Origin of the sequence: Shewanella sp. SP1S1-7, assembly GCF_031932105.1 — a bacterium.
GTDB lineage: Bacteria > Pseudomonadota > Gammaproteobacteria > Enterobacterales > Shewanellaceae > Shewanella > Shewanella baltica.
Map to the genome: position 1 here is coordinate 115,344 of NZ_JAUOEU010000004.1, position 115,343 is coordinate 230,686.

The following is a 115,343-nucleotide window of genomic DNA, read 5'->3' on the forward strand; positions in this document are numbered from 1 at the left end:
AAAGGCCCCAAGCAACCAACGAAATTTATTTTGATCAGTTTCTTCCTTTAATAAATCGTAGAAATACTTACACTCAGCTAATTTTTCACCAAGTGTTGGAACCGCCATTATATCAAGGTCTTTCAGATATTCTGTCAGGTCTGCCACGGTTTGACTCCCTCTAACGCCCACTTAAACGGTGAAAAATTAATGGAATTTTTGCGGCTCTTTGCAAAAATCGACACAATTTTGAATCCGATTTCAAGTGCTTGTGTACGCCCAGCATGGGCATGAACTAATGAGGTGAAAGTCCTCTGTAGGAAGGTCACCGTTCAATAACATACTGTTATTAAACGTTAACTACTAGCGAATGGCAATGGCTTATCCGCGAGGATTGGTCTGAAGGAAGCCGCTAGCAAATTTGCGAGCTGATGAACAAGAACATCATATGAGGCGTAGGCTAAAGGTGAGTTGGCAAGGCCTCCCCCACGCAGTAAGGGGACAAGACGACGAAACCACATGATCTAATGGCCACCGTAAATGATGCAGCAGTGTAAAGATAGTTCATGCTCCCCCTTCGGTTAATAAAGAGTGGGGAGATCTGCTTAACGCTCTGCATAAAAGTCTCTTTAAAATAAGACCTTAGCCCGCTCAAATTCTCAATCCGCTATTTACATAATAAAGTGTCAACAACCAGCTTCGGGCTTGTTCAACACTTGGGATAAGGTCGCGGCTACGCGCGGCCTATCCTTATTTGTTAGGCTTGCAATCGATCAAAATGATCTTTGATTTCATTTTTTAATGTTTCAGAGAGGTTTACATCTAACTTGGTAAAGTCGAAAACTTGAGATGCCTCAGTTCCAGGCAAGGTATCGTATGGCTTACCCGTCGTGCGAAGCACATCCAATATAACTTTAAAAACCTTCTCTTTTTCTAATAGTTCTTTATTCCAGCTGTAATACAGCATAGGGTTTTCAAATCTATCTAAGCAGAGAATGATCAGTTTTGCTGATTTTTGTACCTCCGTGAATCGCTCTGGGTTGGCGATGATATAGCTTTGTTTTGTTTGATCCAAAATACTTTTTAATAATGCAAGTGAGCTGCTGTATTTTTCTATTTCATCTTCGCTTCGCTCGTATGGTCCCACGCTTGGGAATCTAACTTCAGCTAGGGATTTTTCATCTACAAATGTAGCCACAAACACATCAATCTCATGATAGCACTCTTTTCCAATTGATTGCGGTGTTAACTGATCAGCGACAATAATTAGCGGGACAAATTCTTCGAGAAGTGATGTTGGCAGATGAAGATCTTGTTTAATTTCTACAAACCCTAATCTGATCAAATTATGAATTAGAGCTTTAACCATAGGTGAAGGCTGCTCAACGATGCTTTTTAACTGCTGCTTTATACTTCCATCATCTTTCATCTCAAAATTTGATAGGATGTAAAACTGTCTCATCAATTGTAGCTCATCTACACTGAGCTCTTTTAATGATCGGATAAAGTATTTTTTATGAGCTGAGCTTACGCTTCCTGAGATAATTGACTTCATTAAAGATGAGTAATAATCAACTTTATCATCCTCTTCATCCTGAAGCATGCTCTTAAGCAATGAGTAATAATCATCTTCCGAGAATTCGACTTTCAGATTATCAGTAGACTCTTGAGCACCAGAGCCCTCCTTAAGTAGATTCTCGTGAAACCTTTCTAACCTCTTTTCATTCCTTTCTTCATAATACCTCTTCCCATAATTGACTAGAGCTTTGACTGAATCATAGGCGATTCCCCCGCCAGGAATGATTGCACACCCCTCTCGAGCGAGAGTGTCAGCTATGGACATTGCTGTATCTTTTTCTTTTTTATTTTTCATTCAATACTTAAAATTCGAGGAATTGCATATGAGCCTAACGCCTAAATCAGGCGCGCCGTAGGCGCCGTCTGGATTTTTGTTATGTTTCAGTGCTTAATAGTTGACTTATCAACGTTTTTACAATGTGCCTCGAAGCTCCACCAACCGTTTTCTCATTTGTTCGGTGCTCTAGACCAATACCTGCAAATTTGTAGAAATCATTCAGCGTAGGATTCTCTGAATTTATCTTATCAGGCCCCTGAAATAAAGCACCACCACTCATCCCTCTTAGTGAATAAGCCTTACTTTTAAAGCCTTCTTGCTCATAAGTAACATTTTCATTATCAAAATGTCCTTTAATAAAATCTTCTGTCTCTTGAATTAATTCGACCCCTAAGCATAAGAATCTAGCATTAGTCCACTTTAAAGTTCCATCTTCTAACACGCTAAGATCATTAGTAATATGCTCTTCTGAAGCTTTAGTTCTATGATATTTTTCTTTAGCTTTCTTTTTTGGGAAACCTATCCACCCAAAAGCTTCAGATTTAAAATTTGTTGTTGACTCTTCCGCGTCAAGATCAAAATAATTTTTATGCTCAAATGGAGCAGTCGTATTGCAAATTCCAATATCGTGTTCTTTAAATATTCGAGAGCGCTTACATATTTCATTTAACGAAATGAAGGAACCATGTGTAGACAGGAAGCCAATATTATCAAGGCGTGTTTCATTAAGTAGCACTGCGTGTGCAGCAAAAACACAGAAATATTCATCTCTATACTTTACAAATGTCGCTGTTGAAGAAAAATTATATCCACCACAACCATCTTTAAAGAAGAGTGGCTGAATAAATCTTTGTGCCATTCGCATGTATATATCTGCTTTATATTCTTCGTTCATTTTACCTCAACAAATATCGCTGAATCTGGAGATCATTAAAACATAACGCTTAGTTCAACGGCGCGCCTTTGGCGCGTCCGCAGGAGCTATTTATTAGTGTGTTGCTGTCTAAAAAATCTCCCGCCAAATCAAGTACGGAACGAACTTTTGAAACATCATCGTTAAGCTGAACAAACCATCGCTCGTAAACGTCACCACACTCAGTAAACATCTTTCTTAATGCGTCATTTTCAGCTTCCATAACTATCTCGTGCATGTACTTGGCATCGTGATTATGAGCTTCTGCGTAAAATGACTGCACCTTCGCATTAGAGAAAACACTATTAGACTTTTCAACTAGCTCAGCAGAGAGTGCCGCCAATTTGTTAGAAAGAACCATCGGATTTTCATGGGAAGCATTACCGATTTTCTTTACCGCATTGGTAAAAGGAGTTGGATCATCATCATGAATTTCCAGAAACTCGGCATTATCTACAATTGACTGATCAATTTCCTTTTTTAGATTCAATAATTGACCGTAAACTTCAACCCTTTTTGCAAACAACCCTTGATAAATCTCTTTTGAAATTGTGGTATATGTTTCGTATTTTAAAAACTCCGATTGTAGCTGCGCCTTAATTCTTTCGATGTCAGCGGTATACTGGTTCTTCAATGCTTCAATATCTTTGGCGCCGATATCTTTTACATGCTGAAGTTCTTTACTGCTTTCTGATTTAAATGATTCAAGTTGTAACTGATGTTTTGTCAGTTCGCCTTGTATGATCCTCTTAGTGCTTATGTGAGCCAGCCAACCGACCATAGCCACAAGAACGACCGATACTCCGCCAAGTGGAAGTAGTACTAATTTTACGATCTGATCAATTTCCATATACGGAGCCTTTAAACACTAACGTCTTAGTATTTATGCGCTGCGCTGTTTGCAGGGCATAAATCGCTTGTTGGACTTGGCCACAGCCACATCCGTGTAAATGGGTATAAATGATGGTATAGGAATTTGTTTTTTTTCGATAGCGGTTTTTATACAGTTTGGTGGGTAATCACTTGATATTGTTTTAGCTTTCTTATTCTTTCACGCTCACTTTTGACTAATTATTGACTTTGATTGACAGTATTCTGGCCCCGCATTCAGGCTGATACTCGCACCACATTTTCTCATTAGCTAGGGTAATTGTGGTTAATAACTGATAAGGCCAGAACTCTTTAGCATTACTAAAATTGGGTCAATGTTCTGATATAGGAGTTAGCTAAATGCCACTTTGCCAACGAGGAATGGGGCAATTTCGATTTAGAAATGGCAGCGTAACTATGCGAACGCTGCCATTTTAGTATCAAACTTATTGCTCCCCCACAGTTACAGCTGAACAATTCACAGATAGAGAGTCATTAAAGGCCGCTAAAAAATTTGCGCAAGATCTAGCTAAGAGGAAAGGATTTAAGAAGATAGGTCGCTAGTAACGAATGCTGGATACTCAGTTAAGCAACTTTTCAATACCCATTTTGATTCACTGGCGGCTAAATTAGCAATGCAACCAATACTGTTTAGACCAATTGTCAGTTTGCAAAGGTTAAATAGTCATTTGTAGTAAAGTTACATTTTTCACTTGAGTTATTTTGTGGCTGTTCCTATTTGTCAGACTATGGGTACATTTTATGTCGATGTATGGTTACATTATTTAGCTAAGTAATTGTTTCTGTATATGCTGCTATGTCATAGTTTGGTTTCAGCGACACAAACAAGCAAGGTACTCATTAAATATGATGACCATGTAGACAACTTGTCCGCTGGATGTCCCATTTCACGGCGCAGCTTAACGTAAGAAAAACTGCACTGGCACAACAAGTTCTAACGTCTCGTTTGGCATTGTATCGGGTATGGCAGGTAAGGGCTGGGCTCGCTCCAACATTTTTAGTGCTTCTGCATCTAATGTTTGATAGCCCGAACTTTGCTCAATTCGACTCGCGCTGACACTGCCTTGACGATCTAACACAAAATACAGCATTACTGTGCCTTGCTGACGTCGATTACGTGCCGTACGCGGATATTCCTTATGTTGCTCTAACCAAGCTAATAAAGTCGCAGTGTAGTCCTGGGTATCGCCAAGCAAACCTCCGCCAGTCATGTTATCGCCGCTAGCCGCCTTATTCTGTTCTGCGGAATGACCTTCACCGTTTTGACCTACTTCGTTGGCAGACGCTGCTAACGCTGTCGGCGATGGGGTTTCGGTTGGACTGCTATGCTGCTCATTCACCTCGGACTGAGTTGTTAGCTTATGTTGAGGCGTTGGCGCTATGGGTTTAGGTTTGGTACTTAGTGTGGGAGTTGCTTTCTTTGTTATGGGTGGCAGTCGTGCTGGTTTATCGAGTTGCTCTGCGATTGGCTCAGATTTTTGCTTAGCAACTGGCGCCGTCGTTTGTGGCAGAGCACTCGCTGCGCTACCTGCTGGCCCTAAGGAAATTTCAATCCCTCCGTTGCCAACCGCTTTAGCCTGACCCGAGGGCGTTATTACTGCTGGTGACCAAAACACCGCAGCCGTTAAGGCGATGTGCAAAAAAGCCGCTAACAGCAAAGCTATACCGCATTGCGCTATGTTCGGCGCTAACTCTTGGCCTGTCATTTGGCCCCCAGCTCAGTTAATAAACGCAGCTTTTTAACGCCTACGCCATACAAGGCTTGGGTAAAATGCACGAGCTGGTTTCCCGATAACTCACCATCAACTTTTAGCGTGACTTGGGTTTCTGGCTCGGCGGACAGCAGCATATTGATGCGTGCTAACAGTTCTGCTTCCGTAATCGGTTCATTATCGAGTGCGAGCTTGTTTTCACGGCTTATTAGGATGAGCACTGCATCCGGTTCATCTACGCCATCACTTTGCGAGACCGGTGGAGTGACATCAAACGGTGCTGTCACGGAAAGGCTACCTGCGATCATAAAAAAGATTAACAGCAAGAACACCACATTAATCAGCGGCAAAATACGTTCTTCTGTTTGGTCCGGCCGACGTTCAGGAAAATGCATTAGTGGCTGTTCTCCATGTTATTGCCGTCCGCTTTCGTCGCAGGTGCGGGTTGCCAATTGGAGTCTTCTACCAGTGTTAGCGGCGCAATCCCTGCTGCATTAAGTGCATCTAATACCTGCACTAACCTTTGTACAGGAGTATCCGCCTGCGGCTGTAGGCTCACCATTTGGCTTGCAGTCTGGCGCCCTTGTGCTTTTTGCTGTAATGCTTCCAGTGTGATCGTTTCGCCGTTTAGTTGCAGTTGGTCTACGCTAATTTGTACTAAAAATGGCGCTTGCTCAGCGGGATCGGGGCTACCTGCCGTGCTGGTATCGAGCGCCACAGTGCGCCAGTCTAGAAAACTGGAAGACAGCATAAAAAACACCAATAGGATAAACACCACATCAATGAGTGGCGTTAAGCTAATCACCGCTTTACGTTTTGAAGGATGAGCCGTGAGTCTTGGTCGTTGACTAAAGGGCGCTTGCATGGCGTGCCTGTTTGTTACTGGCTGTGAGTGGTGTAACCACTGTGCTTGGTGCTTGATAAGTGCTGGCCGCCGATAACTCTGGGGTAAACAGTTGCGTCACTAAGTTATCCATTTCATGAGCGAGGTGATCGACGCGCCGTTCTAGATAGTTCAGCAATGCCACCACTGGGATTGCGACACACAAGCCGACCGCTGTGGTGAGCAAGGCTTCCCAGATCCCGCCCGATAGAATCGCCGGATTCACTTTATTACCCGCTGCTTGGAGTTGTTGGAAGGCGGCGATCATACCCATTACCGTGCCCAGTAATCCCAGTAGTGGTGACAATGAACCTATGACCTCTAGTGGGCGCAATCCGCGTCTTAACTGAAATAGCGCATTACAGCCATAACGCAGCACTTCTTCACGCACCAAAGGTTCAGGCAGTTGGCGTGTGATGCCACGAATCGCTTGTGCCATTGCCTGTGCAGTGGGATTACGGCTTACCGCAGCAAGCTGTAATGCTTCTTCCTGCTTGCCTTGTTGCCATAGCGCTAATGCCTGCCTTGCGGGTTTACGTTGCCACAGTCCGGCTCGCTGAAACTGGATAAGTTTCATCAGCACAATCGTCATCGCAACCAATGACATCAGCAGCAATATCACCACTACTGTGCCGCCCGTCTCTAGCAGCGCGAGGGCATCGTTCCACCAAGTCGATGTTGCTAACACATCTGTAGCGGAAGCTTCCTCCGTTGGCTGTTGCACACCCGAAACTACCGTTTCAGGTACTGAAGACAATTGCTCAATGGCATGAGTCTCAGTGTTGATCGGTAACGTGGCTTGGCTGTTATCGGCACTGGCATTTTCCTGCGCCCAACCGGTGAGTGGTAAAGTAAGTAGTGCCAATGAGAGTAAAACGGCTTTCAATATCATCAATTTTATCAACCTTTAACTTGATTCATTTTATGGTTCACTCGCCCTGTATCTGGGTAAGTGAAGGAGAATAATTTACCTGCAGGCCGTAACCAGCGAGGTCGCCAAGCTAAGGTTAAGGCGATGGCAAGTGCAGCCATGCCAATCATTGTTATCCAAAGCAGGCTGCCAAAGCTGACACCGTCGCGCACCAGCGACAGTGCTAAAGATATGCTTAGCATCAAGATGCCTAGGCAGCGTAGGGTCAACACCACCCTTTGAGTGGGTAGCGCCTTATCGAAAACAACGCGCCAATGCCGTACTTGGCTCAGGGCGAACAAAGCAAAGCTGAGGTAGGCCGTGCTAAATATGGCGACTAACAGCAGGTCTTTAGGCATTAATCCTCTCCTTTTAACATCTAACTCTCACGGATAACGGATAGTTTCCGCGCTGCGTAAATGGCCATCACAGCACTAGTAACAAGCACTAAGTCTAGGGTCGCAACGGGCCAATAGGTATGGGTGAATAGGGTCTTAAGCAGATGGTCGCCTGTGGTTATCCAGTTCAGTCCCACAGCTGCGATAGCAATCAGAGCAATCGCCCTGCATTGTTCTGCCCAAGCCTTTCGGTAACCATGCTGTTTGTTCAAAAATACTCTGATCAACGCATGAAGTAAGCAAGCTAGCCAGACACCAAAGAAGGCATATACCTCTAAATCGCGGCTGGAGATACCGGCAAATTGTTCTCTATTATTGAGCAAGCGATTGACCACTAAAAAAGCCCCGGTCGCAGAAATAATGCCAGTGATCGCAGCGATGTTATGTGCATTCATAAAAGACACATTGAAGCCAGTGCTGCCTTGCTTTTGGTTACGTGCCTGAGTCCAATGCAGTAGGCCAGTGGCGATTAACGCGCAAGCACCCAGCCCTGCGATAAAATAAAGCCAGCGCAGTGGCCAGTGTTTAAATTTGATGTAATGCATACCAGCAATAAAGTTAAATACATTGGTCGTCGAGGATGAGTTGAAATGTGCTAGTTCCTCTCCAGTGGCGGTAGAAAATCTCCTATTATCAATATTCTGAGATACGCTGTTATCGCCATTTAGCCTGAGTGCGACGACGCCACCTGCATCTCCAGGATTGCTAACCCGAACCATATAGACAGCCCCTTGACCTAGTTCGCTTTCGGTCGCCGCAATCATAGGATCAATTGCGGCAACATTGGCGGGTTGGCCTATTGCTTGTGGTCTAACACGCCCCTGTGATTCGGCGATAAAACGGCTCCGTGCAGGACTATTTCGTGAGCCTTCTCTGGCATCGGTAATTTCGTCTTCATTTTCACTGCTAACATCTTGCTCACGTTTGCGTGAAGCTTCTCTTACTTTGGATTTGGGTCGTTCCTGCGTCACGGATGGTGGGTTAAGCTGTGCGAAAACGGCATCGGGCGCCTTGGGGAAATAGATCAAGTGCGCAATCATTAGCCCTGACAAGGTGATGACGATAGTGAAAGGCAGCAGCACAACGCCTGTGAGGTTATGAATATCGAGATTGGCTCTGCCAAAGCCACGAAGCAGCCTAAGGGTAAAGAAATCGGCAAATATTCTACGGTGTATGACAATGCCGGAAATTAACAGGCAAAGCATACCCATGCTCGCAATACCAACCAGTAGGGCGCCAATATTGTTTTGGCGTAAGGTTAAATTGTGATGGAAGGGGTAAATAAAGTTACTCGCTCCTCGGGTGTTTGGAGCTGGAAGTGGTTCGAGCGTGATCGGGTGGAAACTATTTCGCTGTGCTATGTGTGACTTTGCAGAATCATAAGCCAATGTCAAAAAAGGTCTGCGCTCAGCGGGTAGCACGATAGTCCAAGCTTTTGCCCCCTCAGCTCGCTCTGCCAGTAAAGGTATGATCTCGCGGTCTACCGATAATGGCCTTGCAGTATCCATGTGTATTCGAGTGTGTGGCATCATCCAGCGATCGATTTCTTTATCGAATACTGACAGCGTGCCGGTCCAAAAAATGGCGAACAGCAAGCCGCTTAATATCAATCCTGCCCAAGTGTGCAGGAGATTCATCCGAGTACGGAATCCATCTTTCATGCTAATGCTCCAATTATCCAAGCCATGAAGATACTAAAACCCGTCAGGCTGCTTACATTCAGCCAAGTTCGTAGGACGCCGTTACGGGAAAATGCCCACAATAGAATCAGCATTAAGTAGATAAACCCCAGCATACTGGTGACGACCACGGCATCCGTCCATGGCATACCCATGTGGTAAAGCAGAGCTCCTGTTGTATTAACAAGTTGGCCACTGGATAAATAGCACAATAAACAGATGGCGATTGAGTGTGCCAGCATCCCAGTGGTGAACAGCCATTTGCTAACGGCGCTTTGATTGCCGCGCTTCGCTTGATGGGACAATCGTGAGTCTTTTTCGAGCATGATATGTAGGTCCATATTCAGAATTGCGTCTTAACGCTAACGAAATAGCTACGTCCGCGCTCTGAATAGCGGTAGGCCCCAGTATCGTTATTCACTTTAAATCGCGTAGCGTCGGTGATGTTGTCTATCCCGACGTTGAAGCTAATAAAGCGGTTCAGCGAATAATTCAGACCTGCGTCCAGCGTGATCAAATCCTTGTCGCTCTTATCGACCGTGTTGCGCTCGAAGCTGACTCGGGTAATTTCGCCCTCATAATTACCTCTCAGGAATGCCGAGAGTGCCTCTGTAGGTTGGTAGTCGAGCGTTATTGAGCCGTTATGATTTGGAATGCCGACGAGCGAATTTCCATCCAGCAATGCCAAGGTGTCACCGAAAGGGCGTGGACCCGCGGGGGTATTGATGATCACGTTGTCTGCGTCAATTCGTGAATCGGTATAGGTGTAACTCGCTTTGAGCGCCAAGGTATCAGCTATGTCCCAGTGGCCTTCAAGTTCGACACCGCGGATCTGTGCTCCCTTGGCATTTAGCCAAGTGGCCCAGGCTGGGCAGTCTTTGGTGCCAACGTCACCTGAAATGCAATAGGCTGGAATATATCCACCGTTACCATCGTCGAAATAGAAGGTGTTGGTGTTGAGGATTTTGTTGGAAAAGTCATTGAAAAATAGCGTTGCGCCGATATTTAGCGTGTCATCTTTAGTGTAAAGCGCGCCGATTTCATAATTCGTGCTTTGTTCTGGCTCTAAGTCCGGATTACCAACAATGACAAACTGACTCGTACTGCCGCCGCGTTGAGAGCCTGTGGTGTTATCAATCTGGTCAATCTTCGGGCTCTTATAGCCAGTGGCGATGCCCCCTTTGAAAGTCCAGTGATCGTTATGATTGAAAACAAGATATGCTCTAGGTGAGACATGATGACCAAAGAATTCGTTATCCGTTAGTCGCGCACCAAGGGTGAGATAAAGTTTCTCTGTGAGCAGTTCCCATTCGTCTTCTGCAAAAATACTGATATCGCTGACAGAGCGGGTACCAAAGCTTCGGGGAGTACCATTACCTAAATCACCGTTAGTCAGTTTGTCGTTAGTCCATTGACCACCGAAAGTCAGAGTATGGCTATCTACACCTGTGATGAAGCGCGCATCGCCGACTTTGTTTGTTGATCCTGTAGTGAAATCAGCTGCAGCAGGATAAGTCAGTCTTTCATAATCTTCTTCATAGTATTTCAGTTCTAGTTCGCCAAGATCGAACAAGGCATTGTAGGCAATGCTCCATGCATCTCGGGTCCATTTGCGGTCAATACTTCCTCTGGCGGTGGTGAGTAGAACTCCACCAGAATTGCCAATGTAGCGCTGACTCGCCTTTGAGTAGTCGAGGATAAACTCGTGGTCGCGATTAGGCGTGATCCGCAGCTTACCGCCTAGGGTTCGCTTAGTGGATTCCTGATATCCACCGTAATATTTGTCTTCGTCCTGTACGGCTTGATTTCCCCAAATGGAAGCACCAAGCAGATCTTTAACCAGTGGCCCCGAAATATAGATATCCTGTTGGTTTTGATTCCCCATAGCGCTGCTGTCTGGCACGCGCAAACTATAGCCCGCGCTGGCACTCCAATGTTCGGGTGTTTTTTTGGTAATGATATTGATGATGCCGCCCATTGCATCGCTACCGTAGAGAGAACTCATAGGTCCACGAACCACTTCGACGCGCTCAATCGACGCAACGGGAGGGATAAAATTGCTATCGAGATCTTCGTTGTTCAATCCTCGCGGATTTCCCGTGTCCGAGCGTACCCGCTTGCCGTCAACGAGCACTAACGTATAACCCTTCTCCATGCCGCGTATGGATATTCCGCTCTGTGCGCCAGAGCCAATAACATTGACACCGGGAATTTCCCGCGCGATATCTTGTAGTGAATTAAATTTGCGTTGCTCTAGATCCTTGCCTGAAAGCACACTAATGCTCGCTGGCGCATTTTTGATATCCTGTTCATAACCCGCAGCGCTGATAACCGTTATGGGTGCCAACACTATTGCGGCGGTCGCCTTGCCGAGAATATATTGCCCCTCAAGGCGCGATGTGACCTGTAAACCCGTCCCCGCCAGTATCTTTTGCAAGCCTGCTTCAATCGAGTATTGTCCCTCTAGCCCTAAGCTGGTTTTACCCAGAGTGAGTGCTGAAGATATCGACAGATCAATATTCGCGGCTAGAGCAAAGCTGTTGAGTACAGCATCGAGCGTGCCCGCCTTAATCTGATAATGTTGTAGCTTGTTGATTTGTTTGGCATCTACATCGACAGTTTGAGCCAGTGATGGCTGTGGTGCTGTAATGCTTAAGATGACGGTGAAACTCAGGCCCATAAGGGACAAGTAGTTAGCGCGGTATTTTTTTGGTCGCGAACGGCCAAATTCAACGGAATGCATAGAGAGTCCCAAGGGGGAAAGTTAATAGGTTCTATCTACTATTCCGAACGAGATCGCAAAACCCGTAAAATTTTTTGAAAATAATTTTCAGCGTTAAGGTTTTAGCGGGCTGGGATCACTTTGACCCAGTAAGCTGTGCGATATTGCAGTTCTACTGACAGGCTGCTTGCAAGGCTTTGTAGGGCAAGGTCGGTATCTTGCAGAGAAAATACGCCGCTGATGGTCAAATTGGCCACGGCACTATCGTATAGCGTGAAGCCGGGTCGATAGCGGCCGATCTCCTCGACAAAATCTGCTACCCGCATCCCTTCTGCCACTAGCTTGCCATGGCGCCAACTTATCGCTGCATTTTGTAGCGGTTCAGGAGGCGCAATCATTGTCTTATCAAACCGAGTTTGTTGGCCTGCATCTACTCGTTGTGGCTTAACACCACTGGCAGAATAAGCTTCTACAGCGCCGTCGATTACGGCTACACGGGCATAGTGTTCGTATTGGCGGATGCAGAACTCAGTACCTAACGCGATTAGTTGGCCAAAGTGAGTGGTGACTAAGAATTGGCGACGGGGAGATTCATGACCCGTTTTGATTAAGATCTCTCCTTGATGGAGTTGTATTTGCCGCTTCTCGGCTGAGAAATCCACATCCACCGCAGTATCTATGTTTAGTGTTAAGCGGGTGCCATCTTCAAGAGTAAAGGTGCGAGTCTCGTTTGCGCCGGTGCGGTATTGAGCCTGCAGACTCCGGCCAAGTCGAGTCTGTGACGCGCCAAGCCAAGTAGCGGTGACGCCAATCCCTGCCAGCGCTAAAACATTGAGGAAACGGCGACGTGATACGACGGACTGACTAACTTTTTCAAGCACTTGGATGCCTGTACCCTTAGGTAAGGAGGCGAACTTGCCAGTGATCTGGCACATGCGTTGCCATGCTTGTTCGTGAAGTGAACTTTGGTCACGCCATTGTTGGCAGTTAATACTATCTTGCTCGGTAGCGTCATCCGCCAACAGGCGTGCCATCCAGCCAGCCGCCGCTTCAATGGCATTGCTGTCGTTTTCCTGCCCGATATTCTCGGCCCCAGATTGATTGGCAGGCATGATTAATAGGATTCCAGCGCGAGGCAGCAGGCCGCTAAGCCTCGCGCAACGTACTTTTCTACCGATGAAACAGAAACTGATAGTTGCTTAGCAATGTCGGCATAGCTTAAACCCTCGATCTGGCGCAGTAACAGCGTCAAGCGCACATTATCCGGCAAGTTATCGAGCATAACGGCAATTTCAGCGAGTGTTTCAATGATGACATGATGGATTTCTGGCCCAGGAATGAAGGTTTCTGGCATCAAGCTCAAACTTTCTAGGTAGGCTTCTTCAATCTTCTGCCGACGATAAGCATCAATCATCAATCCTTTAGCAATGCGAGTTAAAAAACGCCGCGATTCGCCTGAGGGCGGTAAATTTCCGGTTTTTAACAAACGTAGAAATGTATCTTGGGCTAGGTCGGCCGCTGTTTCTGAACAACCCACGCGTGAGTATAGCCAGCCGCGTAGCCAAAACTGGTTATCTCTATATAGGTTATTGATAGGAGAAGAAATATTGACCGACGTCATACGGTATAGGCAAGAATATTAATAATGCTGTAATGATATTGATTATCATTTGACGGGTCAAGTTTTGTGTCATTACGCCCATGAGATTACCTGCTTATGCATAGCGAGAATCATGGCGGAAAATAAGCTGTAATCCTGTTTTATGCGACTTTCGAGCAAAAGGATTCGCCTATCTTTTTGTGTTTTTGACTGGCTCAACTAAACTTGAGCCTTATCTCTATAGGACTACCGATTATCTTTTTGAAAAATATGGTGATTCATTAATGATATAAAAACATCTTGTTAGGTTTAGCTTGCTGGTGGTTTAACTTATTTTCTAAGTGAATAAAAAGAAAGTTGGAATATTTTAGGAGAAATTGATGAGTAAGTTTCTGCTGTTCCTGATTTTAACTATGAGTGCCTTTGTTTCGGCTGCAAACCAAGATGTTCTTATCGGTAGCGGAGAATGGTCTCCGTATGCTGGCGCTAAATTGAAAGGATTGGGTTTTTTAAACGATGTGGTCACAATCGCTTTTGAGCAGGAAGGAATTACTGCAAAATTCGAGTTCAAACCTTGGGCTCGTATTGAAGTCGAAACCGGTAATGGGTATTTTCTCGCGTCACCCGGTTGGTCCATTCAAGAAGATCGTAAAGCCCAATATCTGTTCAGTAAGAAACCGATAATCGTTTCTCGCAGCGTATTTATTGAACGAATAGATAGTCAGTTTGATTGGAAGATCATGAGTGATCTTAAACAATTTACTATCGGGAGCAACCGAGCCGATTACTATGTTAACGCATTGACTGAGATAGGAGTTAAAGTTCAAGAGTTAAACGAATACCCACAGGGAATCAAGATGCTACTTGCTAAACGTTTTGACGCGTTCATTGTAAATGAAGCCGTGGGGCTGAAACTGATACGCGATTTATCTGCTGAAGAACAAGCTAAAATTCAAATTCACCCTTTAGCGTATGATGAAAATTTCTCCTTCCTCATGTTTTCCAAAAATTACCCTAATGTCGAAGCTTTTGTAGAAAAGTATGATTCTGGCTTTGAAAAAATACAGAAATCAGGGCTATATCAAACAATGGTTCAAGATTTATATAAAGGTAAATATGATTGATGAGATTTTATTGCGCGGCAAAAAAGTAGGATATTTTTACGATTAAAATGTTTTTCACCCTCAAGTCATTGTCTAAACGTGTGACTTAACTAACCGTCATAGCTTTGCAGCGGCGGGCTATGGTGGTTAACATGTCGGCTGGCATCGCTCATGTCGATATTTCAGCTTTATGGGCTATTTTCTTTTTGATACCCACTTATGACTTTTATATGAAACTCATTCCTCTGCTAAAACAACCGCGTATTCACTGACTATCCTAATGTGAAGCTTCTCATAACATTATGTTTCGTATTAACAATTTTGTTTATAAAGAGGATTTACAATGCAGAACAAGCATTGGTCAAAAGTTCAGTTATTGCATGAGGTGGTCACCAATCCCAATATCATAGTCAAAGGCCAACATAGCTATTACAGTGATTGCTGGGATGCTGGCTTTGAGGGATCAGCAGTGAGATATCTTCATGGTGATGAAGGGAGCCGTGAGTGGGAGCCTAAGTGGCCTATCGATAAACTTTATATCGGGAACTATGTTTGTATCGCCGCCGAAGTTGTGATCTTAATGGGCGGAAATCATACGCATAGAGCGGATTGGTTTTGTTTATATCCCTTTATGGATTTCATCGAGGAGGCCTATGTAGGCAAAGGCGATACTCATATTGGTGATGGGGCTTGGTTAGGCATGAGATGTATGCTGATGCCTGGGGTGACGATAGGTGAAGGTGCGGTTGTTGCCGCAAATAGTGTCGTCACTCAAAATATCGAACCCTACAGTATTGTGGCGGGATCACCTGCGAAATTAATCAAGTATCGGTTTGATAAAGACGTCATTACTGAGTTACTGGCGTTAAAAATCTACGATTGGCCTGCCGAAAAGTTTGAAAGCTTAAAGCGGTATTTGTGTTCGGCGGATTTTGACGCGCTCAGCAAAGCGATCACTCTCTATGACCAATCCATACATCAAAGCAAATAATCGTTAGTCCCGAAGTGAAAGGTCGCGCTCAGTCGAGTCCTTTCACTTATTCTGCCTTAAATCTACTTTTTGGCGTTTTGGCTAATTCGGCCAGTTCTTCGATGATCACCCGTAGCTTGGGTTGGAGGTAAGGGGTTTTAAGCCAAATAAGGTGGATAGGTGTGTCGTCACTGGCGAGTTCGTCCAGTACCGAGATAAGTTCACCGCTCTTAAGATAGTCCTCAACTAGCCATATCGGCACTTGCGCTAAACCCACTCCCGCCAGTGTGGCCGCTAAAATAGCTTCGCAATCAGCGATTTCGTGGCGTACTGGAATGTCATAGGCCTCGATGATCCCATCCTCATTTTTAAGTAACCAGCGATGTTGCTGCCCAAGCGGCCAGCCAACAATGCATTGGTGCTGGTTGAGATCTGCTTTGTCTTTTGGTGTACCAAATCGAGCAAAATAGGCAGGAGACGCGCAGATCACTCGGCGTTGTTCCCCTAATCTACGGGCGACTAAATCCACAGTGTCGCCGAGTTGTCCGACACGCACCGCCAAATCAATCCCATCATTGAATAGATCTGCCGCCCTATCGTTAAAGGTGATGGATAACTCGAGCTTGGGATATTTTTGCGATAGTGATAATAGGGTTGGCAGTATATATCGCCGCCCAAACGTGACGGGTAAATCAACTCGCACTCGACCTGAGGGAATTTGCTGTTCGCTGCCGAGTCGGCTCTGTGCATTGTCTAGGATTGCCATAGCATTTTGGCAGTCTTTGAGGTACGAATCGCCATCATTAGTTAAGCTCACACGCCTTGTGGTGCGGTGCAAAAGTTTAGTGCCTAAGCGGGTTTCTAATCGCACTATGCTTTTACTGAGCGCCGAACCTGTCATGCCTAACGCCTGCGCCGCTAAGGTATAACTGCCGAGCTGTGCAACTGTGACGAAATGGCGTATCTCAACAAATTGATTATTTATCACGGCAATTAATTCCTTGAAGGACCTAGTGAAGGTCATTTTAGTGACTTAATGATGGAAAGTGAATCGCGTAAGCTACTACCACAGTATGAAAATGAGCGTTAACGTACAAGCGAACGTCATTTTGTAATTGATTAACAACGCTTTTCTATACCATAACGTTTATATCCCTAATGAGTGAGCTAACTATGAAATCGTCAAATAATCTGCAAGGTAAAGTGGCTTTTGTACAAGGTGGTAGCCGTGGTATCGGTGCCGCCATCGTTAAGCGTTTAGCGAGTGACGGCGCAGCGGTTGCTTTTACCTATGTGTCTTCTGAGGCGCAGTCACAATTGCTGGTGGATGAAGTTATATCGCAGGGTGGTCAAGCCATTGCGATTAAGGCCGACAGCACAGAGCCGGAGGCGATCCGTCGTGCCATTCGCGAAACAAAAGCGCACTTCGGTGGCTTAGATATAGTGGTCAATAATGCGGGCACGTTGATTTGGGATAGCATTGAGAACCTGACGTTAGAGGACTGGGAGCGAACAATTAACACTAATGTGCGCAGTGTGTTTGTGGCGAGCCAAGAAGCCGTGCTGCACATGAATGACGGCGGCCGCATCATCAATATCGGTAGCACCAACGCTGAGCGCATTCCGTTTGTAGGTGGTGCGATTTACGGCATGAGTAAATCGGCATTAGTCGGTTTAGCCAAGGGACTAGCGCGGGATTTAGGCCCGCGTGCGATTACGGTGAACAACATTCAGCCTGGCCCTGTGGATACCGATATGAACCCTGATAACGGTGATTCATCTGAGCCAATCAAGGCGATGGGTGCCCTGGGTCGTTATGGTAAAGCCGAAGAGATTGCCAGTTTTGTCGCCTTTATCGCGGGTCCAGAAGCGGGTTACATCACTGGTGCGAGTTTGATGATTGATGGTGGGTTTTCAGCATAAGCTTTGTCTGTATCTATTTTTCAGGCAAGGCAAATTAATTTGCTTGTTGATGAACTATTGTTACAATCCGCCGGTCTTATCTTCAGCTATCTGTTGAAAGACACTCATTTTTTATCTTTATTATCAAAGAATAAGACGAAGAGAAATCCAAATTTTTACGTTATTGACTAAGAAAACAGGCAACTTATGGGGCGTGATGGTGTTTACCATTCTGACCTTGTTCTGTTTGACTCAAAACAGTGGAATACTTAACTTGTTGCTCAAGGAGTCGAGCGCGCAAGCGATGTCGGCTACGTCTTTTTCTGGTGCTGGTTTTGGCGCCAACTCAGTTTTAAACTCAAGTTCAGCTTTTAATAGCAGCTCAGCTTCAAGCAATATGGCTAGTCACGTCGATGCCCAAGCGGCGGGTACTGAGCTGGTCAAAAGCGAGCCTAAAAAATGTGAATTGTCTGAGAAATCGATCCGAACCTGTATCGATGCACCGAGTCCCATTCCATTTCTTATCCTGTTGTTCCTACTGCCGTTACTTCACCGCGCCTCCCGCGTGATAACACTGTTACCCATACAAGGTTATCAAGCTAAACCTAGGCGAATACATCTCACTCTCTGTCGCTTTCAAGAATAGAAATAATTCACTTATCAAACTGATAGGTGAGTTTATTCTGGCGCCCATTCTCTAGCTCGATAGTTGGCTTTTCTTACCCGTTTACCGGTTGAAAGGACCATTACCCAGCTGCAGAACGTCCGCTTTTACACATCCTATCTCCTATCAAATTTCTTGAATTAAGCATGCTATCACATTGATTTTTCTTAAGTCATCACGCCCTTTGTAATGGGGGCAGAGTTAAGCAGTAAAGCAAGCATTTACAGGGCATAACGAACAGTTCATGCCAATGGGGACAAAATGAGCATATTAAAATCCATGTTAACCAGATTCTGGATACTCGCCTTGATAGTGACGAGTCCGTCACTATTGGCCGCATCGACGGGGTGGTTAGTTAACGATAATCACCCGCCAGCCAAAGTACGTTTTATGCTGACGGGCGAAGTTGATCCCGCAACGAATACTTTGCCCGCTGTGCTTGAAGTACAACTTGAGGGCGATTGGAAAACCTATTGGCGCAGTCCTGGGGAAGGCGGCATTGCGCCTACCATCAAGTGGGATGGCTCTCGCAATCTACAGCTAGTGGATTGGAGATGGCCTGCGCCAGAGGAATTCTCATTATTGGGATTACAAACCTTTGGTTACAAAGGTAATACGACCTTTCCCTTAACCCTAAAAGTCGATGATATCGCTGCTCCAACTCAGCTGCGCGGCAAAGTGACCTTGTCGACCTGTACCACTATCTGTGTACTGACGGATTATCAGATTAGTCTCGACTTCACGCCCAATGCGCAGCAAGCAGATACCGATGCCATGTTGGCTTACAACAAGGCCGTGTCGCTTGTGCCACAAAAAGTGTTGTCCCAAGAGGGCCAGAATCCTGCCATGACAATGGGTTGGGATGCCGCCAAAGGTCAACTTGAAGTCAGACTCAATGATGCCAACTGGCAGAGTCCAACCGTGATTATCGATGGTGAGCCAGATATCACATTTAAGCTAGTGAGCTTAAAACCGAGTGAAAGTGATGCTAACGGCAAGCAATTGGTCGGTATTTTCAGCGGTAAAAGTTGGCTGGGCGAGCCTGAAGTTTTGGGTAAATCGCTGAACATAACTGTCGCCGATAGCGAGCGGGCGTTGGAATACAGCGCCGAGGTTAAGCCTGTGGTGATTACTCAAGCAAGTACCTCGATATTTGGCATGATACTGTTAGCGCTTATTGGTGGTTTGATCTTAAACGTCATGCCCTGCGTGTTACCCGTTCTCGGCATGAAGCTCAGTTCAGTGGTTGCTGCGCCTGATCTTAAACGTAATCAAATCCGCCAACAGTTCATCGCATCAGCGCTGGGGATATTGGCCTCATTCTGGTTACTGGCTAGCTTTATCTTAATGCTTAAGCTCACGGGTCAAGCGATTGGTTGGGGTGTGCAGTTCCAAAACCCTTGGTTTATAGGCTTTATGGCGCTGGTGACCACAGTTTTTGCCTTCAACATGTTAGGTGTGTTTGAGATTAACTTACCCTCTAACGTGCAAACCAAGTTGGCGACAACGGGCGGCAATAATAACAGCGGCCATTTTTTACAGGGCATGTTTGCGACGCTGCTGGCGACACCGTGCAGTGCACCATTTTTGGGGACTGCGGTCGCCTTCGCCTTGGGCGCCGATGTACTGAGCCTGTTTGCCATCTTTACCGCGTTGGCCGTGGGTATGGCGTTCCCTTGGTTAATCGTGGCGGCATTCCCGCAAGTGGCGGGTTATTTCCCTAAACCCGGTCGCTGGATGAACACAGTTAAAGTGTTTTTCTCCGGCATGTTGCTCATCACCAGTTTGTGGCTGATTAGCCTGTTGGCCAGCTTCATTGATACTAGCTACCTGTGGCCATTAGCAGGTGTCATTGCACTGATATTTATGGTGTTTATGGCTAAAAAATATGGCGCGATTGCCATCGTGAGCTGCTTAGGTATCGGCATTTTACTGTCGGCGGTTATTGCATTTATGACGGCGAACCAGTGGGCTAAACCTTTACCTGCGGATCTTGCTTGGACGCCATTGGATCAAGCATTGATTAATCAGCAGGTGGCTCAGGGCAAGACAGTATTTGTCGATGTGACTGCTGATTGGTGCATTACCTGTAAGGCCAATAAAGTTGGCGTGATCTTGCAAGATCCTGTCTATAGCCTGTTGCAACAGCCGCATATTTTGCCGATAAAGGGCGATTGGACTACGCCTTCTGAGCCCATAACTCACTACCTGCAAAGCCATAATCGATTTGGAGTGCCATTCAACGTGGTTTACGGCCCGGGTGCGCCGCAAGGGATTGAGTTACCGGAAATTCTATCGACTGAACTTGTGCTTGCTGCGATTGAACAGGCCTCTGCGTCCCCTGAAAAGTCATCCGTAGCGGCAGGGAAATAACGCTAACGACCAGCCGTTCACTCGGATATGTCACTCGGCAATATCACTGGCGAGTTTCATTCAATAGCGAGTCGAGTGACACTCAACAAATACTCAGGTCAGGAAGCCCCTGACCTGAAACAATGGAAATCGATTATGAAACAGACAATTGAAGCACAAAACATCACTGAATCAATGCAGAATACTCAAGTCATCGGAGGCACTAAGATGTCGAAATTTAGCTCTTTATTCAAACATCGCAAGTTGCAGATGTTTGCTGTCTCGGGTGTCGCCATGGCAATGCTGGTAGTTTCCTTGCCTTCGGTGAGCACCATGGCCTATGCCAAGGACAGCAGTTTATCGGCGGCGCAGCAGCAAGAGGTGCGAGCGATTCTTAAAGATGCCTTGATCAATGATCCTGACCTAATGAGGGAAGCGATTATTGCGTGGCAAGCAAGGGAGCAAGAGGGGGCAAATACAGCCATGCAAACCAGTCTTGTGACTCATCATAAAGCCATGTATGAGACCAAAAGCGATCCGTGGAAGGGCGCTGCGACACCTGAGATTGAGATGGTGTACTTCACCGATTTTAACTGTCCATACTGCAAGAAAATCGAGCCTTCGCTGAACCAGCTGATTGAAGAATTTCCGCAGTTAAAAATCATAGTCAAAATGGTGCCGCTGCAGGGCGAAGGCTCCAAAATGGCGGTCGATTTTGCCCAAACGGTTTGGTTAAACGAGCCCGAAAAGTATCTCAAGGTGAAGGATATGTTGATGTCGAGCCCGCGTGGACTCGATGCCGCCGCCATCGCTAAGGTCGCTAAACTGACGGCAACTGAGCGCTGGGTCGGCAACACAGATGAGCGCGTCGCTAAAATGGTCGATGATAATGTGAAATTAATGAATGAGTTAGGCATAGGTGGCACGCCAAGTATGATAGTGGCCGATACGCTTATTCCAGGATTAGTGCCTTACGAAGTGTTAAAAGAGCAGCTTGAAGCCGCGATTGCCGCTAAAGATAAGACGCAGAAGAGCAGTTAAGATGCCGCCAAAGGAAACTGAAAATATGAGCGCCGAACAAGTTTCGATATCTTTACCTAAACGCATATTGGGCTGGATTAAGCAGCTGGCACTTTGGCTGCTCATTGCCCTTATCGTGACCAGCGTGATGGACATCTGGCGCGGCAAAGATATCCCGCGGGATAATTTGCCACAGCTACAAGGGACGACGTTGGCAGGGGATACGCTTGATATTGCCACGCTCAGCCAAGATCAGGCGGTATTGGTATACTTTTGGGGCACTTGGTGCCCTGTGTGTAATTTTGTCAGTCCAGCGGTCAATCAAATGTCGGCCTATTACCCAGTGGTGACGGTTGCCATGAGTTCGGGTGAGGATGAGAAACTGAGAAAATATCTGCAGCATCAGGATTATGGCTTTGACACTATTAACGATAGTGACAGCAAGATTGCCCGTGATTGGTCATTGCAGTCGACGCCAACCATTATGATCTTTAAAGATGGTGAGTTAAAACACTACACGACTGGTTTTACTAGCCTGCCAGGCATGTGGTGGCGAATGATGTTCACTTAGAAGTGATACATCAGGGGCTGTTTTAAGGTAGAAAAAAAGCGCTAATCTAGGTTAGCGCTTTTGTATTATCAACTTATTTCAGGACTAGACAACTAGCTGAAAGCTTAGGATTTACTTCACTAAGGTGAGCAGTGGCGCCTGACTCACGACTTGGAAGTCGAGCGCCATAGTCACACTGAGCGCCGTAATAGTGATGATTGAAAACCCAAACACTTGGCGAGCCCAGCGTTGCATGTCGACGCCGTGGCGATAACCTTTTAATGCCATGGCAAGCCACCACAGGCTGGTGGCGCAGGTGACCGCCATAAAGGCGATACCTGTGTAACCCGCGAGTGGCAACAGTGCACTGACTAAGGCGAACACGGCAATATAAAGCACGATATGCAGTTTTGCTTTGGTCATGCCTTCTGCCACTGGCAGCACAGGAATATTGGCGGCCGCATAGTCATTAAAACGGAAAATCGCGATGGCGTAAGAATGTGGCATCTGCCATAGACTGAACATCAACAGCAAAATAGCTGCACCTATGTCCATTTGCCCTGTCACGCTGCAATAGCCAACCACGGGCGGTACTGCGCCCGAGAAGCTGCCAACCAAAGTGCCATACACAGAGTTACGTTTCATGTAGAGGCTATAAACCCCCACATATACTATGTAACCAATAACGGCAAATAGCAGGGCTAATGCATTGGTAAACAAGGCTAAGATGCTAAAGCCCAACACGCCTAAGGCGAGTCCAAACGCGAGTACGTTACCCACTGCAATTTCGCCCGTGACGGTCACGCGTTTGCAGGTTCGCTGCATCTTGGCGTCGATATCACGGTCAATACAGTTATTGATTGCGCAGCCCGAGGCTACGACCAAGGACAATCCCACTAAGCTCGCTAGCATCAAGACCAAATTTACGTCGCCTTTGGCGGCTAATAAAAAACCGCCAGCAACGGAAATCAGATTCCCGAAAATGATGCCAGGCTTAGTCACCTGTACATACCCTTTGAAGCGTGCTTTCCATTGCGGTGACATAAATCTGTCTTGTATTTGCATAGACTGTTTCTCGTTACATCATCAAAGCGTTGGCTTCGAGTATGATCCACACCGACAGGCCGACTACCATGACAATAATCAGGGCGGTAAACAGGAAGGAGAAGGTATTTACTTTGCCTTCTTTCGAGAAATCTAAGTGCAAGAAGTACTTAAGATGTACCACTATCTGCACTATCGCCATCACTAGCACTAAGCTAAGGGTGGTTGCTTTCTCGAAGTGATGGGTCATTACCGCCCAAAACGGAATGGCGGTTAATACCACAGACAGCACAAAGCCCATTAGATATGACTTAATGCTCGCGGCCAGATCGTCAGTGCCATGGCTAGGCTGATTGTGCGTATGACTATGTGCGCCCATTACAGTGCTCCCAATAAATACACGACCGTGAATACACAAATCCATACGATGTCGAGGAAATGCCAAAACAAGCTTAAGCAGCTCAGGCGAGTGATGCTTCGGTTGCCTAAACCGGTTTTTGCCACTTCAATCATCATGATCGCCATCCAAATTAGACCTGCGGTTACGTGCAAACCATGCATACCGACAAGGGTGAAGAAGGACGATAGGAAAGCGCTGCGCTGCGGGCCATTGCCGTGTTCAATCAGGTGATGGAACTCATAGACTTCCATCCCGATAAACACACAACCCAGTGCAAAGGTAATGGCTAACCAAGTGAGGGTCGCCGCTTTGTTGTGGCGCTTAGCAAAAATCAGCGCCATGCCGTAGGTAATACTACTAACGAGTAGGGCGGCAGTTTCAATCAGCACAAAGTCCAATTCGAAAATGTCTTTACCCGAAACGCCACCGTCCGTGTTCATGTAGAGCACGGCATAGGTTGCGAAAACCGAGGCAAACAAAATGCAGTCGGTCATCAGGTAAATCCAAAAACCAAACAGAGTGTTGCCACTCGTGTCATGGTGTTCGTGGTGATCTTCTGCGTGAGCTACTTCTAAATCTGCTGGGATTGCAATACTCATATCAGCCCCTTACTACATTGTTTAAGTGGGCATTTTCAATGCGAGCCACTTCATCGGGTTGCACGTAATAGTCGACGTCATTGTTATAAGCACGGAACAGGAACACCACGAAAGCGCCCACTAAGCCCACAATGGCTAACCACAGGATGTGCCAAATAGCGGCAAAACCAGCGGCAGTGATCCCCAGCGCCATTAAGATACCGCTTGGGGTATTTTTCGGCATATGGATAGCTTGGTAGTGTTTTTGACGTTGATAAGCCACGCCTTTTTCTTTCGCATCGGTAAAGGCATCGATATCAGCAACCTGTGGCAGCTTAGCGAAGTTATAGAACTGCGGTGGAGAAGCGGTTGACCACTCTAAAGTATGGCCATTCCATGGATCGCCCGTGGTGTCGCGGTTTTGGTCGCGATCACGGATACTCACATACAGTTGAATAAACTGCAGAATGATACCGACCATGATGATGCAAGCACCCACGGCGGCTAAGTAGATCCACAGGTTCCACGCTGGGTTATCAATGTGGTTGATACGGCGTGTCATACCCATAAAGCCCAGTACGTACAGCGGCATAAAGGCCACATAGAAACCGATTTGCCAGCACCAGAATGACGCCTTACCTAAACGCTCATTCAAGTGGAAACCTGTCGCTTTCGGGAACCAGTAAGCAAAACCTGCTAAGTAACCAAATACCGCACCACCAATAATAGTGTTATGGAAGTGTGCGATTAAAAACAAACTGTTATGTAGAACGTAGTCGGCACCCGGTAAGGCTAATAACACACCTGTCATACCGCCTATAGTGAAAGTCACCATAAAGCCTAGTGTCCACAACACAGGTACCGTTAAACGTAGGCGGCCACGGTAGATAGTGAACAACCAGTTAAACAGTTTTACCCCGGTTGGAACCGCAATCACCATAGTCATCACCCCGAAGAAGGCGTTGACGTTGGCACTTGAGCCCATAGTGAAGAAGTGGTGTAACCAAACGATGAAACCTAGAATTGAAATCGCACCACTCGCCCACACCATTGAGGTGTAACCGAACAGACGTTTAGAGGTAAAGGTTGAGATCACATCGGAGAAAATACCAAAAGCAGGCAAAATCAGGATGTAAACTTCAGGATGTCCCCACGCCCAAAACAGGTTGATATACATCATGGCGTTACCGCCACCGTCATTGGTGAAGAAGTGGAAATCCATGTAACGGTCGAGTGTCAGCAGGGCTAACACAGCGGTTAAGATTGGGAATGACGCGACGATCAGTATGTTCGCCCACGTACAAGTCCAAGTGAAGATTGGCATTTGCATCAGCTTCATGCCTGGGGCACGCATCTTCAGTACGGTGGCGATAAAGTTCACCCCGGTTAAGGTCGTCCCTATGCCCGAAATCTGCAGTGCCCAGATATAGTAATCGACCCCAACCCCCGGACTGTAAGCCAGCTCAGAGAGGGGTGGATACGCTACCCAACCTGTTTTAGCAAATTCACCTAAACCCAAAGAAATATTGATCAGCACAGCGCCCGAGGCGGTAAGCCAGAAGCTGAGGTTGTTCAAGAATGGGAAGGCAACGTCGCGGGCACCAATTTGCAGCGGCAACACTAAGTTCATCAGACCTATCATAAATGGCATCGCCATAAAGATAATCATGATCACGCCATGGGCGGTGAAGATTTGGTCGTAATGTTCAGGCGGCAGATAACCTGCGGCGCCGTTGGTGGCGAGTGCTTGCTGGGTACGCATCATAATGGCATCGGAGAAGCCACGAATGAGCATCACCAAAGCTAACACTATGTACATGATACCGAGGCGTTTATGGTCAACTGAGGTTAACCAGTCGTTCCAAAGTACGCTCCATTTTTTGTGTTTAGTGATCAAGGCTGCGATATACAAACCTACCACTGCGACGACCGCTAAGGTCACCATGATGATAGGCTCGTGATACGGAATCGCATCTAAGCTTAATTTACCGAGAAATGACATGATTACTCCGCCTCCACTTTTTGAGTGGATGAGTGCTCTAAGGATAAAGGTTCTGTGGATGAGTGTTCTGTAGATGAAGTGTCAGAATGGGTTGAGCTATCCATGTCGGCCATGTTCTGTGTATTTTCCATCGCGTGCTCGCCTGCCATATGTGCCATGTCGTGCATACCTTTCATGTCTGCCATGTCAGATGTGTGCTCAGTGCCCATGTGTTCCATGCCTGCGTGCATGTCCATTCCTTCGTGACCTTTCATGCCGTCATGTGAGTCCATGTGCATGTATTGCATCACGATTTGGTCAAACATCCCTTTGCTGACTGAGCCAAAGTATTCAACCGGATTGTATTCACTCGGTTTAGCCAGTGTGGCGTAGGCCGCTGAGTCCAAAGTCTTACCCTGTTGTTTTAACTTGGCCACCCATGCATCGAAGTCGGCAGGTGTTTGAGTGGCAATCGCTTTAAACTTCATGCCCGCAAATCCGGCGCCGCTGTAGTTAGCCGAGATACCATCGAAGGTGCCAGGCTCGTTAGCGATCAAATGCAATTTAGTGGTCATGCCCGCCATAGAGTAAATCTGGCTGCCTAACTGAGGGATGAAGAAGGAGTTCATCGCAGTGTCAGAGGTGATCTTAAAGTTCACCGGCACATTGGCTGGAAACGCCAACTCATTGACCGATGCCACGCCTTGTTCTGGGTAAATGAATAACCATTTCCAGTCCAGCGACACCACTTCAACCGTGACGGGTTTAGCTTCGTGCACTAAAGGCTTATATGGATCAAGATCATGGGTCGAACTCCAAGTGATCACACCGAGCACTATCACGATCACAATCGGCACTATCCACACGACGGTTTCAATCGCTGTTGAGTGTGCCCATTTAGGCGCATAGATTTCTTGATCACGGCCATCGCGGTATTTCCACGCGAAGTACAATGTCATGGCAATCACAGGGATAACAACAATGAGCATGAGTAGGGTGGCGACGATAATCAGGTGTTTTTCATCGATACCGATTTGGCCCTTAGGGTCCAACACACCGCCATCACAACCCGCGAGCATGAGTGCTACTGCCGCGATTGCCGCTTTACTTAATTTTCGAATTAACAAAGGAAGATTCCTCTAACCCTAAGGTTTACAACTCTGCCAAGCGTGAACCGGCAGTCGCACTAAGCGGCGTTATCTGAGCGCAAATCCTGAAATCCAAGAGACATGACACAACAATGTGCAGCCATTCCGACGAAATCGAAGATCCGCTTTCAGCGCTTAATGCTTAATTTGAATTTAAAAACAGAGGGTTAAAATGGTGGGGCGCGACAACCGTGGGCGGTATATTCGAGGGATTTTAGCCTTGGGGGTGCTAAAAAAAGTGAAGCGTTAGTTAAATCGAGATTATTGAAAAATTTGAAGCAGCAGTCGATTAAATGCCATAACTGCAGAATAACGAGGGGGTTGAGCAATAACAGGCTGAGCATACTGGCGCCGATAAACTCGACTAAAAAGCCATTGCTGAGGCTGATGAGTTCACTAATATCAACACAACCGCCGATTAATACGTATAAAACGTCAGCTACAGGCAGCACAAACAATAACCCGAAAAACAGGGTTAGGTTTGTCATGCTAAAGGTTGAAAACCGAATAATCAGGTTCAATCTTTCAGCAATGAATTGGCTAAGAGCTAATTTCAATTAACGGGTCCGGTTGAACGGGAAAGGGAGTCAGTTGGCAGAACAAAAAATATTCAGCATGCAACTTTTTTATGCGGCAGGAGGATACCAAGAAGCGGCTATTGATTGAAAGCGGATCCCCGTGCGAAAAGACGTTAAGCATTAAAAAAACCTTAATTAAAACCAAATAAAATCAATAAATTTACAAAATTAACTTAAATTTAACTGATTTGGTTCTCATAAATTGGGAATGTGTGAGGCGCTTCATTTATTCATTTTGGCTAAAGTTGATGTAATGGCTAAGTCATGGGGTGGATGAATACCTCGATAAACTTGCAGGTGTTAGCCAACATTTACTTTTTAGGCGTGCCGAATAGTACTTCTGTTTTCTCTGACTCATGCGCACATGTTTACATGCTTATTTTTAATGCGAGTAAAGTTTGACTAAGCGGATTTTAGATGGGCATCTCAAATAAAAACATCAAGTTAAAACAATGGTCGTGTCAGTCATTTACGCTATTTACATTAGGTAAAACGATTATTAGACTGTGATTTTATCACTGCCCAGATATCTACTTGAGATTGAGTTAACGAGTAGGGCATTATGATTCTGAATATTGTAACTATGGCAGTTTAAAGGATTACACATAAAGTCAATTACCCCATACCTTAAGGTAAACGTTTTCATCGCCTTAGCTTATATAATTGTAGGTAAACTAGGCTTGATGATTGCGTTGCCACCAGGATATTCAGCTGCCATTTGGCCTGCCGCAGGGATTGCCATTGCTGCCTGTATCCTGTGGAAAGAGTATGTCCCTTGGGTGGGGGTGTTTATTGGTTCGCTACTGATCAACATCAATATTGGCGGGCATATCCATTGGGGCTGGTTACCCTTTGCTATCTCGATTGGGTCTTGCATACAGGCTGTGCTTTCTGCCCATGTTCTTGGGCGAGTCGATCATTTATTCACCTTAGATAATCCCAATACCGTTATTAAATCCTGCTTGAGCTTAGCCTTAACTTGTATTGTGGCGACCGTTTTTGGCAACAGTGCCTTAGTGATCAACGGTACGATTCCACCATCTGATTTATTGGGGAGTTTAATAAATTGGTGGACGGGGGATTTGCTCGGCGCCGTGATCTTTATTCCTTTGACTATGTTGTTATTTGATAAGCGAGCTATCTGGCGTGCTCGCCGCATTCAGACGGGTGTTCCCCTGCTGGTGGGCTTTTTATTCTGCGTGGGGATTTATTACTACTCGGATATGAACCAGCGCCAACAGTTGCAAGATAAGTTTCAGATCCAATCCAATGCCGTGATTAGCAATATTGAAAGTTTTCAAGAGGCTAATCTGCAGCAAATCATCGCCTTAGCAAGCTTGTTCGATAATAGCGATCAGGTTTCTGAGGATGAGTTTGTGCAGTTTGGCAAACGTAACATGCTGCAGCAAGATGGCTTTAGAGCTTGGTCTTGGTCGCCGTTAGTGGCGGCTGCCGATCTACCTAGTTTTGAAGCATCGACCCGTTCGGCCATTGGCGCTCCCTACAAAGTCACGCGGCCTCAAGGCTGGCAAGCTAATGTCGATGGCTGGTTAGTGCCAGTGATGTATATTCAGCCACTCATAGGTAATGAAGCGGCATTGGGATTAGATCTCAATAGTGAACCAATACGAGCCGCTGCCATTGCTAAAGTGCGCGCGACCTTAGCGCCTGTGATGACGGCGAAGATCCAATTAGCACAAGATCCCAATGGCCCAGGTGGCACCTTACTTCTAGCGCCCTCGTTCGATCGGCTGGGTAAAATCTCAGGATTTTGTTCGGCTGTGATTGATTTGCAAAGCATTATTAATGATGTTGAGAGCGTAAAGGGATTGCAGTGGAAACTCTCCGACATGAGTGCGGGCGGTGCATTGCTTTACAGCAATACCCAGAAGTCCTTTCCCGCATTTAGCAGCAAGCTATTTAGCGATAAAACCGGCCAGTATTTTCAAGCAAACCTGATGCTAGCGGATCGGCATTGGCACATAGTGATTTATCAATCCTATGCAGTGCTGATGGGCGATACTTTTAGCTTATCGCTACTTATGCTGCTCCTCGCCTTTATAACCTGTGCTGTTGTGGGCGGTATGACACTGGTTTCCTCCGGCGAGCGCCAACGTATTGCCGAGAAAGTGACTGAAAAAACCATGGCCTTATCGAAGGAAATTGCCCGTCGTCAGGCTTTTCAGGCCACCTTGGTACAAAGCGAACAAAGATATCGTAACTTGTTTGATAAGGCGCCTGTAGGGCATGTGCTTAAACGTTTAGATGATGGTCAGTTTGTGGCGATTAACCCCGCATTCGAAGCCATGACGGGTTACTCACTCGCTGAGTTAAATCAGCTTGACCCTTGGGATCTCACGCCAAAGCGTTATCAATTAAGTGAAACTGAGCAATTAGAACGTCTAAAGCAAACGCGTCGTTATGGCCCTTATCAGAAGCATTATTTGAATAAGAATGGTCAATTAGTGGCGGTGCGTCTCAATGGTGCCTTAGTCACAGGTGCCGATGGTGAACAGCTTATTCTCTTTATCGTTGAAGATATTACCGAGCAGGAGCGCACCGTTGCGCGGGTAAATCTATTGGCGCAGGTGTTCCAGCAGAGTGGTGAAGGCATCACTATCATGGATGCCAACGACATTATTGTGGATGTGAATACTGCATTTTCTCAGATAACCGGTTATTCCCGAGAAGAAATCATTGGTAAAAACTGCCGCTTTTTAGAGGCTGAGCGTACCGACAAAAATATCGATCCTCAAGTGCGTGCTGCCCTAGAACAAACGGGATTCTGGCAAGGCGAAGTTTGGGACAGGCATAAGCATGGTTACGATTTCCCCAAATGGTTGATGATGTCTGTGGTGCGCGATGATGCAGGTGCCGTGAGCCATTACATCGGCAGCTTTACCGATATCAGCGAGCGTAAAGTCAGTGAGGAACGCATTCATTTCCTCGCCCACCATGATTCTTTGACCTTACTGCCTAATCGACTCAGCTTACAGTCGCGCCTCGAAGTGGTTTTCAGGGAGGCGCTGGCATCCGACAGCCAAATTGCCGTGATGTTTATCGACATGGACCACTTTAAAAATATCAACGACACCTTGGGCCATCATGTGGGCGATCAACTCTTGTTAGAAGTTGCGCGGCGTTTGAAAAACATCGTTGGTGATACTGACACTGTGGCGCGTCTGGGTGGCGATGAGTTTGTGGTCGCATTATCTGATACGAACCATGATGAGGTGGCCAGTTTAGCCGAGGCGCTGCGCAGTGGTTTGAGTCAAACCTATATCATTAATAATCAAGCATTACATTCATCGCCAAGTATAGGTATCAGTTTATTCCCGACCGACGGCGACAGTGTTGAAGCCTTGATGAAAAACGCCGATATGGCCATGTACCGCGCCAAGGCTGCGGGGCGCAACAACTATCAATTCTTTACTGCGGCGATGAATACCTTGATCACCGAGCGCCAGCAAATTGAAACGGGCCTGAGGCAAGTGCTCGCTAACGATGAATTACGACTGCATTATCAGCCACAAATTGATATCCGCACTGGGCAAGTGGTCAGTGTCGAAGCCTTAGTGCGCTGGCAACATCCTGAGTTTGGCATGGTAGCGCCAGACCGCTTTATTCCCATCGCCGAAGAGATTGACATGATCATTCCTATCGGCCAATGGGTGTTAGAAACTGCCATGGCGCAGCTTGCCGTATGGCGCGCTGCGGGTGCGACTGAGCTGCGAATGGCAGTGAACTTGTCTGCGCATCAACTCCGCAAAGATAGCATTGTTGCCGATATCACCAATGTGCTTTTAAAGCATAAGTTGGGCAAAGGGGCATTGGAGCTCGAAATCACCGAGAGTGTGGCAATGCAATATCCGGAGCAGAATGCGCGCCTGTTAGCGGAATTGCGCCAGCATGGTATCGAACTTGCGATTGATGATTTCGGCACAGGTTATTCCTCCTTATCCTATTTGAAACTCTTGCCCTTAGACAGATTGAAGCTCGACCGCTCCTTTGTGAAGGATATTGAGAGCGACCCGAACGATGCTGCTATCAGTGCTGCGACCATTTCTATGTCCCATGAGTTGGGGCTAACTGTGGTGGCAGAAGGCGTTGAAAACGAAGCACAATTGGTATTATTGTCGAGCATGGGGTGCGACTTAGTGCAAGGGTTTTACTTTAGTAAACCCTTGGCGGCAGAAGAGTGTTTCCGCTTTATTCAGCGTAATTTATAACGGCAGAGTATTGTTGTTTTTCTAATGCTGGCGCTGAGTTGGACTATACTTGAGTTCGCGTTATGTATGCGTTAATCGAAATACTAAGGATGGTTTTATGCAAGTCATCTTCACCAAAGGAACCCAGCGTTATGGTCAGTTGCGCTGCGTGCGCATGGACGGTAGTGCGACCCAAACCCAAATGCCAGAACAGGGCATTGCTCCCCACGATATGATTCATTATGTGGTTGAAAAACGTCTGCATATTCAAGGGGCTTTCTTCTCGCAGGTCAGAGCTGGCGCCGATATCAGCTTCGCCTTGGAACATAATGAAACCTCCCGCGCTATCGCTGATAAAACGGAGGTGTGGCAAACCGAATCCATAGTTGAGACCCTGCAGTCGCTACTCTGGTCGGGCGAAACGCCAACCTATGACGGCTTTATTTATCTGTTAGAACAAGCCTGTAACAGCCGCGACCTAGCCGTTCCAACCGTCAGCCAATCGGACTTTGAACATATTCTTAATGAGATTATGGATCTGAGTATCGAATGGCAGGGCATGGGTGAAGGTCAGTCCCTGACCTTAAAGTTTTAAGCGGCTTAAAAATAAGTCATTTAACAACTAATTAAAACACAAAGAGCGCAGTTAACTGCGCTCTTTGTGTTACTGCGGCCATAGCGGGATTATTCCCTATGACGGCGTTCTTGGCTTTGAGTTGAGCGGCCTTGGTTATGTTCTACCGAGCGAGCGGTTTGCGCATTTTGGCGTGGCTCACTTTGTCTCACTCTTACGTCTTCGCGTTGTCTCGGCGCCGTTTGTCTTGGTTGTTCAATACGTTGCGGTTCTGCGCGTCTTATCTCGGGTCGTGGCGTTTCAACTCTTGGGGTCGCAGTCCTTGGATTTTCTTGCCTTTGTGGCTGCGTCCTTTGTTGATCGACATTACGCGGCTGCGATTCACGAGTTTGGTATTGCCTTTGCTGCGGCTCCCTCGATGGCATTGGCTTTGACTGCAAGGGTCTCGATTGCGCGTCATTACGCTCCTTGTGAGTCGGCGTTTGTACCATAGTCGCGGATCGACGTTCCTTTAACTCGGCCTGTGTTTTTTGATAACTCGGTACGCGGTTATCACGTTCACGACTGGCGTTGTGATAGTCCTTATTGTCACGACTCTTATTTCCATGATTACTCATATTACCTTGATTACTATGGGTATCTTGGCGTTCTTTCGACTTCGAATATTGACTATTGAAGTGCTGCTTACTGCCGCTAGAGTGTGAATCTCTACCGCGATACTTGTCTTCGTTGTAATAGCGTTGCTTCACGACGGGGTTGTGGTAACTCACGCCACGTCTATGTTCGGGTTTATGTTTCCAAGGCTGGGCACCATAGCTGACCGTGTATCTTTCACGTGGGCGATAACGATGTGAATGGCGATAGTCGATCACGACCACTTTATGGTTGTGCCAGTGGAATGAACTGAAGAAGTAGTTAAAGGAAATATGGATGCCAGGTGACCAGTAGAAATGGTTATGACTCGGACGATAGGGATAGCCAGCATAGCCGCCAAATTCCCAATACACGGGTGGATAAGCCACACCCCAGCGCCATGTGCCATAAACCACACGCGGATCGTAATAGGGCACGTACACAATTTCTCGCTTAGCGGGTTCTATGATGATCTGATTGTTGGCGCGGGTGATCGCCATGTTGTCCATGTCTGCTAAGCTGTTCGCTTTATCAGCCTGTTGCCTTAGGGATTGAATGCTGTTCATCACTTGGCCTTCATCTTCTAAGAAGGCTTCACCGAGTCTTTGAGTCCAGTCGAGATCTTCACTCATTTTTTGCAGCAGCGTCGGAAAGGCCAGCAAAGCTTTGACGCTCGGGTCCCAATCTTGATCTTCGGCTTGCGTCATCAGTTGATCGACCGAGGATTTGGGGCGCTGGGTTAACCAACGCTGTGCCTGCACTATTTCGAGTGGATAAGTTGAGGCAATAAGTATGTGGGTCAATAAGCTATCGGGATACAGGGCAATAGGCGCCAGCATTTGTTCGAGTTCGGCTTGGCTTGCCGCAGCGCTCGAGCCCTGACTCACAGATACGCCCGCAGCTTGGGCTGTGGTAGTGAAAGGCAAGGCCACTAATGCCGCCGTTAACACTAGCCAATTCCATCGATGTTGTCTGTTCATGGTTTGCTCCAATAATCCTGTTCGAGGATGTTATGGGCATCATAGGCGTTTGAATATGAACATAAGCTGAAAGCATTTTGCGGTTAAAAAGTTATTTTAAACCGCAATTTAGGATGGGGTTTAAATCTATATTATTGAAATTAAAGGTTAAATAGAATGCACGAAGCTGATGCTGAACTTGGCGCCGCCCAAGGTTTCTGAACGTGAGACTGAAATTCTGCCGTTATAGCTGTCGACTAAATCGCGCACGATCGCAAGCCCAATACCATTACCTTGATGATAGGAATCAGCGCGAATACCGCGTTCAAAGATTTGATTTTGCAGCGCCTCACTGATCCCTGGCCCATCATCTTCGATGCAGATCAGCAATTGATAGGCATCGCCGGTCACGGTTAATTTAACTGTGGACTTTGCCGCTTTGCAGGCGTTGTCGAGCACGTTACCGAGAATTTCCGTGAGATCCGCCTCATCACCTTTAAATACTGCTGCTTCTGCCATCTCGCCACTGAGATTGATTTGCGGTTCACGATAAATTTTGGCTAAGGTACGTAATAACTTAGCGGCGACGTCATCGACGCGAATCCCTAAATGCCACGAGGCTGCCGCTGCCGTTTGGGCGCGTTTCAACTGGTGGCCAATAATGCGGCTGATCACCGACACTTGTTCGCTGGAGGCTTCGCTTAAGTCGGCCTGACTCTTGATCACCGCCAGCGGTGTTTTGAGGCTGTGGGCAAGATCGGCCAAGGCATTACGATAGCGTTTGCGCTGGGTTTGTTCGGTATTGAGCAAAATATTGAGCTGCCGCGCAACCGCTTGTAGTTCAGTGGGGTACTGACTACTTAGCTGCATAGACTTACCTTGCTCGACGGAATGTAATTCTTGGGTAAAGCGTGCCAATGGCCGCAGCGTCCACACTAGCCAGCTCAGTTGGAACACGAGCATGACGAACATGAGGATCAGCAGCCAAGTCCAAAGCTGTTGGTTAAATTGATCGATTTGCTGCTGAAATTCGCGCTCGTCCTTAATGATGTGAATCGTCACAGGCACGTTTTGATTTTGACTGGCGAAACTGACGCTAAAGCTATAAATCAAATGGGGTTGTTCGGCGAGCTCGATTTGCTCAAAGTCACTTTGACCCGTTGCTGGGATGGTAAAATGCGGTGGTGGCATCATGCCCATAAAAGATTGCGAGTGCCACACGATCGTTTGTTTGCCGCTGGCATCTTCAGTGGTCGCAATGGCATACAGCCCAGATTGAATGAGGTTAAAACGATTTTCGAGTACTAATTCTGGAATAGAGATTTGTTTATTCTCGACTTCAGTCACCGCGAGTATCGAATAGACATAGGCGCTGAGTTCATTTTTGGTCGCGCTTTTAACTTGCTCGGTAAAGGCATCGTTTAAGGCGACGCCGATTAAAGGTAATAACACTAAGATAAACAATAGCGCGCTAATCACTAAGCGCGCTTTAAGGGAGTTCAATACTTGCCACACAATGGCACGTTTACTCATCGGCAGTTGGCTCGGGCGTTAACGCTTTTAGGCGATAACCTTGGCCGCGCAGGGTTTCAATCAGGTTATATTGATTATCAGGATCGAGTTTTTTACGTAACCGGCGGATAAAGACTTCAATGACGTTTGAATCTAAATCAAAATCTTGATCGTAGATGTGCTCCGTCAATACGGTTTTGGATTTCACTTCACCCTGATGCAGCATAAAAAATTCGAATAACTTGTATTCAGAGCCGCTGAGGTTAACCAACTCTTCACCTTTACGCACTTCTAAGCTGCTGGTATTTAGGCTAAAGGGACCGTTATAAATCAAAGGGCTGGCCTTGCCGGCAGAGCGACGGATCAAGGCTTTTAGCCGCGCGACCAGTTCTTGGGGATGAAAAGGTTTCGTCAGGTAGTCGTCAGCACCGGCGTCGAGCCCTTCCACCTTGTCTTGCCAACTGTCCCTCGCGGTTAAAATTAGGATTGGGAAGTCGCGTTCCTGTTCGCGTACGCTGCGGATAAGCGCGATACCATCGAGTTTAGGCAAACCGACATCGATTATCGCCGCATCATAGTTGTATTCGAGTGCTTGAAATAAGCCTTCTTCACCATCGCTCGCCACATCGATACTGTAATGGGCATCGAGCAGATGTTGTTTTAAGTTAGCCTGCAGTTCTAAATCATCTTCAACCAATAACAATCGCATAGTTAATTCCTCGACACTCGGCCAGTTGCGGCATCCACTGAGACTGAAAACACTTGGCCGTCATTATTGAGGAGCTTAACCCGATATCCTGAGCCGCTGGATTGCACGCTCAGTACCTTGCCTTGATATTGGCGTTGCACCATAGCTACAGCTTGATCTGGGCTATTGACCGCCAGACGGCGCTGCTCATTCTTCGCACCTTGGTTGCGATCATTCTGTCTATCATTGCCTGCCATGCTGCCAAAGGAGGCCAATAAGCAAGCGATTAGGGCCAATGTCAAACCAAGTTTCATATCTGGTACCCGCAATGTTCGGCGATCTTAAGTTAATGAGTGAGATGGATAACTTATCGAGTCGACTAAGAATACCTCATCACCTTAACAAACACATAGAGATCAGCCAATTGGTTGGCACAATTCCATCAAAATTAACTTTGGTAGTCATTTTGTTATTCGTGACAGAACTGAAGCTCTGTCAGCGAGTCTATTCCTATGCTCGCATTCAATATGCCCTAGTGTCGGCTAATCCAGATGAACTAAGGCTGAACGTATTGTCGCGCTAAGAACACTAAATGTTGATGTTCAGCTTATGTTCACCTTCATTGCACTTTAATGGCTCCAATTTGAACGGATTATCCATGGGGTATTCAAGATGAACACACTCAATAAACAAGGTATGGCAGCCACAGTTAACAGTCAGGTTAACACCCATTTCGTTAAAGCGACGGCCATTGCCGCGCTGTTTTTAGCGTCCGCTGCCGTCAGCGCTCAGCCCCGCGAACTGGAATCATCGCAAAGCTTAACGCCATTTACTGCGGCCAGTGTCGGCATTGCCAAAAAAGCTGAAAACAGCGAGCAAGCAGCCGAGCAGGAACAGCAAGCTTTAGCCCTGTTACAACAAGCTGCGCCCGCAAAAAATGTCACTGAAGCCGCTGCTGCAGCCGTTAAATCCTTGGCGCCCGCGTTATCCTCTAAAGCGCCGACGGCAAACCGCGTGCAACTAATGGGCGCATCGCCGATGACGCGTGAGCAAGTGACTGCGAAACATGCGAGCCAAGGCATGCCGAGTTCGAGCGCGACCAGTGAAGATCCCTACCGCGCCCCTGTGTATCACAGCTTTTCGATTTTTGATGCCAACAGTCGTTTGTTCGAAGACTTTGACTACGATGGGTTTTATCAAACCTTTAGCGTGACCTTCGACGTCGATGTTAACGGCGCGTATCTTAATGAAAGAGCAGACTTATTTGCCGAGCTTTATCTCAGTCGTGATGGCGGCCCTTGGGTGCATTACTACACCACGGACGTGTTTACTATTTATGGCGATTCAACACAGGACGATTATGAAGTGCTGACCACGCTCTACACGGGTTATGCGACGGACCACTACGATGTGCTAATCGATGTGTACGAAGTGGGTTACAGCGATATTGTCGCGACCATCAGTGCCGATGAAACCGATGGTTTGTATGCGTTGCCACTGGAAAGTAGCGATCGAGACAGAGAGCCTGAAGTTATCGTCGTCGAAGAAAGTGGCGGTGCCTTCTCGGTATTGGGTCTGTTGTTCCTCGGTTTGTGTGCTGGGCTGCGGATGAATCGTACTCGCGGCTAATCACCCTTTTTTCTCTCTGTGTTTATCTCAGGTAAATAGGGCTAGTATGGTCAGGTTAATTTAACTAAATGGAGATAAATATGATTGCTCAAGGTCAAACATTACCAGCAGCTACATTAGGCCAACTAACGAAAGATGGCATGGTGAATCACCAAGTTACTGAACTGTTCGCTGGTAAAAAAGTGGTATTGTTTGCTGTACCCGGTGCGTTTACTCCGACCTGTTCTGAAGCGCATTTACCTGGCTATGTCGTATTAGCCGATCAATTTAAAGCGAAAGGCGTGGATTTGATTGCCTGTGTTGCTGTGAACGATGCCTTCGTGATGAAAGCATGGGGCGAAGCGCAAAATGCCTCTGAATTGATGATGCTAGCCGATGGCGATGCCAGCTTTACTAAAGCCTTAGGTTTAGAGATGGATACTGCCGGTTTTGGTGGCGTGCGTTCACAACGTTACGCCATGATCATAGATAACGGCGTAGTGACTCTGCTGAATGTTGAAGAGCCAAAGGCTTTTGAAGCCAGTAAAGCCGAAGTGGTTTTAGCTGCATTGTAATGATTAAGGTCCGAATTTAATCGGACATCAAAATAAATGGGAGCTTAGGCTCCCATTTTTATTGGTATTTTTGCGGGTTAAGCGGCCCGCGACTGTGGTGCTAAGTTACCAGCATCGGCAATGCCTAAACTGGTCTCAATATCCTCGACGCTCTGCTGCACTTCTTGGGCAATGACTTCACTCTGTTGCGAACTGGTTTGCGCCTGCTCTTTTAAGCTATCCATAGTGCGCACAAATTGATCGAGATAATCGACTTGCTCCTTGGCATTGAGCGAGCCTTGTTTAGCGGTATTGGCCATGTCGCTCGCTTGGTTTTGCACCGTTTGCGCCACTTGCCATAGGCTTTGAGCGCGCAGTTTTTGGCTGCTGGTGGCCTCTGCTATGCCATCGACACTCTCACTGAGGGCATGATTCGATTGGGTCAGTTGCTGCAGAATCTTCACGATTTCGTTTAAGGACACTTGGGTGCGCTGACTTAAATTTCGCACTTCATCGGCAACCACGGCAAAGCCGCGACCTTGCTCTCCCGCCCGCGCAGCTTCAATGGCGGCATTGAGGGCGAGTAAGTTAGTTTGTTCGGCGATATTGCCAATTACATCAATGATTTTCGACACATCCGTCACTGAGTTATTCAGGCTTTCAAGGGAAGCATGGCAAAGGCCAACGGCGGTTTGCGTCTGCTCAGTTGCGCTCAGTACTGCTTCTGCTTCGGTTTGGCTCGACTGCATTTGGCGCATGGTTTCGGCGGCGCTGTCTTCCACGAGTGCCGAAGTATGGCTCACCTCATTGGCGAGGCTGCGGATATGCTCGGTCTGTGTTTGCGTATCGGCCACAATCGTTTGGGTGTGCTCTGTGTGCTGAGATAGCTGAGTAATGCGCGCAACCAGTTGGCTTAATGATTGAGAAACCTTAGTGATTTGTTGGCGCTGTGCTTCGTCTTCCTGTTCAAACCTTTGCAGCAACTGGTTGAAATGACCTGCGATTTGGCCAGTCTCGCAGCGACGATTAATGTCTAAACGTTCGCGGCTGTTCGATTCGCTTAATTTCATAAAGGCTTGATTAAGACGTTTCAGCGGTTTGACGACGCGATTTTGCTGCAGGATTAAATAACCTATGGCAAACAAGGCCATGATGGAAACCATAGTGTAGAGGATCAGTTGTAGCTCATATTTCAGCTGTTGATTCTTTGCAGCCTGAGCCTCACCTAAGCCAATAAGCTGTTGTTCCACATTGCTAATCGCTTGAATGAGTTGATCTTGCATCTCTTGGTTGGCTTGCAGCAATTGGTGGGTATTGGCGACTTCTTTGTTGTATCGATTGGCGAGACTGAGCAGTTCACTGCGGTCACTTTCGCCGACTTCAATTTGTTCTGGTTCGCTGGCACCGAGGGCAAATTCATCGGCTTCTTGCTGCTCATATACACCGATTAACGGCAGTGCGCTGAGGGCGTCGTGCCACGTATTTAGCTCTTTGCTGGTGCTGTCTAAAATGCCCTTGAGTTGCTGATTTTTGCCGATCAGATAGCCATCGGTCAGCTGGGAAAGTTGATAGACGATGGAAGGTAAATCGCGGCTCAATTGCAGATATTGTTCGGCGACCTCCGCATTTGTGGCTAAGCCTTTATCGGCATAACTGCCCAAACGACGGTTATAGTCGAGCATTTCAGATTCGGCGTGGGCCAGCAGTTGCCTGGGGTTGCCAGCGAGTTTACCCGCGGCGCGGTACTTGGTATCTAAATCTTGAATGAAGCTGCTGAGACTTGCTTGCAAGTCATTATCGGTAGCGCCCATGGTGGCGAGATTAAGCTCTGTGAGCTGGTTCTTAATGGCGCTGAGTTTAGTTTTAGCTTGTTCAAGTTGGCTAGAGTTGCCGCTGGCGAGATAGCCGTCGAGATCGCGGCGTACGCCGACGAGGAAGTCTTCTTGTATGCTTTGCAGTGTGAGTGTTTGTTGTTCTATATTTTGTCGCTGATCACTACTCCACAGCACTACGGCCGCTAATAATCCCGCGAGCAATAACAACAGGGCAGAAGCAGAGAGCGACAGCGTTGAAATTTTCATTTTGCAATCTTCATAATTGTCAGAGCCAGTTAACTGTTCTGAGTTTATGAATTTAGCGTGACATTAATATGACAAGCGCCCACATGAATGTCAGCGTTGTCATTTGATTTGCCGATATGTGATCTCGCGCTATTCCAGCGGCAGCCACACTTGGGCTCTTAAACCGCCTTCGGCGCGGTTGGAGAGGGTGACTTGCCCTTGGTGTCTATCGATAATCCGTTTGATGATGGCGAGACCTAGGCCTGAGCCGACACTGCCTCGGGCGATATCACCTTGGGTAAAGGGTTGAAATAGTTTGGTGATTTGTGACTCGTCGATTCCAGGACCATTATCTTCAACACTAAAACCGATACGTTTGCCATCGAACTGCGAACTAATGCGGATCCAGCCAGAACCATAGCGAAAGGCATTTTCGACTAAGTTACTCAGTACCCGCTTGATGGCAATCGCTTGGAATTGAGCTTCGGGGCAGTCAGTTAACACCACTTCAATTTCACCGGCGCGATTGGCTTCTGCTTGAGCGACATCTTGAATGAGTTTATTGATTTGCCCTAGCTCACGGCTGGTTTCCTGATCTTGGCGAATATACGCAATAAACTGGCTGATGATGGCGTCCATATCTTCGATATCGTTGACTATGCCATCTTTAAGATATTGATCTTCCTCAACCATCATCTCAGATGCGAGACGAATACGGGTGAGCGGCGTGCGCAAGTCGTGGGAAATCCCCGCCATCAATAGCGCTCTGTCCTGCTCCAGTTGTTTCATGCTGTGCGCCATCTGGTTGAAGGCATTGGTCACTTCGACAATTTCACTCGAACCATTAAGCGGCAAGGGGTCGGGGAATTCACCGCGGGAAACGGCAATCGCGGCTTTTTGTAGTCGTCTAAGTGGGCGGTTTTGTTGGCGGGCAAACCACCACCCCCCGGCGACGCTGAGGGCGCCTATGACCATTAAATAGAGCGTGAGCGGCGAAAGATCTGAAACATTTTGGCCAATAAGCGGCACTTTTATCCAAATCGAGGGCGCCTGTGGTGGGCGGATCCAAATCTGCAATACGCTGCCGTGGGTGACGCGCACTTCGGCGTCGCCGCCGAGATATTCCGACATCTGCGCCGACCAGAAACCATAGTAGGTCGCTTGCTCAATACCAGCTTCACGCGCTTGTTGTTGATTGTAGATTTTCATGCCATCGTCGTGGACTTTGGCATTGAGGGCATCGACTATGGTTAAGTGTTCGCGGCCAATATCTATGCCATCGACAAACAGTAATTTGACTTGGCGAGCGATTAACTGATTGATTTGTTGGTAGCTTGGCTTAAGCACATAGACGGCAACCGTGACGTAAGACACCAGCTGATTGATCAGTAATAGACAACCAATCAGCATCACGGTTTGACTAAACGCGCTGCGAGGCACAAACCGCCACCAAAACTTAGCTTTCATCGGGGGCTCAATAACCGCAGCAGATTAAGATGGCAACGCGGCTCATCGACGCGCTGCGCCATCGGGCACAAACACATAACCTAATCCCCACACCGTTTGAATGTAACGCGGATTCGCAGGATCTTTTTCGATTAAACGCCGCAAACGTGACACTTGTACGTCGATGGAGCGTTCTAGCGCCGAATAATCGCGGCCACGGGCGAGGTTCATCAACTTATCCCGAGACAAGGGCTCGCGTGGATGGGTGACGAGCACTTTAAGCACGGCAAACTCACCGCTGGTGAGCGCAATCGATTCATCGCCGTGGTACATCTCACGGGTGGCTAAATCTAGCGAAAACTCTCCGAAGCTGATCTGTGCTTCCTGCTGGGCGGGCGCACCGGGCACATCTTGGGTTTGGCGACGCATCACGGCTTTGATCCGTGCGAGTAATTCCCGTGGATTGAAAGGTTTTGGCAGATAATCGTCGGCGCCTAACTCTAGGCCAATAATACGGTCGACTTCATCGCCCTTGGCCGTCAGCATCACAATCGGAATAGGATTACCTTGCTGGCGCAAACGGCGGCAGATAGACAGGCCATCTTCACCGGGTAACATCAAGTCGAGCACGAGTAAATGGAAGTTTTCGCGTTCTAATAGCCGGTCCATCTGCTCGGCATTGGCCGCGCTGCGCACCTGATAACCTTGCTCCATCAGGTAACGCTCGAGTAACGCTCGCAGGCGCATATCATCATCGACGACGAGGATTTTCGAGGTTTCTTGTCCCATGGGATGTCCTTTAATTGCTCAGATTGGTGCTTATTCTACTGACGAGAAACAGTTAAGATTAACCAACTGGCTGAAATTGAAAACGAATCTGCCTAATATAGCCGCATTCAACCTAGGCGACTAGCTCACCTTAGTGGCTTGAATGCGATAAATGCTGACATTTATTGCCCAATGTTAATACTAAGCAAATGAAATTGCATGGGAATACTCGCGTTTATTCACGCCAAGGGTGAAATTGTAACTAAATGGGCATCAGCAACTTTTGGCGCATTTATCGTTTGTTGCCACTCGCTGAGTGGCAAAAGAATTTTTATTAGTCCAAAATCATAACTCTCTGATTATAAAATATTAGGCGTTTATGCACTTGTCCATGAGTTATAAAAATGCTTCGAAATGGGGCTTATTAGTCCTGTTGATTGGATTGGCGCTAAGCGCGTTATTAACAGGGTTGACGGGGCGCATGAACGCCCAAACGATTGAGCAAGCCTTGCGCGAAAACGCGGAGCAAATCAGTGAGAACGTGATTAACCGTATCACCTTATATCAATATGGTTTACGCGGTGCACGCGGCACGATAGTCACTGCGGGTGAGCATGGGATTAGTCGTGCTAGCTTCCATCGTTATAGTTTAACGCGGGATGTGGACCATGAGTTTCCCGGCGCCCGTGGATTTGGCTTTATTCGTCGAGTACCCAGTGCCGATGAAGCGGCATTTATAGCAAGAGTTCGTCAAGATGATTGGCCTGATTTTAATATTCGCCAACTTAACGCCCATGATGGCGAAAGATACGTTATTGAATATATTGAGCCTGTAGACCGCAATAAAGCTGCCGTTGGCTTAGATATTGCCTCAGAAGCACATCGTAAAGCCGCTGCCGATGCGGCTATGTTATCCGGTGAAGTGCGCTTATCTGCACCCATCACATTAGTGCAGGCTACAGGTAGGCCGCTACAATCATTCTTAATTCTGCAGCCTATTTATCGCACGGGTTTAGTACCTAAAACACAACAGGATAGACTTTCAGCCGGGTATGGTTGGAGTTATGCCCCCTTAGTGACGAACGAAGTTCTAATGGGGTTAGCGTTGAATCAGAAGATGACTAAGCTGTTGCTTAGCGATATCACTCAAGCTGAGCGTCCCATCAGTTTTTTTGAAACACACCCTGATGATGCGTCTCCACTATCTGCATATCGCCATAAAATGACGAAAGACATTTTTGGGCGTCAATGGCAGATAGAAGTCATCGCTTATCCATCATTTATTAAGTCACTGCGTCTTAATCAGCCCAGTTTAGTGCTGTTGAGTGGCAGTTTGTTTAGCCTGCTTTTAGCTGCGTTAATTGCCATGTGGTCTATTAGTTTGCAGCGTAAGAAACAAGTACAACTTGAGCAGGCAAGGCGCGCTAACATGCTGGAGCATTCCCTCGATGGCATTATCAGTTATGACACTAAAGGCCAAATTACCAGTTGGAACCGAGGTGCGGAGCAGTTATTTGGTTATACCGAGGCGCACGCTCTTGGCCAGTCGTGTTGTAAATTGATTATTCCTGCCAGCATAGTGCAGCAAGAAAGAGCATTATTCGCCGAAGTGTTAGCGGGGAAAACCTTATTAAATCGGATATCTAGCCATCAACGACAAGATGGTAGCCATTTATCAACCTCGACAACAGCCATGCCTATTTACGACGAACACGGCAACATAGTAGGTATGAGTCAAACGATCCGCGATATTACGGCGCAGCAGGAAGCTGAGCGATATATATTGAGCTTAAATGCGAGTCTCGAACGGCAAGTAGCCAAGCGTACCCATGCGCTGCAGCAGGCGTTACTCGAAAACCAAACCTTGCTCGACACTATTAATCAACAGCTACTCTATTCCGTTACTGACCCCAATGGCGTCATCTTAGAGGTGAATGATAATTTTTGCCGTATTAGTGGCTATGCGCGTGAGCAACTGGTGGGGAAAACCCATGCAATACTCAAGTCAGGTGAACATGATGCATCTTTCTGGCGAGCTATGTGGCAACAGATAAACGTGGGACAGTCTTGGCACGGTGAAATCTGCAATCGTGATAAGCACCAAACGTTGAAATGGTTCGATACTGTGATTGGTCCAGTATTTGATGAATACGGTAAAATTGAACGTTTTGTGGCATTAAGGATTGATATTACCGACCGTAAGTTGACACAGATTGAGAAAAATAACTTAGGGTCATTACTGACTAACGTGCTCGATGCCGCCTCTGAAATGTCCATCATAGCCACTGATGTACAAGGGAATATCACCATTTTTAACCGTGGAGCAGAGCGCTTACTCGGTTATTCAGCCGAGGAAATGATAGGTCAATCTACCCCTGCGCCTCTGCATTTGCCAGAGGAGGTGATGATAAGGTCTGCAGAGTTATCCGCTGAATATGGTAAAGACATTCAAGGCTTTGATGTTTTCATCTATAAGGCAAGAGCCGAAGGTTCGGAAACCCGCAATTGGACCTATGTGCGTAAAGACGGTAGCCAGTTTCAAGTGTCACTTTCTGTCACTGCGATGCGGGACAGTGTTGGCGAGATTATTGGTTATTTAGGCATTGGCGTCGATATTTCACTGATGTTACTGCAGCAACAAGCACTGATGACGGCCAGTAACCATTTAAGTAAGGCCGCCGAAGTGGCTCAGTTAGGTATCTGGACTTGGAATCTGCTCGGTAATTCGCTTGAATGGAATGAACGTATGTTTGCGATTTACGATCAGCCTGAAAGTCTTCGTGAACAAGGATTAACCTATGAGCACTGGTCGATGCGGGTCCATCCTGACGATATTGCTTTTGCTGATGCTAAATTGAAAGGCGCTGTGGAAGGAACGGCGCAATATGACCCTATTTTTAGGGTGGTAAGGACTGATGGCTCGATTCGCTACGTTCAGGCAGCCGCCCAAGTAGAGCGCGATAAACAGGGTCATGCTATTAGAGTGATTGGGATTAATTTAGATATTACTGAACAGCAACAATTGGAAGAAAGCTTGCGAGAGGCTAAGCAGGAGGCCGATACGGCGAGTGCGGCTAAGTCTGCATTTTTAGCCAATATGAGCCATGAAATTCGCACTCCAATGAATGCTGTATTAGGCATGCTGCAATTAATTCAATACACCTCTTTGTCTAGGCAGCAGCAAGATTATGTTAATAAAACTCAAACGGCTGCTAAGTCCTTATTAGGACTACTGAACGACATTCTCGACTTTTCTAAAATTGATGCAGGCAAGTTAGTACTCGATCTTCATCCTTGTTCGATTGAATTGCTGATGCGGGATCTTGCCGTTGTACTGTCGGGTAACCATGGTGATAAAGATGTCGAGGTGATGTTTGATCTCGACACGGCTTTACCTCCTTGGTTATTAGCAGATCAACTTAGATTGCAACAGATCCTCGTTAACCTCGCAGGTAATGCCCTTAAATTCACTCACCACGGTCAGGTGATTGTCGGCATTGAATGTTTACGCCATGAGGCTGATACAGTCACAGTACAAATTTCAATTACCGATACGGGTATTGGTATCAGTGATGAGCAGATTGAGCGGATTTTTACCGGATTTGAACAGGCAGAATCCTCAACATCACGCCGCTTTGGGGGCACAGGGCTCGGGCTAGCAATAAGCAAAAGGCTTATCGGCCTTATGGGCAGTGAGTTACATGTGACCAGCAAGGTGGGTGTTGGAAGCCGTTTCTGGTTTGATATGACGTTTCCTATCATACAAGTCGAAGAAACTCGGCATACAGACCTTAGCGGATACCGTGTGTTAGTGGTTGATGATAATGAATTGACGACGGAGATTTTAGAGAAAATTTTGACCGGATTTGGGTGTGAGGTTGAAACTGCCTTAGGTGGATATGCGGCTCTCGCGAAGGTTAAACAATCACATGAAAAATCGACACCGTTTGATGTGGTGTTGATGGATTGGCGTATGCCAGGCCTTGATGGGTTACAAACCGCCGAAATGCTGCGTAACTCAGACGCGAATAACCAGACTCCGCTGGTGGTGATGTTAACGGCCTACGGCCATGAAGTGATTGCCGAGAGTCAGCAAATTAGACATGTCCCTTTCGTTAATTTCCTCACTAAACCTGTGACATCGCAGATCTTGGCTGAAGCTGTGTTAAATGCCATCGAAGGTAAGACAATGGAGGCGCACCCTCAGCCGCGTTCACAGCGATTTTTAGCAGGGCTAACCATATTAGTGGTGGAAGATAATCAACTCAATCGACAAGTTATCGATGAGCTATTGAGTTATGAGGGCGCGAATGTCGTATTGGCAGAAGGCGGCATGGAAGGTGTTTCCTTGGTGCTCGAGAGTGGTGACTTATTCGATATTGTCATCATGGACATGCAAATGCCCGATATGGATGGATTGGAGGCGACTCGACGTATCCGCGCTGATGGACGTTTCGCAGCATTACCGATACTTGCGATGACAGCTAATGCTTCACAGTCCGATAGGCAAGAGTGTCTCAATGCGGGTATGAATGACCATGTTGGCAAACCCATCGATATGCCACTATTACTACCGAGTATTTTGCGCTTAGTTGGCCGTGAGGATATGACCTCTGCTGAATTTGAAGGGCACTGGCCTGAAGCGACGCAGGAGCAGAGTGATGAGCAATTACTCGATGATATTCGCCTGATCCTGCGTCGTTTTGGGGGTAATCAGTCTTTCTTCCAAAAAATGGCCAAAAGTTTTGCGCCTGAAATGATGAAGCAACTCGCGCTCTTTAAGCAGTCGACTAAGATATTTGATCACTCAACGGCGGCGGCGATTAGCCATGGTATTAAAGGCATTGCCAGTAATTTTGGTGCTCGGCGTTTAGCTGCGCATGCGGCTTACTTAGAGAAACAGTTTAAGCAAGAATGCCCTGAACTGATTGATATTAAGCGCTGGACGGATACGTTAGAGGAACTGATTAATCAGAGTAGTCAGCAGCTTTCAACCTACTTTGAGGTGGCAGAATTTAATGCAGTTATTAGCGATAATGTAGAAAAAGCCGTGTATTCTTCGGCATCGGTGCAAAGTGTTAAGACGGATCTTAATACCCTAATGAACCTATTAAAAGAGAACAATTTAGAAGCTATGGCCTTAACTGACCAGTTAGCTGAATTGCTGTCAGGCCATCCACAATGGTCCATATTGCATGGGCAAGTGCAAGCGCTCGATTTTAATCAGGCATTAGATACGCTACGGATTATCATGTTGGAGGAGGCGTAATGCATCTTGCAGAATTAATTGCTCGGCCCCAAAGTGAGAAAGGTAAGATCCTCATCGTTGATGATCAGCCGCTCAATATCAAAATACTGCATCAACTCTTCAATGAAGAGTATGAGTTGTTTATGGCGACCAATGGTGAGCAGGCGATAGCCATATGCCAGAAGGTACAGCCAGATTTAGTGCTGTTAGACATTGAAATGCCTGGTATGTCGGGTTTTGACGTTTGCCAACATCTTAAAGCCGATCCTGAAACCGCGACTATTGGAGTTATTTTTGTCACGGCTCATTTTGATGAAGTGCAAGAAGTTAAAGGTTTTCAGCTGGGAGCAGTCGATTTTATCCATAAACCTATCAATCCAATTATCACCACTGCGCGGGTAAAAAATCAGTTTACCCTCAAGCGACAATCCGATCTGTTGCATTCCATCGCGCTGCTTGACAGTTTAACGGGTGTCGCTAATCGACGTCAGTTTGAGCAGCGACTTCCTGAAATATGGAAACATTGCTGCCGCAACGAGTTAGCCTTATCTGTGGTGATGCTAGATGTGGATTTTTTTAAACGTTTTAATGATCGTTATGGTCATCAGGAAGGCGACCAATGTTTGCGACAGGTTGCAAAAGCCATAAGCGATTCTCTGCAGCGCGCGACTGACTTTGTTGCACGTTATGGCGGGGAGGAGTTTATTTGTATTCTGCCAGAAACCAAGCTTGCCGGTGCCATTCATACGGCACAGAAAATAGTGAATGCAGTACAAGCTTTGCATCTTGAACATCTCGAGTCGAGCTTCCAAGAAGTGACGATTAGTGCGGGTGTCGCGAGCGTGCTACCCAAAAGTGATTTGACTTGGCAAACACTGATCGAAACAGCGGACCAGCAATTGTACTTGGCGAAAGAGAGTGGACGTAACCAAGTAGTGGGCCTAGGGCTTTAGCCTGTGAGTTTGTATGTGATTTTTAGCGTGCATTTTGTGAAATTGCCGCTGTTTTTGGTTCAGCATGTGGATAATAAAGAGTTATGAAAGCGCATTTGATCACCCGACAGGGTTGGCAAACTTTAGATAAAGAATTGAAGTATTTGTGGAAAGAATATCGGCCGCAAATCACCCTTAAAGTCCAAGAAGCGGCGGCGCAAGGCGACCGTAGTGAGAACGCTGATTACACCTACAACAAGCGTTTGTTAAGACAAATTGATGGCCGAGTCAGATACTTAGTCAAGCGTTTAGAAGAATTAAAAATTGTCGATTACTCGCCGCAGCAGGAAGGTAAAATATTCTTCGGTGCTTGGTTTGAGCTTGAAAATGAAGCCGGTGATCGCGTGCGTTATCGGATCGTCGGTAAAGATGAACTCGATACCAAATTGGGCTACATCACCATAGACTCGCCCATGGCGCGTGCCTTAATCGGCAAGCAAGTGGACGATGAGGTGGTAGTGCAAACGCCATCGGGTCCAAAAGAGTGGTATATCAATCAGATCCGTTACACTCCTTTTGAAACCACTCTCGCCAGCGAGGCAGATTAGCGACAGGGTTGCCGCCGTGACAACCGCTGCGGTCACCATGGCATGACGGGGAAAGATCAAAGACTCTGCTTTGACCTAGGCTTTAGCATGAAACATACGGGGCGCCTGTGGTATCTTTGGCGCAATAACGACTTACTTTACAGTTAGGCACGACACTTTATTTATGCAAACTAATGCACATAACATCGCTCAGATTATCGCTCAAGAACTGAATGTTCGTGAGCAACAAGTTGCCGCAACCATCACTCTGCTTGACGATGGTGCGACAGTTCCCTTCGTTGCCCGTTATCGTAAAGAAGCCACGGGCGGATTAGACGATACGCAACTGCGTACCTTGTACACACGTTTAGGTTACCTGCGTGAGCTGAACGACAGACGCCAAGTGATTCTGTCTAGCATCCAAGCTCAGGGTAAGTTAACGCCAGAATTACAAAGGGCTATTGACGACGCAGACAGCAAGACACGTCTCGAAGATTTGTATCTGCCATTCAAACCTAAGCGCCGCACTAAGGGCCAAATCGCTATCGAAGCTGGGCTTGAACCATTAGCCGATGCCTTACTGGCTGACCGTAGCGCCGATGTCGAAGCCAAAGCTGCAGATTATATCAATAGCGAAGCGGGTTTCGCCGATGTGAAAGCTGTGCTTGAAGGCGCGCGTTATATCCTGATGGAGCGCTACGCCGAAGACGCGGAATTACTGCGTAAAGTGCGTGAACATTTAAGCCAAAACAGTGTGTTAGAAAGCCGCTTAATTGCAGGTAAAGAGAAAGAAGGCGCGAAATTCCGTGATTATTTCGAGCATACCGAACAGTTAGCGAAAATCCCTTCTCACCGTGCGCTGGCGATGCTGCGTGGTCGTAACGAAGGTTTCTTAGCGTTATCTATGAATGCCGATCCTGCTGCTGAGGCCGGTCAAGGTAGTTATTGCGAAGTGATTATCAGTGATCACTTAGGGCTGAAACTGGGCGATAGCAGCGTCGATCAATGGTTGAAAACTGTAGTGACGGCGACATGGCGCATTAAGATTGCGCTACAGATGGAAACCGAGTTTATTTCGCAAATGCGCGAACGCGCCGAAGCCGAGGCCATTAAAGTTTTTGCCCGTAACTTAGGTGATTTATTGATGGCCGCTCCTGCGGGCGCGAAAGCCACCATGGGACTCGATCCTGGTTTACGTACTGGCGTGAAAGTGGCTGTGGTCGATAACACGGGTAAGATGTTGTGCCATGCGACGATTTTTCCGCACGCACCGCAAAATCTGTGGGAAAAGTCGATTCGTACTTTGGCGAACTTAGTCAAAATGCATAAGGTTGAATTGATTGCGATTGGTAACGGCACGGCATCACGGGAAACCGACAAGCTGGCCGCTGAGCTGATTGCCGCAGTGAAAGATACCCATCCACAGTTGACTAAAGTGATGGTCAGCGAAGCGGGCGCGTCTGTGTATTCGGCATCGGAATTGGCGGCGCTGGAGTTTCCTGATCTCGATGTCTCGATTCGTGGTGCTGTGTCTATCGCGCGTCGTTTGCAGGATCCGTTAGCCGAACTGGTGAAGATTGAGCCTAAGTCTATCGGTGTGGGTCAATACCAACACGACGTGAGCCAAAGCCAATTATCGGGTTCGCTGGAAGCTGTGGTGGAAGACTGTGTAAACGGTGTGGGTGTGGATCTCAACATGGCCTCTGCGCCTTTGTTGTCGCAAGTGGCTGGTTTAAACAAGACGTTAGCTAAAAACGTGGTCGATTACCGCGATGCCAATGGTCAGTTTAAGAATCGTAAAGAGTTGCTGAAAGTGCCACGTTTAGGGCCTAAAGCCTATGAGCAAGCGGCGGGCTTTTTGCGTATTCGTGAAGGTGACAATCCACTCGATGCCTCGTCTGTGCATCCAGAGGCTTATTCGTTAGTGGAAACTATCGCTAAGACTAAGCAAGTGGAGCTGGCGAGCCTGATGGGTAACTCAGATCTACTGCGCAGCATCAAACCTGAAGAGTTCATTACGGCGGAGTTTGGTTTACCTACTGTGACGGATATTTTGGCCGAACTGGATAAGCCAGGTCGTGATCCCCGTGGTGAGTTTAAAACCGCCAAGTTTAAAGATGGTGTGGAAGAACTTAAACACTTGAAACCTGAAATGGTGCTCGAAGGTGTGGTGACCAACGTGACTAACTTTGGTGCCTTCGTCGATATTGGCGTGCATCAAGATGGACTGGTGCATATCTCTTCACTGACCGACAAGTTTATCAGCGATCCCCATACAATAGTGAAAGCGGGTGATGTGGTCAAAGTCAAAGTGATGGAAGTAGATGTTGAGCGTCGCCGTATCGGTTTGAGCATGCGTTTGGATGAAGCTATCGATCAAAGTAAATCGCAGCAAAGACCACATAATCCAGCCAGAACTCATAATGGTAAGGCACCACAGTCGACGAAACCTGCTGCACGTCCTGCGCAAAAGCAAGCACCTAAAGCACCTGCGAACGCGGCCATGGGCAATGCCTTTGCCGATGCCTTCGCTAAGCTGAAAAAGTAAGCGTTAACCGTTAAGACTCGGACTTAAGCCATGTCCGAGTCGACTTTTTTACATGTTACTCACAAAATTGTTGCATCAATATCGTCTTAGGGAATATAAAGTCGGCATTTAATGCAACGTTAAGCAAAATCGGTTGTCATAGCACAGCTTATTCAACGATTTTTTCAAATTGACACTCCAACGCTGAGTGGCTCTTTATACGTTTTGGGGTAACACATGCAATCTGGTTTATCACCTCGCGGGCACAACAATGCCCATGGGCCTTTCCGCGCCATCTTTATTTTCTCGCTATTAGTGCTTTTTATTGCCACCGCGAGCCGTATCGCTTTAGGGCTGTGGCAAGCCGATCGCGTGGCCGCTGTGGATGGTTGGTCGCATCTCTTAATCCAAGGTTTACGCGTCGATATCGCTACCCTGTGCTGGTTATGGGGTATTGCCGCCTTAGGAACCGCATTATTTTCGGGTGATCATTTTATTGGCCGTCTGTGGCAGCCGATTTTACGGGTGTGGTTAACTGTCGGTCTGTGGATCATCCTCTTTTTAGAAGCATCGACCCCTGCGTTTATTGAAGAATACGGTATTCGCCCGAATCGTTTGTATGTGGAATATCTGATCTACCCGAAAGAAGTGCTTTCTATGCTGTGGGCGGGTCGCAAACTTGAGCTGATCTTCTCCGTGCTATTAACTATCGGTACGCTTTGGGGCGGCTGGGTGTTAAGCGGTAAGCTCACTAAAAATCTACGTTTTCCGCGCTGGTACTGGCGTCCAGTATTGGCAGTGCTTGTTATCGCCATGACGTTATTGGGTGCGCGTTCAACCTTAGGCCATAGACCGATTAACCCTGCTATGGTGGCGTTTGCCGACGATCCATTAGTGAACTCTTTAGTCATCAACTCAGCCTATTCATTAGTGTTTGCCATCAAGCAGATGGGCAGTGAAGAAGATGCCTCTAAAGTGTATGGCAAGTTAGATAACGCTGAGATTATTGCGACCATAAGACAGGAAAGTGGTCGTCCTGACAGTGCATTTACCTCAACGGATATCCCATCGCTAAGCTTTAACCAAGCCAGTTATACCGGAAAGCCAAAGAACTTAGTGATCCTACTACAAGAGAGTTTAGGCGCACGTTTTGTGGGGAGTTTAGGTGGTTTACCGCTGACTCCGAATATCGATGCTTTATCCAAAGAAGGTTGGTATTTCGATAATTTGTACGCCACAGGTACTCGTTCAGTGCGCGGGATAGAAGCCGTAACGACAGGTTTTACCCCGACGCCAGCTCGTGCTGTGGTGAAACTGGGTAAGAGCCAAGTTGGCTTCTTCAGCATAGCTGAATTACTTAAAAATCATGGTTATACCACGCAGTTTATCTATGGTGGTGAGAGCCATTTCGACAATATGCGTAGCTTCTTTTTGGGCAACGGCTTTAGTGACATCATAGATCAGAAAGATTATAAATCTCCGGCCTTCGTGGGTTCGTGGGGCGCGTCAGACGAAGACTTAATGCGTAAGGCGAATAGTGAGTTTGAGCGTCTACACAGTGAAGGTAAGCCTTTCTTTAGTTTAGTGTTTAGCTCGAGTAACCACGATCCATTCGAATTCCCAGATGATCGTATCGAGCTGTACGAGCAACCTAAGCAAACCCGTAATAATGCGGCGAAATATGCCGACTATGCGATTGGTGAGTTTTTCAAACTGGCGAAAAATGCGGACTACTGGAAAGACACGATTTTTATCGTGGTTGCCGACCATGACAGCCGAGTGGGTGGCGCGGATCTGGTGCCAGTGTCACGTTTTCGTATTCCGGGTTTAATCCTTGGGGATAATTTAGCGCCAAAACGCGATCATCGTATTGTGAGCCAAATTGATTTACCGCCAACACTTCTATCATTGATTGGTATTTCAGACTCTTATCCTATGCTGGGCCGAGATTTGACCCAGGTCAGCGATGATTGGCCTGGACGCGCGTTAATGCAATACGATAAAAACTTTGCCCTGATGGAAGGTAAAGATGTAGTGATCCTGCAGCCAGAAAAAGCGGCTCAAGGTTTCGAATATAACGAAAAAACTGAGCAGTTAACGCCTTATGCGCCAGCTGCAGCAGCGTTAGAGAAGAAAGCCTTAAGTTGGGCATTATGGGGCAGTTTGGCCTACCAGCAAGAGCTGTATCGTTTGCCTAAATAAGCGTTAAACAGCATAAAAAATGCCGCTATTTTTAGCGGCATTTTTGTTTATCATTCATGTTAATTTTGTGCGCAAACGGATTCATACGATTAGAATAGGTTAAATCCACGTCGACATAATAGATTCTTGCTCTGGCTGAGTCTGTTGTTGATAGAACTGACCAATGCGTTGCCCAAGCTGTTGATAAAATTGAGTCGGTTCTCCTTGGAGCGATTGACGCGCCGCACTACTGGTATTCGCTTTGGCGTTACTGCTGGCATAATTTGCCGCACCTTGACTGACCTTTAAGCGGATATCCTTACGTTGCAGCGCCGCTTGACCGCGTGCAGCAATTTTAAGTGTCTTAGGTAACACCCGCTCGGCCACCACAAGGGGGGCTTTTTTCTCTTGCTGTTGTTGGCTTTGTTGCTGCGAGGATTGCTGTTGCTGCTGTTTTTCTTGAACTTGTTGCTGATTATTTTCGAGCGTTTTGGTTTGTTGCTGAGTTTGATCCGCTGTGCGTTCATTCTGCGGATTAAAGGCACGTTCTTCATGACCTTTAGTGGCAGCTTGTGGGGGAATAACCACAGGTTTCAGTTGGTTGTCGACCCGAGCCGAGTCCGTCGCGACATTACTGGTCGCTAGTGGGACTTGGGGGTAGTTACTGACAACTAACATGGAAAATTCCTTGGTGCACTAATGGTTAAATACTAGTCATTAATCGCTCAAAGATAAAGCGTTAGCGTGTCTGTAACGCTAACCAAGGCATAAATACCTGCAAAAACTCCTGTTGATGGGAAATAAACGGCGCATGGGAGGCTTTGGCTAGCATCACATCTTCAATTTGCGGCGTGATCGGCATCTTAGGTTGTACGCGTTTGGGGACTAGTCCATCGAGTCGTCCCCAAATTCTAAGCCAAGGTTGCTGTAACTCTGTCAGTTGCGGCCTTAAGTCGATGTCGGTCAGCATACTCAGACCTTGAGTTAAGGCTCTGGCATCGGGTAACGGACGCGCAAGCACAAGATCGCGCAGTCGTTTGATATCTTCCTTGGCGGTTTCGCTGCCCATGGCCTGAATCGCCAGAAATTTCTCAATGGTTTTAGGTAAATTTTGGCCGAGTTGTTCTCTAAATTGATTAAGAACTTGTGGCGGAATGCCCGGCCATGCTTCGTCTTCCCTTGCCATAAAGCAAGGGGATGAGGCAATAGTAATCAAGCCTTTGATTTTTTGTGGATAACTCAGTGCTGCCTGAGTCGCCACGAGCCCACCGAGTGACCAGCCGGCCCAAATAGCGTGTTCTGGTAATGCGGCGACTAAGGCATCGACCCAAGCTAATAGATCACCTTCCACCATCTGACTATGGCCGAAGCCCGGCAAGTCGACATAGTGCACCCTATACTGAGACAGTGACTCATGTAATGGCGTAAACACAGCGCTATTGACTCCCCAACCGTGAAGCATCACCAGATCTGGCCCTTGGCCTCTGATTTCAATATGCAAATTTTCGTGGTTTGTGGATGTCACTTGGCTCACTTGAGTGCCTCAAAAATGGATTAGGTGATTGTATGCCGCACTTTGTCAAAAGGATTTGGCCGCCATCCGCTTGGCGGATAATGCGTTTAGGCTATCAACTCGGCACAAGCTGGTTGGCGAGCAGTTTACCTAACCGTTGCCTGCTGTGCCACCAATCCATACCTATCCCCGAGACGGGCATTTGTATCGTTTGTCTTCAATCTGGCTTATATCATGGACCTATTTGCTTAGGCTGCGGTAAGTCGATGCAAATCGAGGTCGATTATTGCGGTGAATGCCAAAAGCGTCAGCCGCGTAAAGTCGTTGCGCCCTGCAGTTATCATCAAGGTTTAGGGGCTTGGATTGGCGCGATTAAATATCAAGGGCAACTTGCCGCTTTGCCCGTGCTATGCCGTGCCTTAGTGGCACGAATTAAGCTATTAGAACTGCAAGGATTAATCACGCTGCCCCAAGCGATAGTGCCAGTTCCATTGCATCCAAAACGCTTGCAACAACGGGGATTTAATCAGGCGTGGTTAATTGCCCATGAGTTATCACAGCTCTTGCAACTGCCATTAGTGAGCGAGGGCTTAACGCGCCAGCAAGACACTCGGCCGCAGGCCGGGCTTTCAGGTGCACAACGACGACGAAACTTACAAGATGCCTTTATGTTAGCGGATGATTTTGCGTTCCAGCGTATTGCACTGGTGGATGATGTGGTCACGACAGGCACCACAGTCTCTGAAATTGCCCGCTTATTCGAAGCGCGATACGTGCATGTGCAGGTATGGTGTTTGGCAAGGGCAGAGGCGCCAGGCTTGTTGGATGATCTCGATAATGAATGAGAAGCATGTATATAGCGCCTTGGAATGTCTGCTTAAGTGACTGTCTTAGTGGCATTATTCGATTTTAATACGTTAAGATCATATCGTTTAAACAGCCCAAATTACCCAGTCGAATCGTGATCGCTATGGCAAAAATCCACAAACTTGCTACCCAAGGGACTACAAAGCAAAGGTGAGTCGGAGTATCATACGGCTAATTCTTACTAAAACACTCAGGTATCCCCTGACGGAGCAGGTTTTCATGATTACCATTTCCGATGCGGCTCAAGCCCATTTTGTTAAGTTGTTAGCAGATCAACCTGAAGGCACTCATATTCGCGTATTTGTGATCAGTCCAGGAACCTCGCAAGCCGAGTGTGGTGTGTCTTATTGTCCACCGGATGCAGTCGAAAGTGATGATATTGAAATCGAGTTCACTGGCTTCAATGCTATGGTCGATGAGAAGAGTGCACCTTTCCTTGAAGATGCCACTATCGATTTTGTGACTGACCAATTAGGTTCACAACTCACGCTGAAAGCACCTAATGCAAAAATGCGTAAAGTGTCTGGCGATGCACCTTTAGTCGAGCGTATCGAATACGTGATCCAATCTGAGATCAACCCTCAGTTAGCCGGCCATGGTGGTAATATCATGCTGGTTGAAATCACTAAAGAAGGCGTAGCTGTACTGCAGTTCGGCGGTGGTTGTAACGGTTGTTCTCAAGTTGATATCACCCTGAAGGATGGTATCGAGAAACAACTGTTAGACATGTTCCCAGGTGAGTTGACTGGCGTACGTGACGTGACAGATCACCAACACGGTGAACATTCTTACGCTTAATCTTGTTTGTTAAGCTGAATAAAAAACGCGACCTTAGAGTCGCGTTTTTTTATGTTTTGGCTTTCGCTTAAAGTACTGTTGTTCAGTTATAACTTAGGGTTGAGATTATCAGCTAAGAACTTATCTAAGGCTTTAAATGTCGCGAGTCTGTTGTCGTTATTGCTCAGGTAATGATCGCCATTTTCCAGCTCAATATACTCCACTGGTTTTTTCAGTGATTTGAGTTCGTCATACATTTCTCGGCTGTGTTGAACCTTAACCACTCTGTCCTTATCGCCATGTAGCAGTAATACTGGGATGTTAATTTTATCGGCTTTACTGATCGGCGAGCGGTCATAGAGCGCATCAAAGTCATCCCCTATTTGCTCTTTAACCACTTTGTAGTTAGTAAATCTTCGGCTCGATTTCACTAGATAGGCCACATCGGTGACACCCGCTACACTCACGGCGCAGCGGTAGAGATCGGGAGTCATGGCGGCCCCCATTAAGGCCGCGTAACCACCATAGCTAGCCCCGACAATACAAATATGTTTAGGATCGCTAATCCCTTGATCTATTAAGTAGCGAGTTCCATCTTCGACGTCGTTTTGCATTTCGAGTCCCCAGCTTTTCAGGCCAGCTTTCATAAACTCATAGCCGTAACCTGCCGAGCCCCTGAAGTTCATCCGAAATACCGCATAACCACGATTAGCGAAGAACTGTGCCCAGTAGTCGAAGTCGTTGCTGTCGTAACTGATGGGGCCGCCATGGGGGAAAATAATCGTCGGCAGTTGCTTTGCTTCAAGCCCTTTTGGCACGGTTAGGTAAGCATCGATTTTGAGCTTATCCCTTGCTTCATATGTTAAATATTGGGTATCGGCGAGGAGTTCACTCTTGAGTCTGCCGTATCGGTTAGCGATTGGATAAAGCGTTTTTTCGTCCCTATCGCCAAAATAGTAAGTGCCGGGCTCGGTCGAGCTAGTGGAATACACTATGTAGCGTCGTTCATCGGCACTGAACTGAGTAATATAGTTGTGTGCGTTGGGTAACACGGCTTTTAGGCCATTTTGTAGGCCCACATATTCTTTTTCCCAAAAGGTGTATTCTTCGCCGTCACCTTCACTGATACCAATCACTTTTTTCTTCAGTTTCGAATAGAGTAAATTACCTTCAACGTCAGTATCTTCATTGGCGTAGACCAACTCTTTTGTGAGCTTAGGATCGGTCAGATTGACTTTAAATATGGCTTCGAAACCTTGGTGATAGGCGCGAACGTAAAGAATATTGGGGTCAGCATCAAAACCTAATGGCCAAACACTGTCTTCTGAAAAGGCTTTAAAGGTCCAAAGTAAACGTGAATCTCTCTTTTGCTCAGCCTGTTCATAAATGCGGTACTCAGTATCATCGTTATAGATAGAAATACGGACCTTGTGTTGCCTGTCAGTAATCCAACTGATGATCTTCTTTTTAGCATTTTGGGTGTAACTGGATTTACCCTGCGCTAAATTGACTTTAAGTACACTATCTTCGCCTACGTTTTCGCCCATTCCGTCTAATGACAGTAAAATATTGTCGGGATCATCTGCCATAAGATCGATAATTTGCCCCTGATGTTGCGGTATCCAATTGAGACGTTCTAAGACACTGCGTGGAATGACACTCGAGGTTTTTTTAGTGGTCAAATCATACTTAACAAGGCGGGTTTCGGTTGTCGGTGTACCGTAACGGTTAGCCGGAAACTTAGCACTGATCAGTAAGATATTATCGTTTGCCCACTGCAGAGACAGGATGACAAATTTTTGATTATCCGTGTGCAGTGGAATGCTTTTTTCGCCTGTTTCTATATCTTGGATACTAACGACAGTACCTTTGAGTTTGGCTTGGTCGACGCGTACAACCGATGCGAGTTTTTTGCCGTTAGGCGAGAGCTGTACAGAGCTCACATCTGGGATGCTGGCAAAGGCTTCAACGGGTAATTGTGGCGCTGTGTCGGCAACGGCATGGTTGCATAGCCACAGGAAAAGCAGCGGTAAAATCCTTTTCATTATAGAATCACATCTTTGTTACAATTGTAAAATCAACATCATAGTGATTTTGAGATTTGTAAACTACTGTCTTTACAGATTTATTTATTCAAAAAGCTTTTGCTGAAATAATAGTGCCCCGCAAGCGTTAGGCTTCTGGCGATCATAAAGACACTCATGGCGGCCCAAAGGGCGTGGTTACCTTGCTCAGGCAATAATAGTTGCTGCAGCAAATACCATGTCGGGAAAAATGCACCGAAGGTGGCGAGTATCATGCTATTGCGCATCACTTTGCCTTTAGCTGCACCGATATAAACCCCGTCGAATAAATACGAGCTAAAAGACCATAAAGGCAAAAATATCAGCCAGATAAGATAGGTCTGTGCTGTGGTTCTGACCTCATTAATGCTGGTCAATAACGCGATAATATTACTGCCAAAAAGACTGAATACAGCGCAGAACCCTAACGCCGTAATGGCCGACCAGCTCCAGGCTAAGATCACTGCTTCCCGTAATTGCTCCGCCTGTTTTTGGCCATAGGCTCGGCCGACTTCTGCCTCGGCATAATAGGCAATGCCATCGAGTGCATAGGAGAGTAACAGCAGTAAATTCAGTAACACGGCATTGGCGGCAACGGTGTTATCACCCAGACCCGCACCATGAAAAGTCATAAAGGCAAAGGCCGCTTGCAGGCAGAGGCTACGGATAAAAATATCTGTGTTGAGCCTCAGTAATTTGCCATAACCCGTCAGAGTGACATGGGGTAATAGCTGGGATAAGTGAAAATCGGCTTCGCGCTTGAGTTGCTGTAACACCATAGTGAGTGCGACTGAGAAAGCGGTGATATCGGCAAAGACTGAGGCGAGGGCAGCGCCTTTAACGCCCCAGCCTAAGCCGAGGACAAACACCACATCGAGAATAATATTGGCAAGGTTGGCTAATATCAGCTGCCACATAGCGGCTTTAGGTTGCTGACGTCCCAATAGCCAGCCAAGCATTACTAAGTTGAGTAGGGCGAAGGGCGTTGACCAAATTCGTACCTGAAAATACTCGCGGCAATAGCGCTCGACTTCGCTACTCGCTTCGGATAATCCTAGCGCTAAATTTAATATCGGGACTTGCAGCGCGATAACGCCAGCGCCCAATAACACAGCTAGCATAGCGCCTTGGACTAAGAGTTTATGCTGGGCGTGAAGATCATTTGCACCATAGGCCTGCGCGACTAAACCTGTGGTCGCCATACGCAAAAATCCCAATAACCAAATGATTAATGTGATAATCGTTGACCCGACAGCGACTCCCCCTAAATAATAGGCTTCACTCAGATGACCTATGACAGCCGTATCGACTAAGCCCAAAAGTGGGATAGTGATATTGGAGAGTATCATCGGCAGGGCAAGCGCCAGAAATTGACGATTTTTCGCGCCGTTAAGCATTAGGTCGAGCCAAGTTGATTTAGCAGTATTCATTAATTTCAGAGGTGTTCACATTATGGTTAAACGTGTGCTGTTGGCACTCATAGGGCTAATGACGTTTTCTGCCCATGCCGTGGTCATTCTGCAATATCACCATGTGTCAGAAACCACTCCGGCGGCCACAAGCGTGACGCCCGCGCAATTTCGTGAGCAAATGCAGTTTCTAGCCGATGATGGCTTTAAGGTGATCCCGCTTTCTCAGGTAGTTGAAGCGATAAAGCAAAAACAAGATTTACCTGCGAAAACAGTCGCGATTACCTTCGACGATGGTTATCGCAGCATAGCCACTACGGCGCATCCTATCCTAAAGGAATTTGGATTTCCCTACACCTTGTTTGTGGCAATTGAGCCGATTAAACAAAAGTTTACCGAGATGATGACTTGGGATGAGCTGATAACGCTATCCAAGGAAGGCGCCGATATTGCTAACCACAGTTGGGCGCACGAACATTTGATCCGCGCCTTAGAAAATGAATCACAGGCGCAGTGGCTAGCGAGGGTAAAGGCCAATGTTTTAGACACAGAAAAAGCCATTTTGGATGCCACAGGTCACAATTTCAAAATGCTGGCTTATCCCTACGGTGAGTACAATCAAGCCTTGCAGGATATGTTAACTGAGAACGGCTTTGTCGCCTTGGGGCAACAATCGGGTGCCGCTGGGCCCTATTCGCCATTAACGGCGCTGCCGCGTTTCCCTGTTGCAGGACAATATGCTGATTTAAAAAGCCTTAAGGCCAAGCTATACAGTTTAAATATGCCTGTGATTGCGCAGAGTCCTAGTGATCCTGAGTTAAAGGGCGGCCATTGGCGCCCAGAGCTTAAAGTCACCCTAGATATGAGCGATATCTCGGCTAAGCAAGTGATGTGTTATATCCAAGGCCAAGGTTCAAAACAGCCGACTTGGTTGAGTGAGAACGAGTTTAGTGTTCAAGCGGATTTAGCCTTACCTGCGGGTCGTTCGCGTTACAACTGCACTGCGCCGAGTAAGGCGCGCAATGGCTACTATTGGTTTTCTCAGCCTTGGGTGAGGCCAAAGGACGATGGCTCTTGGGTCAAAGAGTGATCAACGGCTAGGTTTGTATTGCGCCACTATTTTTCTAAAATCGCTAATCATTTCATCATTTAACACCTGCGGCGGTTTGCCTAACGCTGCCGTAGGCTTAAACACTGCGACTCGCGTTCCCTGCGGCGACACCAACACATAACCCGCACTATGGTCGACTTGGTAGTTTTCCCCTTCACCGACCATGGCATAGGTCAGTCCTAAGCTGCGGGTGAGCGGGAAGATTTGTGTCTGCTCGCCCGTGACCGCTTTAAATTCTGGATTGAAAAAATTAACATAGGTCAGGAGTTTATCCGGTGTGTCCCGTTTGGGGTCGACGGATAAAAACACCACCTGCAATGGCGCAATTTTGTTTAGATCGGGATAAGCCGCCGCGAGTTTATTTAAGGTCGTAGGACAAACGTCGGGGCAAAAGGTAAAACCGATAAAGAATAAGCTCCATTTCCCCTGCAAACTGGCGTTGGTAAAAGCCTGCTGATGTTGATCAACCAATTCAAAGGGCGCTAATTCATAGGCCTGAGGAAACAAAAAACCACTCTCTAGCTCGATAGGTTTCGGGGGATTAAATTTCACCGCAAATAGGCCGCCAAGGCCGATCAATAATATGGCGATGACTAAAATTCTTTTCTGCATTATTGGCTCCATAACGACAGGTTAGCGCGACAAACGAGTTGCATACACTAGTTCCACAAATAGTGGTCGAGAAGTAATGCCATGAATAACAACATCAAATGATAGATAGAGAAGCGGAACACTTGCATCGCCAAGCCATCATGATCCCGATATTTGAGTTGCCATGCTTTATAGATAAATCCGGTGCTGAGTAAACTCGAGCAGACGAAATACACGGGCCCACACATGCCAACCAGCACAGGTAATAGGCAAGCAATTGCCAGCAATACTGTGTAAAGCAGAATACAGGTTTTAGTAAACTCGACACCGTGGGTAACGGGCAGCATGGGAATATCCACTTTGGCATATTCGGCGCGTCTGTGAATGGCCAGAGCCCAAAAATGTGGCGGCGTCCACGTAAAGATGATGATCACTAACAACAGCGCATGGCCGTGAAATTCGTTCGTCACTGCCGTCCATCCCAGCAAGGGTGGCATGGCTCCCGCAAGGCCGCCAATCACAATGTTTTGTGATGTCGCGCGCTTCAAATAGGCCGTATAAACCAAGGCATAACCAATCAAGCTGGCAAAGGTGAGCCAAGCCGTGAGTGGATTTACTAAGGAATATAAGACGATAAAGCCAAGGCTACCTAAGCTGGCAGCGAAAATTAACGCGCGGGTTGCCGAAATGCGTCCCTTAGGCAGCGGGCGATTGTAGGTGCGCGCCATTAAGCCATCGATACGGCGATCGATCAGATGATTCAACGCCGCCGCCGAGCCCGCCATCATGGCAATGCCCAGCATACCAGCGAGTAAAGGTTGAACGGGCACAGCATTGGGCACGGCCAAACACATGCCGACTAAGACAGTGAGCAGCATAAGTGCGACCACTTTAGGTTTGGTCATTTCAAAATAGGCGCGCCATGTCACGCTGAACGTGGGTAGGCTACTGGTGATTGAGAGTGGTTTTGCCATCTTGGATCCCTCGCTTATGCTTTGCGCCATAAAAAATAGTTGATTGCGACTAAGGTCAGCAGCAGTAATGCCGCCCCGCCATTGTGAGACACGGCAATGCCGAGTGGTAAATGCATCACTACGTTAGAAATACCTAAGCTCACTTGTAGGATCACTAGCCCTACCAATAAGAGGCTTAAGGCCCTCATCCCAGCAGCGCCAACAAATAATCGATAGGCGAGCACGAGTAATAAACTCGCGGTAACGATAGCGCCAATTCGGTGGGCGATGTGGATAGTCATACGGGCTGGGTAATTGAGCACCCCAAATTCGAAACTGTGGTGTTGGCCTTGAAACGGTGAAAAGGCTTCCGCTATTGCCAAATTATCCACCCAATTGCCTTCGCAAATGGGTAAAGCGGTGCAGGCGAGCGCCGCATAATTAGATGATGTCCAAGCGCCCAACATAATCTGTCCTACAAGAACGAATAGGCTCACCAGTGCCAGCGGTGCCAGATTGCGGGCATAGGTTTCGCTATTAAAGATCCGCCGTGGTCGGGTTCGCAGATAGAGTAGTAACAGCAGAGAAATCAGGCTGAAGCCACCAATAAGATGCGACATCACCACTATGGGCATGAGTTTCATCGTCACTGTCCACATGCCGAGTGCCGCTTGAAAGAGGATCAATAGCACTATGATGAGCGGCAATTTTTTCGGTGCTTCTGGCGTTTTCAAACACAGCACTAAGATGAATAACACCAGTAAGCCAAGTCCGCCGGCGATATATCTGTGGATCATCTCCAGCCAAGCTTTTTCTGGGTGGATATCATGATCGGGGAAGATGGTTTGTGCATGGGCGATTTCATGGTCTTGGGTGGGCACCTTGATATGGCCGTAGCACCCCGGCCAATCTGGGCAGCCGAGCCCCGCATCCGATAGGCGAGTGTAAGCGCCCATTAAGATCACCAACAAGGTAAAGACTAAGGTTAAGCGTAGGACCCAAGTTAGCTGCATCAATCTACCCTCGACAGTTTTAACAACTTACGCAGATCCGCAATCAAGGCCTTGCCTTGAGCTAAATGGGCTTCTCTGCCCTGCACTTGGGGATAGCGCAGCACTAAGCTGCCTAAGGGATCGACTATGATCAGCTGCTGTTCATCTAGCCAATGGTTTAAGCCAGCATTGGCGGGACGTGTGTTGAAGTGAAAGGCGCTTAAAGCATTGAGATCGCTGTCGGGATGGGTGAGGATCAGTGGTTCGACTCGTGCCTGATCTGGCCCTAAAGCAGTGTGGCTTTGGCGTAAAATATACAGGCGTTCGCGGCAAGCATCGTCGCATTGGGCGGGCAGTAAATATAGCAGTTGCCATTCTTTGGGATTGGGATTCTCAACCCCAAGGCTGGCATAACTGGTCTCAGGATTGATCAGCTCGCCATGATTGGTGGCGCCGCCGTGGTATAAATTCAGGCTCAGCACTAGCTTGGCTATCACCACGGGCGCGATAAACGCCAGCAACAATAAGCCCAATGCCTTGTGTTTCGATTTATTCTGGGAGTTCATGCTTGCTCCTCTCATTCAAATTATCCCTAATTTATTGTTTTATATTTATTTAGTTTTTATTTGTATCTTGCTAAGTATGGTACGAATTTCCCTATTCGCTCCTTGAGTTTGCGATTGTTTCGGCACTATGGCGTTTTACATACTTAATCCCTTGCCACAGCATGAGCCCAGCAAACACGGCTGCCATCGAAAACCACTGCAGCGCATAACCCCAATGTTTTTGCGCCGATAGTGGGAAGGGCTGCCAAGGATGTGGCAAGGCGAGGGCGGGTAGCTCATCCGGTTGCAGCACTGCATCGAGTAAAGGGTGGCCTAACAGCTGCGCCATTTCCGGTATATTCAAATTCTGAAAGCGAATACTTGTCCCCGTTTCTGCCATTAAAGCCTGGCTCAAGGGATTGATTTGCTTTTGATAAAGCCGACCTTCGATATTCAATTCACCGCTAAGTGGGCTGATGTGGGGCAACTCATCACGGTGGGTACTGGCCGCGACAAAACCTAATTCGACCAGTAACCAAGGTTGACCCGCAGTCACTTGCAGGGGCTGAAAGGCTAAATAGCCCACTTGGCCCTGATAGATTTGATTATCCAGCAGCCATATTTGCGAGCTCGCGGGTATGGCGTGCACTTGCAGTCGATAACCTGTTACGCCTTCCTTATCGATTTTGAGTTGGAGCTGCTCAAAACTTAATGGCAGCAAGGATTGTCTTGCCTCCATTTGGGCTAACAGCATGGTTTTTTCTTCGCCGCGGGCTAATTGCCATAGACCCAACTTGACCAACATCACGAATACAGCCACAGTCAAGATCAGTAAAAAAACCGTTAATTTATTCAGCAGAACATAAGGATATTGCATGAATACCCTATTCATTTTTAAATTGGTCTTAGTTCTGCTGTTGCTGTTCATCATTTTTAATCTAGGTAGGGCCTTGTTTATTATGGTTAAAGGTGACGATAAAGTGCCTATGAGCCGTTATCTTGGTCGCCGGGTGATTTTCTCGGTACTCGTTATTCTGTTGCTGCTGGTGGCCTTAGGGACTGGGTTAATCAGCCCCAATCCCACGCCTTACTAAAGCCTTAAAGTACGTAGACGAAAATAAACAAACACAGCCAGACCACATCGACAAAGTGCCAATACCAACTCCCCGCTTGGAAAGCAAAATGCTTATCCGCGCTAAAGTGACCCTTCAACACTCTGAAAAACAACACTAATAAAAACAGAGTGCCGAGCGAGACATGCATGCCGTGAAAGCCAGTTAAGAGGAAGAAGGTATTGCCATAAACCCCTGAGGTCAGGGTGAGCCCCATTTCATGGTAGGCATGCATATATTCTTCGGCCTGCAAGGCAAGGAAACCCATACCCAAAAGAATGGTGATCCCGAGCCATAGTGTGATGGCCGAGCGCTTGCCTTTCTCTAGGCTGACATGGGCAAAATGTAAGGTGACTGAGGAGGTCAGCAGCACGATAGTGTTGATTAACGGCAGGCCATTCCACGGCATCGCTTCGGTTTTGGTGCCATCTGGCGTAGTGAGCAACGGCCAAACGGCTTCGAATTGTGGCCAGAGTACTTCGTGGGTCATGGCATTATTGGAGGCGCCACCGAGCCAAGGCACTGCGACCATACGGGCATAAAATAACGCACCAAAAAATGCGCCGAAGAACATCACTTCTGAAAAAATAAACCAGCTCATGCCTTGGCGAAAGGATCTATCCATTTGGTGCGAATAAAGCCCAGTCATAGATTCGTTGATCACGGTTCTAAACCAGCCAACCAGCATAAAGAGGATTACGGCGATACCCGCTAGCAGGATATAACCGCCACCCGATGCGCCCGATTTTAGTTGATGGACAAAGTGCCCTGCACCCAAGGCGATTAGAAACAATCCTATAGCGCCAATGATGGGCCAAGCACTTTGGGCGGGAACATAGTAATTTTCATGTTTTGTGGTCATTTTGCAGCTCCTTGCTCTATGGCAGACGCTAACTGCTTGTCGGTAATGTCGTAGAGGGTGTAAGAGAGGGTCAGAGTGTGGATGGATTCAGGTAACTGAGGATCCACAAAGAAAATGAGCGGCAACTCAGCGCTGGTCGAAGCCGCTAAGTGCTGTTGATTAAAGCAAAAACATTCCGTTTTATTAAAATATGCTGCACCTTGGCCGGGTGATATTGAAGGTATCGCCTGACCGACCGTGGCTTTGTCTGACACATTGCGTGCCAAAAATGCTGTGTGTATCAGTTCGCCGGGGTGAACTTCGAGCCGCTTGGTTTGCGGCTCAAATTTCCACGGCATACCCGTTTGCACTTGGGAGATAAATTCCACTGTGACAACACGACTAGTATCTATGGTTATCGCTTGATAATTACTGGCAGTATTGGAGGTTTTACCGTTAATCCCTAGCTTCTCACACAGCACATCGTATAGCGGCACCAGCGCGAACCCAAAACCAAACATACTAATACAGCCCATGACGAGCATGCTGATAAGCTTTCGATTTGACTTAGGTTTTTCTGGCTGGTGATGGTTCGTCATTTCATTTCACCTCAGGTGGTGTCGTGAAGGAGTGGTAAGGCGCTGGGCTTGGCAATGTCCACTCTAAACCCTCGGAACCTTCCCAAGGTTTAGCGGGGGCTTTCTCGCCGCCACGGATGCACTTGATGACTAACACTAAGAAAATCAATTGCGATAAGCCAAAGGCGAAGCCACCAATCGAGACGATTTGATTAACATCGGCAAATTGAATCGAGTAATCGGGGATACGCCTTGGCATACCAGCTAGCCCAAGGAAGTGCATCGGGAAAAACAGTACGTTGACCGAAATCACCGAACACCAGAAATGCCATTGTCCCAGTCGCTCGTTGTACATGTGCCCCGTCCACTTAGGGAGCCAGTAATAGGCCGCCGCCATGATGGAGAAAATCGCCCCAGTCACGAGCACGTAATGGAAATGCGCCACCACAAAATAGGTGTCGTGGTATTGGAAGTCGGCTGGCGTAATGGCGAGCATTAACCCCGAAAACCCGCCAATGGTGAAGAGTATGATAAAGGCCACGGCGAACAACATAGGGGTTTCGAAGCTGAGTGAACCGCGCCACATAGTCGCGACCCAGTTAAACACTTTCACCCCCGTTGGCACCGCAATCAACATAGTGCAATACATGAAGAACAGCTCGGCAAACACTGGCATGCCTGTAGTGAACATGTGGTGCGCCCACACGAGGAACGACAGAATTGCAATACTGGCAGTGGCATAAACCATTGATGCATAGCCAAATAATGGTTTGCGGCTGAAGGCGGGTACTATGGCGGAGATAATGCCAAAGGACGGCAAAATCATGATGTAGACCTCAGGGTGGCCGAAGAACCAGAAAATATGCTGGAACATCACAGGATCGCCACCCCCCGCGGCGTCGAAGAAGCTAGTGCCGAAAAACTTATCGGTCAGCACCATAGTTACAGCGCCCGCGAGGACGGGCATCACAGCGATCAGCAGGAATGCTGTGATAAGCCAAGTCCATACAAATAGCGGTAACTTCATCCATGTCATGCCGGGCGCACGTAAGTTCACTATGGTCACAATCACGTTGATTGCGCCCATAATTGAACTTATCCCCATGATATGAATAGAGAACACGAAGAGTGCCGTGCTATCGGGGCTATAAGTGGTTGATAGTGGCGCGTAGAAGGTCCAACCAAAGTTAGGCCCGCCGCCTTCCATAAACAGTGAGCTGAGCAAAATGGTAAAGGCGAAGGGTAAGATCCAAAAACTCCAGTTATTCATCCGTGGCAGCGCCATATCGGGCGCCCCAATCATCATAGGGATCAGCCAGTTGGCGAGCCCAGTAAAGGCTGGCATCACGGCGCCGAACACCATAATCAGCCCATGGACTGTGGTCATTTGGTTGAAAAAATTGGGCTCGACCAATTGTAATCCGGGCTGAAACAGTTCAGCGCGGATCACCATGGCCATAGCGCCACCGGTTAAAAACATAATGAAGCTGAACCATAAATACAAAGTGCCTATGTCTTTATGGTTGGTGGTTAGCACCCAGCGCATGATGCCCTTTGGCGCACCATGATGATGGTCATCATGGGCTGCGGTTTGATCTTGAGTCATTGTGCTCATCATAATCCCCTACTGTCCATGGCTTGCGATATCAGCAGGTTGCACTGTATCGCCGGTATTGTTGCCCCAAGCATTGCGCTCATAGGTAATGACTGCTGCGAGTTGCTGTGGGCTGAGTTGTTTGCCAAATGCTTGCATAGCCGTGCCTGTTTTGCCGTGCATCACAATATCGAGATGATTGGCGACGGGCCCAGTGGCGATAGCACTGCCAGCGAGGGCGGGGAAGGCGGGTGGTATGCCAGCTCCCGTCAACTGATGGCAGGCCGCACAAGTGGTGGTGTAGACAGTTTCACCTTCGGCCATCAGTGCCTCATGGGTGAGAGTGGGGAGGCTCGCCGGATCCACTATGGTTGCGGAGTCGACAACTGCTGCGGGCTCAGTTGTAGGTGCGGGAGTTGGGGTCGTATTGGCTGGTGCGGTAGCAGGTGCCTGTGTGCCTGCACTACCGTTCATGTGCTCGTTGACGTCTTTGGCCTGTACAGCATCGCCAGTATTATTGCCCCAAGCATTACGCTCATAGGTAATCACAGCGGCAATTTCTTGTGCAGTCAATTGCTTACTAAAGGCTTGCATAGCCGTACCCGTTTTACCGTTGAGCACAATTTCAAGGTGGCCGCTGAGCGGTCCCGTTGCTATCGGACTGCCTTTGAGGTGTGGGAATACGCCTTGTAACCCCTCGCCATTGGGCTGGTGGCAGGCTGCGCAGTGCCCGAGGTAAACTTGCTCACCTTGGGTCATCAGATCATCTTTGCTAAGGGTCTGTGATAAAGCGGCTTGAGCGGCTTCTGCCGCCGCGCCTGCGGCTTGTTTCTGCTCCGTCACCCAAGCTTCAAACTCGGCTTCGGGTATGGCTTGCACTACGATCGGCATAAAACCATGGTCTTTACCGCAAAGTTCGGCGCATTGACCACGGTAAATACCGGGTTTGTCGATGCGAGTCCAAGCCTCATTGATAAATCCTGGGTTGGCATCTTTCTTCACGGCAAAAGCAGGTACCCACCATGAATGGATGACATCTTCAGAGGTCATCAAAAAGCGGATTTTGCGATTTATCGGCAGAACGAGCGGCTTATCGACCTCCAATAGGTAGTGTTCACCCTTGGTTTCGGTACCGTCGATTTGTGCTCTAGGGGTTGCGAGTATGCTGTAAAAATCAATGTCTTGATCGAAATAGCTGTAATGCCATTTCCATTGGGAACCCGTGACTTTAACGGTCAGATCGGCGTCGCTGGGATCTTCCATCGCAATTAAGGTTTTTGTCGCAGGAATCGCCATTAAGATCAAAATGATAAATGGCAGAATCGTCCAAGCGATTTCAACTTTAGTGCTTTCGTGAAAGTGGGACGCGACAGCGCCTTTGGATTTTCTGTGGTTGATCATGGCGTAAATCATCACGACAAAGACCACAAGGCCAATGGCGCAGCAGATATACAAGATGGTCATGTGCAAGTGATAAACCTTGCCACTGATCTCGGTTACGCCAGGGGTCATGTTGAACCGCATGTCCGCGGCGGCCAACGGTGGTGCGAATAACACCACGAGTAAACAATACAACAATTGCTTCACAAGACTTCTCCTCTGCCAATTGCGAATAGCAACTACAAAGAAGAGCAACACAGTAAGTCTCAACTCTATGCAAACTCTTCAGTTCCCAAAAAAGCTTTTTTGACTTCAACGTGCGTTGGCGGCTGTTACTTTTAATTAAGTATTATTACTGCTGGTATTAGCCACGCTGGCACATACGACTGAAATAAATCTGTTCTCTATTTTTAGTGGCATTTTGAACTCGATTACGGCTCGATTTATTTGCCACGGGCGGCGATATATCATCGCCGACTAAACCAACCATACTTGCTGTTTAAATATTGATCAAGATCACTTATTTATCTAATTGTCTGAAAAATTGCCAAAAAAAAGCCTCACATTCATAGGCGAGGCGGCTTTCAAGGTAAAAAATTAAATGAATATTTAATGTACAGCGCTAAAAAAAGATTGTTGGCCGAAGAGGCTACCTTGCTCAATGCGTACGTCGCCATGTAAGTGACTGTTTACGTCTTCTAGCACTATGCCCATGGCGCGGGCACTTTTAGCGACAATTTGCAGGCGACGATTATCGCGTGCATCTAATGATTGGGTCCAAGTAATAACCGCACTGGACGTACCACTTGTTAAGGCTTTTTCCATCGCCCACAGGGTTTCCACTTCATCTTTCGCGTGCACCAGCAAGACTCTATCCATACGCACGCCTGCATTGGCGAGCATTTGTTTGTAGCCAATACTCGGCGGGTTGATGAGCACTAACCAACGGCCCTGTTGGCTTAACTGGGCGAGTTGCGCGCTCAGATGGATTAATTCTTGGCGACCTTGAGTCTTCGTTGGCATGCAGGCGATAGGTGCATGGTGCCAGTCATAGTCGGCATCACGGACTTCATCGAGCCACAAGCCCGGGTGGCGGGGTGCATTGCCAAGTAGTTTGTTCATAGCCAATCTCCATTACGGATCACACCGACGGCGAGTCCTTCAATTGTTAAACTTTGATAGCCTAAATCCACTTTAATCGGGGAATAGTCTTCATTTTCGGCGTGTAGATAGACCACATTACCTTTTTTTTCGAAACGTTTAACAGTGACATCGTCGTCGACTCTAGCGACAACCACTTGACCATTTCTAGCTTGTTGTACTTTATGAACTGCCAGCAAATCTCCTTCGAGAATGCCAATATTCTTCATGCTGTCGCCTTTAACCCGCAGTAAAAAATCGGCGGCGGGATGGAACATGCTTGGGTCGACTTGGTAGTACTGTTCAACATGTTCTTGGGCGAGAATAGGTTCGCCAGCAGCTACTTGACCGATAAGCGGTAAACCTGTTTCAGTTACTTCTTCGACTTCCGCAGTCAGACGAATGCCCCGCGATGTGCCTGGCATGATCTCAATGCAGCCCTTTTTCGCCAACGCTTTAAGATGCTCTTCAGCCGCATTGGCGCTCTTAAAACCTAAACGGGTCGCGATTTCTGCCCGTGTGGGTGGCATGCCAGTATCGGCAATATTTCGTTTAATTAGCTCTAAAATTTCAGCTTGGCGTGGCGTCAAAGGTCTCATGGTATTTCCTGTTTTTCTATACAGTTACTGTTAGTATATACAGTATTATTTGCAGCGCAAGTATTAACCACTTTTTAGCTATGTTGGAGAGAATTAGCGAATATTACCCATAGTCTGGTATTCTACCGGGCTAGTAAACGTACTTAATTGCATAAGAATAATGCCTAAACACGACTCTCTTTGGTTGAAATCATTACGCTGGATCCAAAAACACTTAGTGCACACTATTGTTGTGCCTCAGGATCCCTTTGCCGATCTGAATCTGGATGCCTCCAGACCCCTTGCTTATGTGATGAAAACGGAATCGCTGAGTGACATCGCTGCCCTGAGCGAAATTACGGCTAAGTTAGGACTGCCGAGCCCCTATGAGCCTTTAGTGGCAAACGGTGTGATTGCGCCTCGGGTTGTCTGCCTTCAAGGGCGTAAGCCGCTGTTTGGCGAGCGTGCCGGTAACGAGCCTTTCCTCGAATGCTTTATGCGTTTGTTGGCCGTGCATAAGGAACGCCCTGAATTAGACATTCAACTGGTGCCCGTGAGCCTGTATTGGGGCCGGACGCCAGGGAAAGAAGACGACACTATGAAGGCGGCTGTGTTTGAGCGGGAAAACCCGACTTGGCTGCGCAAGTGCTTGATGATTTTGTTCTTAGGTCGACATAACTTCGTACAATTTTCGAATGCGGTATCCCTGCGATACATGGCCGACGAACACGGCACTGACATGGGGATCGCTCATAAGTTAGCGCGGGTCGCGCGGGTGCATTTCCGTCGTCAACGTAAGGTGATGACTGGACCTGTGTTGCCAAATCGCCAAGCACTATTTCATTCGTTGCTCAAATCCGAGTCGCTGCGTAAAGCGATTCAAGAAGAAGCGGCCAACAAAAAGATTTCTGAGACCCAAGCGCGCGAGACGGCTATTGAGTACCTTGATGAAATCGCAGCAGATTACTCAGATAGTTTAGTGCGTATTGCTGAGCGTTTTTTAACTTGGTTGTGGAACAAGCTTTACAGCGGGATCAACATTAAAGGCGCCGAGCAAGTTCGCCAGTTGCACCACGATGGTCACGAGATTGTTTATGTGCCTTGTCATCGCAGCCACATGGATTACCTGCTGTTATCGTATATTTTGTACTATCAAGGCATGGTTCCGCCGCACATTGCTGCCGGTATTAACCTCAACTTTTGGCCCGCCGGACCTATGTTCCGTCGCGGTGGTGCCTTCTTTATCCGCCGTAGTTTTAATGGCAACAAGCTGTATACCGCAGTATTCCGTGAATATTTAGATCAACTGTTTGCTAAAGGTTATTCGGTGGAATATTTCTCCGAAGGCGGCCGCTCACGTACGGGGCGTCTATTGGCGCCCAAAACTGGCATGATCGCTATGACGATGAACAGCGTGCTGCGCGGTATCGAGCGTCCAGTCACGCTAGTGCCTGTATATTTAGGCTACGACCATGTGATGGAGGTAGCGACTTACCATAAAGAATTAAGCGGTAAGAAAAAGAAAAAAGAATCTGTGTGGCAAGTGTTTGGCGCGATCCGCAAACTGGGTAATTTCGGCCAAGGTTATGTGAACTTTGGCGAGCCCATTACCCTGCAAAACTTCTTAAATGAGCGTGCGCCAAACTGGCGTAATGAGGTAGCCGATGATCCTGAGCAAAAACCGAGTTGGTTAACGCCAGCGGTAAACGTGCTAGCGAATCGAGTGATGACAAATATCAACGATGCGGCGGCGGCGAGTTCGGTGACCTTGACGAGTTTAGTGTTGCTGGCCACAGATCAAAATGCCTTAGAGCGCAGTCTGTTGGAGCGTCAGCTTGATCTGTATCTGACCCTACTCAAAAAAGTGCCTTACACTACTTATACTTCGGTTGCCGAAGGTGATGGTAAGCATTTAGTGCAGCAAGGTTTAGAGCTGAATAAGTTTGTTGTTTGTGCCGATCCTTTAGGTGAAATCGTGTCTATCGAAGCGAGTCAGGCTGTGTCTATGACTTACTATCGTAACAATATCATTCACTTATTTATTGTGCCGTCATTAATTGCGAGCTGCTTAACGCATAATGAGCAGATCCCGCGTCAGCAAGTGGTGTCAATCGTTGCCGATTTTTATCCGCTACTGAAAGCAGAACTCTTTATGGGCATTAAAGATGTACCTGCCTATGTCAATCAAGTGCTGGATTTCTTCATTGAACAAGGGTTAGTGGTCGAGACTGATACCTTAGCTGTCGTGCCAGAGCACACTAGCCAACTATTATTGTTAGCCAGTTCAGTAAGCGAGACCCTGCAACGCTATGCCATTATTTTCAATCTGTTAGCAAACAGACCTAAGATGGAGCGCTCAGAACTTGAGTCTGAGAGTCATCTACTCGCCCAGCGTTTAGGCGCTTTGCATGGCATTACTGCGCCTGAGTTCTACGATAAGAAACTTTACGGCACCTTGAGCGTTAAGCTCAAAGAATTGGGCTATCTAGCGGATAACCAAGATAAGTCCAATATCAATCGCATACGAGATCAAGCCAATAGCTTATTACGTCCGTCAGTGAAACAAACGATAGTGGCGAGTGTCACCGCGGAGCATACAGTTTAATGGCAAATCATATGAATGCGGCTAAGCATAAGCCCGCAGGTAAGTCCTTGCTCGGCGGCGCCATGATTATTGCTGGCACGACCGTAGGTGCAGGGATGTTTTCTCTGCCCGTGGTCGGTGCAGGTATGTGGTTTGGCTATTCGATTTTAATGTTATTAGGCATTTGGTTTTGCATGTTGATGTCGGGCTTATTGTTGCTCGAAACCAATTTGCATTTCGAACCCGGTGCCAGCTTCGATACTTTAAGCAAGCAAACCTTAGGGCAGTTTTGGCGGATAGTGAACGGCGTTTCTATCGCGTTCGTGCTGTATATTTTGACCTATGCCTATATCAGCGGCGGTGGTTCGATTGTAAACCACAGCTTGCAGGGCATGGGAATTGAGTTACCGCAAAGTGTTGCTGGGCTGGTGTTTGCCATAGTGTTGGCGAGTATTGTATTGATCAGCACTAAGGCCGTGGATCGCATTACCACGATTATGCTCGGCGGTATGATCATTACCTTCTTCCTTGCTATTGGCAATTTACTGATCGAAATCGATGTGACTAAGTTGCTCGAACCCGATGGTAATAATAGCTTTTCACCTTATCTGTGGGCGGCGCTACCCTTTGGTCTTGCCAGCTTTGGCTACCATGGTAACGTTCCCAGCTTAGTGAAGTATTACGGCAAAGATTCCACCACCATTATCAAGGCGATTTTCGTCGGCACCTTTATCGCGCTGGTGATTTATGCCTGTTGGTTAGTGGCGACTATGGGCAATATTCCCCGCAGCCAGTTTATCGATATTATTGGTCAAGGCGGCAATATGGGGGTCTTGGTGGGCGCTTTGTCCGAGGTGATGGCAAGTAGCTGGTTGAACAGTATGTTGACCCTGTTTGCTAACTTGGCCGTGGCTTCATCTTTCTTAGGGGTGACCTTAGGTCTGTTTGATTATCTCGCCGACTTGTTTGGTTTTGACGATTCGCGCTCGGGCCGGATGAAAACCGCGTTAGTGACCTTTGTGCCGCCAACGATTTTAGGATTACTGTTCCCCGACGGCTTTTTAGTGGCGATTGGCTTTGCGGCATTAGCGGCGACAGTGTGGGCGGTAATCGTCCCGGCGCTGATGGCCTATAAATCGCGGCAGTTATTCCCCGAGAGCACAGGTTTTAGAGTGATAGGCGGTACGCCGCTGATTATTCTTGTGGTGTTATTTGGCATAGTCACGGGTGCTTGTCATCTGCTCGCGATGGCAAATTTACTGCCGCAATATTCCTAATTTGTTTCGATGATTTAAGCCCTCTGCGTGAGGGCTTTTTTGTATTTAGCGATTGAGTTTTAATCCTGCAGATCTTTTTTATCCCGACACTGGACAGAAGCCCGAACTCAGGCTTAACTCGAATGATTGTAAAAACGAAGGAGCCAATGATGAAAATTACTCAGTACGCACAAGGACATGCATGTTGGGTTGAACTCGCAAGCCACGATTGGCAAGCTGCTAAGGCATTCTACCAAGCGTTATTTGGTTGGGACTCAGTTGACATGCCGATCCCAGAAGGTCATTTTTCGCTATTCAATTTAGCGGGGGATGATTTAGGTGCCATGTACCAAATCCCCGAGTCAGAGTCGCAGATCCCTAGCCATTGGCGTGTCTACTTTGCCGTTGATGATATGGATGCCAGCATTGCAGCGATTCAAGCGGCGGGTGGCCAAGTGCACATGGGGCCGCATATTGTCGCTGATGCGGGCGTGATGGCGCAGGTGAGCGATCCACAAGGCGCACGTTTTGCGCTGTGGCAAGCGAAGAATCATATCGGTGCTCGCCGTCAGGGTGAACTCAATACCCTTTGCTGGGTTGAGCTGGCTTGTAGAGAGCCACGCGCTGAGGAAGCCTTTTACTGCAAAATATTCCCTTGGACTAACTCGCCCAGCGACATGCCGGACATCGAATATTCTGAGTGGCAAGTTGATGGTCAATCCATCGGCGGTATGATGACCATAATGCCCGAATGGGGCGATATCTCTCCCCATTGGCTGCTTTATTTTGCCGTAGCCGATTGCGATGCATTTGCAGAAAAAGCCCAAGCGTTAGGCGCGCAAGTGTGTATTTCGCCCAGTGATATCCCCGATGTGGGTCGATTCTCTGTGATAGCTGATGCCCAAGGTGCCACCTTTGCGGTGATCGAGCTTAATCAGATGTAAGGCCATATTTAGGACGAGTCATATTTAAGATTAAAAACGGCGACACTCAGTCGCCGTTTTTATTCGTCTAACCATTTGTTTAATTAGCATTATCAATCATGATTGTCTCAGGGCAGGAGCCTCTGCCTGCCTTGTTAGCTTTGGCGAGTAGGCTAGGCAAGGAGTCTGAGGCTTTAATGACCTCGGGCAAGTTAATGCGGACTTCACTCAGTAATCCCTTGCCACATTCTAGGCTCATTTTAGCGTGAGCACCTTGACCGAAACTGCTATCAAAACTTTGGTTTAACTCACTTTTACTGACACTCTTACCTATGTTGTCATGAATAAATTTTTGTACCCATGCCGAGGCATTGACCGCTTGGGTCAGCTGGGTTGCCAATAAAAAGTACTCGTTAGGGTCTTGGCTACGGCAAGTGCCGTGTTTCCACCATTCGTGGCGTTCTAAACAGGTGCCATATTGGGCGCTTGGCATGACTTCTTCTAAATTTTTGCGCACCGATGAATTCAGTTCAAGCTCAGGATAAGTACAGAAATCATTCGGTTGCAGTTTGACTGTGCTGCAATAGCCATAACGTGTGCCGCATTGTTGTTTATTCGGCCACAGTCCGTGCAGGCTGAAGTGTTGCCACTGGCTCGATTCAGGCGTTTGGCTGAGGGCGCGGCATTCGGCTTTGCGGCGGCCATAGAGTTCACAAAAGGTACTTTGCCAGCTTAAGGCCAGCACGTTGGCGTCAAATTCACCGCCGATTTGGCATTGATCTCCTTGGCGTTTCTCTGGTGTGCCATGCTCTTTAAGGCTATCTCGGCTTTTGGCTTTAATGTCCGATGCTGTAGTGGTTTGCGCCGGTTCTACCGCTGTTGCAGGTGTCGATACATTACTGCCTGCTATATTAGACAGATACTGACCACAATCGCCACTAATCCACCGCATGGGAGACTTCACTGCGTTGGTGCGTACTCGTAGCCAGTCAGGTTTAGCGCTGTTGCCGAGGATTTCGAGTACCGGATAGCGCTCACCAATATTGCTCTGCCATTGGTCCGGGTTAGTCTGTTTATTTTTCGATTGAAAGAGCTCACAGCGTTTGTCGGCAATAAACTCGCCGCTAGCGGGCGCGGCAAAGGCAGGTGCTGCTGAAATGATTAGCGCAGCGCATAAACCGAACGCCGCAAATAACGTACGCGATAGGCTTTTAAGGGAAAGTGCTTGCGGCCATATCCGGCTGATGGTCATACAAAATGGCTTAATCATGTGATGGAATCCTTTCTGCTGCAGTAAGTCGTGTCAATCCTGTGGTGCGCTAAGTTAATGGTACACATAAGCGTTATAAACTAAGAGGCTTATTTTACTCAGAGTGATGTGTAGCACGGCTGCTAAATTAGATTTTTAATCTGATTGAATGAAAAATCCCCTCAAACCCTAATAGCTTGAGGGGATTTTTATGGGTGCTCTCTTGCCGTTAACTTACGTGCGCAGCATCTTTGTTTAATTTACGCGAGTAAATCAGTAGATAGAGTGCAGGCAGGACAAACAGCGACAGTATGGGCGCTGTGACCATACCGCCTACCATAGGTGCGGCGATTTTTTGCATTACATCGTTACCCGAACCTGCGCCCCACATAATGGGCAATAGGCCGAAGAAGATGGTTGCCACTGTCATCGCTTTTGGGCGGATCCGCATAACGGCGCCTTCAATCAAGGCTTCTTTCAAGTCATTGACGCTGTGGTAATTATCTTTTTCTTGCCTGTGTTTGATGGCGTTATTGAGGTACACCAACATCACCACTCCAAACTCGGCGGCGACACCCGCTAAGGCAATCATACCGACAGCGACGGCCACTGAGATGTTGTAATCCAGCAGATACAACAACCAAGTGCTGCCGACCAATGCGAAGGGGAGGCTTAGCATAATAATGCTGGCCTGAATGGTGGAGCCGAAGGTCATCATCAGCAGGATGAAGATGACGGCTAACGCCATAGGGATCACTTGTTTAAGCTTAGCATCGACCCTTTGCATATATTCGTACTGACCCGCAAAGCTATAGCTGTAACGGGGTGGGACGACGAGTTCGGTATCTAAGGCAGTTTTCGCGGTGGCAATATACTCACCGATAGAGGTGCCCTCGATATCGATAAACACCCAAGAGATTAAGCGGCCATTCTCGCTCTTTAACATAGGCGCGCCATCGTTAATTTCGATGTCGGCCAAGTTACGTAGCGGCAGATAATGCCCCGACTTAGTGATCACGGGCAGCTCGCGCAGCTTCTCAATATTGTCGCGCAGTTCACGGGGATAACGCAGGTTGATTGGATAACGTTCGGCGCCTTGTACCGACTCGCCAATGTCCATACCGCCGATGGCGTAACGCACCACATCTTGAATATCCTGCAACGTCATACCGTAACGTGCGGCTACATCCAGTTTCGGACTGATATCGATATAACGCCCGCCGCCACTTCGCTCAGCATAAGCCGACTTAGTGTGCGGTACTTTGCTTAAGATAGCTTCAATCTTAGTGCCAATGCTTTGCAGTTCGTTGACATCGGCCCCAGTGATCTTAATGCCGACAGGGGTTTTGATCCCCGTCGAGAGCATGTCGATTCGGGTTTTGATGGGTTGCACCCAAGCATTGGTGAGTCCAGGTACTTTTACGGTTTGCTGTAGCTGGGCAATGATGCCATCTAAGGTCATGCCTTCACGCCATTCATCATGGGGTTTAAGCATGATAGTGGTTTCAAGCATGGTCAGCGGCGCGGGATCGGTCGCGGTTTCGGCGCGGCCTACTTTGCCAAACACGCGGGCCACTTCGGGCACGGTTTTGATCAAGCGGTCGGTTTGCTGCAACACTTCGGCGGCCTTGCTGGCACTGATGCCGGGCAATGCCGTTGGCATGTAGAGCAAATCGCCTTCTTCGAGTGCGGGCATAAACTCGCTGCCCATGCGGGTCATAGGATACCAAGCGCTGGCCAGCGCGATTAACGCTAACATCAGGGTGACTTTAGGGAATTTCAGCACCAGTTTTAGTGAAGGTTGGTAAAGCGCGATCAAGAAACGGCTGATGGGATTGCTGCGTTCGCTGGGGATTTTGCCGCGAATAAAGTAACCCATCAAAATCGGCACTAAGGTAATGGATAAAAAGGCCGCCGCTGCCATGGCGAAGGTTTTAGTGTAGGCCAATGGCGCGAATAATCGACCTTCCTGCGCCTCGAGTGCAAACACAGGTACAAAGCTTAAGGTGATAATAATCAATGAGAAAAATAACGCAGGGCCGACTTCAATCGACGCTTCGGTGACTATGCGCCAATGCTCTTTCGTATCGGGTTCGCGCTCATGTTTCGCTTTAAAATGCTCTAAATGTTTGTGCAAGTTTTCGATCATCACAATCGCGCCATCCACCACGGCGCCGATGGCAATGGCGATGCCACCAAGGCTCATGATATTGGCGTTAACACCCATCTTGTTCATCACGATAAAGGCGATAAGGATGGATAGCGGCAGGGTGATCACGGCCACGAGTGTGGAGCGCGCATGCAGTAAAAACAGCAAACAGACTAAGCCGACCACCAACATTTCTTCGACGACCTTGCTAAACAAGTTGTCGACGGACTTAAGGATCAAGTGAGATCTGTCATAGGTTGGGATAATCTCAACCCCATCGGGCAGGCCGGCTTTGAGTTCTTCGAGTTTTGCTTTCACCGCATCAATTGTCGCTAAGGCGTTTTCGCCGTAACGCATCACCACAATGCCGCCAACGACTTCGCCTTCGCCGTCGAGTTCGGCAATGCCGCGGCGAGAGGCTGGGCCTTTACGCACAGTGGCAACATCATTGAGGGTTAAACCTGTGCCAGAAGGGCTAGTGATGCCAAGGGGGATTTCACGGAAATCCTCTAGCGTCTGGCGATAGCCTTTGGCGCGCACCATGTATTCAGCTTCGGCCATCTCGATCACTGAGCCGCCCGCTTCGCTGTTCGCTTTGTCTATGGCTTGTTTAATGGTGGCGATATCGAGCTTGTAGATCGCCATTTTATCGGGCTCGAGCACTATCTGATAGGTTTGCTCCATGCCGCCGACAGTGGCGACTTCAGACACGCCCGCCACGCTTTGTAGCTCTAGCTTGAGATACCAATCCTGCAGACTCTTGAGTTGCGATAAATCTAAATTGCCGGAGCGATCGACTAGCGCATATTCAAACACCCAACCGACGCCAGACGCATCGGGGCCGAGGGAAGGTTGCACATTTTGTGGCAAACGGCTGCTGATCTGACTCAGGTATTCAAGCACCCGTGAGCGAGCCCAGTAAATGTCGGTGCCATCTTCAAAAATGACATACACGTAAGAGTCGCCGAACATGGAATAACCACGCACGGTTTTAGCACCAGGTACGGCTAACATGGCGGTCGACAAGGGATAAGTCACTTGTTCTTCAACCAATTTTGGCGCTTGACCCGGATAAGGGGTTTTAATGATCACTTGCACATCGGATAAATCCGGCAGCGCATCGAGCGGCGTTTTTCGCAGCTCCTGTACGCCCCAAACAGTGATCATGATGGCGATAATCAACACCATAAATCGCTGCCTGATGGACGCCTCGATAATATATTTCAACATAACGCGCTCCTAGTGCTGATGACCGCTGCTTAAACGCATTAAACTGCCCTTGAGGCTAGCCTCGGAGTCGAGTAAGAATTGCCCCGAAATCACCACACGTTCACCTTCATTCAGGCCTGAAATAATCTCGGCCTTACCTTGGCTCATCATGCCGACTGTGACGGCCTTGGCGGTAAAGCTGTCGTCGGTTTGCTTGACGATCACGCGGTTTTCTTTACCCGTTTGAATTAAAGCTTCCTGCGGGATCACTAGCACATCTTTATTCGGGCCACCGAATAGTGAGACTTTGGCGAGGGTTTTAGGTCTTAAATCTACCTCGGTATTGTTGAGCACTACTCGTACTCGCAGGCTGCGAGTGACAGGATCAAGCTCAGGATAGATGTAATCGATCGTGCCTTCGATGCCGCTGATATTCATGGCGGGAACGGCAATTTCGGCCTTCTGACCTTTGGCAATCCAGCTTTGCTCGTTCTCAAAGACGTCGGCAATCACCCAGACTTTGGAGAGATCCACCACAGACATGACTTCTGTCGACGGTTGAATATACATGCCATCGCGAATGTCGAGAGCCTTCACTATGCCGTCTTCTTTGGCGTAGAAAGGTACCCGATATTGGGTTTGATGTGACTCGGCTAATTGTTTGATTTGCCTGTCGTTAAAACCAAGGAAGGATAAGCGTAAGCCCGCATTGCGCACCAAATCTTTGTAGCGGCCTTGGCCGTTTGCTTTAGCAGTGTCCATCGCGAGCAGGTAGTCATCTTGGGCGTTGATTAAATCGGGGGAATAGATCTCGTAGATCAGTTGGTCTTTCTTGACGGTATCACCCACGGATTTGATCATCAGTTTTTCAATCCAACCAGTAACGCGGGCATGGATATGGGTGATTTGGCTTTCGTCATAGTCGATTTGACCGACGGTTTCGACAAATTTCCACAGTGTGTCGCGTTCAACCTTGGCCACCTTTAACGCCAACGCTTGCTGCATGCTGCCGGATACATTGATGTTGATTTCTTGGGTATTACCGCCCGTTTCGACCTTTTCTAAGTTCATACCGCAGATAGGGCAAGTGCCGGGTACATCACTGATAATGTGGGCATGCATAGGGCAAACGTACTTGATTGTTGTCACATGATTTTGGGCTTTAACTAAACTGTCGGCCTTAGGTGTTGGGGTATCGAATACCTGACTCGCAGCTTTGGCGGCAGAGGTTTGCCAATGTTCAGAGGTTTGGTGATCTGCGGCTTGATGCTGTGCATGCTCGGCCGTAGGGTTCGCGGCATCAAGTTTCTCAACCAAAAACATATTGCACTTAGGGCAGCGACCGGGCTCATGGCTGATCACTTCGGGATGCATAGGACAAGTGTAGGTTTTCACTTGATTTAACGGATTATTCTTTGGCGCAGTTGCAGAATTTACTGCCGCTTCGGTCGCAACGGGTTCTTGTGTGTTCGCTAACTGGGCATGGCTCAACCAAGGCGTACTGATGAGTAAGCTACTCAAGATCAGTACGGCCTTAGGGGCCTGCTTTTTTACTGTATTAAATTGGTTCATATGCCTCATCTCCAGCCTAGCTTAGTGGTGTTCGTGCGCGTTGTGCATCGTACCTTCAGCCGTTTTTACTTCCGTCGCCTTTGGCTCTAAGTCCATGCCGCATTTAGGGCAAGTATCGCCTTTATTGCCAGTCACTTCGGGGTGCATAGGGCAAACATAGGCTTGTGCTTGTTGCTGTGGATTTGCATTGTCGTGTTGATGTTCGTGCGGCGCAGCCGTGGCAAACACGCTAGTGCTGCTCAGCAAGAATGCGATTAAGGCGAGATTAGTTAGTGTTTTCATATTATTCACTCCATCGGATTAACGGCCGAATATGAGCGCATAAACGTCTGTGAGCACAGTGGTTCAAAGCGGTTCGCTTCGATAGACGGATTGATGCCACAACTTGGCATTCGGCTCAGTTAACAACGTTTTGCTAGACTCGGGTGCACGATTTAACGATAAGGCACCACAATAAACGGCTAAATTTGGCGTTAGCTTAGGGCTAACTGGATTGTCGTTTTAGCTTGGCTTCTTGAGGGCGATTTGCCCATTAAGCGCAAAGTAGGCCTAGGCTATCGGAGGTTTAAAGGCCGAAGACAAAGAGATCGAGTGGAAATGAGGCATAGGAGTGGCCATTGCAGTATCGCTCATGCTCACACTGGGCCAGAGGTGTGGGCTGAATAGAGTGCCAGCAACTGAAATCGTCAAACAATGACCACAATCATTTGAACATGATGTGGTGCCATCACAGCAATGCTGTTTCGCGCCGGGAAGCATTTTATCGTTGCAGCAATCCGCGTTGGCCATTGAATGTGAGTCAGAGGGGTTCTCTGTGTTCATCTGCGTCATGGCAGCATGGTGCATTTTGGGGGAAGCTTCATGATTCATCGCACTCATATCCATAGTGTGCGGCACCATGGCGTGACCATTAGACACAACACTTTGCCCGACGAGTGCGAGTAAAGTGAACATGACTAAAAAGTAACGACCGAGTGTGTGATGCATAAGTATTCCAAATGATGAACGGCTCGAGTCTAGCATAGAGGCATTATGCTGTAATGATTTAACTCACATTTCAGCACATGCCTCAAATTAAATATTTAACTCGTCTAAATTAGAAAGCGGGATTGCTGACTAACATTTTCGCCATCAGTTGGCTGTGGCTTTGCAGTGGATATTCGCCCGCTTTGTCACCATTAATACTGAGTTGAATCGTTGGATATTTAATAAATTGGCGCGCTTCAGCTTCAGTCATTATTTTGGGCTGGGTGATATGGTAGCTATCACTTGCCTTTACATCCAACACTAAGTAAAGCGGTTCTGATTTAACCCAGTTGCCATTATCATCGGCGCGATAATCAAATATATCCTGATATTTTAGCTCGAGCAGTACTTTCCCGGCGGAGAGTTGGATAGGCTTAAATGGCGTCGTTGGCACACCATTGATACTGATAACACTGAGCGCCTCTGTGCTTTTTAAGCTGGCGGCTGTCACTGTGGTGCTACTTAATAAGGCGCCGATGACGAAAGTTAGGCCTAGTAAGCTTTTGTTCAATAAAGTGGTTTTCATAATAAACTCCAAAAATTCTCTGTACCTAGTTGCAGTGCGAATATGCAGCGGCGCAAGCTAAGGTGTTTAGTCGGTTTTACGTTGTAAAAAACGAGTGACGTTTACAGTGAATAGGAGTTAGGAGGCGGTGTGGTGAGCCCGAGGTCGGCAGTTTGCATCGCCCAGCCTTGGATGGCAATACGCTTGCTTGCTGGGTTGGCGAAGGCCAGTTCTAGCACTGCAGGCTCAAGGTAAAGTGATGATAGGCAATGGGTTTGACAATGATTTGTCATACTATCTTGGCAGTGTTGCAAGCAATCGGATGCAGCACAATCTGGCATGGTGCAGTTCATTTCTGCATCCATCATCAGCATGGTTTGACTGCTGTGGCCATTGGTGTTGGCTGAAGTTGGCATAGCACTCACCATCGCCGATTGGGCGATTAGCGAAAATAACACTGCTATGGTGATCCAAAATTTAGCCATGATAACTCGGAAAATTGATTGCTTACCCTTAGAGACCTTAGTTAGCCCGATAAAGTTTCATATACGGTTCAAATTTTAGTTTTTAATGATTTATTTCTCCGCCTCCTTCAATAATTAAACAAAACCTCGACCGGATCACATTTCTATTTTCTAGAAATGATTTCAATAGTTATTGATTCTCAAAGGGCAAATCTCATCGCGATAATCGCTAACTTGCGATTATGGGATGATTGCATTAGCTTTAGTTAAAGTGCATTGCAGCTCAGCTAGCGGTTTTTACCAAATGTCGTCCTAATAGTTAGAGCTAAGTCTCATTTTGCGCTTTTAAGGTTAATTTAATCGGCAAATTTCGGCTTAAAATCAAATTTCTAATAAATGAAAGAACATAAACTAGTCTTATAAAAACTAATTTTGACAATTTTTGGAGATAGAGTGATGAACTGGCGTGCACTATTTAAACCTAGCGCAAAATATTCAATCCTGGCGCTACTGGTCGTCGGTATTGTTATCGGTGTTGTGGGCTACTTCGCAACCCAAACAACCTTACATGCAACCAGCCAAGACGCATTCTGTATGAGCTGCCACAGCCAACATTCATTGAAAGATGAAGTGATGGCGTCTGCCCACGGTAACAACCGTGTGGGTATCGTGGTTCAGTGTCAGCAATGTCACATCGCACAGGAACCATTCCAATACCTGAAGAAAAAGATCATCGTTTCTAAGGACGTTATTGGTTTCTTAACTATCGATGGCTTTAACACGCAAGCATGGTTAGATGAAAACCGTAAAGAACAAGCTGAGTTAGCGCGTGATTACCTTCGTGCAATCGATTCTTCAACCTGTCAAAACTGTCACAACCGTATTTATGAAAACCAATCAGAAAATATGAGCAAAATGGCAGTGAGAATGCACAGCAATAACTTCAAGAAAGCCCCAGAAGATAGAAAAACCTGTATCGACTGTCACAAAGGCGTCGCTCACCCTTACCCTAAAGGATAAGGTTTAACGGTTAACTTACGTTATCGTTAGTCATTAAAAAGCCCTCTGTTGAGGGCTTTTTGCTGTCCGTGTCTGAGTACCTGACGGTGCCTAAATGTTAGGTTAACTCGCTGGAGTCATCACTTTTTGTCGATAAGCTAACAGGCTAAAAATACCGAAGATAAATACTTGCAGATAATCAAGCTTTGTTAATGGCAGTAAGGTCTTAAATAGCATGTGGAAAATGGCCACTTGGAAGCAGTGCATCATGCAGGTTATGCCAAACAGGATATTCAAAATAATCGCCACATTACCTTCAAATGGCATAACCAAGTTGTAGGCCATCATCAACCAAGCGATGAGGGTAATGGCTTTACCTAGGTTAATCAGCAAGGGCATGGCTTTCATCTTCGATAGGTTCGGCAGTGTTGTCGGCTTGATATTGATATAAGCGGTAACTCACTTGCCCCGCATTCTTTTCTTTCAAGGCGTGCCAGCTAGATGGAATGGCCAGTTGGGTTAATTCAGATTCGATCTCGACATAAATCAGCGCGCCATCATTGAGCCAAGCTTGAGTATCGAGCAGTTGAATGGTCTTTTCTGCCAATCCTTTGCGAAAGGGTGGATCGATAAACACTACATCGAAACCTTGCTCGCAGCCCCTTTGCAACACCACTAAGGTATCGGCGTTGAGCACTTCGGCCTTATCGCATTTAAGGGTTTGCAGATTTTCTTTTAATTGCATGGCTGCGCCGCGTTGCAACTCGATAATCTTGGCGAAACTGGCATAGCGAGATAGGGCTTCGAGGGCTAGAGCGCCGCTGCCGCCGAAACAGTCGAGTACTCGCGCATTAACTAAGTCATTGGCAAGCCAGTTAAACAGGGTTTCGCGCACTCTGTCTGTTGTCGGGCGTAAACCTTCGAGATCTTGAATAGGTAAACGACGCGAACGCCATTGGCCCGCGATGATCCGCACTTGACCGCTTCCGGGTTTATTTTTGGCTGTTGGACTTTTGGTCACATTATTTTTGACCGTTCGATTCTTAACCAAAGTGCCCCCGTGATTTTGCCTGAAGAAAGAAAGTGGTAGACTATGCCACCTTAATAAAGGCCACTATTTTATATCAAAGTCTCACTAAAAGGTGAGAAGGCTGAGTGAGCTTAGCTAATTGCCGACTTTTTGGGCGTAATTGCCGAGGCAATCTGGTATAACATCAGGGTCTTATTCAAAATTCAACACTGAAGTAGAGCGCTGGAATCACACATGGCAAAGAAAGGTTTTTTCTCCTGGTTTCGTAAAGATAAGTCCCAAGATGAGGTCGTCGCTGAAACTCCAGTTGTTACTCCAACACAAGACACTGAAGCAGCAGAGCGTTTAGAACAAGAACGCGCAGAGGCGCAACGTTTAGCTGCTGAGGCAGAGGCTCAAGCGGCCGCAGAACAGTTAGCTGCCGAGCAGGCGCAAGCCGAGCGTATTGTCCAAGAACAAGCCGCAATCGAAGCCCAGCGTTTAGCTGAGCAACAAGCCGAAGCGGCGCGTCTGGCGGCTGCTCAGTTAGAAGCGGAACAACTTGCGAAAGTGCAAGCAGAGCGTATTGCTCAAGAGCAAGCGCAAATTGAAGCACAGCGTTTAGCCGAACAACAGGCCGAAACGGCACGTCTAGCGGCTGCTCAGCTAGAAGCTGAACAACTTGCAGCAAATAAGTTAGCCGCTGAACAAGCAGCTTCAGAGCAACTTGCTCAAGCCCAAGCCAAGGCTGAAGCCGAGCGTCTTGCACATGAGCAAGCACAAATCGAAGCTCAACGTTTAGCCGAGCAACAAGCTGAAGCGGCACGACTGGCGGCTGCTCAGTTAGAAGCTGAACGACTCGCGGCTGAACAAGCTGCAGCCGAGGAAGCTGAACGTGCTCTTGTTGCCGCCGAACAAGCTGCCGCTGAAGCGTTAGCTGCGGAGCAACTCGCTGCTGAAGCATTAGCACGTGAGCAAGCAGAAGCGTTAGCGCAACAACAGGCCGAAGCTACGCAAACCGCTGGGCCCGTTACTGAATTACAACCAGAGCCGCAGGCGAGACCCGTTAAGGAAGGGCTATTTGCTCGTCTGAAACGCGGCTTGATGCGTACCAGCGAGAATATTGGCAGTGGTTTTATCGGCCTATTCCGCGGCAAGAAAATTGATGACGATCTGTTTGAAGAACTCGAAGAACAGTTATTAATCGCCGATGTTGGCGTCGAAACAACCACGCGTTTGATCAAGAATTTGACCGAGCAAGCGTCGCGTAAGCAATTGAAAGATGCTGAAGCTTTATATGACTTGCTGCGGGAGGAAATGCAGAAGACGCTCGATCCTGTCGCAATTCCGTTAGTGCCAGATAATGCGAATGGCCCATTTGTGATTTTAATGGTCGGCGTTAATGGCGTGGGTAAAACCACCACTATTGGCAAACTAGCCAAACAATATCAGAGCCAAGGTAAGTCAGTTATGTTAGCCGCGGGCGATACCTTCCGTGCAGCTGCGGTAGAACAGTTACAGGTTTGGGGTCAACGTAATGATATTACTGTGATTGCCCAACATACGGGTGCCGATAGTGCCTCTGTACTGTTCGATGCTTTGCAAGCGGCTAAAGCCCGTAAAGTGGATGTGTTGATCGCTGACACTGCGGGTCGTCTGCAAAACAAAGCGCACTTGATGGAAGAATTGAAGAAAGTGGTGCGAGTGATGAAAAAACTCGACCCAGATACGCCGCATGAGGTCATGCTGACACTCGATGCGAGCACGGGACAAAATGCGATTAGCCAAGCGCAATTATTCCAAGAAGCCGTAGGTGTAACGGGTATAACTATCAGTAAGTTAGACGGAACGGCTAAGGGTGGCGTGGTATTTGCGATTGCCGACAAGTTTAACATTCCGATCCGTTACATAGGCGTGGGTGAGCAAATTGATGATTTGCGTACTTTTAATTCGAAAGAATTTATCGATGCCTTGTTCACTCAAGAAAAAGCGGATAGCTAATTTATGATTGATTTTCAGCAGGTCAGTAAGATTTATCCTGGCGGCCAAATGGCGCTGGAAGATGTGAATTTTCATCTACAACAAGGTGAAATGGCATTTTTAACCGGCCACTCAGGTGCGGGTAAAAGTACGCTGTTGAAATTAATCACGGTTATCGAGCGGGCGACCACGGGTCGTGTCGCTATCAATGGCCACGACATCGCCAAAGTCAGCCCCAAACATGTGCCTTATTTGCGTCGCAATATTGGGATGATTTTCCAAAACCATCATCTATTGATGGACAGAAGCGTGTTCGACAATGTGGCTTTGCCGCTGGTGATTGAAGGTTTCTCCCACGGTGAAATCCGTAAGCGAGTGGCCGGCGCCCTCGACATGGTGGGTTTGTATGGCAAAGAGCGTCATAACCCGATTATGTTGTCTGGCGGTGAACAGCAACGCGTCGGCATTGCCCGTGCGATTGTGAACAAGCCGCCCTTACTGCTCGCCGATGAACCAACGGGTAACTTAGATCCTAAATTATCGATGGATATTTTGCGTCTGTTTGAAACCTTCAACGATGCAGGAACCAGCGTGTTAATCGCTACCCATGATTTAGGCTTAATCGCGCGGATGAAATATCGCACTTTCACCCTCAAACAGGGTCGTATGCTGGGCGCACAGGAATTGCATCCTAGCGTGCATACGCGCGCGCCGACGAATAGAGGTGAAGGGCAATGAGCGACAGCGCTAAATTAACCCGCAGTAAGTTACCTCTGTCTGGGCGGATTGTGATGTTCTTTATTCGCCACGTACAGCAAGCGATGGCGAGTATGGGAGAACTCTGGCGCAACCCAGTGTCTTCCGTGATGACAATGGCGGTATTGGGTGTGAGCCTGAGTTTGCCTGCGGCATTGCAAGTGTTAGTTAAAAACGCTGAGACCATTACCAGCTCGTGGAACAGCGCTGCGGAGATATCTTTGTTTATCGAAGACAATCGCAGCGAGCAAACGATTCAGAGCCTCCTGACGCGGATTCGGACTTATTCCGAAGTGGATAAAGTGCAGTACATAGATAGAAACCAAGCCCTAGAAGAGTTTCAACGCTTATCTGGTTTTGGTGAGGCCTTGGCCTATTTAGATAAAAACCCTTTGCCAGCGGTCATTACTGTCACACCGACACCGCGTTATTCAACGCCAGTGGGCGCCCGTGAACTCTTAACTAAGCTAGAGCGCGAGCCTGAGATTAGCTTTGGCCGTTTAGATATCGAATGGCTAGAGCGGTTACAGGCGGTAGTGCGTCTTCTTGAACGCACTGTGATGGCGATTGCCGCATTACTCGTGCTGGCTGTGGTCTTAGTGATAGGCAATACGATTCGCTTAGCGATTATGAATCGACGCAGCGAAATCGAAGTGATGAAGCTTGTTGGGGCAACCGAAGCCTTTATTCAGCGTCCATTCCTCTACACTGGGATTTGGTATGGTGTGATTGGCGGCATATTGGCTTGGCTGATCATTAACTTATTAGTCTGGTATCTCGATTCGGCTCTTGCCGAGCTGTTGGGCTTATATGGCAGTCAGCTCGAGATGAAATCGCTCACTTTTACTGAACTGCTGCAATTGGTTGGACTGGCATCATTTTTAGGTTGGTTAGGTTCGTATTTGTCTGTACGCCAGCATTTACGGTCGATTGAACCTTCATAATAATCAGTCGATTAAACTAAAAAAAGTGATGAAAAAAATGCTGAGGAATGAACTTTTGTTCACTTGTAATGTCTACTTCAGCGAGGTAAAAAGGGTATCCGCAAACGAGCTGAGGTTGACATACTCTGTCAATTAGCCGATAGTTCGTGAGCTTATTCTTAGGGTATTTTGTTATTGAACCTTAGAATGCACTCGTAAGTAGTCTGATAAATGTAGGAGAGCGAATGACCTTTCAAACGCAATCAATGGCACTGACAGTCCCACAGGGCGCCAGTAGTCTAGAAGCTTATATCCATTCAGTGACTAGCATCAGCATGCTGGACGCTGAGGCTGAGTATGAGTTAGCCAAGCGTTTACAGGAAACTGGTGATCTACAAGCTGCGAAGCAACTGATTATGTCGCACTTACGTTTTGTAGTGCACGTTGCTAAAGGCTATTCAGGCTATGGCTTGCCACAGGCAGATCTGATCCAAGAAGGCAACATAGGCTTGATGAAAGCGGTTAAACGCTTCGATCCGGATGTTGGCGTGCGTCTTGTGTCTTTTGCTGTGCACTGGATCAAAGCTGAAATTCATGAATATGTGCTGAAAAACTGGCGCATTGTTAAAGTCGCGACCACTAAAGCACAACGTAAGTTGTTCTTTAATATCCGTAAAGCGAAAAAACGCTTAGGTTGGTTCAGCGATGCAGAAGTCACTATGGTGGCTGAAAATTTAGGTGTGTCTAAGGCCGATGTGACCGAAATGGAATCACGTATGGCAGCGCAAGATCCGGCATTTGATTTAACCAACGATCAAGACGAGGAGCATGATTTTGCTCCCGTCCATTATTTGGAAGATCATTCATCGGATTTAGCGGAAAATATTGAAAACGATAACTGGGAATCGAATGCTCAAGGTCGTTTATTATCGGCCATCAAAACCCTAGATGAACGTAGCCAGCATATTCTGCGCGCTCGTTGGTTAGATGATGATAAAACCACACTGCAAGAACTTGCAGAGACTTATCAAGTGTCGGCCGAACGTATTCGCCAACTTGAGAAAAATGCCATGAACAAGCTAAAAGCTTGTATGGAAGCCTAAGTCACATCACGTGTAAAATGATTGTAACTTAACCATAAAAAAACCTGCTGCGGCAGGTTTTTTTATGGGAGAAAGAATAGATTTAATCGCGACACTTAAAGTGAATTTCGCTATAGCTATAAAGCTCAATCGTATTGAAACGTACGCGACTATGGCTGATTTCACCACGAGACATCAGATTTATCCTACATTTAGATCCGTTATAAATAGTTAATATATCTGTAACTTTTGAGCCTCAATTCAAAAGTTGTTTTCGATGCTTATTACAGAACGTTCTTGTTCCTCCGCATTTTGAGTATCGCCTTAAGCAAAGTTGATATGGATATTGAGCACGGAAGATTTGGTCGGGTAGCGATGGATTATGTACCAAGGAAAGCTTTTAAGTTAGAAGGGATGCCCGCCAATTTACGATAGATACTCATTATGCGGTTTTTTTAATGCTTACAAAGGTGGGAAGTTATGTTCTCAATGATCACTAAGTTAGCCCTATCATCAGAATCAGGTTGGGGTACTGCATTTCGTGTCAATGGGGGCGTCGAAGTATGTCAGCAGAGCTTGTTTTGGTTAGTTTGCAAGGGTATCGCTTTTGAACGCGAGGACTTAAAGCTTAGTTATGTATTGGGATCTGAAGTCATTTTATGCCAATTTGAGACGAGAGTTTTAATTGAGCTGCTTAAAAAAAACAATATTCATTATTTTCAAGACGATAGCCAAGTGCGATGGTTGCTGCCCCGCAATGTATCAACAATCTTCTATGCGCAGTGGAAGAGTCGTATAGCACTAGATTTGAACACTGATAACATTGAATATTGTATGTCGTAAGTTAATTATTACTTATTAAAGTTATTTTTCTAGTTACAATTGTATTTTTATCTATTTTTTATAAATATCAGTCTGTAATTAATTGGCAACTAATCAGCATAAGCATAAATTCAAACTAAATTATGACCTGATATTTTAATATCCTTTCTCATGGTTATGCCTTCTAAATTATGTTGTTTTTTAAATTAAAATCCTATTTCTAAATTTCTTATCAACATATTATTCATTGTAGTAATAATCTGATGAAATTTATTGTGGCCATTACTATTAACTCCTGCACTGAGCATTTTCTAGTGCTCTATTGTAATTATCCTTCTTAAGCTTTACTTCCTATTTGAACGATTGAATGTTGCGGAGTATGTAACTTTTTCTTCGCTCTTGGTGGTTTGCGAACGGTTAACGCAGATTTTCAGCTAACTTTGGGCGTAGCAGCTCCTAGTTGGAATTGCTAATGCTCGCTAGGAATCTTCCTACACGTGGGCGGGATTGCTCCTCTTCGGTTCGGATTCGCTATCGCAGATAATGACCACACTCAGTAGCACTGATGTTTAACTCTGTTGCATAAAGATTTTTAATGTAAACAGAAATTTTAATTATATAACGGGTGAAATTTAATGAAAAAGACAATCTTATTTTTAGCTATGGCTTTATCAACTTCTGCTATGGCTGCTGATCCAGTCGCAAATATCGTTTGGTCTGGTTTTGTTCCAGGTTCAACCGCTGGTACTAATTTAATTATTACTGGTTTAGCTGGCCAAAGCATTGAAAATGGTCAGTTGATTGTGGCTACTGATGGTACTTTTACATCTACTGCAGTGACTGTAGAAGCACATGACTATACTGAAGCTACCCAGATTACTGGCGCGCTTGCAGCTGCAAACTGGACATTGAGTAATGCTCAAGTGAGTTACTCAGGTGGCGCAACACCAACAGCAGCATTAACTGTATCTGCCAATGGTACTCCGTGGGTTGTTGGAGCACAGGTGGCAGCAGAACAAACATTGAGTTTATCTGTTGCTCAGTCTGTAGCACAAGCTGCTATTGCAGGCGGTGCTGTACAGGCTCAAATTACTATCGTAGCTGAAAAAGTTTAATAAAAACTTTTTACGATATTAGAAATAGGTAGATAAATCAACACCCATACCTTTATGGGTGTTTTTTTTGAATGAGGGAAGATTGTGTTTATCTTTATTATAATGCTAATTTTTATTCTCATATCGCCTCATTCAGAGGCCGTACCTATTGCAAGGCAAGTTCAACTGACAACAGAGATAGATAAGAATAAATTTGCAGCAGGTGAGTTTTTAGATGTTAGGTTTGTTCCAGAAATATTAACCGTAGTTTTTGATAAAAATATTCGAACATTTACTAATGTCAAAACGAATATGTCAGTATTGACAAGCGTTTCGGATCAAGATGCAAACAATGGTTTTTCCATATTGATGACAGATAACACTTTAGTATGTGTAAATAGTTTAAATCAAGTCACTACACTGGTATCGTCATTGGAATCTGATACCTTTGGTTTTGCAAAAATTAGCATTGATGGCTTTGCGATCCCTGTTAATGGTCGCATTTCAATTTCTAAATTTAATATTAAGAATAATGCGCTGTGGGAAGGTTATTATCCAGTAGATATTAGCTTTTTAGAAATGGCAAACACAAATCTTAGTGAAGGTAGTTGCTCGGGAAATATTTCAGTCAGGGTTGAATTTAACATATGAAAATTTGCAATTTTTTCGTTATATTAGCTATTTTTTTTACTGGGAATTCTTGGTCTGACTCGAGCATACCTGAAGGCTTTGCAGAACTGTTTGAATTTAATGAGCGCTTAGTATCAATAAAAGGACTTGAGGATACAACAGGTAGTAGTATAAACCTAAACGTAAATTATGATACGGTGAAATTACCAAAAGATCCCTTTAATTCAATAGTGCAATTGAAAAATTATTTTGTGAAAAATAGGGTTTCAGAGGAAATATCACAAAAAATATTGGCCGATCTTGCTATAGGTATAAAAAATACCAGTGCATGTGAAGGATATATCAGCGATTGCGCAGTCGTCCCTACAGAATATGAGTTTTATTACGACTATGAAGCATCATTGCTAACGGTATTTATCAATGGAAAATATCTTGATAAACCTATGGTAGAGGTTGAGCATGCTAAATCATACAATAAAGATAATGCATTTATAAATCACGTTGATTTATTTGCTAATATTTATAATGAATCCACTTCTTCATTTGCTTTGAATAATAAATCAATTCAAGGTTTGCCCTATGGCCATATAACCTCTGATTTTACTGTGAGTGATTCGGTTAATAAATTTTATGAGCTATCTTACGATGTTTCATTTAATGATAACAATAGATTATATGTTGGGCAGTTTAATAACGGCGTATCTTTTAATTCTACTAACATGATTAGCCCAACACGTTATATTAAACAGACATCTGTTAACTATGGTACAACAAATAATCTTATTTTGAATAATGAGCGTAGTTATGAGCGTCTATACTATTTTGCTCCATCCGCTGGCGAGCTAAGGATAACTCGAGAGGGGCGAGTGATAAAGCAGCAATCCATATCAGGAGGGCAAGGTTTTATTTCATACAGCGAGATGCCGACTGGTCGTTATGATATTGAAATTCAAGTTGTAGTTGCTGGTACTGTGGTGTCTTCAGAGAAGAAAACGATCTTTAATGAGACAATGAATATCCCTAATGTTGGCGAGGGTGATTTTTTATTCACTGCAGGCTTGATGAATGGTTCAAGATCTTTGTTTACGGACACAATCGACTTTGAAAATAACGATATACCAATAGTTGAACTTGAATCTAATTTTAATAATTCCTCATTTTTTAGTGCGCTTTATTCTAACCGATTACTCGACTCACTCGTTGTCGCTGGCGGAGGATTGATTTCTAATAACAGCGTGATGGCAGTTATTGGTAGCCAATGGTATTTACCTATGGGCGGTAGTCTTAATAGTTCTATATCAATGTATAGTGCTAGTGCAATCTCACTGGACCTAGTGTTTGCTACACAGTATTTTTCAGTCCAGTATGAAAGATTTGACCAAAACGAAAGTGGCGATACCTTAGCCGCTTATCTAATGGGGGCTTTAGAATATAAAAAAATATCAGGCAATTTATTTTATACTTTCGATAATGGAATTAATACTTATTATACTTATAGTCGTGGTAGCTATCAGTCACCTTTAAGTCGCAATGTTTATACAGAGTATGGCGTTTCTACCATAGGTGCCGGGTATAATTTACCTTATAATACTAGGGTCGATATCACAGTTGATTATGATCATGTAACTGACAATAATTCTTTTTTTCTTACGCTACAAATTCCATTCGGAAGTAAGTGGGAGACAAAATTAAGTGCATATAATAGTTCCGATTTAGGAAACGAATTCAGAGGTCGGATTGTAAGGAATGATATTATTGATTACCAGAATGTGAATAGTTCTCTTGAACTTGCTTCTGTCTATTCTGATTCGAGAAATGAAACGATTAATGAGGCCCATGGTCAGATATCAGCTGCAGCAGACAAGTTTAGGGCTGGTGCAAATATGTACACAAATAGTGATGGAAATTATGGCATATCAGGCAACCTTTCAAGTAGCCAGATAATCACTAACCAAAATATTCATTTTATTAACCTACGTTCCGATGCATATGCAATTGTTGATTCTGATATTAAAGAAATAGTTCCAGATGGGAATGAGGCTTATGGCTTTGTTACAATACGAAAAAATAATAAACTGGAAAATAAGCAGTTTATTTACGATGACAGTAAAGTAATACCGATTAGTACATATGATAGTTATAACATCAATATCGATACTGAAAGTGTTTCACTGCACAACAAAGGTGATCTAGGATTTGATGGGTTTACTTACCCAGGTAGTGTTGTTGTCATAAAGCCAAAATTAAAACCAGTCGTTACCTTTGTGAGTTCCTTCTCCGATGTTTTCGATGAACCGGTAGAAGAGGTTGAATGTAAAGGCTTTGGTTGTATTGATGTGACTAAACTGATGGATGGTGTTTTTCGTGTAACACTTATGGAAGGTACTGAATTTGCACTATATGCAGGTCTAGATAGGTGCTTAGTGCCTAGTGAATATGCTAATACAGAATACATGAATTTTGGTGATAACTATTGTTTACCTGACGCGATACCAAGAACATTTGTAAGAGTGCCCAATAAGCGCTTATCTAAGGATTCGGAGCTTTACTATGTTGGAACCTTTGATGATAGTAAACTTGTTCAAGCTCAGATTAAGCAATTAACGTTACTTGATAGTAAGATATATGAAAGAAAAATTGGTTCTGACATAGCTTTATATTTACTTTTAGATAATAAAGAATCACTAACACTTTCGAGCGCACAACAGTCTATTATTGATAGTATTCAACTTTATGCGAAAGAAAATCATAGTTTAGATGTAATAAATCAACCCTTAGCGATGCGTGAAAACAGTAAAGGTCAATAGTATGAAAAGAATAATTTTATTTCTTATAGTGATAGCTTTTAGTTTTAGTGCAAACGCTTTGAAGGTTGATACTATGTTTCTACTCTCTGATACTAAAGGTAATGGTGTAGTTACGGTAACAAATGATCTCCCTAAAAATAGCTTTATAAAAACGTCCATATTCGAAATTACAACGGATAATGCTGGTGAGGTTATACGTACTGAGTATACGAAGCAAAATATTCAGAGTTGGCAGATAATGACGACGAGCCCTAAATTAATTCTTGAACCAAGCAGAGTTAAGGATGTTGGCATACGTTCACTTTGTCATAAGGTAAAGTGTGACAAAACGAAAGATAGGACGTTTAGTATAGTGTTTGAGCCTTCACCTTATTTAAAAAAAGGTGAAGAACAAGAAAATGCTGTTCAAGTAAATTATGGATATTCTGTTATCTACGTAGTACCTGCAGAAAAAAGCGATATGCAATATAGCATAAAAAGAAATGGCAGTGTGATTGAGATCTTTAACAAAGGTAATACGATGCTGACTTTTGTTATTGATCGTTGCTCAATGGATAAGACTATGGATTGTAGAGTACAGGAAAGAGTGATTGCAGGACGTTTTAGAACGTTTAACATTCCTGAATATATGAAAGCAATAAAGGTTAATGCCTCAATATATAATCATGATGAGAGTTATAAGCGAGAAATTGCATTAGAGCCGGAATCACAATTATGATCATGAAAATTTTATTAACTATTTTATTACTCTTGCCTATGTCGTTTGGATTTTGTTTTACCCTGAATGGAACGGTTGCGAATGGTCAATTAACTTGGGATAACCTTGTTTCTTCTCAAGGTCAGAACACGTTAAGCACTTGGTCACCTCAGAGTGGTTTGACGCCTACAACGAAATGGCGGCCAGGTTTTATGGCATCTCCTCAGCCATTATCCTCTATTACGCTGAGCAATGGTGGTAATACTATTACATTTCCATTAACTATTACAGGTATAGAGTATAATGCAGGTAGTAATTCAATTGCTGATGTAATAGATAATCCGGGCACACAACAAATTTGTGATACTAGTATCGCTTTTGGCAATGTAGTCCATTTGGCTGGGACGGGGAATTGTACTTATAATAAATTGATTAATAATGGTGTTTCAAAAACGCCATTTTTTTTCCTGCGTCCATTATTCTATTTTGATGAAACAGCGTTGCTTGAACTGTTTTATGAAAAGCCTAAAGGTCAATATTCGGGAGTGATACCTTTTACTATTCGTTATTATTACTACTCCTCAAGCGGAGCATTAACTTATAGAGATATTCGACAATCTTTTGCAATTCAGATATTTAATAATCCTTCTTACATTAGTACGGTTGTAATTAATGGTGGAGGGGTACTAGTACCAGTTTATGACAAAATCCAAAAAACTGTGTCTGCTACTACAGATTTCCAAGTGAATGCAACCGGAAATTTTGATAAAGGTATGAAAATGATTTTGCAAGATAGAACCTATCATCTTAGCAGTTTAACATTAACTAATACTATTCCATATAGTATTAGTTGTGTAGGTGCTGCATGCACAGATAGTAGGTTAGTTTCTGGAGGGGTTCTTTCTCTTTCTGACAAATCAACAATATTGAATTCGGTTGCAGGAAATAAAAAAAATATTGCTTTTGTATTGAATGTATCGTACGAAAATATTGCAGCAGCGAATGTTGAAAGTGGTATCTATACAGATAGCTTCACCATCCTATTTGAAGCTGATTTCTAATTTTGAAAAATTAATTCGAGGCTATAATGAGACATATTATTTTCCCTATATTAATGTTATTTCTAGTTGCTGGCTGTGGTGAGAATGGTGAAAGTAATACTCTTCCTTCAAATCCTACCCAACCTGATGTAATAGATGTCAATGTATCGGCAATTGATACTATTCATGTTTTTAAAACAAATGAGCAAGGTTTTATTGATCTAGGTCCATTTACAGCATCCTCAGATGGTGGGGATATATATTTAGATTCATTAGAATTACTTACAGGTGATAAATTTTGTGAGAATGTACTAAGGGAAACTAATGGCTTTAAGGTTACCTCTACTGAGGATGGTTCTTGTTTATTCAAGTATACGGTAAAAAATAGCAAAAACATCAAAAAAAGCGCAATTAGTCGTTCTGTATTTGTTGAGAGTTCAAGTGCACAAAATGTACAATTGCCCCCATTAAGCCTTACATTGGCAGAATATGCTTTTGGTACTATTGATGTCACTGCCGCTGGTTTAACTATAGCCGACAATGTAACTGTTCTTGGTTCAGGAACTTCAACTGTCGATGTGGCAAATAGCAAAATTAACTACACTGCACAAGAATCTGGTATTACTAGAATTTTATATGAGATGAAAGATAATGCAGGCGCTGTTTATCTTGGAAGCATAGATGTCGCTGTTTCAAAAGGGATTAATACCGCTCCACTCGCTCAAAATTTTTCTTATCCAGTTGCGCCTCAGGTCATTAAGCCCGGTGTAGAAGTTATTATTGATGTTAGCGATTATATATCAGATCCCGATGGTGGTAGCATTCAGTTGTATGATGTCCATTCTTTTAATGGTCTAGCAACGGTTGCATTTCCTGAGGATGTCACTAATACAAAAATTAAATTTAAATCCTTTATCCCGGGTGTTTATTATATTACTTATACTGTGACAGATCATAATGCAGGTTTTGCTTCGGCTAACATAGCTGTTACTGTGGTCAATTATTACTCTGATATTGTAGTTCCAACGACTTCAGTTAGTTTTTCTGCCCCACTGAGCTCAGATCAAGCTCAATTTTTAGATTTAAGCTACCAACCAAGCTCAGAAAATGATATTCCGGGAAGTGATGGAATATTTACGGCTGCTAGTTTTTCATACACGGCTGCAACCGGTTTTTGTCAAGCTAAGGGGGGAAGATTACCAACATTGAATGAGCTCATCGAGCTGAAGAGTACTGGAATATTAGTCGGAAACTGGCCAACTCAAAAGCAATACTGGTCCAGTTCACCGTTAATTGAAGGGATCTCTTATAGTGCAATTGACATGCGTAGTTCTGATGTGCCTGTTGAACTATTCTCACATGAATTTGCCTATGTAACATGTGTTTCCGATGATTCTGACATGGGCGGATATTTTATTGAAATTCCATTACCACAAACTGTGAAAACGGCAACATCATTTGATTATTCAGTTTTTTATAGAGGTAAAACTGAGTCAGTTTTTCAACCATTTCTTGGGGATGTTACTTTAACGAATAGTGATGTTACATTTACCACTACGCCAAAAGGAAATGGCGAACAAGTTTTTCATGCAGGGTTTAAGACTGGACAATATCAATTGCAGTTTAAACTTTCTGAAGTAGGTCACCCCCTCGATGGAAAGACAGTAAATAAGTTAATTTATTTTACTGGCGCAGATTTAAAAGGGACATATGGTACTTTAACCTATCTTAATGGCAGCCCCTTATTTAATAAGACATTTAACTTTTCTGCTGGTAATGACATTTTTTGTCGTAGTGGGTTAATTGTGGATGCATTAGGTGTCTCTTCTTCGAATTATATAGGTGGAACTGGTGGCAGTATAATGAATTTGTCAGTAGGAACGTCTATCACTAAATTACATATTCGTTCAGGGCTTTACCAGTATGTTTCAGATCCTAAGCGAGTAATTAGTTATTTTGGTGTCGTAAACACTCTTGGCAATGAAAGTGGCTGTGGAACTAAGGGAACAAGTAGTTCATTGACTAGTGTACAGGATTTTATTATCGATATACCTTCAAATGAAAGGCTTACTGAAGTGACGGTATATTCCACTGGTATGACAGGATATTTACATGGTATAAGGGTTGCTACTGAAAAGAGCAATTGAGTGTAGCATAATAGTTTAGCCCCAAGTCTAAAATATACTTGGGGCTTTGACCTTTAATTGAATCTGACAGAGTCTGATATATGTGTAATCTCAATTTTTCAATTAGACAAATATTTATCTAATTTTGTACTCTGCTAACCTTTCGACACAATTTATCGTTAAGGTAATTTAATGAGTACAATAAAATTTTACTATTAGCCTCATTAACTATTAATATCTAATGTCGTCAATTATCCATTTTCGTATGTTTTTGTAATATATTGTAGATAAAAATAGGTTTTAACGTAATCAGTATAAAATAATGATGATTATGCTTCAAACTATTCCATTGACATAATGGTTAATCTTGGCTTGGCTAATTCCATTTCTTCATAAATACATATTTTAGCTGTTTTTTCATCATGAACCGCTATATTTTTCGCTTGTATATATACTAACGTTCTTCCATTTATACTAAGCTCATTTTTTACAATGTTAACAGTATAATTATCGCTGGGTTTTGTGAAGTCATCAGTGTCTGATACCCAAACTTTTAAGTTAATTTCTTTATTTCGATTGTTTGCTAGCCAAACAGCTACTTTGCTTTGGCTTAAGTTAACTGCTTTACTTCCTGTTAATAGCGTTATCGCTTGACATGAATGAAATGGAGTGAGTAAAAATATCGGAAATAATATTTTTAGCATAGTCATTTTATTTAATCTCTATGACTATTATTTCATTTTTCGTATCATTTATGTCTACATTTTTAGTGTAGACTTTTGTATTTATAAATTTATCACACAAATTTATTGTTGATTTTTTTGTAATGTCTGCATCTGTTAAGCTGTCAATATTACAGGTTTCCCCTGGAACTACTCCTGAAAAAGTGATGTTATTGCTCGCTTGTGGGTGGATTGCGGCAGTCAGAATGATAAGATAGAGAGCTGAGTTCATGGCATATTCCTCTAATGAATAATTTTTCTAATTATTACTCTAGTTCACTATTCATGTGAGTGCCAATTTTATGGATAAATCTATAAGAGGTGTTCGTCTTGGGATATTGATTCGATTTATGACAAGGTTTCAAGCTACTACTTCAATGGTAACTCAGCTTCGTGTGCTGCAGAAGTTGATTTATGCCCAGATATTCTGCGCCCTTACATCATGCGGGTTCTCCGATCACTGCGGATAACTAATCATGTCGGCAAACATCAATGCTTCAGTTTTTAATTTAGCATTAACGATTTTACATCTATTCTTGTTGACATGATTCACCTTGCTAAGTGATTTTTCTCATTTAGCAAGGTGTTAAAAACACTTGTACTCTTTACTAAGTGTTCTCGGAAAATGTGTGAAAAAGTGACTAGACTAAAATTTTGCTCATATTGCATATTTTAATGTTTAGTCTGTAGTAAAAAAATATTTATTTCGTTCTCAAGCGAGAGAATACAATGTTCGAGTTGAGTCGATAGTTGTGTCATTGCTTCAGAACTAGCAGAAATCTCTATTTGTTCGCAGACAGAAATTAAGGTATTAGCGTCAATGATTTTTGCCGCACCTTTTATTTTATGTGCAAGATTTTTAGTGAGACTAAAATCCTCGATTTTAATTGAATTTAAAATACTCTCTAAGTCACTTGTATTACATGATATTAGTTCTCGCAGAAGTTTAGCTGCTAGTTCTGTGTTGTTATTAGTGAGTTTAAGGAGAGAATTGACATCAAAGTCACAATATTTTTTACTGCTTTCATTTTGTACTCGCTCTGCAAAATTATTGAGTGTTTGATCTAGTTCTGTAAGGCCTATCGGCTTAAATAGGCACTCATCCATTCCTACATCTAGACAGGTTTGTTTTACTTCTATCTGTGCATTAGCAGTATACCCAATAATAATACAAGTATTGAATCTGAATGTTTCTTCTAGCTGGCGGATTCTTTTACTGAGCTCGTACCCGTCCATTTCTGGCATATTACAGTCTGTTACTATGAACTGGTATTCATGTTCTCTAAACATTTTTAGTGCCAGCTCACCATTATCAGCCTCATCTACAGAGTGTCCTAGATAGCGGAGTTGTTGGGCAAGTAGTAAGCGATTTGCTGGGTGATCGTCGACAATAAGGATTTGAAATGAACTTTTAGATTGAGAAACTCTTACTGCAGGAGATTCTATAATGTCATCTAAATTATCCAATTGTTTTAGATTAAGTTCCATTTTGACTTCGGTACCTGAGTTTTCCTCACTCTGTAAATGTAAAGAGCCACCCATCATCTCACAAAGGGATTTCGATATCATTAGGCCAAGTCCCGTTCCACCATAATTGTTGTGGGAACCATGCCCTTGTGAAAAAGGTTTAAACAGGTTTTTTTGGTCTTCAACAGATATTCCTATACCAGTATCTTTGACTGTGAAGATATATGAAACTTGTTCGTTAACAGAATCACCAACATATACCTTTATTGACACTGAACCTTTGTTGGTAAATTTAATGGCATTGCCGATCAAATTTGACAGTATTTGTTTAATTCTCATGGGATCGACCAATACATCTTGCTTAATCTTATTATCGAAATCTAATTCTAGTTTTATTCTCTTTTGATGGGCTAGACCATTGAAGACTCTAACTACAGACGCCACAATTGATTTTAGATCCGTTCTAACAGGTGATAGCGTGAGTTGACCCGCTTCAATGCGAGCGATATCTAAAATATCGCCAATAAGTTCAAGCAAGCCATTGGCTGAGTCGTAAGCAACTTTTATTGAATTTAAGTCAACCTGTCTAGAATTAGCACTTTTTAAGGCTAATTCAAGCATACCTATGATGGCATTCATAGGTGTACGAATTTCATGACTCATAGTTGCTAAGAATGTACTTTTGGCTTCATTTGCACTTTCTGCTAAATTTTTTGCCAGCTGAAGATCTTCTAGAAGTTTTATTCTGTCACTAATATCAATCCAGCCTCCAACGATACCTTCGATTTCCCCTTTTGCATCCCTATACGGTTTAAACCAATGGTAAGCATTTAGCTTTACACCATTTATATGCATTTCTCTATCTTTGAAGTAGGATATACCAGTCTTTAAAATATTGGCATACTCTTTTTCAATTTCAATTGCTTCGCTTATTTTTAGCGCTTCTCTTGTGATGTTTCTAGCAAGCAGGTTTTCACGCGTAGTCTTAAAAGCATCGACATAGCTTTCATTGCATAATATAAGTTCCATCTCCTTATTGCGTGCATATATAGGATGAGGAATACCATCTACAATTTCTTGCATAAACAATAATTGAGAATCAAGCGCTCGATTGGCTTCAAGACGCTTTTTATAATGACGACGAGTATAATATGCCCAGCCAATTGAGGCTAAAATGAGTATTGTTGCGGCAATAAGAATGGTATATATAGTATAACGATAGTCTTTCCATGTTTGGTTTGCAGGTAACGTATTTAGCCTCCAGCGATTTTCAAGTACTTGTAGCTCATTGGGAGGAATGGTTAATAAGGTCTTGTTGAGGATCTCTTGAAGTATAAATTCGGATTTTTTTAGTGCAAATGCCGCCGTAACATCCGGTATTTCATTCACCACATGGCTAACTTCAAGTTGGTCATTGAAATAGCTGTTTGTATAATAGTCCGCAACATTTAAAGGGATAATTGTACTGTCAGCTGAGCCATTTTTAACTTTATCTAAAGCTTCAATATAATTACTCGTGAGCAATAATCCTCTAAATTTTAGATGTTGACGTACTTCTGTTTCAACGGCATGACCTTTAGGTACCGCTATAATTGGGAGTATTGAGTTTTCAGTATTTTTCTGTTGCACATAAACATACGGAGAAGTTGAGAATTCTTTAGAAAATATAAAATCCTCAGACCTTTTTGTGTTTGGTGTGAGTATTGTTAGGTAAATATCTTGGTTATCAGTCAATAGTTCTTGTTGTTCTGAAAAGTATTTGGTGACAACATATTCGAAATCGATGCCAGAATATAAGCTAATCAGCTCTGCAGTTTCTATGGCATACCCTGCCGGCTTACCTAGATTATCAATATATGTTAATGGGGCCATGTATTCATTAACAACCATTTTAATTTTTTTATGTGTTTTTATCCACTGATTTTCAATGTCAATAAATTTAGGTAATTCATTTAGCTCTGGTATAATAAATCCACCACCACTCCATCGCTTTCTGATGAGTCTATTTTCATCTAGCGATATTGAACTCACTGCTTTGTTTAAAACTGTCAATAAAATAGTGTTGCTTGGTGCAATCGCAAACGCGGTTCCTTTCGAATTAATCTGAAGTGAGGTTTCGAATGTGAGTTTTCCAGAGTAAACATTATTTATTAGATAATTAGCCGATGCAAGATCAATGAGAACTGCATCAGTTTGTCCAAATGCTGCGGCTGCAACCGCGGCTTGCCTCGATGGATAGGTCACAAGTGTTGTTGCAGGTAATTTTTGCTTCACTAAATCATCTGGCAGGTATTCATAGGCCACTGAAATTGATTTGATCGGACCTTTTAATGATATGTTTCTGAAAACTGTAGGCCTATCTGTAATATACGGAGTAGAAAGAATCAGGCCGCTATTTTCTTCGTAGTTATTTGCTGTAGTTAATAAATCGATTTCACCAGTTTTTACGGCACTAATGACCTCTTCTCTAGTGGGATACCGAATAATATCGATATTGATGTTAAGCATTTTACTGATCAGTTGTAGGTTGTCTGCACTTATCCCTTCATAATATTGACTTTCTCCATTCATAGTCATGTCAAATGGGTGATAATCAGGTGCAGAGATCCCTACTTTAAGTGTTGCCTTATTATTAACGTAATCACGTTCTTCTTTACTAAGTGTTATCTGTTCTGGATGTAGATTAGGGTGCCCACTTAATTTATAGTATGGTGCATTTACAGCATGTGCTGATAATAAAAAAGGTAAGAATAGTGGTAGTAACAAAAAGATAGTATAAAAAAACACGTGATTAGTTTTATTCATATTAATTGGTGTCTTTTAGCTATGTCAATTATATCTACTAAGGTTTTTGCGTTTAACTTTTCAAGTAATCGTGTTTTATATGTACTTATAGTCTTATTGCTGAGCAGCATACGTTCGGCTATTTCTTTATTCGATAAACCTACCGCTAATTGTTGAAGAACTGCCATTTCGCGAGTTGAGAGTTTTTTTATAAGTTCAACTTCATCCTGACTGGATTTAGATATTATGTTGCTATTGTTAACAATAGGGAAATAGGAATGACCACTGAGAATTGCTCTAAGCGCGCCAGTGACTTCATTCATATCCTTTTGTTTAGAGACAAAACCTGAAGCGCCGGCTTGAATACAGCGGGAGACAAAGTGATCTGATGGTTGTGCAGTTAATACTAGTATCGGAGGGCTCTTAACTAGATTTCTTGATCTTTCTATCACTTCTAATCCATCTAGCTGGGGGATGCCAATATCGAGAATGACAGCATCGGGTGAGAGTTCTTTAATGAGTTTTAACGCATCAACACCATTATTGGTTTCTGCAATCACTTCAAAACCACTTTGTTCCAAAATGATTTTCAGTGCTAAAACAACAACTGGATGATCATCTACTATTAATATTTTTCTCTTCATTTATAACTCCGCGACGATTTGAGTTTGATTCTATCCTTGTAAGTCACTTGTGTGAAATAAATTCAAGTGATTAGGATTTTTCCTACATTTTGTTCGGTGATGCTTAATGAATAATAGTCGTAGAATAGATGAAGAGAGTGGACTTAATCATCAAAAAAATCTCATTCTGCTAGAGTATCAACTTTTATGTGTGGTTGTTTCGCGTAATCAGATTTCAATTGTTTGAAACGCCACACTAATCATACTAGCTTAAAGTTGCTACATTTTATGTGCCAGCGATCAAAAATGTTTGTTTACTGTAAATTATTTTAATTTTGAGGATATTCAATGGATAAGGTAAGAGTGATTGTGTTAGAAGATCACCCCTTTCAGCGGGCAGTACTTGAGCATAATCTTGCGTCTCTTGCCAATGTTGAAGTCTTTGCCTTTGGCGCAGCTCAAGATGCGCTTGCTTGGCTTGATGAGCATCATAATGCTGATATTGTGATTTGCGATCTTATGATGGCCGGTATTGATGGGTTATCTTTTTTGCGTAAAGCTAAAGCGAAGTACGGTATAGCTTCAGTTGCATTATTTAGTAGTATTGATAAAGAGCTCAGGCGAGCTGTATCACAGATGATTAAAATGCTTAATTTTGAATACCTTGGAGATTTAAAAAAATGCCCCTCAGTGGAGAATCTACAGCGAATGCTTGATAGATTTACTAATAGTCGCACTGAAAAGCGTCAGACTGCTTCCCGTCCGATTGTTTGTACTCGCTTCGCATTTGAAGATTTTGAACAGGCATTAAAGCTGGGTCAGTTCGTTGGTTTTTATCAACCTAAGTTTGATGTCGCCGGTTTTAGCTTGAAAGGTGCTGAAATGCTTGCGCGCTGGAATCACCCAGATTTTGGGATTGTAGGTCCAGGTGTATTTATTGAGCCGCTCATTTCATACGGCTTACTCGATGAACTTTTCTTGCAGCTGTTTAAGCAAGGTTGTGTTCTGCAACAGCAACTACAACAACAAGGAAATCAGATTTCTCTCGCCTATAATCTCGATATCTCTCAACTCAATTCGACTAAATTAGTGTATCAGATTGTCGATATGGTAAAGAAATTTAACATTCTTCCTCAATGTATTACCCTCGAAATTACTGAGACGGGTTTGTTGGCTGCGCCAGCAGTGAATATGGAGAATTTAATCCGTTTGCGAATGCTAGGATTTGAATTGGCGATTGATGATTTTGGTGCTGCACATTCTTCATTGGCACGTTTATGCGAATTGCCTTTCTCACAAATTAAATTAGATGGTTGTTTTGTGCGTGAACTTAGTGTTGAGCCTAGGTGCCAAGCCGCAATTTCCAGCGTGATAGCGTTATCACAAGCACTTAATATGGAGTTAGTGATAGAAGGTATTGAAACAAATTCCCAATTAGTATTGTTGCAACAGCTTGGCTGTACGATTGGACAGGGTTTTTGTTTTTCTCGTCCTATTGATGAGCAAACATTTATCCAACGTTTTTTTCCTGCGAGTTTACAGCTTAAAGAACTACAGGAGCTTAGCCTTGAGTTTTAGTGGACTAACTTGTTTTTGTTAGCTCACGGATCAAGGATTTTCGGTTCACTTTCAGTCCTATTTGTTCATTATTTTCTGGCCATACATAATACTGTCTTGGACGTTTGAAGCGGGCGATTTTGTTGGCAAGGAACAGTTCGAGCGTATTTGCAATCGACTCTGGGTGGTGGGTTAAACTGCCGCGAATGATGGCGGCAGGGAGATTGCCAAATTGTACATCTGGTATGGCGAAAACGATTGCATCGTCTATTTGTGGATGTTGTTTAAGCGCGGCTTCGATTTCTTCTGGCTGGATGTTTTCGCCGCCGCAGATAAACATATTATCGACGCGGCCAAGAATGTGCAGATTACCATTTTCGTCCCATTCGCCCTTGTCTTTGGTGTAAAACCAGCCATCTTGCTCAACGCACTTTTGTATTCCATCCGCCGTGAGATAACCCATAAACAGGCATTCGCCGCGCACCAAAATTACACCGTCTTCGATTTTGAGCTCACGTTTGGGGAGTAGTTTGCCACTGCTACCGTCGCTTAAAGCGTGACCTGTGGTGATCTGCGAGCCCATTTCCGTCATGCCGTAACTGGTGTAACTGGCGATATTGCGTTGCTTAAGTTGTTGGAGTAAGTCAATTGAGACTGCGCCGCCGCCCAGCAATAGGGCTTTGATACTTTTAAGTTTACTACTTGTATCGGCTAATAACTTACTCAGTTGTGTGGGAACGAGAGATATGTGAGTCAACTGATCTTGGTCAATCTGCTGACCAAGACTTAGCGCTTGATCTGGTATGACAATACTGGCACCGACTAAGGCACAGCGGTTTAATATCGCAAGACCGCCAATATGGAATAAGGGCAAGGAGAGTAGCCAGGCATCACCTTGTTCGAGTGGGATTAAGCTGCGGGCACCTTCGGCATTGGCAATATGATTCGCTAAGCAATGCACCGCCGCTTTGGGAAAGCCACTAGAGCCTGAAGTTAAAATCACATTAGCTGGACGAGTAAAGTCGACAGGTTGGACCAAGTCACTGCTAATGCGATTAAAATTTAAGCGCAAGTGATGACAATTCTGTAGTTCACAAACCTCAGCACTCCAAACATAGCGGATCTGATGTTCATCGATTAAACCTTGGATCTGCGCGAGAGGAAAACGAGGTGAGATAGGAAAAAAGATCGCCCCGATATCGATGCAGGCCCAATAGAGGCAAATCATCTCGAGATTATTCAATGCAATACAGGCGAGTGGCTCACCCTCTGCGATGCCTGCTGCTCTTAGCTGCTGACCCAGTGCGATAACGCGTTGACTAAGCTCAGAGTAACGAATGCCTTGTCCCGCCAATTTGATGGCCGTCTGCTGTGGAAACGCCAGTGCGGCTTGGTGCACGGGGGACAGTGCTAGCGACTTCGATAGGCGGGTGTCAGACAAACTAGTTTTCCTCACGCTTGGCTGCACCCAAATCACTTTGCTGCGTTGAATCAATGGCGTGTTGTGCAATAGGCTCAAGTTGCGCCAGAGTAAGGCAGTGTTTTTTACCCGATGACACGACTAAATCTTGGCTAAAGGCTAGGGTATCGAGTCCTGGGATTTCATCGGGCGTGAGAATCGCGGCTAAATGGGCCAGATCGCTAATGCCTAAACTGCTTTCAAGACTCGAACTGATAATGCAACGCACGCCATAGCTTTGCGCCGTCTCGATTAAATTAGCTAGCTTTTCAATACTGCCGAGCAGCATAGGTTTGATGACGAGCGCTGTTAGGCCATTGTGCATGGCAAACTGATAATCGGGATCGTTAAGCGATTCATCGAGGGCGTAGGGCATGCCAATCGCTTGATAAAACTCCAGATTATCCTGTGGATTTTGACAAGGCTCCTCTATGTATTCGATGGTGTCTAGGGGCAAACAAGCGGCAAATTCGATCGCTTGTTCTAGTGTAAACCCTCGGTTTGCGTCTAAACGCAATTTGAGATCGGGGCGGGTACGTAAAATGCCATAAATCAGGCTCAGTTCATCTTCGATTGAGGTTTGCGCGACTTTGACTTTCACCGAATGAACATGCATGCCGAGCGCCGCAATCTTGTTATCGAGCAAGTCTTTGCCCGCATCCGTTGGATGATAAATCAAAGGGACTGTGGCGGTTTGTGGGCGGATAGCATCGAGCTTACCCATTAACTTGGCATGCAACAGACTTAAACCGAAGGCCAAGGAAGGGTAAGGACTTTGCTCGGCGTAATCCAGCAGGGTATCGATATGCTGACCGCAGAGTTGGGGTAATAACTCAGTTAACGCCGTTTGCACTTGAGCCAGTGTTTCGCGGCTAAATCCCACTAAGACTTGTTCATCGATATCTATACCAGAGAGTGGGGCGATTTCAACTTCGACTTGTTTATACTCACCACCAACATTAGCGCTGGCGCAGGCTTGCAATACTAATCCTGCCCTGTGGTCGATGCGTTGCTTGCCGACGGGCAATAATACGTCGAGTGGTAGTCGATATTGATACAGGTTAAGCGAAGTTAAGATCATATATTTCCTACATTTAAATGCTGTTATTTACCCTAGCAGCTTAACTATTGTTGCGATTAATGCCTCGGGAGCTGCTTGGTGTATGTTGTGGCCGGCGCCGTGAATACTATGGACGAGGATGGGCGCGTGTAATTGCCATTCTTGGGCGAGGGCGTGGAACTTGGTATCTTGGCTGCCCACAAAGAAATGGCACTCACAGGCAAGTTGCGAAGGCACATCCCACATCGATGCTTGGCGCGCAAGTGAAGTGGCTACGAATACCTCTTTAAGCAGCTGTTTGGGATGCTGATCTAAGACGGCAGATCTTTGCTTGATTAATGCTTTACGTTTGGCCGCAGTCATGTCGGCAAATACGGGCTGCTGATACCACAAGTTTAAAAAATCTTTGCTAGCCAGATGCAATAAACGCTCGGCCCACTGGGTATCATTCTTGGTTCTGGCCGTTTTTTCTTGCGGGTCTACCAGTCCTGGATGGCAGGATTCGAGGTTCAGACTTAACAAGCGCTGCGGATAGGCTTTTGCAAGGTGCAAGGCAATACGCCCGCCTAAGGAATAACCGTAGAGATGAAACGGTTCGGGACTTGGATTAAGGCTATCGAGCCGCGCTATTATGTTTTCGACGCAAAAGTCGAAATCGAGTTTAGCTTCAGTCGACCCTTCAGCTTGATTATCTCCATGGCCCGGCAGATCTAAGCAAATACAATGGAAGTGCTGGCTTAGCGCAGGCATTAACGGCAACCAGTCGGCCTTAGTGCCTAAAAAGCCATGTAGTAGCACTAAGGTCGGTAGTGAAGGATCGCCGTAACGGGCCATGTTTGGCATTAGCTTTGTTTCACCCAAAGGTTGAGCGCGGCGATTTGGTCGCTGGCTTGGTTTTGGCTCACATTGACTTCAATGATTGAAGCCCCCTGAAAATCCAGCGCTTCATTATAGCTATCTTGAAAATCGGCTAAATTATCCACCTGATTATAGGGCAAATTAAACATGGCAGCGGCATAGCCAAATTCTAAGCCGTGGCTGAGTCGATAATAATCGCTGCGAACTTGTTCATTGGGAACCGGCAATAAGTTAAAGATATTACCGCCATCGTTATTGAGGATCACGATCACCAGCGGGCTGCTTAAGCCTTTGGCGATGGCCAGCGAGTTGAGATCGTGCAATTGCGATAAATCACCGATGATCAAACTGGTGGGCTTGCCTTCGTGGGCCGCAATGCCGCAAGCGGTGGCGAGCAAGCCGTCAATACCAGAGGCGCCACGGTTGGTATAAGTGGTCGCTGTGCAGCAACTGACTGGGGCATACATGTCGTACAAGCGTACAGGCAGACTGTTACCAATAAAAAGCTGCTGTTCTAAGGGACGAGTGTTGGCGATAGCGCGTATCACCTGCGCTTCACCAAATTCCCCTTGATCGATATTACGCACAAATAAGTTATGCAATTCATCGTTATAGGTGATTAAGGTATTCGCCCAGTTCGCTGAGGATGAACGATACCAGTTCAAGGCCGCAAACTGCTCTGCATTAGCATGCCAAATGTGCTTCGCATTGTGGCTCGGATCCAGTCTGTCTTGCTCGGGTAACACCTGCCAGTAGCTGTGCCAATTCTGCTCGGCGAGATAACTGATGACGCGTTTTGACAATAAACGGCCGCCGAACACGAGTACGCGATCCGCTTCTTGTAATAGATTGCGTGCCTTTGGATGTTGTAGCAGTTGGTCGATATTGCCTATTGCCGCGGGATGTTGGCGCAGTTGCGACTGGGCATCGGTAAGCAAAGGCCAGCCAATTTTTTGCGATAACGCGATAAGCTGCTGTGGATCTTGCTCGGGTGTGAGTGTGCCGACAACGATCACGCCTTTACCGTGGACGAACCGCATGATGGCATCGTCACTGGGGCTGCTCAGCTGTTTGCTCTTACCGTATTGAGTATACGGGCGGGCGAGTTGCAGCCAAGTTTGCAGTGGTTTGAGGTAAGGCGATTCGGCATCGAGAATCACGCCACTGAGTTCACTCGGGTACAAGGGCTCGCGATACATGCAGTTGATGTGCACTGGACGAGTTTGATTCGCCACTGCCTCATCCACTGTGGTGAGCAATGCCTGCGGTGCGATATGCGCATCCGGCGTTGGCAAATTCACTTGGGTGGCGTAATTCGCAAAAATTCCCGGTTGGACTATGGCTTGATTGGCGCCGCAGCCGAGTAATTCCGGCGGACGATCGCCGCTTAAGACGATCAAAGGTACGTGGGTTAGCCAAGCTTCAACAATCGCAGGATACAAGTTAGCGACCGCAGTGCCCGAGGTGGTAATGATAGCGACCGGTGCGCGGCTGGCTTTTGCCAGACCTAAGGCCATAAACCCAAGTCCACGTTCGTCAAAATGCAGGTGACGCTGGAGTTTAGTTTGCTGGGCGGCGGCGAGGGTTAACGGCGTCGAGCGCGAGCCCGGTGCCATACACACATGTTGCACGCCAAGACGTGCTAACTCCTCAAGAATAAGGGCGCCCCAAATAAGATTAAGAGTGGCTGTATTTTCGGTCCGCATAGCTGAATCTATTAGGATAAAGATGGGCTTAGTGTAACGTGTTTATGCTCCAAGATGTATGTTTGGCTTAACAATTCTCGGCGGGTTTGTGTGGGAGCTGAGGTGGAGCCTAAGCTAAGGCAGGGGATGCCTATCACCTCTGTACAGTGGCTAATCTAAGCGTTGCGTAAGCGGCTTTGGGCTAAATAATATGGTCAACAATCTTTTTAATTTGCCCACTTAGCCACACTAAATCATCACTCACTTTGCTTGGCTGATTTTTTTGCACTAAGAAAATGGTTGGCGCTTCAGTATGAGCATATAAACGTTCGGCTTCGTGTTGTGACAGTTGGCATGTGTGCAGCTCAGCCACATCACTCACCATCTCGTAAACCACGCGGTAGGGTAATAACGACAGTGCCTGACTCTCACCTAGGTATTCAAACAAACTTGAAATACTGGTAATGGTAATTTCAGTATTGAGTTTAATGTTGCTCTTCAGGCAAAACTCTTGGTAAGGACTGAGCTTAGAGCTGGGATTACCGAGGTCGGTATTGACGTAGGGATATTCTGCAATCGTCTCTAAAGTAATTTCCCGTTTGAAAATAGGATGATTACGGCTCGCAATAAGGTAAACCTTATCCATGCGTTGCAAAGTGGTCGTCAGGAGTTTATCGCCAAAGGCGGCCACATCTGCCGTACTTTTATTGCAGCAAATGCCCAGTGTAGTATCACCGTTAACAATATCTTGGGTCGTATGCATAGACCAAGGCGTGATATTAATGTGCATCAGCTTCTGTTCATCTTTAATGGCTTGCATTAATGCTTTCGGAAAAGCGTAAGCAATTAAGCCGGGAGCTGCAATTTCTATATGCGTCTTTACTAAGTTAGCATTTGCGGCTCTGGCCTTATGAAACTTATCAGTACATTCAATGGCTTCTTTCGCGATTGGATATAAATGGGTCGCAAACTCATTAGGGAATAGTCCGTATTTACGACGAATAAAAAGTTCATCACCAAAAATTTCCCGTAGATTTTTAAGGCTACGACTTATTTTAGGAGCCGGAATATCAAGGGCCTTAGATACATAAGTTGCAGACTTGTTCTCATATAATGAAACGAGTATTTTCAAACTCAGAATATCCAGGCCATCCATGTTACTAATGTGCATTTTTTATATTCCTTTTGTCGAGCAAATACTTTAAAGAACGATTAATTATGGCGTCATTAAATAATTTTAATGTGAAACATATCTCAACTTCAAAACTATAATATCGCAGTCTGCTAGTGTCGTTTTTAGATTTAATATTTTTTATATTTCAAAATGCGATAAAGATAAATTTGGAATTTTAAAAGGTGAAATTCATATAGTTTAATTTCACATTGGCGATTATCAATTATCAATTTTTACATTCAAGATTTGCGCTAAATAGTAATGAGATCTGATTCTTAACTTGTTGTTTATTATTAAATTGCCATTGTTAAGTGTGATCTGGGTCAAAAAAAATAAAACGCTTCACGTTAATACTGAAGTTGCTTTAAAGGAGATAACAAAAAATAAATAGGTTATTGGAGGCGTTATGAATACTTCAGTCATTCTCAGCTATGCGTTTATGTATTTCGTGCTGTTTGTTGCAGTGCCATTTGTTTTTGTCATGTTCGTCATGACCTGCATTAAGTTTTTTAAAGCGGGCCCCGATGAGGCAGAACATCATGAAATGAAACTTAAACCAGTACTGTTCGATAAACAAAGTTTTAACTTTTTTAAATCTTTAAAAACCGTAGTGGAAGGCAAATACGATGTTTGCTGTAATGTCCCGCTAGACACTGTATTTGAAATGGACCAGCATGATGCTGATTTAAAT

Annotated in this window: 98 protein-coding genes (2 of these 98 cut by a window edge); 37 read left to right on the forward strand and 61 right to left on the reverse strand. The window is 45.7% G+C overall.

Features of this window, described 5'->3' with window-relative positions:
• The 14 genes from Q4Q49_RS05020 to Q4Q49_RS05085 all read right to left on the reverse strand — a co-directional run.
• Positions 1 to 147, reverse strand: the 5' end (the start) of a protein-coding gene (locus tag Q4Q49_RS05020) for a hypothetical protein (protein ID WP_311998784.1). Its footprint begins 366 nt before the window's first position; 147 of the gene's 513 nt are visible here — the first part of the coding sequence; it begins with the start codon at positions 145 to 147; its stop codon lies beyond the left edge, outside the window.
• A 589-nt stretch (positions 148 to 736) separates the two neighbouring features.
• Positions 737 to 1,852, reverse strand: a complete 1,116-nt coding sequence (locus Q4Q49_RS05025) for a hypothetical protein (RefSeq protein WP_311998785.1) — start codon at positions 1,850 to 1,852, stop codon at positions 737 to 739.
• Between the two features lie 79 nt (positions 1,853 to 1,931).
• Positions 1,932 to 2,729: a hypothetical protein gene (locus Q4Q49_RS05030; RefSeq protein ID WP_311998786.1), complete on the reverse strand. Its 798-nt coding sequence runs from the start codon at positions 2,727 to 2,729 to the stop codon at positions 1,932 to 1,934.
• Positions 2,730 to 2,778: 49 nt separating this feature from the next.
• The gene (locus Q4Q49_RS05035; protein ID WP_311998787.1) at positions 2,779 to 3,597 is read right to left on the reverse strand and encodes a hypothetical protein; all 819 of its coding nucleotides are present in this window, start codon (positions 3,595 to 3,597) and stop codon (positions 2,779 to 2,781) included.
• Positions 3,598 to 4,537: 940 nt separating this feature from the next.
• The gene (locus Q4Q49_RS05040) at positions 4,538 to 5,344 is read right to left on the reverse strand and encodes an energy transducer TonB (protein ID WP_311998788.1); all 807 of its coding nucleotides are present in this window, start codon (positions 5,342 to 5,344) and stop codon (positions 4,538 to 4,540) included.
• Positions 5,341 to 5,745 (reverse strand): biopolymer transporter ExbD, encoded by a 405-nt coding sequence (locus Q4Q49_RS05045; RefSeq protein WP_012197834.1) that lies wholly within the window; start codon positions 5,743 to 5,745, stop codon positions 5,341 to 5,343. The genes Q4Q49_RS05040 and Q4Q49_RS05045 overlap by 4 nt, the downstream gene beginning before the upstream one ends.
• The gene (locus Q4Q49_RS05050; protein ID WP_311998789.1) at positions 5,745 to 6,215 is read right to left on the reverse strand and encodes a biopolymer transporter ExbD; all 471 of its coding nucleotides are present in this window, start codon (positions 6,213 to 6,215) and stop codon (positions 5,745 to 5,747) included. Before Q4Q49_RS05050 ends, Q4Q49_RS05045 begins: the two co-directional genes overlap by 1 nt.
• Positions 6,199 to 7,125 carry a MotA/TolQ/ExbB proton channel family protein gene (locus Q4Q49_RS05055; RefSeq protein ID WP_311998843.1) on the reverse strand — a complete coding sequence of 309 codons (927 nt, stop codon included), beginning with the start codon at positions 7,123 to 7,125 and terminating at the stop codon, positions 6,199 to 6,201. The genes Q4Q49_RS05050 and Q4Q49_RS05055 overlap by 17 nt, the downstream gene beginning before the upstream one ends.
• Before the next feature lie 8 nt (positions 7,126 to 7,133).
• Positions 7,134 to 7,502 carry a DUF3325 domain-containing protein gene (locus Q4Q49_RS05060; RefSeq protein WP_126493241.1) on the reverse strand — a complete coding sequence of 123 codons (369 nt, stop codon included), beginning with the start codon at positions 7,500 to 7,502 and terminating at the stop codon, positions 7,134 to 7,136.
• Between the two features lie 20 nt (positions 7,503 to 7,522).
• The gene (locus tag Q4Q49_RS05065; RefSeq protein WP_311998790.1) at positions 7,523 to 9,202 is read right to left on the reverse strand and encodes a PepSY-associated TM helix domain-containing protein; all 1,680 of its coding nucleotides are present in this window, start codon (positions 9,200 to 9,202) and stop codon (positions 7,523 to 7,525) included.
• Positions 9,199 to 9,561, reverse strand: coding sequence for a hypothetical protein (locus Q4Q49_RS05070; RefSeq protein WP_311998791.1), 363 nt, complete (start codon positions 9,559 to 9,561; stop codon positions 9,199 to 9,201). The genes Q4Q49_RS05065 and Q4Q49_RS05070 overlap by 4 nt, the downstream gene beginning before the upstream one ends.
• Before the next feature lie 2 nt (positions 9,562 to 9,563).
• The gene (locus tag Q4Q49_RS05075; protein WP_311998792.1) at positions 9,564 to 11,963 is read right to left on the reverse strand and encodes a TonB-dependent receptor domain-containing protein; all 2,400 of its coding nucleotides are present in this window, start codon (positions 11,961 to 11,963) and stop codon (positions 9,564 to 9,566) included.
• 101 nt (positions 11,964 to 12,064) lie between these two features.
• On the reverse strand, positions 12,065 to 13,054 hold the full coding sequence (locus tag Q4Q49_RS05080) for a FecR domain-containing protein (protein WP_311998793.1): 990 nt from the start codon (positions 13,052 to 13,054) through the stop codon (positions 12,065 to 12,067).
• A 2-nt stretch (positions 13,055 to 13,056) separates the two neighbouring features.
• Positions 13,057 to 13,563, reverse strand: a complete 507-nt coding sequence (locus tag Q4Q49_RS05085; protein WP_012090589.1) for a sigma-70 family RNA polymerase sigma factor — start codon at positions 13,561 to 13,563, stop codon at positions 13,057 to 13,059.
• Positions 13,564 to 13,922: 359 nt separating this feature from the next.
• Here Q4Q49_RS05085 and Q4Q49_RS05090 point away from each other — a divergent pair, with 359 nt between their 5' ends.
• Positions 13,923 to 14,666 (forward strand): transporter substrate-binding domain-containing protein, encoded by a 744-nt coding sequence (locus Q4Q49_RS05090; RefSeq protein ID WP_311998794.1) that lies wholly within the window; start codon positions 13,923 to 13,925, stop codon positions 14,664 to 14,666.
• Between the two features lie 322 nt (positions 14,667 to 14,988).
• Entirely contained in the window at positions 14,989 to 15,636 is a 648-nt protein-coding gene (locus Q4Q49_RS05095) for a CatB-related O-acetyltransferase (protein ID WP_311998795.1), read from the forward strand.
• Between the two features lie 46 nt (positions 15,637 to 15,682).
• Here Q4Q49_RS05095 and Q4Q49_RS05100 read toward each other — a convergent pair whose 3' ends face one another.
• A complete protein-coding gene (locus Q4Q49_RS05100; RefSeq protein ID WP_259514905.1) occupies positions 15,683 to 16,603 on the reverse strand; it encodes a LysR family transcriptional regulator in 921 nt (306 codons plus the stop codon).
• A 185-nt stretch (positions 16,604 to 16,788) separates the two neighbouring features.
• On the opposite strand from Q4Q49_RS05100, the gene Q4Q49_RS05105 reads away from it, so the two are divergent.
• From Q4Q49_RS05105 to Q4Q49_RS05125, 5 genes are all read left to right on the forward strand, one after another.
• Complete coding sequence (locus Q4Q49_RS05105) at positions 16,789 to 17,538, forward strand: 3-oxoacyl-ACP reductase family protein (protein ID WP_259514904.1); 750 nt, start codon at positions 16,789 to 16,791, stop codon at positions 17,536 to 17,538.
• A gap of 196 nt (positions 17,539 to 17,734) precedes the next feature.
• Positions 17,735 to 18,163 carry a hypothetical protein gene (locus Q4Q49_RS05110; protein WP_311998845.1) on the forward strand — a complete coding sequence of 143 codons (429 nt, stop codon included), beginning with the start codon at positions 17,735 to 17,737 and terminating at the stop codon, positions 18,161 to 18,163.
• Positions 18,164 to 18,442: 279 nt separating this feature from the next.
• Complete coding sequence (locus Q4Q49_RS05115) at positions 18,443 to 20,554, forward strand: protein-disulfide reductase DsbD domain-containing protein (protein WP_311998796.1); 2,112 nt, start codon at positions 18,443 to 18,445, stop codon at positions 20,552 to 20,554.
• Positions 20,555 to 20,689: 135 nt separating this feature from the next.
• Positions 20,690 to 21,574, forward strand: coding sequence for a thioredoxin domain-containing protein (locus tag Q4Q49_RS05120; RefSeq protein ID WP_071940383.1), 885 nt, complete (start codon positions 20,690 to 20,692; stop codon positions 21,572 to 21,574).
• Between the two features lie 25 nt (positions 21,575 to 21,599).
• Positions 21,600 to 22,124 carry a protein disulfide oxidoreductase gene (locus tag Q4Q49_RS05125; RefSeq protein WP_311998797.1) on the forward strand — a complete coding sequence of 175 codons (525 nt, stop codon included), beginning with the start codon at positions 21,600 to 21,602 and terminating at the stop codon, positions 22,122 to 22,124.
• Between the two features lie 111 nt (positions 22,125 to 22,235).
• Here the strand turns inward: Q4Q49_RS05125 and cyoE (Q4Q49_RS05130) are convergent, their stop codons facing one another.
• The 6 genes from cyoE (Q4Q49_RS05130) to Q4Q49_RS05155 form a co-directional block, all read right to left on the reverse strand.
• Positions 22,236 to 23,168 (reverse strand): heme o synthase, encoded by a 933-nt coding sequence (gene cyoE / locus Q4Q49_RS05130; protein WP_107949917.1) that lies wholly within the window; start codon positions 23,166 to 23,168, stop codon positions 22,236 to 22,238.
• A gap of 13 nt (positions 23,169 to 23,181) precedes the next feature.
• Complete coding sequence (gene cyoD, locus Q4Q49_RS05135) at positions 23,182 to 23,526, reverse strand: cytochrome o ubiquinol oxidase subunit IV (RefSeq protein WP_310189445.1); 345 nt, start codon at positions 23,524 to 23,526, stop codon at positions 23,182 to 23,184.
• On the reverse strand, positions 23,526 to 24,146 hold the full coding sequence (gene cyoC / locus Q4Q49_RS05140; RefSeq protein WP_006084646.1) for a cytochrome o ubiquinol oxidase subunit III: 621 nt from the start codon (positions 24,144 to 24,146) through the stop codon (positions 23,526 to 23,528). The genes cyoD and cyoC overlap by 1 nt, the downstream gene beginning before the upstream one ends.
• 1 nt (position 24,147) lies before the next feature.
• Positions 24,148 to 26,127, reverse strand: a complete 1,980-nt coding sequence (cyoB, locus tag Q4Q49_RS05145) for a cytochrome o ubiquinol oxidase subunit I (RefSeq protein ID WP_311891815.1) — start codon at positions 26,125 to 26,127, stop codon at positions 24,148 to 24,150.
• 2 nt (positions 26,128 to 26,129) lie between these two features.
• Positions 26,130 to 27,233: a ubiquinol oxidase subunit II gene (gene cyoA, locus Q4Q49_RS05150; protein ID WP_311998798.1), complete on the reverse strand. Its 1,104-nt coding sequence runs from the start codon at positions 27,231 to 27,233 to the stop codon at positions 26,130 to 26,132.
• Positions 27,234 to 27,421: 188 nt separating this feature from the next.
• Positions 27,422 to 27,811 (reverse strand): hypothetical protein, encoded by a 390-nt coding sequence (locus tag Q4Q49_RS05155; RefSeq protein ID WP_311998799.1) that lies wholly within the window; start codon positions 27,809 to 27,811, stop codon positions 27,422 to 27,424.
• Positions 27,812 to 28,437: 626 nt separating this feature from the next.
• On the opposite strand from Q4Q49_RS05155, the gene Q4Q49_RS05160 reads away from it, so the two are divergent.
• Both Q4Q49_RS05160 and Q4Q49_RS05165 read left to right on the forward strand, forming a co-directional pair.
• A complete protein-coding gene (locus Q4Q49_RS05160; RefSeq protein WP_311998846.1) occupies positions 28,438 to 32,061 on the forward strand; it encodes an EAL domain-containing protein in 3,624 nt (1,207 codons plus the stop codon).
• Between the two features lie 97 nt (positions 32,062 to 32,158).
• A complete protein-coding gene (locus tag Q4Q49_RS05165; protein WP_006084642.1) occupies positions 32,159 to 32,635 on the forward strand; it encodes a hypothetical protein in 477 nt (158 codons plus the stop codon).
• Between the two features lie 89 nt (positions 32,636 to 32,724).
• Here Q4Q49_RS05165 and Q4Q49_RS05170 read toward each other — a convergent pair whose 3' ends face one another.
• The 4 genes from Q4Q49_RS05170 to Q4Q49_RS05185 form a co-directional block, all read right to left on the reverse strand.
• Positions 32,725 to 34,227 (reverse strand): DUF3300 domain-containing protein, encoded by a 1,503-nt coding sequence (locus tag Q4Q49_RS05170; RefSeq protein ID WP_311998800.1) that lies wholly within the window; start codon positions 34,225 to 34,227, stop codon positions 32,725 to 32,727.
• A 147-nt stretch (positions 34,228 to 34,374) separates the two neighbouring features.
• A complete protein-coding gene (locus Q4Q49_RS05175) occupies positions 34,375 to 35,739 on the reverse strand; it encodes an ATP-binding protein (protein ID WP_259505357.1) in 1,365 nt (454 codons plus the stop codon).
• Positions 35,732 to 36,427, reverse strand: coding sequence for a response regulator transcription factor (locus Q4Q49_RS05180; protein ID WP_006079500.1), 696 nt, complete (start codon positions 36,425 to 36,427; stop codon positions 35,732 to 35,734). The genes Q4Q49_RS05175 and Q4Q49_RS05180 overlap by 8 nt, the downstream gene beginning before the upstream one ends.
• A gap of 2 nt (positions 36,428 to 36,429) precedes the next feature.
• A complete protein-coding gene (locus tag Q4Q49_RS05185) occupies positions 36,430 to 36,720 on the reverse strand; it encodes a PepSY domain-containing protein (protein WP_012588852.1) in 291 nt (96 codons plus the stop codon).
• Between the two features lie 358 nt (positions 36,721 to 37,078).
• Here Q4Q49_RS05185 and Q4Q49_RS05190 point away from each other — a divergent pair, with 358 nt between their 5' ends.
• Entirely contained in the window at positions 37,079 to 38,035 is a 957-nt protein-coding gene (locus Q4Q49_RS05190; RefSeq protein WP_311998801.1) for a choice-of-anchor H family protein, read from the forward strand.
• Positions 38,036 to 38,115: 80 nt separating this feature from the next.
• A complete protein-coding gene (locus tag Q4Q49_RS05195) occupies positions 38,116 to 38,589 on the forward strand; it encodes a peroxiredoxin (protein ID WP_006079504.1) in 474 nt (157 codons plus the stop codon).
• A 77-nt stretch (positions 38,590 to 38,666) separates the two neighbouring features.
• Here Q4Q49_RS05195 and Q4Q49_RS05200 read toward each other — a convergent pair whose 3' ends face one another.
• The 3 genes from Q4Q49_RS05200 to ompR all read right to left on the reverse strand — a co-directional run bounded on the left by Q4Q49_RS05200 (position 38,667) and on the right by ompR (position 42,863).
• Positions 38,667 to 40,649, reverse strand: a complete 1,983-nt coding sequence (locus Q4Q49_RS05200) for a methyl-accepting chemotaxis protein (protein ID WP_259524430.1) — start codon at positions 40,647 to 40,649, stop codon at positions 38,667 to 38,669.
• A gap of 129 nt (positions 40,650 to 40,778) precedes the next feature.
• Positions 40,779 to 42,095 (reverse strand): two-component system sensor histidine kinase EnvZ, encoded by a 1,317-nt coding sequence (envZ, locus tag Q4Q49_RS05205; RefSeq protein ID WP_063882184.1) that lies wholly within the window; start codon positions 42,093 to 42,095, stop codon positions 40,779 to 40,781.
• Positions 42,096 to 42,137: 42 nt separating this feature from the next.
• On the reverse strand, positions 42,138 to 42,863 hold the full coding sequence (gene ompR / locus Q4Q49_RS05210; RefSeq protein ID WP_006079507.1) for a two-component system response regulator OmpR: 726 nt from the start codon (positions 42,861 to 42,863) through the stop codon (positions 42,138 to 42,140).
• Between the two features lie 358 nt (positions 42,864 to 43,221).
• On the opposite strand from ompR, the gene Q4Q49_RS05215 reads away from it, so the two are divergent.
• The 5 genes from Q4Q49_RS05215 (at position 43,222) to Q4Q49_RS05235 (ending at position 54,338) form a co-directional block, all read left to right on the forward strand.
• The gene (locus tag Q4Q49_RS05215; protein WP_311998802.1) at positions 43,222 to 48,111 is read left to right on the forward strand and encodes a PAS domain S-box protein; all 4,890 of its coding nucleotides are present in this window, start codon (positions 43,222 to 43,224) and stop codon (positions 48,109 to 48,111) included.
• Positions 48,111 to 49,043, forward strand: a complete 933-nt coding sequence (locus Q4Q49_RS05220) for a diguanylate cyclase (protein WP_014620512.1) — start codon at positions 48,111 to 48,113, stop codon at positions 49,041 to 49,043. Before Q4Q49_RS05215 ends, Q4Q49_RS05220 begins: the two co-directional genes overlap by 1 nt.
• An 83-nt stretch (positions 49,044 to 49,126) precedes the next feature.
• Positions 49,127 to 49,630, forward strand: a complete 504-nt coding sequence (greB, locus tag Q4Q49_RS05225; RefSeq protein WP_006079584.1) for a transcription elongation factor GreB — start codon at positions 49,127 to 49,129, stop codon at positions 49,628 to 49,630.
• A 163-nt stretch (positions 49,631 to 49,793) separates the two neighbouring features.
• Positions 49,794 to 52,157: a Tex family protein gene (locus Q4Q49_RS05230; protein ID WP_311998803.1), complete on the forward strand. Its 2,364-nt coding sequence runs from the start codon at positions 49,794 to 49,796 to the stop codon at positions 52,155 to 52,157.
• A gap of 216 nt (positions 52,158 to 52,373) precedes the next feature.
• The gene (locus Q4Q49_RS05235; protein ID WP_259483618.1) at positions 52,374 to 54,338 is read left to right on the forward strand and encodes an LTA synthase family protein; all 1,965 of its coding nucleotides are present in this window, start codon (positions 52,374 to 52,376) and stop codon (positions 54,336 to 54,338) included.
• 99 nt (positions 54,339 to 54,437) lie between these two features.
• Here Q4Q49_RS05235 and Q4Q49_RS05240 read toward each other — a convergent pair whose 3' ends face one another.
• Both Q4Q49_RS05240 and bioH read right to left on the reverse strand, forming a co-directional pair.
• Positions 54,438 to 54,995, reverse strand: a complete 558-nt coding sequence (locus tag Q4Q49_RS05240; protein ID WP_259566129.1) for a hypothetical protein — start codon at positions 54,993 to 54,995, stop codon at positions 54,438 to 54,440.
• Between the two features lie 61 nt (positions 54,996 to 55,056).
• Positions 55,057 to 55,851 (reverse strand): pimeloyl-ACP methyl ester esterase BioH, encoded by a 795-nt coding sequence (bioH, locus tag Q4Q49_RS05245; protein WP_311998804.1) that lies wholly within the window; start codon positions 55,849 to 55,851, stop codon positions 55,057 to 55,059.
• 32 nt (positions 55,852 to 55,883) lie between these two features.
• On the opposite strand from bioH, the gene Q4Q49_RS05250 reads away from it, so the two are divergent.
• Complete coding sequence (locus tag Q4Q49_RS05250) at positions 55,884 to 56,675, forward strand: ComF family protein (protein WP_311998805.1); 792 nt, start codon at positions 55,884 to 55,886, stop codon at positions 56,673 to 56,675.
• Positions 56,676 to 56,916: 241 nt separating this feature from the next.
• Positions 56,917 to 57,495, forward strand: a complete 579-nt coding sequence (nfuA, locus tag Q4Q49_RS05255) for a Fe-S biogenesis protein NfuA (RefSeq protein ID WP_006079591.1) — start codon at positions 56,917 to 56,919, stop codon at positions 57,493 to 57,495.
• A gap of 86 nt (positions 57,496 to 57,581) precedes the next feature.
• Here the strand turns inward: nfuA and Q4Q49_RS05260 are convergent, their stop codons facing one another.
• Both Q4Q49_RS05260 and Q4Q49_RS05265 read right to left on the reverse strand, forming a co-directional pair.
• A complete protein-coding gene (locus Q4Q49_RS05260; protein ID WP_311998806.1) occupies positions 57,582 to 59,519 on the reverse strand; it encodes a S9 family peptidase in 1,938 nt (645 codons plus the stop codon).
• Between the two features lie 80 nt (positions 59,520 to 59,599).
• Positions 59,600 to 60,967: an MATE family efflux transporter gene (locus Q4Q49_RS05265; RefSeq protein WP_311998807.1), complete on the reverse strand. Its 1,368-nt coding sequence runs from the start codon at positions 60,965 to 60,967 to the stop codon at positions 59,600 to 59,602.
• 22 nt (positions 60,968 to 60,989) lie between these two features.
• On the opposite strand from Q4Q49_RS05265, the gene Q4Q49_RS05270 reads away from it, so the two are divergent.
• A complete protein-coding gene (locus Q4Q49_RS05270; RefSeq protein ID WP_006084622.1) occupies positions 60,990 to 62,036 on the forward strand; it encodes a polysaccharide deacetylase family protein in 1,047 nt (348 codons plus the stop codon).
• On the opposite strand, the gene Q4Q49_RS05275 is transcribed toward Q4Q49_RS05270, so the two are convergent.
• The 5 genes from Q4Q49_RS05275 to Q4Q49_RS05295 form a co-directional block, all read right to left on the reverse strand.
• Positions 62,037 to 62,669 carry an SCO family protein gene (locus Q4Q49_RS05275; RefSeq protein WP_006084621.1) on the reverse strand — a complete coding sequence of 211 codons (633 nt, stop codon included), beginning with the start codon at positions 62,667 to 62,669 and terminating at the stop codon, positions 62,037 to 62,039.
• A gap of 47 nt (positions 62,670 to 62,716) precedes the next feature.
• Positions 62,717 to 63,622, reverse strand: coding sequence for a heme o synthase (gene cyoE, locus Q4Q49_RS05280; RefSeq protein WP_107402927.1), 906 nt, complete (start codon positions 63,620 to 63,622; stop codon positions 62,717 to 62,719).
• Positions 63,623 to 63,636: 14 nt separating this feature from the next.
• Positions 63,637 to 64,614 carry a COX15/CtaA family protein gene (locus tag Q4Q49_RS05285; protein WP_311998808.1) on the reverse strand — a complete coding sequence of 326 codons (978 nt, stop codon included), beginning with the start codon at positions 64,612 to 64,614 and terminating at the stop codon, positions 63,637 to 63,639.
• Positions 64,614 to 65,159: a hypothetical protein gene (locus Q4Q49_RS05290; protein WP_311998809.1), complete on the reverse strand. Its 546-nt coding sequence runs from the start codon at positions 65,157 to 65,159 to the stop codon at positions 64,614 to 64,616. Before Q4Q49_RS05290 ends, Q4Q49_RS05285 begins: the two co-directional genes overlap by 1 nt.
• 91 nt (positions 65,160 to 65,250) lie before the next feature.
• Positions 65,251 to 66,015 carry an SURF1 family protein gene (locus Q4Q49_RS05295; RefSeq protein ID WP_311998810.1) on the reverse strand — a complete coding sequence of 255 codons (765 nt, stop codon included), beginning with the start codon at positions 66,013 to 66,015 and terminating at the stop codon, positions 65,251 to 65,253.
• Here Q4Q49_RS05295 and Q4Q49_RS05300 point away from each other — a divergent pair.
• Positions 66,014 to 66,232, forward strand: coding sequence for a DUF2909 family protein (locus Q4Q49_RS05300; protein WP_006079600.1), 219 nt, complete (start codon positions 66,014 to 66,016; stop codon positions 66,230 to 66,232). The genes Q4Q49_RS05295 and Q4Q49_RS05300 overlap by 2 nt on opposite strands.
• 4 nt (positions 66,233 to 66,236) lie before the next feature.
• Here the strand turns inward: Q4Q49_RS05300 and Q4Q49_RS05305 are convergent, their stop codons facing one another.
• The 6 genes from Q4Q49_RS05305 to lexA all read right to left on the reverse strand — a co-directional run bounded on the left by Q4Q49_RS05305 (position 66,237) and on the right by lexA (position 72,382).
• The gene (locus tag Q4Q49_RS05305; protein WP_006079601.1) at positions 66,237 to 67,112 is read right to left on the reverse strand and encodes a cytochrome c oxidase subunit 3; all 876 of its coding nucleotides are present in this window, start codon (positions 67,110 to 67,112) and stop codon (positions 66,237 to 66,239) included.
• Positions 67,109 to 67,690, reverse strand: coding sequence for a cytochrome c oxidase assembly protein (locus Q4Q49_RS05310; RefSeq protein WP_311998811.1), 582 nt, complete (start codon positions 67,688 to 67,690; stop codon positions 67,109 to 67,111). The genes Q4Q49_RS05305 and Q4Q49_RS05310 overlap by 4 nt, the downstream gene beginning before the upstream one ends.
• Before the next feature lies 1 nt (position 67,691).
• Positions 67,692 to 69,284, reverse strand: coding sequence for a cytochrome c oxidase subunit I (gene ctaD, locus Q4Q49_RS05315; RefSeq protein WP_311998812.1), 1,593 nt, complete (start codon positions 69,282 to 69,284; stop codon positions 67,692 to 67,694).
• Positions 69,285 to 69,293: 9 nt separating this feature from the next.
• Positions 69,294 to 70,850 carry a cytochrome c oxidase subunit II gene (gene coxB, locus Q4Q49_RS05320; protein ID WP_311998813.1) on the reverse strand — a complete coding sequence of 519 codons (1,557 nt, stop codon included), beginning with the start codon at positions 70,848 to 70,850 and terminating at the stop codon, positions 69,294 to 69,296.
• Positions 70,851 to 71,252: 402 nt separating this feature from the next.
• The gene (locus Q4Q49_RS05325; protein ID WP_006079607.1) at positions 71,253 to 71,765 is read right to left on the reverse strand and encodes a cell division inhibitor SulA; all 513 of its coding nucleotides are present in this window, start codon (positions 71,763 to 71,765) and stop codon (positions 71,253 to 71,255) included.
• Positions 71,762 to 72,382 (reverse strand): transcriptional repressor LexA, encoded by a 621-nt coding sequence (gene lexA / locus Q4Q49_RS05330; RefSeq protein ID WP_006084613.1) that lies wholly within the window; start codon positions 72,380 to 72,382, stop codon positions 71,762 to 71,764. Before lexA ends, Q4Q49_RS05325 begins: the two co-directional genes overlap by 4 nt.
• Positions 72,383 to 72,542: 160 nt before the next feature.
• On the opposite strand from lexA, the gene plsB reads away from it, so the two are divergent.
• From plsB to Q4Q49_RS05345, 3 genes are all read left to right on the forward strand, one after another.
• A complete protein-coding gene (gene plsB / locus Q4Q49_RS05335) occupies positions 72,543 to 74,966 on the forward strand; it encodes a glycerol-3-phosphate 1-O-acyltransferase PlsB (protein WP_311998814.1) in 2,424 nt (807 codons plus the stop codon).
• Positions 74,966 to 76,222 carry a tryptophan permease gene (gene mtr, locus Q4Q49_RS05340; RefSeq protein WP_311998815.1) on the forward strand — a complete coding sequence of 419 codons (1,257 nt, stop codon included), beginning with the start codon at positions 74,966 to 74,968 and terminating at the stop codon, positions 76,220 to 76,222. The genes plsB and mtr overlap by 1 nt, the downstream gene beginning before the upstream one ends.
• A gap of 149 nt (positions 76,223 to 76,371) precedes the next feature.
• A complete protein-coding gene (locus tag Q4Q49_RS05345) occupies positions 76,372 to 77,145 on the forward strand; it encodes a VOC family protein (RefSeq protein ID WP_311998816.1) in 774 nt (257 codons plus the stop codon).
• A 79-nt stretch (positions 77,146 to 77,224) separates the two neighbouring features.
• On the opposite strand, the gene Q4Q49_RS05350 is transcribed toward Q4Q49_RS05345, so the two are convergent.
• The 7 genes from Q4Q49_RS05350 to Q4Q49_RS05380 form a co-directional block, all read right to left on the reverse strand.
• A complete protein-coding gene (locus tag Q4Q49_RS05350) occupies positions 77,225 to 78,394 on the reverse strand; it encodes a ribonuclease T2 (RefSeq protein ID WP_311998817.1) in 1,170 nt (389 codons plus the stop codon).
• A gap of 208 nt (positions 78,395 to 78,602) precedes the next feature.
• Positions 78,603 to 81,752 carry a CusA/CzcA family heavy metal efflux RND transporter gene (locus Q4Q49_RS05355; RefSeq protein ID WP_311998818.1) on the reverse strand — a complete coding sequence of 1,050 codons (3,150 nt, stop codon included), beginning with the start codon at positions 81,750 to 81,752 and terminating at the stop codon, positions 78,603 to 78,605.
• 9 nt (positions 81,753 to 81,761) lie between these two features.
• Complete coding sequence (locus tag Q4Q49_RS05360) at positions 81,762 to 83,303, reverse strand: efflux RND transporter periplasmic adaptor subunit (protein WP_311998819.1); 1,542 nt, start codon at positions 83,301 to 83,303, stop codon at positions 81,762 to 81,764.
• A 21-nt stretch (positions 83,304 to 83,324) separates the two neighbouring features.
• On the reverse strand, positions 83,325 to 83,585 hold the full coding sequence (locus Q4Q49_RS05365) for a heavy metal-binding domain-containing protein (protein WP_107402917.1): 261 nt from the start codon (positions 83,583 to 83,585) through the stop codon (positions 83,325 to 83,327).
• 267 nt (positions 83,586 to 83,852) lie between these two features.
• On the reverse strand, positions 83,853 to 84,290 hold the full coding sequence (locus Q4Q49_RS05370; protein ID WP_041408547.1) for a hypothetical protein: 438 nt from the start codon (positions 84,288 to 84,290) through the stop codon (positions 83,853 to 83,855).
• 109 nt (positions 84,291 to 84,399) lie between these two features.
• The gene (locus Q4Q49_RS05375) at positions 84,400 to 84,855 is read right to left on the reverse strand and encodes a DUF2057 family protein (protein WP_311998820.1); all 456 of its coding nucleotides are present in this window, start codon (positions 84,853 to 84,855) and stop codon (positions 84,400 to 84,402) included.
• Between the two features lie 101 nt (positions 84,856 to 84,956).
• Positions 84,957 to 85,319, reverse strand: coding sequence for a hypothetical protein (locus Q4Q49_RS05380; protein WP_311998821.1), 363 nt, complete (start codon positions 85,317 to 85,319; stop codon positions 84,957 to 84,959).
• A gap of 435 nt (positions 85,320 to 85,754) precedes the next feature.
• Here Q4Q49_RS05380 and Q4Q49_RS05385 point away from each other — a divergent pair, with 435 nt between their 5' ends.
• Positions 85,755 to 86,318 (forward strand): NapC/NirT family cytochrome c, encoded by a 564-nt coding sequence (locus Q4Q49_RS05385; protein WP_006079625.1) that lies wholly within the window; start codon positions 85,755 to 85,757, stop codon positions 86,316 to 86,318.
• A gap of 102 nt (positions 86,319 to 86,420) precedes the next feature.
• Here the strand turns inward: Q4Q49_RS05385 and Q4Q49_RS05390 are convergent, their stop codons facing one another.
• Positions 86,421 to 86,705 carry a DUF1145 domain-containing protein gene (locus Q4Q49_RS05390; protein ID WP_012588824.1) on the reverse strand — a complete coding sequence of 95 codons (285 nt, stop codon included), beginning with the start codon at positions 86,703 to 86,705 and terminating at the stop codon, positions 86,421 to 86,423.
• Positions 86,680 to 87,348 carry a 16S rRNA (guanine(966)-N(2))-methyltransferase RsmD gene (gene rsmD, locus Q4Q49_RS05395; RefSeq protein WP_115335787.1) on the reverse strand — a complete coding sequence of 223 codons (669 nt, stop codon included), beginning with the start codon at positions 87,346 to 87,348 and terminating at the stop codon, positions 86,680 to 86,682. Before rsmD ends, Q4Q49_RS05390 begins: the two co-directional genes overlap by 26 nt.
• 213 nt (positions 87,349 to 87,561) lie before the next feature.
• Here rsmD and ftsY point away from each other — a divergent pair, with 213 nt between their 5' ends.
• The 11 genes from ftsY (at position 87,562) to Q4Q49_RS05450 (ending at position 101,284) form a co-directional block, all read left to right on the forward strand.
• A complete protein-coding gene (gene ftsY / locus Q4Q49_RS05400; protein WP_311998822.1) occupies positions 87,562 to 89,307 on the forward strand; it encodes a signal recognition particle-docking protein FtsY in 1,746 nt (581 codons plus the stop codon).
• A 3-nt stretch (positions 89,308 to 89,310) separates the two neighbouring features.
• Positions 89,311 to 90,024: a cell division ATP-binding protein FtsE gene (gene ftsE, locus Q4Q49_RS05405; protein WP_006079632.1), complete on the forward strand. Its 714-nt coding sequence runs from the start codon at positions 89,311 to 89,313 to the stop codon at positions 90,022 to 90,024.
• Positions 90,021 to 90,986, forward strand: a complete 966-nt coding sequence (gene ftsX / locus Q4Q49_RS05410) for a permease-like cell division protein FtsX (protein WP_006084599.1) — start codon at positions 90,021 to 90,023, stop codon at positions 90,984 to 90,986. The genes ftsE and ftsX overlap by 4 nt, the downstream gene beginning before the upstream one ends.
• Positions 90,987 to 91,210: 224 nt before the next feature.
• On the forward strand, positions 91,211 to 92,068 hold the full coding sequence (gene rpoH / locus Q4Q49_RS05415) for an RNA polymerase sigma factor RpoH (RefSeq protein WP_006079635.1): 858 nt from the start codon (positions 91,211 to 91,213) through the stop codon (positions 92,066 to 92,068).
• 459 nt (positions 92,069 to 92,527) lie between these two features.
• Positions 92,528 to 92,890, forward strand: coding sequence for a hypothetical protein (locus Q4Q49_RS05420; RefSeq protein ID WP_311998823.1), 363 nt, complete (start codon positions 92,528 to 92,530; stop codon positions 92,888 to 92,890).
• A gap of 614 nt (positions 92,891 to 93,504) precedes the next feature.
• Positions 93,505 to 93,984: a hypothetical protein gene (locus Q4Q49_RS05425; protein WP_311988136.1), complete on the forward strand. Its 480-nt coding sequence runs from the start codon at positions 93,505 to 93,507 to the stop codon at positions 93,982 to 93,984.
• An 84-nt stretch (positions 93,985 to 94,068) separates the two neighbouring features.
• A complete protein-coding gene (locus Q4Q49_RS05430) occupies positions 94,069 to 94,614 on the forward strand; it encodes a hypothetical protein (protein ID WP_311988137.1) in 546 nt (181 codons plus the stop codon).
• Positions 94,611 to 97,400, forward strand: a complete 2,790-nt coding sequence (locus tag Q4Q49_RS05435) for a TcfC E-set like domain-containing protein (protein ID WP_311998824.1) — start codon at positions 94,611 to 94,613, stop codon at positions 97,398 to 97,400. The genes Q4Q49_RS05430 and Q4Q49_RS05435 overlap by 4 nt, the downstream gene beginning before the upstream one ends.
• Position 97,401: 1 nt before the next feature.
• A complete protein-coding gene (locus tag Q4Q49_RS05440; RefSeq protein WP_311998825.1) occupies positions 97,402 to 98,118 on the forward strand; it encodes a hypothetical protein in 717 nt (238 codons plus the stop codon).
• Positions 98,115 to 99,158: a hypothetical protein gene (locus tag Q4Q49_RS05445; RefSeq protein ID WP_311998826.1), complete on the forward strand. Its 1,044-nt coding sequence runs from the start codon at positions 98,115 to 98,117 to the stop codon at positions 99,156 to 99,158. The genes Q4Q49_RS05440 and Q4Q49_RS05445 overlap by 4 nt, the downstream gene beginning before the upstream one ends.
• 26 nt (positions 99,159 to 99,184) lie before the next feature.
• On the forward strand, positions 99,185 to 101,284 hold the full coding sequence (locus Q4Q49_RS05450) for a beta-prism lectin domain-containing protein (RefSeq protein ID WP_311988140.1): 2,100 nt from the start codon (positions 99,185 to 99,187) through the stop codon (positions 101,282 to 101,284).
• Between the two features lie 320 nt (positions 101,285 to 101,604).
• Here Q4Q49_RS05450 and Q4Q49_RS05455 read toward each other — a convergent pair whose 3' ends face one another.
• The 4 genes from Q4Q49_RS05455 to Q4Q49_RS05470 form a co-directional block, all read right to left on the reverse strand.
• Complete coding sequence (locus Q4Q49_RS05455; protein WP_311988141.1) at positions 101,605 to 101,973, reverse strand: hypothetical protein; 369 nt, start codon at positions 101,971 to 101,973, stop codon at positions 101,605 to 101,607.
• 1 nt (position 101,974) lies between these two features.
• Positions 101,975 to 102,217: a hypothetical protein gene (locus Q4Q49_RS05460; protein ID WP_311988142.1), complete on the reverse strand. Its 243-nt coding sequence runs from the start codon at positions 102,215 to 102,217 to the stop codon at positions 101,975 to 101,977.
• 440 nt (positions 102,218 to 102,657) lie between these two features.
• Positions 102,658 to 106,257 carry an ATP-binding protein gene (locus Q4Q49_RS05465; RefSeq protein WP_311988143.1) on the reverse strand — a complete coding sequence of 1,200 codons (3,600 nt, stop codon included), beginning with the start codon at positions 106,255 to 106,257 and terminating at the stop codon, positions 102,658 to 102,660.
• A complete protein-coding gene (locus tag Q4Q49_RS05470; RefSeq protein WP_212599536.1) occupies positions 106,254 to 106,880 on the reverse strand; it encodes a response regulator transcription factor in 627 nt (208 codons plus the stop codon). Before Q4Q49_RS05470 ends, Q4Q49_RS05465 begins: the two co-directional genes overlap by 4 nt.
• Positions 106,881 to 107,207: 327 nt before the next feature.
• Between Q4Q49_RS05470 and Q4Q49_RS05475 the strand changes: the two genes are divergently transcribed.
• Positions 107,208 to 108,437 (forward strand): EAL domain-containing response regulator, encoded by a 1,230-nt coding sequence (locus Q4Q49_RS05475; protein ID WP_311988144.1) that lies wholly within the window; start codon positions 107,208 to 107,210, stop codon positions 108,435 to 108,437.
• Between the two features lie 4 nt (positions 108,438 to 108,441).
• Here Q4Q49_RS05475 and menE read toward each other — a convergent pair whose 3' ends face one another.
• The 5 genes from menE to Q4Q49_RS05500 form a co-directional block, all read right to left on the reverse strand.
• On the reverse strand, positions 108,442 to 109,857 hold the full coding sequence (gene menE / locus Q4Q49_RS05480) for an o-succinylbenzoate--CoA ligase (RefSeq protein WP_311998827.1): 1,416 nt from the start codon (positions 109,855 to 109,857) through the stop codon (positions 108,442 to 108,444).
• Position 109,858: 1 nt separating this feature from the next.
• Positions 109,859 to 110,956 carry an o-succinylbenzoate synthase gene (gene menC / locus Q4Q49_RS05485; protein ID WP_311988146.1) on the reverse strand — a complete coding sequence of 366 codons (1,098 nt, stop codon included), beginning with the start codon at positions 110,954 to 110,956 and terminating at the stop codon, positions 109,859 to 109,861.
• Between the two features lie 27 nt (positions 110,957 to 110,983).
• Positions 110,984 to 111,778, reverse strand: coding sequence for a 2-succinyl-6-hydroxy-2,4-cyclohexadiene-1-carboxylate synthase (gene menH, locus Q4Q49_RS05490; protein WP_311988147.1), 795 nt, complete (start codon positions 111,776 to 111,778; stop codon positions 110,984 to 110,986).
• The gene (gene menD / locus Q4Q49_RS05495) at positions 111,778 to 113,499 is read right to left on the reverse strand and encodes a 2-succinyl-5-enolpyruvyl-6-hydroxy-3-cyclohexene-1-carboxylic-acid synthase (protein WP_259510999.1); all 1,722 of its coding nucleotides are present in this window, start codon (positions 113,497 to 113,499) and stop codon (positions 111,778 to 111,780) included. The genes menH and menD overlap by 1 nt, the downstream gene beginning before the upstream one ends.
• A 181-nt stretch (positions 113,500 to 113,680) precedes the next feature.
• Positions 113,681 to 114,649: a LysR family transcriptional regulator gene (locus Q4Q49_RS05500; RefSeq protein ID WP_220591423.1), complete on the reverse strand. Its 969-nt coding sequence runs from the start codon at positions 114,647 to 114,649 to the stop codon at positions 113,681 to 113,683.
• A gap of 409 nt (positions 114,650 to 115,058) precedes the next feature.
• Here Q4Q49_RS05500 and Q4Q49_RS05505 point away from each other — a divergent pair, with 409 nt between their 5' ends.
• A protein-coding gene (locus Q4Q49_RS05505) for a DUF2726 domain-containing protein (protein WP_106649049.1) crosses the window boundary here: on the forward strand, positions 115,059 to 115,343 show its 5' portion. 192 nt of this gene lie beyond the right edge of the window; the window shows 285 of its 477 coding nt (coding positions 1-285); its start codon is at positions 115,059 to 115,061; its stop codon lies off the right edge, out of view.

Coding starts and splice junctions, on each gene's coding strand:
- Q4Q49_RS05025 (WP_311998785.1), bottom strand. CDS start 1,852: ATGAAAAATAAAAAAGAAAAAGATACAGCAATGTCCATAGCTGACACT.
- Q4Q49_RS05030 (WP_311998786.1), bottom strand. CDS start 2,729: ATGAACGAAGAATATAAAGCAGATATATACATGCGAATGGCACAAAGA.
- Q4Q49_RS05035 (WP_311998787.1), bottom strand. CDS start 3,597: ATGGAAATTGATCAGATCGTAAAATTAGTACTACTTCCACTTGGCGGA.
- Q4Q49_RS05040 (WP_311998788.1), bottom strand. CDS start 5,344: ATGACAGGCCAAGAGTTAGCGCCGAACATAGCGCAATGCGGTATAGCT.
- Q4Q49_RS05045 (WP_012197834.1), bottom strand. CDS start 5,745: ATGCATTTTCCTGAACGTCGGCCGGACCAAACAGAAGAACGTATTTTG.
- Q4Q49_RS05050 (WP_311998789.1), bottom strand. CDS start 6,215: ATGCAAGCGCCCTTTAGTCAACGACCAAGACTCACGGCTCATCCTTCA.
- Q4Q49_RS05055 (WP_311998843.1), bottom strand. CDS start 7,125: ATGATATTGAAAGCCGTTTTACTCTCATTGGCACTACTTACTTTACCA.
- Q4Q49_RS05060 (WP_126493241.1), bottom strand. CDS start 7,502: ATGCCTAAAGACCTGCTGTTAGTCGCCATATTTAGCACGGCCTACCTC.
- Q4Q49_RS05065 (WP_311998790.1), bottom strand. CDS start 9,202: ATGAAAGATGGATTCCGTACTCGGATGAATCTCCTGCACACTTGGGCA.
- Q4Q49_RS05070 (WP_311998791.1), bottom strand. CDS start 9,561: ATGGACCTACATATCATGCTCGAAAAAGACTCACGATTGTCCCATCAA.
- Q4Q49_RS05075 (WP_311998792.1), bottom strand. CDS start 11,963: ATGCATTCCGTTGAATTTGGCCGTTCGCGACCAAAAAAATACCGCGCT.
- Q4Q49_RS05080 (WP_311998793.1), bottom strand. CDS start 13,054: ATGCCTGCCAATCAATCTGGGGCCGAGAATATCGGGCAGGAAAACGAC.
- Q4Q49_RS05085 (WP_012090589.1), bottom strand. CDS start 13,563: ATGACGTCGGTCAATATTTCTTCTCCTATCAATAACCTATATAGAGAT.
- Q4Q49_RS05090 (WP_311998794.1), top strand. CDS start 13,923: ATGAGTAAGTTTCTGCTGTTCCTGATTTTAACTATGAGTGCCTTTGTT.
- Q4Q49_RS05095 (WP_311998795.1), top strand. CDS start 14,989: ATGCAGAACAAGCATTGGTCAAAAGTTCAGTTATTGCATGAGGTGGTC.
- Q4Q49_RS05105 (WP_259514904.1), top strand. CDS start 16,789: ATGAAATCGTCAAATAATCTGCAAGGTAAAGTGGCTTTTGTACAAGGT.
- Q4Q49_RS05110 (WP_311998845.1), top strand. CDS start 17,735: ATGGTGTTTACCATTCTGACCTTGTTCTGTTTGACTCAAAACAGTGGA.
- Q4Q49_RS05115 (WP_311998796.1), top strand. CDS start 18,443: ATGAGCATATTAAAATCCATGTTAACCAGATTCTGGATACTCGCCTTG.
- Q4Q49_RS05120 (WP_071940383.1), top strand. CDS start 20,690: ATGAAACAGACAATTGAAGCACAAAACATCACTGAATCAATGCAGAAT.
- Q4Q49_RS05125 (WP_311998797.1), top strand. CDS start 21,600: ATGAGCGCCGAACAAGTTTCGATATCTTTACCTAAACGCATATTGGGC.
- cyoE (WP_107949917.1), bottom strand. CDS start 23,168: ATGCAAATACAAGACAGATTTATGTCACCGCAATGGAAAGCACGCTTC.
- cyoD (WP_310189445.1), bottom strand. CDS start 23,526: ATGGGCGCACATAGTCATACGCACAATCAGCCTAGCCATGGCACTGAC.
- cyoC (WP_006084646.1), bottom strand. CDS start 24,146: ATGAGTATTGCAATCCCAGCAGATTTAGAAGTAGCTCACGCAGAAGAT.
- cyoB (WP_311891815.1), bottom strand. CDS start 26,127: ATGTCATTTCTCGGTAAATTAAGCTTAGATGCGATTCCGTATCACGAG.
- Q4Q49_RS05165 (WP_006084642.1), top strand. CDS start 32,159: ATGCAAGTCATCTTCACCAAAGGAACCCAGCGTTATGGTCAGTTGCGC.
- Q4Q49_RS05170 (WP_311998800.1), bottom strand. CDS start 34,227: ATGAACAGACAACATCGATGGAATTGGCTAGTGTTAACGGCGGCATTA.
- Q4Q49_RS05175 (WP_259505357.1), bottom strand. CDS start 35,739: ATGAGTAAACGTGCCATTGTGTGGCAAGTATTGAACTCCCTTAAAGCG.
- Q4Q49_RS05180 (WP_006079500.1), bottom strand. CDS start 36,427: ATGCGATTGTTATTGGTTGAAGATGATTTAGAACTGCAGGCTAACTTA.
- Q4Q49_RS05185 (WP_012588852.1), bottom strand. CDS start 36,720: ATGAAACTTGGTTTGACATTGGCCCTAATCGCTTGCTTATTGGCCTCC.
- Q4Q49_RS05190 (WP_311998801.1), top strand. CDS start 37,079: ATGAACACACTCAATAAACAAGGTATGGCAGCCACAGTTAACAGTCAG.
- Q4Q49_RS05195 (WP_006079504.1), top strand. CDS start 38,116: ATGATTGCTCAAGGTCAAACATTACCAGCAGCTACATTAGGCCAACTA.
- Q4Q49_RS05200 (WP_259524430.1), bottom strand. CDS start 40,649: ATGAAAATTTCAACGCTGTCGCTCTCTGCTTCTGCCCTGTTGTTATTG.
- envZ (WP_063882184.1), bottom strand. CDS start 42,095: ATGAAAGCTAAGTTTTGGTGGCGGTTTGTGCCTCGCAGCGCGTTTAGT.
- ompR (WP_006079507.1), bottom strand. CDS start 42,863: ATGGGACAAGAAACCTCGAAAATCCTCGTCGTCGATGATGATATGCGC.
- Q4Q49_RS05215 (WP_311998802.1), top strand. CDS start 43,222: ATGCACTTGTCCATGAGTTATAAAAATGCTTCGAAATGGGGCTTATTA.
- Q4Q49_RS05220 (WP_014620512.1), top strand. CDS start 48,111: ATGCATCTTGCAGAATTAATTGCTCGGCCCCAAAGTGAGAAAGGTAAG.
- greB (WP_006079584.1), top strand. CDS start 49,127: ATGAAAGCGCATTTGATCACCCGACAGGGTTGGCAAACTTTAGATAAA.
- Q4Q49_RS05230 (WP_311998803.1), top strand. CDS start 49,794: ATGCAAACTAATGCACATAACATCGCTCAGATTATCGCTCAAGAACTG.
- Q4Q49_RS05235 (WP_259483618.1), top strand. CDS start 52,374: ATGCAATCTGGTTTATCACCTCGCGGGCACAACAATGCCCATGGGCCT.
- Q4Q49_RS05240 (WP_259566129.1), bottom strand. CDS start 54,995: ATGTTAGTTGTCAGTAACTACCCCCAAGTCCCACTAGCGACCAGTAAT.
- Q4Q49_RS05250 (WP_311998805.1), top strand. CDS start 55,884: ATGCCGCACTTTGTCAAAAGGATTTGGCCGCCATCCGCTTGGCGGATA.
- nfuA (WP_006079591.1), top strand. CDS start 56,917: ATGATTACCATTTCCGATGCGGCTCAAGCCCATTTTGTTAAGTTGTTA.
- Q4Q49_RS05260 (WP_311998806.1), bottom strand. CDS start 59,519: ATGAAAAGGATTTTACCGCTGCTTTTCCTGTGGCTATGCAACCATGCC.
- Q4Q49_RS05265 (WP_311998807.1), bottom strand. CDS start 60,967: ATGAATACTGCTAAATCAACTTGGCTCGACCTAATGCTTAACGGCGCG.
- Q4Q49_RS05270 (WP_006084622.1), top strand. CDS start 60,990: ATGGTTAAACGTGTGCTGTTGGCACTCATAGGGCTAATGACGTTTTCT.
- Q4Q49_RS05275 (WP_006084621.1), bottom strand. CDS start 62,669: ATGCAGAAAAGAATTTTAGTCATCGCCATATTATTGATCGGCCTTGGC.
- cyoE (WP_107402927.1), bottom strand. CDS start 63,622: ATGGCAAAACCACTCTCAATCACCAGTAGCCTACCCACGTTCAGCGTG.
- Q4Q49_RS05285 (WP_311998808.1), bottom strand. CDS start 64,614: ATGCAGCTAACTTGGGTCCTACGCTTAACCTTAGTCTTTACCTTGTTG.
- Q4Q49_RS05290 (WP_311998809.1), bottom strand. CDS start 65,159: ATGAACTCCCAGAATAAATCGAAACACAAGGCATTGGGCTTATTGTTG.
- Q4Q49_RS05300 (WP_006079600.1), top strand. CDS start 66,014: ATGAATACCCTATTCATTTTTAAATTGGTCTTAGTTCTGCTGTTGCTG.
- Q4Q49_RS05295 (WP_311998810.1), bottom strand. CDS start 66,015: ATGCAATATCCTTATGTTCTGCTGAATAAATTAACGGTTTTTTTACTG.
- Q4Q49_RS05305 (WP_006079601.1), bottom strand. CDS start 67,112: ATGACCACAAAACATGAAAATTACTATGTTCCCGCCCAAAGTGCTTGG.
- Q4Q49_RS05310 (WP_311998811.1), bottom strand. CDS start 67,690: ATGACGAACCATCACCAGCCAGAAAAACCTAAGTCAAATCGAAAGCTT.
- ctaD (WP_311998812.1), bottom strand. CDS start 69,284: ATGAGCACAATGACTCAAGATCAAACCGCAGCCCATGATGACCATCAT.
- Q4Q49_RS05325 (WP_006079607.1), bottom strand. CDS start 71,765: ATGAACAAACTACTTGGCAATGCACCCCGCCACCCGGGCTTGTGGCTC.
- lexA (WP_006084613.1), bottom strand. CDS start 72,382: ATGAGACCTTTGACGCCACGCCAAGCTGAAATTTTAGAGCTAATTAAA.
- plsB (WP_311998814.1), top strand. CDS start 72,543: ATGCCTAAACACGACTCTCTTTGGTTGAAATCATTACGCTGGATCCAA.
- mtr (WP_311998815.1), top strand. CDS start 74,966: ATGGCAAATCATATGAATGCGGCTAAGCATAAGCCCGCAGGTAAGTCC.
- Q4Q49_RS05345 (WP_311998816.1), top strand. CDS start 76,372: ATGAAAATTACTCAGTACGCACAAGGACATGCATGTTGGGTTGAACTC.
- Q4Q49_RS05350 (WP_311998817.1), bottom strand. CDS start 78,394: ATGATTAAGCCATTTTGTATGACCATCAGCCGGATATGGCCGCAAGCA.
- Q4Q49_RS05355 (WP_311998818.1), bottom strand. CDS start 81,752: ATGTTGAAATATATTATCGAGGCGTCCATCAGGCAGCGATTTATGGTG.
- Q4Q49_RS05360 (WP_311998819.1), bottom strand. CDS start 83,303: ATGAACCAATTTAATACAGTAAAAAAGCAGGCCCCTAAGGCCGTACTG.
- Q4Q49_RS05365 (WP_107402917.1), bottom strand. CDS start 83,585: ATGAAAACACTAACTAATCTCGCCTTAATCGCATTCTTGCTGAGCAGC.
- Q4Q49_RS05370 (WP_041408547.1), bottom strand. CDS start 84,290: ATGCATCACACACTCGGTCGTTACTTTTTAGTCATGTTCACTTTACTC.
- Q4Q49_RS05375 (WP_311998820.1), bottom strand. CDS start 84,855: ATGAAAACCACTTTATTGAACAAAAGCTTACTAGGCCTAACTTTCGTC.
- Q4Q49_RS05380 (WP_311998821.1), bottom strand. CDS start 85,319: ATGGCTAAATTTTGGATCACCATAGCAGTGTTATTTTCGCTAATCGCC.
- Q4Q49_RS05385 (WP_006079625.1), top strand. CDS start 85,755: ATGAACTGGCGTGCACTATTTAAACCTAGCGCAAAATATTCAATCCTG.
- Q4Q49_RS05390 (WP_012588824.1), bottom strand. CDS start 86,705: ATGAAAGCCATGCCCTTGCTGATTAACCTAGGTAAAGCCATTACCCTC.
- ftsY (WP_311998822.1), top strand. CDS start 87,562: ATGGCAAAGAAAGGTTTTTTCTCCTGGTTTCGTAAAGATAAGTCCCAA.
- ftsE (WP_006079632.1), top strand. CDS start 89,311: ATGATTGATTTTCAGCAGGTCAGTAAGATTTATCCTGGCGGCCAAATG.
- ftsX (WP_006084599.1), top strand. CDS start 90,021: ATGAGCGACAGCGCTAAATTAACCCGCAGTAAGTTACCTCTGTCTGGG.
- rpoH (WP_006079635.1), top strand. CDS start 91,211: ATGACCTTTCAAACGCAATCAATGGCACTGACAGTCCCACAGGGCGCC.
- Q4Q49_RS05420 (WP_311998823.1), top strand. CDS start 92,528: ATGTTCTCAATGATCACTAAGTTAGCCCTATCATCAGAATCAGGTTGG.
- Q4Q49_RS05425 (WP_311988136.1), top strand. CDS start 93,505: ATGAAAAAGACAATCTTATTTTTAGCTATGGCTTTATCAACTTCTGCT.
- Q4Q49_RS05435 (WP_311998824.1), top strand. CDS start 94,611: ATGAAAATTTGCAATTTTTTCGTTATATTAGCTATTTTTTTTACTGGG.
- Q4Q49_RS05440 (WP_311998825.1), top strand. CDS start 97,402: ATGAAAAGAATAATTTTATTTCTTATAGTGATAGCTTTTAGTTTTAGT.
- Q4Q49_RS05445 (WP_311998826.1), top strand. CDS start 98,115: ATGATCATGAAAATTTTATTAACTATTTTATTACTCTTGCCTATGTCG.
- Q4Q49_RS05450 (WP_311988140.1), top strand. CDS start 99,185: ATGAGACATATTATTTTCCCTATATTAATGTTATTTCTAGTTGCTGGC.
- Q4Q49_RS05455 (WP_311988141.1), bottom strand. CDS start 101,973: ATGACTATGCTAAAAATATTATTTCCGATATTTTTACTCACTCCATTT.
- Q4Q49_RS05460 (WP_311988142.1), bottom strand. CDS start 102,217: ATGAACTCAGCTCTCTATCTTATCATTCTGACTGCCGCAATCCACCCA.
- Q4Q49_RS05465 (WP_311988143.1), bottom strand. CDS start 106,257: ATGAATAAAACTAATCACGTGTTTTTTTATACTATCTTTTTGTTACTA.
- Q4Q49_RS05470 (WP_212599536.1), bottom strand. CDS start 106,880: ATGAAGAGAAAAATATTAATAGTAGATGATCATCCAGTTGTTGTTTTA.
- Q4Q49_RS05475 (WP_311988144.1), top strand. CDS start 107,208: ATGGATAAGGTAAGAGTGATTGTGTTAGAAGATCACCCCTTTCAGCGG.
- menC (WP_311988146.1), bottom strand. CDS start 110,956: ATGATCTTAACTTCGCTTAACCTGTATCAATATCGACTACCACTCGAC.
- menH (WP_311988147.1), bottom strand. CDS start 111,778: ATGCCAAACATGGCCCGTTACGGCGATCCTTCACTACCGACCTTAGTG.
- menD (WP_259510999.1), bottom strand. CDS start 113,499: ATGCGGACCGAAAATACAGCCACTCTTAATCTTATTTGGGGCGCCCTT.
- Q4Q49_RS05500 (WP_220591423.1), bottom strand. CDS start 114,649: ATGCACATTAGTAACATGGATGGCCTGGATATTCTGAGTTTGAAAATA.